Origin of the sequence: Natrinema gelatinilyticum, from assembly GCF_024266705.1 — an archaeon.
GTDB lineage: Archaea > Halobacteriota > Halobacteria > Halobacteriales > Natrialbaceae > Natrinema > Natrinema gelatinilyticum.
Genome location: NZ_CP100757.1, coordinates 691,817 through 807,159, shown reverse-complemented (window position 1 = coordinate 807,159; position 115,343 = coordinate 691,817). Strand labels below are relative to the sequence as shown.

The window sequence follows — 115,343 nt, the reverse complement described above, 5'->3', positions numbered from 1 at the left end:
CGGGACACCACAGAACGGCCCGGGACTTATCGATAGCAGCGAGTCGTTCACCTACGAGTGGCAGGCCCAGCCGGTGGGGACCCATCTCTATCATTGCCACATGCTCCCGCTGAAGGCGCACGTTCACCGCGGCATGTACGGGAGCATGATCGTCGACCCCAAGCCGGAGAACGTCAGGGAAAATCCACGGAAGTACATCGACTACCACGGCCCGATCACGGACGAGGTTCGCGAGATGGCCGCCGAACGGGCGCGAAGTCGAAACATGATCTCCCACGCAGACTACAGTCCGGAGGGCTTCGACGGCATCGACGAGATGGTCATGATCATGAACGGGTTCGATACCAACTTTGACGGCGATAACGAGGTCTACGCCGTCAATACACGGGGGTTCTGCTATGCACCGGCTCAGACCGACGCGTTCAACGGCGAATGGGAGGCCGGCGAGACGAAACACCCGATCGAGATCGACCGCAACGAACTGCAGCGAGTACACCTCCTGAACATGATCGAGTTCGACTTCGTGAACTCGTTTCACTGCCACTCGCAGTTCTTCGACTACTACGACGCCGGCACGACGCTGTTCCCGAATCGCAAAACCATCGACACGGTGTTGATGTGTCAGGCACAGCGGGGAATCCTCGAATTCGACTACAGCAACCACGAGCCAGGACTGTACATGTTCCACGCTCACCAGTCCGAGTTCGCAGAACTCGGCTGGATGAGCTTTTTCGAGGTGAACTAAATGACGACCGATCCGAAATCGGACGGCGGCGTCACACAGTCACCGAACCGGCCCTTCGGCCTCCCACGATGGGTGATCGGCGTCGTTCCGATACTCCTGTTAGGGCTCGTCGTCGGTGGGTTCGTGGCGACGACGCCACTCGCCGGAGTGGACGGTGGCGAACCGTTGCCCGACGTGTCGATAGATTACACGACCCTTCCGAACGACGATACGATTCGTCTCCACGTCACGAACAACGCCCCCGAACCCGTTACGATCTCGCAGGTCCACGTCGACGACGCGAACTGGCAATTCGAAATGACCGGGGCTGGCGGAGATCGGACGCTCGAGCCGCTGGAAAGTGCCACGATAGAAATTCCGTACTCGTGGATGGAGGAATACGACTACAGCGTGACGGTCATCGCAGATAACGGAGCGACGTTCAGTACGACCATCGTGGCCGCGAATTCCTCACCCGGGTTGACCGGGCAAGTCGTCTGGACCCTCACCGTCATCGGATTCCTCATCGGGATCGTTCCGATCGCGCTCGGCATCATGTGGTTCCCCTTCATGCAGACGATGAGCAAGAAGTGGCTCAACGCGATGCTCGCGTTCTCCGCGGGCGTCCTCGGCTATCTCATCTTCGACGGCGGGTTCGAAGCGTTCGAGACCGCACAGTCAGTTCCGTCGGGGTACTCCGGACCGCTTCTCGTGGTGCTCGGCATCTCGGGGGCGTGGTTGCTGCTTCAGGCAGTGATGGACTGGCTGACCGATGACGAAGGGGAGTCCCGACTGTCGCTCGCATATTCCGCTGCGCTCGGGATCGGCCTCCACAATCTCGCAGAGGGGCTCGCAATCGGCGCTGCGTTCGCAACCGGACGCACCTCACTCGGGATGTTTCTCATCATCGGGTTCATGATACACAACGTCACCGAAGGTCCGGTTATCATCGCCCCCCTTGCCGACGGGAACCGTCCGTCGCTCGTGCATTTCGTGGCGTTCGGCCTGCTCGCGGGCGCACCCGCCATCCTCGGCGGCTGGATCGGCGTTTCGACGCAATCGCCGCTGTTGAACACGCTGTTTCTCGCCATCGGGGTCGGGGCACTGTTGCAAGTCGTCTTCGATATCGGTGATATCGTGCGTCGGACGGGCTCGATACGATCCGCACCGAACATGATGGGATTCGCGATCGGACTGGTATTCATGTACGCGACGGGCCTGTTCACCCTCTGATAGACCATCGATGCAATTTGGTGTCGTCGACGCGCATGTGGACGGAATTCGAACCTACGTGAGATCGACCGATCGACGGACGGTACGTCGAATGACGGCGCCAGACCGAGGAGAACGCATATTTCGTCGCCGCCCGTTCCGAGGAGTATGAAATCCATCGTCCGGACGAACTTCGAGGACAGTGTCTCCGCATACGCTGCTTACGAGCGACGAACCGGCCGTTTCACCGCACTCGCGCGGCTTCTGGCCGCCGAGATGTCGGCTCGAGCGAACGGGCCGTTCGACTCCGTCCTCGATGCCGGTTCCGGGACGGGTGTGAGTACGAATATTTTCGCCGAGCGATCACGATGGACAGTCGCGCTGGACTTCAGCCGCGAGATGCTACGAGAAGTCGAGTCCGCGCCGCGGGTCGAGGCTGACTTCGATCACCTGCCGTTCGTCGATGGGTCCTTCGACGGGGTTGCGTTTACCGCGTCGCTCTTTCTCGTTCCCGATCCAGCGATCGCCACGCGAGAGGCCGCCCGAGTCGTGCGTTCGGACGGGGTCGTCGGCGCCGTCGCACCGCTCGGCTGGACCAACACTGACGGAACGGACATCTTCGATGGGCTCGCCCGAGAGTCCCGGTCACCCACAGGAGTCGAGGACGTCGAGACGGCCTTCGAAGACGAGTTTGCCGTCACCGCCGGTACCTGGCGGTTTGCGACGACGGCCGAGTCAGTCCGGCGCTTCCACGCCATTCCGGCGATGGCAGCGCGTCTCTACCCGAAGCTCCCAGTCGAGGAACGCGTTGCGAAGGCGCGTGAACTGCTCGACTCACTCGACGGGACCGTCGAACAGCGGTGGCGATGGATCGTCGGCGTCGCCGTGTGAGATTGCAGAAGAGGTGGATTGACGCCCTCCCGACGCTGAGGCGCGAGAATACCGGCCTAAGTCGGCATCATGTGAGTGATCTGACTGTCTTTAGAGCATTGATTCTGCCTGCTCCGAATTCAGGGTCACCCTGACCGGGACTTATCTCTGCATTCTGCTTGATCGTCTCTTCGACTTGGTAGGTGTTGAGGTCTGGAGCAAGATCCTTATCCTTGATAAGTCCAACGAGTCCGGTCACTTGGGGAGCAGCCATCGACGTCCCTTGGTAGTACGCATACGAGTTATTGGGGATACTCGAGAACACGAGGTTCGTTGGGAATGGCCACTCGGTTTCCGATGAGAGAGTTTTCTCCACTGTTCCGTAGCCACCGCCGGGCGCGGCCACGTCGATATCACTCGTACCGTAGTTCGAGTAGAACGACAGTTCGTCATCTGGACCGGTTGCACTCACCGAGAACGTGTTCGGCAGGCTGGTCCACATAGTCCGATAGCCGCCATGCTGAAGATCGAAGTTCGAATTGCCTGCTGACACAACGACTATCGTGCCGCGTTCCAGAGCGCTTTGGACGACGCGTTTGGCGACTACACGCCGAACGTCACGCGATATCTGATTTTCCTCAGGCGGGCGTGGACTCCAACCGAGACTGATATTTACCGCATCGGCACCAATACTGGCGGCATAATCGAGCGCGAGCAAGCAGTCACTCATCTTCTCGAGGAGCGGCCCCTCTTTCGGGAAGACGCGGAGCGGAACGAGCTCTGTGTCGGGAGCCATGCCCGTGATGCCTTGGTCGCCGGTTCCGCCAGCAATTCCTGCGACGTGCGTGCCGTGTGGATGAACTGGTCTCGTATCTGTGCCAACTTCGCCGTCGATGAACGACCGTCCCAGATCGGTATTCACATTGTCTTCGAGGTCAGGATGAACAGCATCGATTCCCGTATCCATGATAGCGATACGTGTCCCTTTCCCAGTCGAGGTTGTGTGTGCGTCAAACGCATCGGTGATCTGTTTGTCCCACTGACGATCAGTGTATTTAGCATCGGTTGTGTCGGGGGCTTCGATAGTCGAACCGCCTATTTTGTAGGCGACATCCGACACGGCATCTTGGACACCAGTGACAGCCTGAAGATCATCTGCTGTGTTCGCTGGACCCGTAACAATCTGAACGTTTGCGGCTGGGATTTCGTTCCGAATCGTGTATCCCGCTCGCTCGATTCGATGTGAAGCGTCCTCTCCGTTACTGGTAATGAGATAGGTTGTCTGTTGATCAGTACCGCTTGCAGGTGTCGTGGCTGCAATGCCGACAGTCGTCGCTGCAAATCCTTTCAGGAACTGGCGCCGTTTCGTTATCTTTTTCATGTCGTCCGAAAAGACAATCAAGACAAGATGAGGTAAAACTTGCGCCATATATATGCTACTAAGTAAGTAAGAAGAATTGTACATTCTGTATTCATGTACATACAATAAATCAAATATTTCTCCTGTACGATCCTTCTCGGCAACCCTACACCCTCTCACGCATGGAAACCGGGGGTGTAAACTGCCTCGGGGTCAAGCCCCGAGGCTTTCGCGTGGACTCCCGTTCTATGCCTGAGTCGAGGCAGGGGGCACGTACTCCCCGCTTACGTTCAGCGTCCCGCGATTCAGGCGCACGTCTACAGGTGCGCCTCCATCGCCTGCATTTTGCCTGCGACGGAGATACTGCAATCCGATATTCTTTGATGCGTTGTAGTCGGCATGGTTCTCGTACCCGCATTTCTGACACCCAAAGGTCTCTCCCGACCGATTGTCGTCGTGGGTAAACCCACACCTCGAGCAACGCTTTGACGTGTTACGCGGGTCAACCTGCACAACCTTGACACCGTGTTCCTCAGCCTTGTACTCAACGTACTCGTAGAGGCGTCGGAACGCCCAGACGTGTTGCCACGTCGCTTCAGGAATGTTCTTGCGGATGTATGTCAAGTCCTCGAATACGATGTGCGAACAATTGTTTTCGACGGCCTCCTCGATAATTTCGTTTGCTACCGTATGCAGGTGTATCTCGAAGCGACCGTACTCTTTTCGACCGACGATTTCGATGTTCTCGTGGGCGTGACGAGAGCCACACCGTTGGAGTGAGCCACGTCGGTTTTCGTACTCTCGACGCCAGTGGTTGAACTCGTCTGCCGACCAGAATTGCCCTGTTGAAGCGACTGCGAGGTTGTTGACGCCCAAATCCACACCAAGGACTGTTCTGTGCTTGGACTCGGATTCAGACGACGCCTCGTCTTCTTCGACTTTTCGCATCGAAGTGTGGAGGTACCAGTCGCCGTCACGGTACTGCAAGTGGGCCATCCGAAACTCGAAGTCCTCGTCAGAGACGTACTTGGCCGGTGGTGTCTCCGAGTCGTCGGGAAGGATGTAGTCGCACTCAACGCGCCCGTCTACGGTGGATAGGGATACGTGGTCGCGGTGGAATGTCGCGCTTCGCTTGTCGTACACCGCACTATCTGACGAGAAGTGAGGTTGTGACGTTTTCTCACTTCGTTTGAGTCGTTCGACTCCGCTTTTGACGGCTTCGACTGCTCTGCGAATGCCCTTCTGGACGAGGTTTGCGGTGAGGTCTGTCTCGTCTTTGAGTTGGTCGTAGAGAGCGCGTTCAGCTTTGGCTTTCGAGGTAACGTGGTAGCCGTCGTCGCCATGCCAGCACCATTCGCTTGCGGTGTTGGCGCAGTGTTTGAACTGCTCGACAGTCTCGTCGAGGTGCTTGTCAGCTCCTTCGGGCGTGTCGAGCTTGATGACGGCGGAACGACGGTACTCCGCTGTGTTTCACATTATCGCCTTCACTTACTTATTCATTCGGGAGTCGGTCTGTCTCTGGTGTGGACTTATTCCCAAGTGTTGGCTTCCTCCCCGACCCTTGAGGTCGGGGCATCTGCCTCGACAGCCTGTGAAGTGCCTCAGGGACAAGCCCCGTCGTACTCCACGGCACACAGCACGCGAACGGTCACCTCGAGAGACGCTACAAATGAGAGACCATGCTCGGCAGCGTGGACCGCTTTCGCACATCCATCCGTCGGTATGAAGACGTTCTCGTACATGACTCGATACTCGGTGCTCCTCTTCGACAGAGCGATCAGGAATACGTTTGATAGGCGATAAACGCAGCAATGGCGAGACATGCAATACCAAACCCACGAGCGATCCACGTCCACCGATCGGGGAGTGGTTGGTCAGTGCCGTAGTCACCGCGGCGTCGGCGGTTCGGGCCAACGAGCACGGATAACTGGAGGGCCGTTCGCGGCGCAGCGAGCAGCACAATGCCCAACAGGATGCCGAGGACGACCGCAAGGAGTTCGCGGATGCCGGGCATCTACGATCGGAGCCGCTGGATGCGCTTCTCCATCGGTGGGTGTGTGGAGACGATTTTCTGGAGGAAACCGCGGTCGGGGCTGGAAATACAGAGCGCGCTTACTTGCTGGTCAACATTCGCGTCGCGGCGTCGATCATTTCGAACTCGGCCGCGATCGTGCTGAGGAGACTGTTGGGCCTGCTGATTCCCCTGATGAATTTTTTCGAGGGCACGAGCGAGTGGTTCGCCTCCCCCGATGACCCCCTTTGCGTCGGCGTCAGCGACGTATTCGCGGTACCGGGAGATGGCGAGCACAAACAGCATCACGAGGAACTGTACGAGATTCCCGACGACAATGGCGAGGAAGAAATCCGCGAGATCATTATCGCCCGTAAATAGCACGATGTACTGGACAACGATCGCGACGATGGACGCGATGCCCTGTCCGAGCTGCATCGTGACGACGTCGCGATTGTCAATATGTGCGAGCTCGTGGGCGACGACACCCTCGAGTTCGTTGCGGTCGAGCAGCTGGATGAGTTCTCGGGAAATGACGACGGTACCGTTGCCGCGGCGGCCGACCGCGAACGCATTCGGCACGCCCATGTTAGCGATTTTCAGCGATGGCTTCTTCATATTCTTGTCGCGGCATACCTGCTCGACGAACTGGTGGATCTGTGAGTACTGGTTCTCGGGGAGGTCCTCAGCACCAACGCTTCGTAAGGCGACCCACTTCCCGATCTTGTACTGGACACCGACGAGGAGGAGACTGCCGACGATTGCGATCGGGAGGACGCCCTGGCCGAACGCCACCATCGCTGCGGCGATGGCGACGAGATAGAACGACGCAAGGATGGCACCGACGACGGCCATCCGGATCTTGAGTCCAATATGTCTCATATGGGTTAGTTACGAGGTCGGACGTATAAATCCGGCTACTACAACCCGATCCGATCGTCTACCGCTCCATCATTCAGGTCGTCGCCACAGACTACACATTCGGGTAGGTGATCAGGGGCAAGGATTCCTTCCATGTGGCTCTGGTCAAGAATCGTCTTCACAGGACGGTGATTGCACCACCAAAGAGGGAGAGCGTCACGACGAGTCGCCCCAAGCTCCCCACAAACGTGGCAATTGCAAACTTCAAATAGTCCTCTTCGAGTATGGCGAACGCATAGATCGAAATCGTATCCGGGAAAAACGGGACACACAGGGCAAGAGCCAATCCACTGTATCCATATTGTCGAGCGAGCGAAACGGTCCGTCGTTCGGACCATTCGACGACATCAAACCGAGACTGACGTAACCACCGAACGATCGGGCCAGCCTTTTTTGCCTCCTGTCCGAGATGGAAGGCCACCAGACTACCAACGGCTTTTCCCGCCGCACTGATGCTCATAATGAGTCCAAGATGTCCCCAAAGAGGAATCCCGAGATTAAGGGGAGCAGCAAGTACGACCTCACTCGGGCCAGGAAGCACGAATGCGATCAAAAACGAGTAGACAAAGATGATTCCCAGACCGGGCCAGCCAGTCGCGCTATCAACCACTGTCTGACCGTACTCGAGAATTCCGGTTGTGAAATCACTGGACAGGGACGTAAATACGGAGGAATACAGCGAATCCAGACTGGTAGTGGGAAGAAACATCTGTCCTGTCTTACTCACCAGCGGGAATTTCATTCGAGTCTGGACTCTCTGCCTCGACAGCTGACTCTGAGGGAGCCTTCGATTGGTCGGTGTGGTCGGTGCGGATTCGAACCTGTTTAATTCGGGTCTGGTCGATCGTCTCAGCCCGCAGTTGTACGTCGTCAACATCGAACGTTTCTCCCTGCTCAACAAGCCGTCCAGCCCGGTTGAACAAGAGGCCTACAATCGTCTCGAACTCCTCACCGTCCGGAAGGTTCAGACCGAGTCGCTCGTTTACAGTGGCGATATCTACGTCACCGCGAACAAGTGCTGTCGTCTTGTTAAGCTGTGTTATCGGTGCATCCTCCGTCCCTTCGAGAATTTCTCCGACAATCTCCTCGGCAAGGTCCTCTACCGTCACGAGTCCCTCTGTCGTCCCGAATTCGTCGATAACGACTGCCATCCGGGTTCGCGAAGCCTGCATCTCGCTGAGCAGTTCGTCCACACGTTTACTTTCCGGGACATGGTGAGGGGGGTTCAAGAGTTCCAGATCGCTAAGAGGCGTGTCCTCGGCACTGCCATCCCGGTAGGCTGCGATGAGCTCGTGAATATCAGCAGTTCCGACGATGTTATAGTGCTGAACAGGCGCAAAACCCACGACTTCAGTCGTGGGATACGCACCGTACACATCCTGCGGGCAACGCTTTTGAGCGTTGCCCGCGTCGCTTGTCGTGTCGGTCTGAAGGGTACGACCCCTTCGGCAACCGATGGCCCGAAACTGGCGGTTCGAGTGTCCGCCCATCCCGGAAACGGGACGTGCCCTTCGTGGGAACAAAAACCAAGCGTCGGGCTTCAATACGCGAGACAAGTAACTCCGAGTCCGCTGACGCCCCGTTTTGGTTCCGGCGGAACCAAAACGTCGGATCCGAACGGGGCGAGGATAGGAGTACCGGCGGCGTGGCACCGCCAGCGGCCCATCCCTCGCTACATGGGTCGCGGGCGGGGATTCCAACCCCGCCCGCGACGGTGGCCCGCAAACCTGCAAACACCCAATCCAGCGCGGTGCGGTACGGCGTGGGAAGCCAATGACTGCAGTCATGGGAGGATGTCACCCAAGGAACCAGCATACACCGGGAGACGTCGGTGCTCGCTTTCGAGACAGTGAGTGATTGCGTCGTTGAGCGGTGCCTCTTTGTTGATGCCGACGATGTCCAATCGCGGCGTCATCACCTCTTTGGCGATCGTGTTTCGGAATCGGAAGATGCGCTGGAACATCTCCCGTTCGTCTTCGTCGATGACGCCTTCGCGTTCACCCGTCCGGATCATCTCCTGGATTTCGTCGCGTGTCACGTACGAGTCCTCGATCGCTGTCCGTCCGCCCGTTACGCGATTGACGAGCCGTGTGAGGTAATCGAAGACGATGACCAGTGGGAACAACAGATACTCAGAGAGTTTGAGCGGCCGGGCGATCCGTAACGACCACGACTCCGTGTTCTCGACGGCGTACGATTTCGGGACGCTTTCACCGAAGAGGAGGACGATCGCCGTAATACCGAACGTCGAGATGAGCACTGCGGACCCAGGATCGAAATAGAAGCTGACGATGGCAGTCGAAATTGAGGACATCGCAATGTTGACAAGATTGTTCCCGACGAGGATCGTCACGAGCAGCCGGTGCGGGTTCGATTTGAGGTCTGCAACCGTTTCCGCACCGGGCGTTCCCTGCTCGATAAGGGCGTCGATACGATGCTTGGCGAGCGAGAACAACGCGATTTCAGAAGACGAGAAGAACGCAGAAAGACCGAGGAGCACGAGGAGAACCACAGCGCCCATACGGGTAATCGATGTTTCCGAGTAGAATCCGTCGACGCTGATTAAGAGAATGGGGCACAAAGAATTGGCCTCGAGCAGAGTGGCGGACAGGAGCATTTACTAGTATTTGTTTTTGTTTCAGAAGCTGCTATAGTCTTTTGGATGGATCACGCTGACTCCGGATGTAAGCGTCCACGTCGACGAGCGATCATTCGGTGATGGTGAACCGCCTCGGGGTCGCGCCCCGGGGCATTCCCTTAGTCCGATTGTAAGCAAGCAAGGAAGTTCGACAGTCACGAGAGGCCTCACGGAGCCGCTACTCTCCGTGTTGAACCGTGATGACGGGTACGGTCGCCAAGCGGACTGTCTTTTCGGCGATGCTCCCGAGCAAGATTCGATCAGTTCCACGTCTTCCCGTGGTGCCCATCACGACAGCATCGATATCACTCGATTCGATCGTTTCGAGTATGACTTCGATCGGTGTCCCGTGTTCGGTGTGGCGGACGATGTTCGTGACGCCGTGTGTCTCCGCCTCTGACACGAGGTCGTCAACAGCATCGGTCGCAGTCTGCTTGCGTTCTCGTCCCGAGATGTTCGAGCGGACATTCAGACCGAGCGAAGTATCGTCCACGACAGATAGTGCGTGGACGGTCGCATTGCAAGACGCTGCAAGGGAGAGACCATGCTCGGCAGCGTGGGTCGCATTGGCACTCCCGTCAGTCGGGATGAGGATGTTCTCGTAGGGGAACGCCAGTTGCTCGTCGGGTTGCATTCGTACGGTAAGGACGGGGACGGAAGCCAGACGGATGACTTTCTCGGTGACGCTTCCGACGAGGTATCGTGACACTCCCTTCCGACCGTGTGTTGGCATCACAATCAGGTCGTGATCGTATCGCTCGGCGTACTCGACGATTGTCGGTGCTGGATTCCCCTGGACGACATCGGAATCGTAGTTTCCCCCGAGTGTGCGCAATGTCTTCTCTGCCTCCTCGACGATATCCTCGCCTTCCTGGACGAGTGCGTCGACGACCTGGGTTTCGACGACAGTTACGCTATCACGTGTCGTATCCGCTACAAAGAGGACGTGTATAGTGGCATCGTCCCAGTGGGCAATCTCGGCGGCGTGATGCAGTGTTTCCGCAGCCCCATCGCTTCCATCGAACGGGAGCAGAATATCCTCGTACATCTTTATTGTGAGTGACTACGGGAGTGACCTCCTCCACGCCCTTTAGGGCGTGGCATCCCACCATGGGATATCAGCCGAGCGTGGCTTTCGAGGTTTCAACCCGCACTTCCAAGGGAACCAGCAGCATACTGGGGGAACCTCTCGGTTTACCTCCCTCGGTAGGGCTGTGGCCCGGTCACTCAGGCCCCGTCTCCGGCCGAGTCATCGGCATACGTGTGTTCTCTGGTATGACTCTCTCCACCGGAGTAGCACACTGAAACAGGACAGACAGCCGCTTAAACGTACCGGCGTAGGATATCCGGCCCGGCTATTGACGGCGGTTGTCGCCCCGGGCTTCCCACTCGACCCGCGCCTAAACAGTAGTTGCCGATTCGGACAGCAGAGCGCTCGTTGAAGTAAGATGGGGGCGCGCAAATACAGCTTGAGTCGGTTGTTCGAGCGGAAATTTGAGTAGGCAGCGGCGGACGGGAGGAGGAATTCACGCCGGTAGTGAGACTTACCAGTACGGAGGAGCGCGCTGACCCGGGCACCAGCCCGGGTCTGCCGCCCCGACGAGGATTATCCATACGTCACTGGCCCAAGGAAGAACCGAAACGTCGCCGTTGAGACTGCTGGCTGCGTTTTCGTCCACCGCTGCTCTGAAAGCAGCAGACACACCACGATCCAGAGATTGTACAGCGTCACAGCAAACAGAAAGTAGAACAACCGCACCGCAAACACCGGTGACGTGGTCCGAGGCAGAAACTCACCGATCTTCCTATATGAGGTCTCTATCCCCCAGCGACGTCGATACGCTTGCCCGAGCGGCACCGCTTCATCCACTGTCCGTGCCCGGTTCGTGATCAGACACAGCGAGTCGTCGTCCCGCGAGTGGTGCGGGACGACGACAAGCGTCACTGGAACACGCATCGTGGGTGACCGCTTTCTGACCAACTCGTAGGCGGTGACAAATCTCCTTTCATCGTGCTCGGCAAGAACGCGCTTGATCCCTGGCGTTTTGGGTGCGCGCATGACGAACTCCACACCGAGATCGACGAGCTCATCGACTAATTCAACCCGATAGAGGCCACGATCACAGTAGATGCGGGCGATCGAGACGGTACGTCGGGCCGTCTCGATCACCTCGCGGATCGCTTCGATCAGGGACGCTGTGTTGGTCCGAGGAACGTGTTCAGACGCTAGCGTGAACCGCGCTGCCGGTGACACAATGCACAGTGTCACGAAGACGTAGGCGAGATCGGTCCCTCGGTCAGGATTGATTCGTGACACCATCGGTGTCTGCTTCGAACCGTAGTAGAGCCACTCGTGGAGGTCTAATGCAACCTCTGCGGTGTTCGGAAAGCGACGAGCTTTGCGTGTCTGCGTGATGACCTGGTCGCGGACGCCATCGAACTGAGCGTCGATGGCGTCCGCGTTCATCCGACCGAGATTGTACAGGAACGATTTCGCTAACGGACTCCGGTCTTCGAGGTCGAGGTCGTCACCTCTGGCAATTTGGAGGTGTCTGGCACTGGTGTTGGTGAACTCTCGTTCGAAGGCACTCCGAGTGAGGACTCTGGCGAAGTCCTCACTCGTATAGGTGCCATTGGCCTTCACTCCGAAGTCCATGGACGGATAGAGAAGCGATCCTGCGGCACGGCAGACCTGCCGTGCCTCGGCAGTAGCGACCATACTCGTTGTATGTTGCGACCGGAGAAATCCATCTCTCAGGCACTTCGGCAACTACTGTAAAGACGCGGGCATGCGTTAGACATTCCTATCTTGTGCAAGGAGAGAATCCCGCCCTTCAGGGCGGGCGTAAATCCGACACACCCCGTCTTTATATCGGTGGGGACCGTCTCGCACACTACCCGAGGCGGCACGCCCGCTCCCATGCCGGGACAATCGGACAAATTTGGGATTCCGACCGTACCCATCGACGGTATCCCGCCGAATGGACGAGTCGGATACCGACAGAAAATAACGAGATAATCCCGAATCCCCACTGGATAGGGATAACGGGGGCGTGGTACTCCCTGCACTCGTCGGTGTGCAAACCCGAGGTTCCCACACCAGCCGCTTGCGGTGCGGCGGGAAGCCTCGCCGTAAACGGCGAGGAGGATGTCACCACGTCCAAATGGTTTGTCACCCACTGTGAAGTCGTGGGCTTTTTCCTTGATTTTCTGTAATCTTCCCTTTATGGTCTCGGCATCAATCCCGCCCGACTAACCGACTGGAACCGCACTGAGATCGCTGCTCGAGAGTGGCAACACTGTTCAGCAGTGTCAGAGTCATTTCAATTTCTCACATCCATTCGATAGATACGCCCTTGAAGGTTTGAAATCTGGTCTTGACTGACGAAATCCACTACGAATCGATGTGGGTCCAACCGAAAATTGACCAATCCTCCGAAACTGTGTGTTTGGAGGAAGCCAGCATTGATATCGTCTTATTCGGTTTATCACGGTGTTCCTACCAGTAGTTGAGACCGGCCGTCTCAATGCATATGGTATTCTGACGTAGTTCATAAATAGTATGAAGTCGCAGTCTGGAGTAGAACAATGGCACGAATCACCGGGTCGTATCCAGACGATCTCAATCTCCTCATCGAGGGTGCTGTTGAGGCTGGTGTGTTTGGTGGCAAGAGCGATGCGTTACGTGAGTTCGTGCGCGAGTATTTCGAGGACCACGAAAACGAGCGTATTGCAGCTGCAGTCGCCCTTTACGAACGCGAGCGGATCACGCTCGGCGATGCTGCACGACTCGCTGATGTCGACCGCTGGACGATGCGCGATATCCTCCGTGAGCACGACGTCGAACTCCGGCTTGGGCTCGCAGATGAGGAAGATGCCGCCTACGAGGCGGAGGCTGCAACGGAACTCGAATTCGATGATGCGTCTGCAGATGACGAGACATCGCGCTCGCAGTGACGACTGGCGATATCTCGACGAACCCAAGCGTCCTGAACCGACTGTCCTCTCGAATTTCGCTTACATCGACCAGTTGAGGGTGGTTGCAGGACTCTCTGGAATCTGCACGGTTCCAGTCGTTCACGAGGAACTCGAAAGCGGCGTTGATGACCATCCATATCTCCAGTCAGCATTCGATACACTCGACGACGAGATTCCAATCGCGACGATTTCGGCCACAGTTGCAAACAGAGAGGCAGTTGTCAGTGACCATCTCGGTCCTGGCGAAGCATAGGCGTTCGCCCTCGCCGACGCACATGACGGTCGAATGACGGTCGACTGCTGACAGACGTGGCGATTGCGCGACGTCGTTCCGACTCGAGACCGGTTGTTGCGTCACGAGACATAGACGGAATTTTATACGTTGGTCCCAAGGATCGAAGTATGTACGATCTCACGGGATTCCAGCGTGATTTGCTGTACGTGATCGCAGGACAGGATGAACCGCATGGGCTCGCGATTAAAGAAGAACTCGAGCGCTACTACGAGAAGGAAATCCACCACGGGCGGCTCTATCCGAACCTGGATACGCTCGTCGATAAGGGACTCGTAGAAAAAGGCGAAAAGGATCGCCGGACCAACGTCTATTCGGTCACTCGTCGCGGCACGCGAGAACTCGAAGCCCGGCGTGAGTGGGAGAACCAGTACGTCGATCTCGACTAGGAAGGCCGTTCCACACCCCGATGTTTCCAGCGATACCTGTCCGCCGTTAGAGCGGTCTACGAACGTAAAGCCAACTGGCAATGGGCCGACGTCGACGCTCGATTTCCGTACTACAGCCGAGGGTCAAACGTGTCAGACGTGTTTGGTCACGATCGGCGAGCGCCGACCGCGTCTGTCATTAGACCGGTCGAAAGCCGTGAGGCGGTAGGGGTCCGCGAACTGAACGCCACGTTTTTACGAGACTGAAGCCTCGAACCGATGTGGGACGCTATCAACCAGGAATTCACGATTCGTTCATCAAGTGTGATACGCCACGGTGTGGTGCGAACAATGCTCCGGAGGGTTCCGCCCAGTACGACACGGACTGCTGGCGATGTGGAGAGCCACTAGGTAGAAAACCAGAACCCGGAGACACCGTAACCGTCGATATCGTCGACGAGAAATCCGATGGCACGCTCGTCTGTAAAACCGAGAGCGGATTCGTCCTCTTTCTCGAGGCAGATACGCCGGCGATCGAAGCGACCGTTCGTGTCACGTCCGTCGATGATACGTATGGCGAGGCAGAACTGATCGAAACCGGATCGTGACTGACTGCTACGGTGGATCGTGTGTCACATGATTCTTCGACCCATAGAGAAAAACAATCAGTTGTCCGGATAGGGCGATTAGGTAGCCTAATCGAATAGCCTAACTTCCATAGCAGTTCGTCGACCGTTCTCTGCTCGTCCGTCGAATCAGGAAGCCCCGCTGATCAGGCATTCTGATTCGTCTAATCGGTTAGGCTATCCAATAGGTTATTCCAGAATCGGACGATCCACGTTCCAGAATGGACTCAGGGGCTTCTGACAAACGTCCGGTCGAACTAATTCGAATAACTAACTATACATTCTAATCAGTTATACTCATCAATTAGGCTTTAAAGAAGTGGGGTAAATGACATCGATCGAGGGCAACGACTCAACGCACGAACGATGTAAAACATATTCAGTTAATCAATTCAGTTAGACGATCCAGTTAGACAATTCAGTTAGGCTAATCGATAATGATTGTCGACTCGAAACGGAACTGGCGAGCTCCAACAGGAGGGGTGATCACGGATCGGTTGCTGCAGTCGACGCATTCGGTGAGGAAGTCTGACGGAGGTAATTCAGTTAGACGATATAATTAGGCCATTCAATTAGCCCAACCAGAAAGACTACCTGAGTAGACATTCTTTCAGGGAAGAATATCCGGATAGGCCGGATGAGCAGATTACCTGGATCGGTGCTATTACGAATAGAAGCCGTTCTAATGGGTTAGGCCTTCTCGTTAGGCCATTCGAATAGACTATTTCACAAACAATCTCAGGGAACTCAATCGGCCTTTGATGCGCTTGAACCGACCGTATAGACAAATCAAAAAGGATCGTCAGTATAGTTAATCCGATAGACTAATCGAATAGACTAATCGAATAGGCTAACAGATTGTCCTCGTTAGGAAGGATGCAGTTTGAAACGCACCAACGTGACAAAGATAGGCAGGCTAATCGAGAACAATAGCCGGAAGACTTTGTCAGAATAGATATCCGGTTAGGCTTTCTAGATAGGTTACTCGAGTAGGTCAACTTCTAACCAATATCGGGTCATGAGAACGATCTGGACGGATAATCAGTTATGCTAACCAGCTTTGCTACTCGTGTGTATTTACCGGTTAGGCCTGTCGAATAGGCCGTCGATATCGAGAAAATTGGAAATGTATTCGGACACGCCGGTCGAGAGGGTTCTGACCAGCACGCCATAGTGATCGAATCAGTGCATCGAATAGACCTATCGTATCGGGATTCAATCAACTAACGACGAGCTCGAACCACATCAGTCAGAAGGAACTTCCACGACAGCCCTAACAGGAAGCATAACCAGTTGGGACACCCATTTGGATTAACCAATTAGGATAGGTGACTAGCCTCCACGCTTAATTACAATATTCGGTACTCTCCGAGTGTTCCTTTGTGAGTGGTGCTGAGTCAAGACGATTGGAGTGAATCTCAATGTGGTAACTGATCACGGCCGAAATAGAGCCGACAGCAGAAGAGAACCGAAGCGAGAAGACGGAGCGACGGCGTTCCAGATAAATGCTATCGCTCATCAGATGCTTGGCTCAAGGCTGTGGGCTGGCTCAGCCCGCGGCCGATGCGTACGCTTCTGGCACACCGACGCCATTCATCTCGATCTCCCTAGCCCGCTCTATCGTTTCCTCCAGTACGTATCTGATCCGGTCAAAGAAGGCATTGAACGTGAATTCATCAGGGAGATCGCGCCCGCCCCGCCGTGGGCGGGCGACGACAGTCCATCGCAGCACGAACTAGAGGTTCTCCAACAAGACTCAAAGCAAGACGAACACAAAGCGGACAACTGAATCTTGTATCGTCGTCACAACCCGTGCTTGACAGAATGGTTGAGAGTATGGAGCCAGTCCACGACAGCATCATCACAGGCAGCGTTGTCGTTACACGTCTCTTATATGGAAGTCTGGTTGACTGCTGCGAGAATGACGACAGCCCAAATCTCACTGGGTTCGAGGGGCGGAGTGATTGGCGTACCCTTTGAACGACCCAGGTTTGCAAGCTATGCCCCTCATATCATCGAGCCCAGGTTCGGCGACAACGTGTTCAAACAGTGCACAGACCACTCGAGTCCTCTATCCCCGGCAAGGGAAGCTGACAGATGATGTCTTCGGCTAGCTCTTTCACGCTCGAGTCCGCAAGAACACCGTCTCGATGAGGGATACTGAACACGTTCACTCAACCGGACATCTTCTCCATCAGACCCACGCTTTAGCTCCAGTTCTCATACCGGTTGGGAAGTACCGATATTCGATGACGGCCATACAGACATGTGACAACAATATGGGGGTGAACGAACGGTTTTATTGGTTAGACTAACTCGTTAGCCTATCCGTATGGTGTGGCGAAGTATTATATTCAAGAAGACTAACCGAATAACATGCTCACGTACACGACGTACTCCGAAGCAGGTGGCGTTGGAAAAACGACCATCGGAGCAGCGTTGCTCGAGTGCCACGCCGGCCACGGATTCGACGTGCTCGCGATCGACATGGACCAGCAAAATGGATCGCTCACGTACCTGCTCGACGTCGACGCACCGCGAGACGATAGTCAGGCCGACAATATCGTCCGTCATCTGATCGATCGACCGAAAGGCCCTCTCGAAGATCTCATTCTCGAGACTGAGTACGGTTTCGACGTGTTACCGAGCCACAATATGCTCGAAAATCTCGAAGACCTCTTGAAACGGGCACGACAGATGGCGGAAGACCTCGGCGAAAGCGACGAGTTCGATCCCTACGATCGACTTCGACAGGTGCTCCTCGAGTCCGGTGTGCCGCAAAAATACGACGTGATCGTCGTGGATCCACCCGCGACCGCGGGTCCGCATCTCTACAACGCAGTTTCGGCCACTCGAAGTCTCGTCATTCCGGTCGAACCGACCGGAAAAGGAATGCAGAGCGTACTCGGACTGGAGGAACTGGTCGACGGATTAGAAGATCGGCTCGAAGCGGAAATCGGTGTTTTGTCGGCCGTCCCGAACGGAGTGGGCCGGACTGCGGACCAAGACCGCTACATGACGGAGATTCGAAATCGAGGCTATCCCGCGCCGGTCACAATCCGCAATAGATCGTCGCTTTTCGAGGGGTGCTGGGACCAACAGTGTACCCCACGCTATTATGTCGAAACCCACCGAGATCGACAGCGTGACCACGAGATGGAAACGCTCGAGAAAATCGATCAGCTGGCGACGAAAATCGAAGAGGTGGGAGGCCTATGAAGAAAGGGACCGGAAGCGATCCGTTCGCGGAGATGCAGGACGTCGATCAAGAGGAGAACCAAGAGGCCGAGGAACCAGAGGACGAAAGGGTCGGCGACGAACCCGGTTCGGAACCGGAGCAACAGACTGAAAAGGAGACACCGTCGACCGACACACCATCGATAGAAGACGATTCTAACGCCGAAAACGAACCGGCCACACGCGACTCGGTCATCGGCGAACCGCCACAAAATGGCGCAAGCGATGCGGGCGTGCCATGGGTCTACGTTCGCGACAACGTCAAGCAAGACCGAGAGATGGTGCAGTTCTACCTTCGCGATTACGTGGTCGACGCGGAGGACGAGTTCGTCGCCGCCGTAAGCGACGAACTCGGGACCGATGTCTCGAAAACCGACGTTCGTGAGGCAGCCTACGAGGCGGCGATGTACAACGTCGACGAGGTAGTCGACCGCCTTCGAAACTGGGGTTTCGAGTCGGTAGACTGATCGACTCGTCGAGCCGCTCAGTAGTCGGGACTGGCCGTCTCCATGCATACGGTCCTCGAATTGATTCGTGGCTGAGAGCAACCGACATACCTCCCTTCAACGATGTCCATTGATCGAAACACCTTCGAGAACACGAGCGAGGAAGAGCTCACTGCTCTTTCGGTCCCGGATCAGGTACTTGGGTTTCTCGCTGCTTACGACGATCGTGAGGCAAAGTCGCACGAAATCGCCTCTCAAATCAGCGTCGATGAGGGCGCGGTCGGCACCGAACTCTTGGGATTGAAGAACCGCGACCTCTCGAACATAAGGCGACTTAGTGGGCGGTGACCGACGACGAGAAGCGTCTCGAAGGGGACAGCGGGTACAAGCGAGCGACCACACTGTTCAGCGAGCAACTTTGTGCAGAGGACAAGAGGGCCGTGGCACGAGCACGCACCTGAGAGACCCCACCTGAGCATGGAGGACGAGCAGTAACAGACGAAGCGACGCCGATCTTCGAGCGTGTCGACGTCGTCTACGGTGATGATCTGTTTAAAGGGAGGGAAACCGCTCGTCCTTGGCTAATTTTCTCGAACCACGAAGGTTGTCTATTTTAGAGCGAACGGCATATCGCGCTAACGCTGACAACGAAATCCCTGACGGGCTGATTGAGATTCAAGAGGCGAGTTGGACTCGTGGTGGAACGCCAGATGAGAGTCAGATTGCTCCGTGGGCGTCCAATCAATTTCCCAGGAGAACATCGACTTCTAGAAAGGCCGTATCGAGAATACTCGGCTCTGAAGCACTCGCCATACTCATCTGGAGTTTGTCCTGAGCCGTATTCACCTGGAATAGCTGGCCCCGTCACTCGAAAGGTTCGGCTGTAGGGGACTGGTGACATCCTCCCTGCGGTAAACGACGGGATTCTTTCCTCGAAGAAAAAGTTTCATTCGAGAGTCGAATAGCGTTTTAAGGCACCGAGAATCGACATCCCGACTGAGTACGAACCATGAACGTGACAAACGCCGCCGAAAAGGACGAGTGGGACCATCCAGTCCAAGTGACGACGGCACTTCTCTCGGAGAGTGTCGAGAGCGAGTTCGACGGGAATACCGTCCGCTCGGCTGAAGTCACGTTTCGACCGGGTGAGCGAACCAAGTTCCACACCCACGCCGGCGTACAGATTCTGTATATCACCGAGGGGGAAGGCATCGTGGCGACGCGCGACGAAGAGCGTAAAGTATCGAACGGAGATCTGATAGCATTCCCTCCTGGTGAAGAACACTGGCACGGGAACAAAACGGACGCTACGTCTCCGTTCAGTCATGTTTATTTCCTCGCTGAACCGGGAGACGGCGAGTTGACGGTTCTCGAGTCCCCGTAAACCAGCGAACGAGACTCTCGACTCGAGTGGAGCGAAGGGGAATCACCAATGACCGATCCACGCGGTCTATTCACCTATGGAAATTCTGCTGGTTAAACAAACCACGTTTGCTAAGATAATTCTTCGGGCGACGAGGACTTGCTGTAATTTTCGAGCGTAGAATCGACAACCTGCGAACCGATTGCTACTGTAACAGCCACCAGGCGGGAGACTTCTTGGTAGTGAGAGCAGTCGCTAACGTTACCCACCAGCCGGCCAATGAGCGCCGCCCCGGCGGCGCTCAGGCACTCACCCCTGGTGGATCGTACACCTCCTCACGGTCCAGCATATGATACATTGAAACCAGCAGCTTCCGAGCGGTTGCTACAATCGCTGTTTTCGAGTTCTTCTTTCGGGCTAATCGGTTGTAAAACCGGCTAAGGTACTCGTATTCGCACGTATGAACCGCTGTGTACGACGCTTGAACAAGCAGCCACCGGACTCGTCCTGATCCTCGCTTCGAGATGCTTCCCTCAAACCGCGAGTCGCCAGACTCGCGGATTATCGGGTTCAACCCAACGTAACTTACGACCTCCTTGGCCCGGTCGAACCGTGCGATCTCTCCCAACTCCGCGTAAATCGTCAACGCCGTAAAGTAACTCACACCAGGAATCGTCATCAGGAGCTGGGTCTCCTTCAGAGACCCAGCCCGCACCTCGATCTCCGCTTCCAACGACTCTATCTGCTCGGTGAGCGCCTGAATGAGTTCCAATACGACTCCAACAACGTATCCCACGGCGCCGGGAGCGAGAGTTCCGCCAGGAACTCTCGTCCCTCCACACTCAGCGGTTTCACCTCCTGAGTGATCCCGTGATCACTCAACAAACCGTGGATCTTGTTCGCATACTCAGTCCGGTTCTCAACGAGCTTCTGGCGCCCGCGCACAAGTGCGCGGGCTTGCCGAACCTCATCGGTTGGGACGTAGCTTTCAGGGATTGAGCCCAACCGAACCATCCGAGCGAGTTGTTTCGCGTCGACGCGGTCAGTTTTCTTATCTGAGTCGGAGATCAGTTTTAATTCGCCGGGGTTAGCGACGGTCACATCCAGATACTCTGAAAGCGTATCGTGGATGTGGTAATAGTTGCTGGTCGCTTCAAGCGCGGCTTTTGACCCAACGTACTGCTGGGCAAAGTCGTCGAGGTTCGCGTTTTCGACGCGAACCTCTTCGACGATCTCACCGCTTTCGTCCAATACTGCGATTTGTGAGTACCGCTTGTGTACGTCGATTCCAATGAACATTGGATTCACCTCGGAACGCTGGTGCGTGAAACAGAGATTCACCTATGCGGGCTTTCCCGACTGCCGCTCCTGGCGGCAGTCGGGCTGTACTGCCCAGGACTCGGCTTCCTACGCACTCGGACCAGTCAGCAGCACGTGCTCTCGGGCACGGAATAGATCTCGGTCTCTTGCGTCCCATACTTGTTTCACGCTCTTATGGGATAGCAGAATTTCCATCGAGTCAGTAGTAGCGTAGGTTTTGATTGAATTCTGTCAAGAGAGGTGTGTTGAATACTCGGTTTGGCCAGCGGTTGATCTGTTCGTACAAGTGGAGTTAACTGGTGAGTATGAATACCCACCGCTGATTACGGCGGACAACACACGCTGTCGAAGAAGGAGATCGGAATTGAGTAAATATCCCCTCAGTCCGACCTAGCACCTCATTTCCGAGAGGCAAAATGGGAGCAATCTCGAAAAAAATGCTAACACAACAATAATGCGTGCTTGAGAGGCGATCTGAAGCAGTTTCTGTTCACTGATTCGACCGAAATTACACATCACAGCCCCGATAAACCCGTTCTAGTCTCGACTTCCAATCCGACCGATTGCTATAGCAGTATTCGGTTTATAGAGAAAGGGTGTAGTCGTCAGTTGGGGGAAAAGAGCGGAATTGCTAATCGACCGGACCAGTGGTAGAGCGTGGTCAGAAGCCGCTCACGCACAGATGAACCTCATCACGGACGACGATTTTCCAGTGGAAGGTAGAAATCCAGGACCAAACCGACTCGAGGCTGCATTCGGTGTACTCGAACCCGATCTTCCCGAAACCGAGACCGAAAACTCTGATTCGAGCCCGATGAACTGGACGGGATAACTACGCGACCGCCAATTATCGTCGTTCACGTCGCCGCAACGGCAACCCCCGATTTTCGACGTCGAAACGGCCGTACAGGACCAATCCACGAGACGGAGAGAGACGTATGAGTTGTGGGCCGATCAGGACAACCAGGGGAGTACCCAGATGCCGCGAGTGAGACGTGCACCTCGAGTCTGTCGTGAGACCGCTCTCGAGACGACTGCGAGTGGAGTTCGATCACCTCGAGGAGGTGGTGCACACGGGTCCGAATCCGTTTCGAGGGATGTATTATCAGGCAATACAGTAGATGTATAAATCAAAAATCATTTTAGTGTGTTTTGTTGTCGCCAGTGGACAACCAAATTACACCGAACGTATCGAATTGGAGTCCGAAAACACATGAACCATATTACGCTATACGAAATATTGAGCGACCTGGATCGCTGGTTCGAAGCAAAGTCGAGAGACAGAGCCGGTTTCGTCTAAAGCTAGACTCGATACAGTGGTCGACGCGGTTCATAATCCGGCGAAATTTTCGATCCACCCTACGAGACCACACCGGGAAAGGCAAACGACGTTTCGATCGAGTCTACCGCGGCTATACTCGTGCGATTGAGACCCGCTATCGAGGCGGGTCCATTTCAGAGTGGCCCCGGTTTCGCGAGATAGATAGATCCACATCGGTTGGAGCGTATCGCGTCACGATCCGCGATCACCGCGAGGTGGCGCCAGTACGTCGTACAGATCGGTTCTGGGTGTCATGCCGGAAAGCAGATTTCACAGATTCCGGTCCGCAATCTCACTCGGAATGACGTGAGAGGACCGGACGATCCGCCGAGAGCTATAACGATCGGCGGCCGGTTGCATCGGCGAGCGCCGCATAGAGCGGAAGGGTCGGAATAGCGGTCCGCGCGGGGGATTTGAAATCGTCGAAAAAGTCAATGAACCCGTCGACGGTGTCGCCGTCGATGCCCGCACGTTGGAGGTCGCCCGGTGCGAGTCGAACCCGATACGGAGTCGAGTCGACGAACGCTTCGGTCACGACCTCGCTCTCGGATCGAACGTCCGCGTAAGCATCCGTCGAGAGAAGCGGACCGATATCGTTCCACGCCCGCCGCATAAACGAGGGCCACTGTGCGATTACCCTGTGGATAGTTCCCATCCCTTGGGAGAACGGGTGCGCCTCCTTGATCGCCGAAATTACGTCCTGCAGTTCGTTCGGAACTTCATCGTGACCGATCATCGTGAGGGTCTTTCCCCGATCGCGATCGAGCCACCGGGGATGCGGCTCAGTGGCAGCGCGACGTTCATCGACCGCGTGACCGATAGGGCGTTCGGAAAGCGCCCGATCGAGAAGTTCGAACAAGACGGCGAGGCGAGGGGCGACGATGTCCTTGGTCTCGAGTTGGCCCCACAACTCTCGGAATTCGCTCGGCCGCAAGTCGATTTGCTCGATCCGATAGGCGCGGAGGTCGAACTCGTCGGTAACACCGGACAGAAGGGTATCGCGATACGACACCGTGTATTCGGCGAAGGCTCGAGTTTCGAAAACGGGTTTTACTTCCCCCCACGCGTATCGGAGCAGTTCCGGTGCGTTCGCCATGGTGACCCGGAAAATCCAGTTGACGACCGGCGCTCGAAACGTGGTCTTGATGTCGTCGTAGAGACCGGCTTGCCAACCGACGGCCTCCTGCTCGTACAGTTGTTCGCTGAGATCCATACGATCTGGTACCGTTCGACGTGCAAAGTAATATCGGGCATTTCACGAGGCCCACACTCGGGGAGGCAGCGAGCGAATAGGGCAACACCGCGCGCACCAGAGCAGAGACATCGCGATTCCACCGCCCCGAGAAGCGTTTCAGAAGTGATATCGACGCGGATTGGCGGGCCTCTCGAGAGGGGCGAATCGATCGCGATCGATTCCGACGCGAAGAGGGACGGATTCGATAGGGGGAGCCGATACCGAGACGCACGATCTGTTCCGAACGCAGACGTTGCCATCGCACGATCCTCCCGGAATCAGATGTCGATCGAGTGCGCGACCGCGGTCAATACCCGAGATCGAACGCCCAGTTGATGACCAGGGCGACGGCGATTAGCGAGAGGAGGGACATCAAAACGCCGAAGGAGACGGCCCAGCCGAACGTCTCGGCGAAGAAGCCAACCGAGGCCGATCCGAGCGATCCCGCCGCCAGGTAGGTCGTCCGAACGAGTCCGAACCCGGCACCGCGCTCCGATTCGGTCATATTGTCCATGAAGCGAGGCTCGACTGCGACCGCCCAACTCAACCCGTTGGCGATCAACACGACGCCGACGGTGACGCCGACGATTCCCGGAACGGCGACCAAGAGGGACAACCCCGCGACGCTTGTTATCATGCACCCGAAAGTCGTCACGTCCCGCCCGAAGCGATCCGACATCGCACCGATGCCGGGTTTGACGATCGACTGAATGACAAAGTACATGGAGAAGACGATACCGGCGGTGGTCGCCGACTGCCCCCGATGCTCGACGAAAAACGTCGGCAGGAAGGAGGCAGTTCCCTGCCAGGCGAACGCACCGACTGACGCGATCACGACGGTGAACGCGATTTCGGGCTTGCCGAGGATCCCCGTGAGCGCCTCGAGTTGCACTCGATCCCGAAGTGGTTGCGACGGCCGGTGGGGCGCAGTCGGACGGACTCGGAGGACGAACAGGAGGAATATCGGCGCTGCGATGGCCGCAGTCCCCGCCATAGCGGGCCGCCATCCGTACCGGACGCTGATCCACGCCGCCGCGATCGGCGCGACGAGACCGGCCGCGGACGACCCGATCGCGTGGACGCCGATCGCGAATCCGATGTTCTCGTAGACCCGGTCGAGGAGCGTCGTCGCCGCGCTGTAATGGAGTCCGGCGACGGCTCCGAGGGCGATCATCGAGAGCACGAACAGGGCGTAGAACGGGGACGCTGCGAGCAGGAGAGTCACGACGGTCGCCCCGCCGACGGAGACGAGAACGATCGACCGTTCGCCGAATCGGTCGGCGAGGACTCCGCTCGGAAACTGCATCAGTGCGTACGTCAGCCACATCCCCGTCATCGCGATTCCGATGACGGTGTTTCCGATCCCGAAATCGTCGGTGAGCGCCGGGACGAGGGGGCTGATCGCGAGGCGGGCGACCATCGTCGCGAAGAACGCGAGCGTACAGAGCGTAAGGACGGTGTGTTTGTATTGCCAGTTCATTCTGTTCCGCTCGTCACCCGAACCATCGTCTGGTCCACTCCGGTGTAGCCAACGAGTATGAATATTCCGATATCGAAGACCGGATAACCAGCCGACGGGAGGACGGTCCTCGGATCCAGCGACGGCCGGTCGAGGCAGGTTCACCGACACAGCGTCGTCTCTCGGATGGTACGTCGAGACAGTTCAGACTACCGCTCGGACCGAAAGCGTCCGTCCGTCGCCTCGGGGCTGGAATTGGAAGTAGTGCAGTGCACTCGCGGTGTCGCTGCGAGAAGCGCCCGCTATCGGCGAATGGCGCTTCGAACCGAGACTCGAGTTGGCCGAGTCGGTCGCGACTACAGGCGGTATCCGATGCGTTCCGACGCCCATTCCCGGTATCGTTTTTCCGGAACAGAATACTTATCATCGGCACCTGACAACGTTTCGTCGTGGGAGACAGCGCTTCTGGAACAGTCACCACCTTCAGGGACGGTGTGCTCGACCTCTGGAGTGACGGACGCGGGAAGGTGCTCACCGCAGTCGCCGGCGGCTGGTTTCTCTCGCTCGGCGTCCGGATGATCTATCCGGTGATGCTTCCGTATCTCCGGACCGCCTACGGGCTCGATCTGACGAGCGCCGGACTCCTGGTAACGGTGTTGTTCCTCGCCTACGCGCTGGGACAGTTTCCGGGCGGCGTTCTCGCAGATCGATTCGGCGAACGGTCCACGCTCACCGCGAGCGCGGTGATCTCTGCGGTGATGCTCGCGCTCGTCACTACCGCCGGGTCGACAGTCGTGCTCTTTGTCGCGACGGCCCTCTTCGGGTTCGGAACCGCGCTGTACGCCATCGGAAGGTATACCGTTCTTTCGCGCCTCTACACCGACCGACTCGGCGCCGCGAACGGGGTGACGGCCGCCGCACAGGACGCTGGCCAGTCGGTCCTCCCCCCGATAGCGAGCGTCCTCGCGGCGACGTTCCTCTGGACGTTCGGATTCGGGTTCGTGATCCCGCTGTTCCTGCTCTGTGCAGCCTCCCTTTGGCTCGTCATTCCGGTCCGTTCCGAGAGCACCTCGACAGACGGGTCGGGCCTCAGCAGAGACGATATCCGATCGCTCAGACCGATTCTACGTCAGCCGTCGGTCGTCTACGCTACGACGGCGTTCGTTCTCGGACTCATCGTGTGGCAGGCGTTCACGAGCTTCTTCCCGACGTACCTGATAGAGCGGAAAGAACTCTCGACCCCCGTCGCCAGTCTCCTATTCGGCGCCTTCTTCGCGCTCGGCATCGTCATCAAGCCGCTCGCCGGTGCGGCGTACGATCGGTTCGGTATCAGGCACACGCTGATCATCGTCGGAAGCTGCCCGGCCATCGCCCTCGTGGTCCTCCCGTTGGTCGATGGGTTCTGGCCTATCGCCGTGATCACGGCCCTCATGAGTATCCTCCTCGGTTTCGGGCCGGTCCTTGAGCCGTCGGTGCTCCACTCCCTGCCCGAGGAACTCCGCGGTACCGGATTCGGGATCATTCGATCGGTCGGGTTCACGATCGGTGCGACGAGCCCGTTTCTGTTCGGCGCGGCCGCCGATCGCGGGTTCTTCGACGAATCGTTCGTGGTTCTGGCCGCCTTCGCGGCGGGAATGATCGTCATCGCATTTCGAATCCCGGAGAACTGACGCGGGCCGAGTGGCGTTTACGGATCCGAGAGATCCCACCTGACGGAAAGACAGTCGACCGGAGGTGCGGGTCGATGCGACCGACCCGGGAGTCGGAAGAACGCGGCGACTGACCCGCTCGTGGGGTCACGTCGGCGTTCTCACAGGCGTCCCGGAATCGCGGGCCGACGACGGTACGTTTTTGTATACCGCATCGGTGGTACCCCACATGGACGTTCTGCACGCGGCCATCTGGGTCGACGACGTCGAGTCGCAACTGGAGTTCTATTGCGACGTGCTCGGACTCGAGCAGACGCGCGAGTTCGATTTAGACGGCGTGACGAACACGTACGTAGCGGGGGAAAGCGATGCAGAGATCCAGTTCAAATACGACGGCACGAATCGGAATCCTGAACCGGAAGGGATCGACCACCTCGCCGTGGCGGTCGACGACATCGAGGGGACCGTCGAGGAAGCCGTCGAGAACTACGGCAGCGACGTGATCGAGGAACCCCGGACCGTCGAGGAGAAGGGGATCGCGATCGCGTTCGTGACCGATCCCGAGGGATACGTCGTCGAGCTCATCGAGACCATCGAGGCGTAACCGAGAACGAGTATCATGAGCAAGGACCGAACCGGACCGGTCGGACGACTCCTCGAGGCCGAGGGGCAGTTCCACGAACTCATGCCGGGCAGGGACATCTACAGCAAACTGTTCTTTCGAACGCTCCTGTGGTTTACCCTCTTCAGTCTCGTCTACGTAGCTATCACGAGCCTCTGATCGAATAGGGCCTCACGCATCTGTAAACGGCCTCCGTAGCGGGCCGCTAATATCGACCCTTCGACGTGACCTATTTACCGGTCGCGCGCATCGCGGCAGACGTGACATCGAACGCGACGGGGCGGATGAATGCACTCCTGAAGACCCGACCTGAACCCGGGATGAGCCTCGAGACCATTCCAGTCCCGGAGCCGGAACCCGGCGAGGTTCGATTACGGGTCGAATCGGTCGGGATCGACGGTGGCGCAGAGGCGCTCATATACGACTGGCACGAGAGCAAACGACACTACGCAGACCAGTTACCGCAACTGTTCGGCCACGAGTTCGCGGGCACGGTGGAAACGATCGGCCCCGGCGTCGACGGGTTTGCGGCGGGAGAACGCGTTGCCGTGGAACCGGTCATCGGCTGTGGTCACTGTCGGTTCTGTCGATCCGGTTCGTTCTCGATCTGTCCGGATCGACGCATCCTCGGCCTCGATACGGACATCGACGGCGCCCTCGCAGAGTACGCGGTCGTCCCTCGAGAGGCGCTGTACCCGATCGGGTCGCTTTCCGCAGACGAGGGGGTATTTCTCGAGTTGCTCGGACTGGCCGTCCACGGGATCGAGCAATCAGCGTTCGAACCGGGCGACACTGTGGCGATCAGCGGTCCGGGACCGGTCGGGATCGGTGCCCTCGTCGCAGCGGTCGCCGGTGGCGCGAGTTCGATCACCGTCGTCGGGACGGAAGCCGACCGCGGCGACCGACTTCCGCTCGCGCGGGACCTCGGCGCGACGCGTGCAGTCACAGCCGAAACGGTCGCCGACGGACTCGAGGAGGAGGTCGACGTGTTCGTAGAAGCCTCGGGTCACCCCGACGCGCTCTCGCTCGCGTCGTCGGCGACCAGACGAGACGGCGAAATCGTCCAGATCGGCATCTTTCACGGCACGGAGACGGTCCCGGTCGAACTCACTCGTCTCGTTCGACGGGGCGTCTCGATCACGTCGGTGTACGGCCGGCGAGACTCGAGCTGGCGGCGAGCGATCGCGATCGCCGAGGGAACGGACCTCTCGCCCGCGCTCGGTCCCGCGTTCCCCCTCGCCGACTACGAGGACGCCTTCGACGCGACGCGAGAGCGCGAGGGGATCAAGGTCACGCTGCACCCCTGAGAAAATCAGGTCTCGTAGTGTGGATAGGTCGTGAGTAATATGTTGTTTGAAACGCGCGCGTGTCTAGCGACCGTCTTACTTGTCCTGATCGGTGTAGAGTTCGTCCGGGTCGAGATCCTCGCGGATCAGCCGTAGTTCCTCTTCGTGCGGGTCGGGAGTAGTCCCGAGATCGTCGGCGAACTCGATCTCCCACCCGGTTCGGTCGAGAACCGCTTCGCGCGTCACGTTCGGGTGCAGCGCATCGACGTACATCTCACCGTGCTCGTCGAAGCGACAGACGGCGAGATCGGTGATGACTGCTTCCGGTCCGCCCGAGAGTCCGAGTTCCTTCCGTCCTTCACGGCCGCCGACGAACCCCGGACTCGTGATGAAATCGACCTCCTCGGGGAATCGCCGCTCGGAGTGGGGCGTGATAATCAGCGTTCGGTCGACGTGACCCGCGATCTCGCACGCGCCGCCGCTTCCCGGCAGTCGAACGATCGGATCGTCGTAGTCGCCGATCACCGTCGAGTTAATGTTGCCATACTTGTCGATCTGTGCGCCACCGAGGAAGCCCACGTCGAGGCGACCGGCCTGCAACTGGTAGTTGAAATTGTTCCGCATCGGTTCGATCGAGATTGCACCGGACGCCAGCACCGGGTCGCCGATCGAAAGCGGCGGCTTCGACGGATCGGAGCCGATCGTTCCGGACTCGTAGACCATTCGCAACTCCGGCGCGTGCGTGCGCTTGGCGACGTTACACGCCAGGTTCGGCTTGCCGATCCCGACGAGTACCGAGTCGTCGTTCTCGAGTTCCCTGGCCGCCGCTACCACCATCAACTCGCTGTTCGTGTAGTTCATCGGTGTGCCTCCGTGTAGTCGATCGATCGGTCAGTCGCGTCCGTGCTTCGAGTGCTCGAGCGGGTGCCGGACACTTTCATTTGTACGCCCCCATGTTGATGGGTTCCGCGTACGCATTGTCCGGATCGAGGTCGAGCAGTCGGTCGACGCCGAGTTTCTCGACGTATTCCCGGCGGTCCTCGACGCCGTAGACCCACTCGTCGAGCCACGCTTCGACCCGGTCGACGTCGCTCGCGATGTCGGCCCACTCGATGTACGCCTCGTTGTCCCGGCCGTAGTATCCCTGGGCGTACGACGGATGGGAGCCGTAGGGATCGTGGACGACGTAGTCGACGTCGTCGCTCGTAATGAGCGTCCGGTTCGGATCGCTCCGAATGGTCTCCTCGGGGCAGAGTTCCTCGACCGTCAGAATCACCGTATCGGCGGCCAGTGCGGCGACTTTCACCTCGCCCTGGATCCCCCAGAGGTGTGCGTTGCCGTTTTCGTCGGCCCGCTGTGCGCGAACGACCGCCACGTCCGGCTCGATTGGGGCGACGGCGTATACGTAGTCGTCGTCGAACGGACTCTCGATCCGCGCGATGTTGTCGTTGTGATCGGGGAGATCAGAGCCGATGAAGCCGCGCAGCGGGGCAAACGGAAGGTTAGACGCACCAGCGTCGAGGGCGGCGACGAGCCCGAAGTGCGTATATTCCTCGAGTTCGAGTTCGGTCGGGATCCCCTCCTCGGCCGCCCGGCGGAACGCGGGCAGGCTTCCGACGCCGGGGTTGCCGGCCCACGAGAAGGTCGCCTTTCGCGCACAGCCGGCGGCGATCATCTGATCGTAGATCAGGTCCGGTGTGGCCCTGATAAGATCGAGGTCGCGTCTCTCCTGTCTGATTATCTCGTGACCCGCTGCGAACGGGATGAGGTGGGTGAAACCAGCGAGATAGACACTATCACCGTCTGAGACGCCGTCACCGATGGCGTCTTGCATGGACGTGATGGTACTCATAGCTGCTCTGAACTACGAGAAGGATGGCGGAACGGCCATATAAGAATTCCTGTTACGAGACAGGAGCGTGGCCGAAACGGGCGCGTGAGCCGTTTGGAAGGAGGGCTCGTTTACACGGCGTGGTGTGACGGACGAGAGCTGGTATCCTCCGAATCGGACGTCTGTCAACCACGGATGGCTATCCGCCGCTGAGGCGGGATCTCACGAGGTAATCGAACGAGAAGCGGGCTGACGTCGTCCGTGCCGTCCAGCCGACCTGATCTCCTCGGCGAAGGTCGTCGTCCCGGCTACGGACCCAGCGGACGCGGCGGTGGCGGAATCTATCAGTCGTAGGTTCGCCGTCCGATCTCGCGGGCTTCGATCTCGTCCCAATCGTATTCGACGCCGAGGCCAGGCCCGTCCGGTACCTGGACGTGGCCGTCCGCGTCGACGGTATCCAGCATGTCCGAGTAGTCGTCGGCGTACACCGGCGGCTGGGTGTTCGGGCAGATTGGATGGACGAGCGCCACCTCGTAGTAGTTGCTATTGCGCGTCGCCGCGAGACAGTGGCGCTGTGCCGGCCCGGGAGCGTGATACTCCACGTCGAGGCCGAACCCTTCCGCCATGTGCGCGATTTTCATCGCGCCGGTGATCCCGCCGTCGTACTCGGGATCCGCCCGAACGAAGTCGGTCGACTCCGTCGCGACGAAGTCCGTGTGGGGTTCGAGCCCGCGGACGTGTTCGGTCTGGAGAATCGGCGTTTCGAGGGACTCCCGGAGCTTTCGGTGTGCGTGCTGCGAGATGCCGCCGTCGCGGTAGGGGTCTTCGTACCAGAGGAACTCCGCCTCGTCGCACGCCTTCCCGATTTTCAGCGCGTCGGCGAACGTGACCGGATTGCAGGCTGGATCGAGCATCAGGTCCATTTCGTCGCCGACGCGTCGACCGACCTCGCGAACGGTCTCTGCCGTCTCCTCGACATCCGTCCAGTCGCCGCCCCAGTCGTGAATTTTGAAGCCCTGGTAGCCCATTTCGAGGCACTCTTCGGCGAAATCGGCGAACGCCTCAGGTGAATCCAGACCGCCGTTCCTGTCGCCCTGATACGTCGAGGCGTACGCGGGGTAAGACTCGCGATACGTACCGAGGAGTTCGTGGATCGGCGCGTCGCGGTACTTGCCGGCGAAGTCCCACAGTGCGATATCGATCGGTCCCATTCCCATCCAGTCGTACTTTCGAAGGGCCCGTTTTAAGGCGCTCCAGTGGCGCTCGCGCTCGAGCGGGTTCTTCCCAACGAGGTGATCGGCGACCATGTTGAGCTGTGCGGCCGCCGGCGAATTGCCGCCGACGTATTCGCCAGTGATGCCCTCGTCGGTGTGGACCCGCAAGGCGAAGAGTTTCCGCTCGGTCGCCGTCTCCGGTTCGTAGACGATGCTGAACCCGTTCGGTGCGTATCCGACGTCAGGAAGCTCGTAACCGAATTCGACAGACTCGATACGCGTGATCGTTGGTGCCATCGATACGGTATCATATTGCGAACGGGTTTCAAATGCGTTTGCATCGCGGGGAAACAGGTCCGTTCCGACAGGACGCCGGACTCAGGTGCCACTCGAGTCGATCACAGTCCGTTTCTCGACGACCGACTCGTCGACGACGATACCGAGCCCGGGTCGATCGTCGAGCGAGATCGTCCCGTCCTCGGGCTCCGGCGGGTCTGCGAGGAAGAACTGGAACCCTTCGTTCCACTTGACGAGGTACTCGACCATCGGAGAGACGCCGGGCGACTGGGCGGCGGAGAGGTGTACGTTCGCCGACACCGAGTGGCCGTGCGGGATCACGGGGACGTCGTACACCGACGCGAGCGCGCAGATCTTGTTCAACTCGGTGATGCCGCCGGCCCAGAAGGTGTCCGCCTGGATCACGTCGACCGCCCCACGTCGCAACAGCTCGTTGATCCCCCAGCGGGTGTACTCGTGCTCACCGCCGGCGATCGGGAACGGAGCCGTCTCGCGGATCGCCGCCAGCTGGTCGACTCGATCTGGGTGGACTGGCTCCTCGATCCAACGCGGATCATACTGCTCAAGCTTCCCCACGGCGCGCTCGGTGTACGTACGATTCCAACTCATCCAGCAGTCGAACATGAGGTCGTACCCCTCGCCGACGGACTCGCGCGCGGCCGCCGCGAGCGCGAGATTACGATCGAGCCCGTCCGTCCCCGAGCCCGGACCGTGACGGAAGAACCACTTCTGGGCGTCGTAGCCGGCCGCTTTCGTTTCCGCAGCCCGCTCGCGGACGTCGTCCGGATCGGTGGAATATCCTAACATAGAGGCGTAGGCGGGCAGGTCAGTCCGCGTCGGGCCACCGAGCAACCGGTACACCGGTTCGTCGTAGTACTTTCCGCGCAGATCCCACAGGGCGCAATCGATCGCGCTGATCGCCTTCATCGTCTTCCCCTTCCGTCCGTGTACCTCGTGGCGGTACATGAGGTCCCACAGCTTCTCTACCGCGAGCGGATCCCGTCCGCGGAGGAAGTCGACGAGAGGCGTGACGAATGTCGCCCACTCGCGATCTATCGGACCGGCGATTCCAGAGAGCCCGTCGTCAGTCCGGATCCGGAGGTAGGTCTGGGTGACTCGGATCTCCTCGTCGTCCACGTACGGCGTCATCACGTCGTCCGATCCCATCAGGTACTCGGCACCGGTCTCCCGAAACTCGTCGTAGACGTCGAGTGGGATCGCGAGTCGGTCCTCGTAGAACGCCTGCGGATCGTCGTACCCCGTCAGGGTCCCGGTCAGTTCGACGCACTCGTGACCGGTGATCTTCACGTACCCGTCCTCCCTGCCGGCCCGATCGTCCGTACCGCTCGTACCGTCGGCCGTTTCTCCCTAATCATGCCAGATGATGACATTAAGTAGTCATCTACGGCTCTGCAAATAAGAATTTCGGCGACGCATTCTGCGGATCGAATCTCCGCCGACTGGGACGATGCTCGAACGCAAAGGGTTAGGTCTTTCCGTCAAAAGATCGTGGCATGGTATCACATGGCTTTGTGCTCCCGACCCGCGGAGTCGTACTGTCAGCCGACGACTCTCTCGAGCAGGCCGCTCGCGTTCAATCCGAGGTGATCGGTCTCGCGCGGCGAGCCGAAGCGTTCGGATTCGACGGGGTCTGGGCGGGTGACAGCGTGCTTGCGAAACCGCGACTGGAACCGCTTTCGACCCTCGCCGCAGTCGCGGGCGCGACGGAGTCCGTGACCCTCGGCTCGGCAGTCTACCTGCCTCAGCTTCGGAACCCGGTCCACGTCGCCCATCAGACGGCGACGGTCGACCAGGTGAGCGGCGGCCGCCTCGCGCTCGGCGTCGGCGTGGGCGTCGGGTCGGGCGTGGCCACCGAACACGATCAGCTCGACGTCCCTTACGACCGGCGAGGCGTGGTCCTCGACGAGGGACTCGAGATCGTCGAAGGCCTCTGGGACGACGAGCCGGTCTCGGCAGACGGCGGATTCTTCGAGCTCCGGGACGCCGATATTGGGATCAGACCGTGTGGACGGTCGCCGCCGATCTACATCGCCTCTGCGACGTTCGACCCCAGAGACGGGTTTCCGCGCCAGATACGAGACCGCATGGCAGCACGGGGTGATGGCTGGCTTCCGATCGGGATGTCGACCGAGATGTACGAGGCCGGGATCGAACGGGCGCGCGAAATCGTCGACGACGCGGGCCGAGACGCCTCGAGCTTCGGCGCCGCCTACTACCAGGACGTCGTGATCGCTGAAACCGAAGCGGACGCGATCGAACAGGCCCGGACCTTCCTCGAGCGATACTACCCGTCCTGGGGGGAACTGAGCGACGACGACGTCCGAAAACGCGGTGCGTTCGGCCCGCCGTCCGTCGTCGCGGACCATCTCGAGCGCTACGCCGACGCCGGCGTGGAAAAATTCGTCACCCGATTCACGGCGGCCGATCAGCGCGAGCAGTTGCAACGGTTCGCGGACATCGTGGTCTGACGTGTGACGCGCCGGCGTGGCCGCACTCACCGGCGTCGCCGGCAAACGAGGGTCGAAACACGTCTCAGGAGAGGTCGTACACGAACGAATAACAGTACTTTTCGTACCCCATTCGGTCCGTGTAAAACCGATGGGCATCGTCGCGCCACAGACCGGACTCGAGTTCGACCGCGTCGCAGTCGTTCTCGGCGGCCCACTCGTGGACGAACTCGAGGAGGCGTTCACCATGGCCGTTCGATCGCTCCTCGGCGGTCGTCACGAGGTCGTACACGTAGGCATGCCGGCCGAGGTAAAAGTTCGTCGCAATCGTCACGCCGGCGACGGCAACCGGTTCGTCGTCGACGAAGCGTGCGAACAGTCGATACCCCTCCGCTCGCATCTCCTCGAGCAGTTCGAAATACGACTCCTCGTCGAGGTGGTCGCGAAGCTGAACGAGTATCGGGAACACGTCGCGTCGGTCGGCGTCGGAGGTCACTTCGCGAATTTCGGCGTCGGACATGGTTCCATCTCACGGGGCCGAATAGTAACGTCATCGGATGCGGCGCGACAGTCTTCTCGGCGGATCCCCGTTGCGGACGGTCCGCCGGTTCGAACCGTCCACGATCGGAATCCGACGCGGTACTCGAGTCCGGTCGGTGAAAAAATGGTACTCGAAACGTTCGATGACGGTACTCGAGGCGGGTGCTACGGAAGGCGACCGGTCAGCGCCTCGCTCGCGGGTTCGACGGAGAGGTCCGTCCCGAGTCCGGCGTCGCGCGCCTTCTCGTAGAGCATATACGCGGCCGCGACCGTCTCGATTCCGGTTCCACCACTGTCGAAGACCGTAATATCGTCGTCGCTCGTCCGGCCGGGTTCGACCCCGGCGACGACCTCACCGAGTTCGGCGTGGACGTGGTCCTCGTCGACGACGCCCGCGTCGAGCGCGGCGAGGAACGACCCCGCGTCCTGGGTCGCGCGGGCGCGAAGGTCGGGAACGTAGATCGATCGCTCGATGGTCGTCGCGTCGAGTTCGTTCCGACCGGGGGTGTACTGACCCATCGCGGTCACGTGTGCGCCGGGCGCTAAATCGTCGCCATCGAAGACCGGATCAGCCGCTTTCGTCGCGGTGACTACGACGTCCGCGCCTGAGACTGCCGCCGTACTCGAGTCGACTGCCTCGACGGTGGCGTCGAGATGCTCGTCGAACTCGGCGGCGAACGACTCCCGGTTCTCCGGGGTCGGCGAGAACACACGGACCGACTCGAAGTCCCGGACGGTCGTCGTCGTGTGGAGTTGGCCACGCGCCTGCGCGCCGCTGCCGATGACCGCGATGGTGTCCGCATCGTCTCGAGCGAGGGCGTCGACGGCAACCGCGCCAGCGGCCCCGGTCTTGAATGGGTTCATGCTGGCGCCGTCGATGATCGCGAGGGGCTCGCCGGTCTCGGCGTCGTACAGCGGGGTCAGGAACCAGGCGTTTGGTTTGCTAAACCCGGATGTGTACATGTAGCCACCCATCGCACCGGTCTCGGCAAGGATGGCGGCGTAGCTAGTGAGTTTGCCGTCGGGATTCTCCCGGCGGAACGTTTGACGGGGCAGGGCCGGGGCCCCCTCCCCGCGCTGGCGATACCCTTCGCGAACGGCATCGACGTATTCGGCCGGCGTCGCGAGGCCGTCGACTTCACTACTGGTGAGAAACAGTGTGTCTGTCATATATCGCGTAACACACGCGACGTAGAAAAAGATGCACGGTCTGGACGGGACCCGAAATCACTCACCGAATGGGTCCAATAGTCCGATTTCCGTCCGACAGATACTCGTCGGAATCGCCGTCACTCGGTCTCCAGAACTCGGTCGAGCATCTCCTCAGACATCGTGTCGATGAGCTGATTTCCGTCTTTGAGTTCGCGCATAACGAATCGCGAGGAGGTTTCGTTGACGCCATCGATTGCGACGATTTCGTCGATGAGGTCGTTCAACTGATCGTGGTTCTGTACACGCGAGATCACGACGAAGTCGACGTCGCCCATGGTGTAGTAGACTTGCTGGACACCGTCGACGTCGGTCAACTTGTCCCCAATTTCGTCCGCATAGCCGCTCTCGTGGGAGACGAAAACCTCGGTGATGATGACCATCGCCATCCCGAGCGCGCGCGGATCGATGTTCGCCGAGATGTCGGTTATGACGTCGCTCTCTTTTAGCCGATTCAGACGGTAGTGGATCGTCGATTTCGAGAGTTCGAGGTCCTCCGCGAGTTCTTCGAGATTTTTCTCGTCGTCGTGCTCGAGTTGCCTGAGGATCTCGAGATCCTTTTCGTCGAGATCGGATGTCGCGTTAGTGTGTTCCATGCAAGGAAATTCTGACTTCGTGTTAATAAACGCCCATGTTTCAGGAACCGTCTCGGTCAAAAGACGGCATCGATCGCTGCGTCGAGTGACTGGACGGCCGTGTCGATTTCATCGGTAGTCGCACAGAGTGGTGGAGAGAGTATAAGCTGCGTTGCCGGACGACCGGCCCCGACGAGAACACCGCGGTCGCTCGCCGCGTCGACCACGTCCACGACCGGATTGGGACCGTCGTCCACCCGTGGGTCGTGAAACGGCTCCCCGGTGTCCGGATCGGCGAATTCGACGGCGTGGAGGAAACCGCGTCCACGGACGTCGGCGACCACATCGTGGTCTCGCTCGAGCATCGAGAGGTGGTCGACGAACGCGTCCTCGGTGGCTCGGACGTTCTCGATCAGTCCGTCGTCGTACTCGGCGATTGCGGCGACGCCGGCCGCGCAACCGACGGGGTGACCGCCGAAGGTCTGACCGAGATCGAATCCGTCCGACCGTACGTGTGCCGCAATATCGGGTCGCATCATCACACCCGCAAGCGGCGCGTACGCGCTCGTCACACCCTTCGCGAAGGTCAGCACGTCTGGCTGGACGCCTTCCGTCTGGATACCGAACCAGTCGCCGCAGCGACCGAATCCGGTAATCACCTCGTCGGCGATCAGAAGGATGTCGTACCGGTCACAGAGTTCTCGGACGCGCTCGAAGTATCCCGGCGGCGCCGTGTAGGCGCCGCTCGAACCGGCGATCGGTTCGGTCAAGATCCCGGCGATCGTCTCCGGACCCTCGTTTCGAATGACGAACTCGAGGTGGTCGGCCGCGGCGTCGGCGAGTTCCGCGGGCGTCTCCGCGTTGAACGGCGATCCATAACTCATCGGCGGCAAGAACTTCACGGCACCCGTCGCAGACGCGTGAGACTCGAGGGAACTGCGTGTCTCCGGGTCGCCAGTTACGCTCCCCGCACCGTAGGTCGAGCCGTGGTAGGAGCGCCATCGGGAGAGGATCTTCGGCGCGTCCGCGTACTTGCGCGCGACCGTCATGGCGAGTTCGTTCGCCTCGCTCCCCGACACCGAAAACATGACATCCGACAGTGAGTTGGGGCCGACCGCCGCGAGCCTTTCGCTCAACTCCGTTCGAGCCGGCGTTTGCTTTGCCGAGGAGACGTACTGAATTCGCTCGAGTTGCTCTTTCATCGCGTCCACGATCGCCCGATTTCCGTGGCCGGCGTTGACGCAGTACAGCTGTGAGACGAAGTCGAGATACTCCTCACCCTCGTCGTCGACGACGCGCGTGCCCTGGCCGTCAGTGATCGTCAGGCCCGTCGAGGAGGGGTCGTACCAGTGTGGAATGTGTGACGCTGTCTCTGTATCGGTTTCCGTGGGATTATCTAGCATGGTTCGTATGTCGTACCGTTGGTGTAAGTAACTGCTGTTGTTCGGACGATCCAACCGGCGGCCGGACAGGTGTCGGTCGACTCATCAGCGGTTCATCGCCGCGTCGGAGACCTCGAGAGCCGTATCGAGGGCCGCGACGGCCTCGTCGACGTCGGCCTCGGTGATCGAGAGTGGCGGCGCGATGATGAGCGTGTTGATCATGTTGGCGAGGTACACGCCCTCGTCTGCGGCGGCTGTCGAGACCTCGTCGACGACCGTCGATCCCATCGATAGCTTGTCCTCACGCGTTCCGAAGGGCACGCGCTCGTCGGGGTCTGCCGTCAGTTCGACTCCTCGGAAGAGCCCGACGCCTCGTGTATCGCCGACGCTCGGATGGGCCTCGCCGAGTTCCTCGAGACGGTCGCCGAGGTAGTCACCGACCTCGCTCGCGTGCTCGATGAGATTTTCCGCTTCGTAGGTCTCGACGGCGGCGAGGCCGGCCGCACAGGCGACGGGGTGGCCAGCGTAGGTGTGCCCGTGACTGAACATCTCGTCCTCGAAGTACTCGGCGATTTCGTCGGTAACGATCGTCGCACCGAGGGGGGCGTAGGCTCCCGTGAGCCCCTTCGCCATCGTCATAATGTCGGGGGTGACGTCGAAAACGTCGCACCCGAACCACTCACCGGTGCGGCCGAAGCCAGCCATCACTTCGTCGCAGATCAGGAGTGCCCCGTGGTCGTGGGCGATTTCCTTCAGTCGTGGCAGATACTCGTCCGGCGGGACCAGGATCCCGTTCGATCCAACGATCGGTTCGACCAGAATCGCTGCCACCGTATCACCCTCGAGCATCAGCATCTCGTCGATGTACTCGAGGCTCTCCATCGGGTCGAGCGTCGATCCGTAGGCATACGGGTCCGGCGCCTTGATTGCGCCCGGAACGCCGGGTTCGGCCATCAGTCGGCGCGGATCGCCGGTGACGCTGATCGAGCCGTGGGTGGCGCCGTGGTAGGACCGGTATCGCGATATGATCTTCTGCTTGCCCGTGTACATGCGCGCGATCTTGATCGCACCCTCGACAGCCTCGGTGCCGCTGGTCGAGAAGAACGTCTTCGACAGGTTCCCGGGCGTGATCTCGGCAAGTTTCTCGCCGAGGCGCGCCCGCGCTTCCGTTGCGAAACCCGGAGCGAAGTATGCACCCTCGCGGGCTTGCTCGGCGATCGCATCCGCGACTGCGTCGGCCGAATGCCCGAGGTTCGAACACATGAGCTGACTCGAGAAGTCGATGAACTCGTTGCCCGCGCCGTCGGTGAATCGGACGCCGTCTCCGCCGACGGCTTCGGTCGGGTCGACCTCGCTCTGATACGACCACGTTCCGAAGACGTACTCGTTATCGAGGCGCTCTACCTCGGTCCGCTCGTCAGTCACTGCTGTCTCGTCTACCATCCTTTTGCGGGCGATACAGAACGCAGTCGCATTAATCTTTCTGAGGCGATATTATTTTACGTCATTTTTACTGTAATCATGATATTGATTAGGACAGAGATGGATATCTTGTGCTGGATATCGAATTATATCCATTCGCACCGAAGATTTTATCTCAGTGCTCACAAAAGCGGTTCTATGGTCGAGCTAGAGTCGATCGGTCAGAGCGGTACGACACGGAATTACGTAGACGGTGGCTGGCGCGACGCCATGGGCGACGGCGAGTTGGAAAGTGTAAATCCGGCGACCGGGGAGGAACTGGCGACGGTTCCGTTCAGTTCCGCCGAGGACATCGATGACGTGGTTCGAAGCGGAAACGAGGCGTTCGAGACGTGGTCGGAACAGCCCGTCGAAGCGAGAATACAGCCGCTGTTCCGCCTGAAGATGCTCCTCGAAGACCACCAGGAGGAACTCGCGGAACTGCTCGTTCGGGATCACGGCAAGACGATAGCCGAGGCCCGCGGCGAACTCCGTCGCGGCATCGAGAACGTGGAAGTCGCCTGTGGCATCCCGTCGATGATGCAGAGCGGCTCCCTGTTGAATGCGGCGCCCGAGATCGACGAGAGCGCAGTTCGAAAACCGCTCGGCGTCTTCGCCGCGATTACGCCGTTCAATTTCCCCGGCATGATTCCGCTGTGGTTCCTCCCGTACGCCGTCGCCACGGGTAACAGCTTCATCCTCAAACCCAGCGAACAGAACCCGCTCGTCGCACAGCGGTTGTTTGAACTCGTCGACGAAGCCGGCTTCCCCGACGGCATCATTCAGCTCGTAAACGGCGGCCCGGACACGGTCAACGCGCTGCTCGATCACGAGGGCGTCGAGGGGGCGTCTTTCGTCGGGAGCACCCCCATCGCGAAGCTCGTCTACGAACGCGCGGCGAAAAACGGCAAGCGCGTCCAGGCACAGGGGGGCGCGAAAAACCACATCATCGTGACGGAGACTGCAGACCTCGAGTTTGCGGCGGAGAAGGCCGTCTCGTCGGCCTGTGCGTGTGGCGGCGAGCGGTGTCTCGCAAACGACGTCGTCCTCGTCGAGGAATCGGTGTACGACGAGTTCGTCAATCTCGTCGTCGAGGAAGCCAATGCACAGACAGTCGGCGACGGTCTCGACGAAGCAACGGACATCGGGGCGCTCATCAGCCCCGAACACGAGCAGACGGTCCGCAACTACATCCAGACCGGAATCGAAGAAGGCGCTGAGCTCCTGCTCGACGGTCGTGACGTCACCGTCGACGGATACGAAGACGGCAACTTCCTCGCCCCGACGGTCTTCGGCGACGTCACCGAGGACATGGTCATTTCTCGGGAGGAGATTTTCGGCCCAGTAGTCGGCCTCGCGCCCGTCGACGACGTCGACGCGGCGATCGAACGGATGAACAAAAGCCAATTCGGAAACGCCGCCAGCCTCTTCACCGGCAGCGGCGCTGACGCGCGAAAGTTCCGCCACGAGGGCGATATCGGGAATCTGGGCGTCAACGTCGGTACCTCGGCCCCGATGGCGTTCTTCCACTTCGGCGGCTGGAAGGACTCGTTCTTCGGTGATCTCCACGCCCAGGGCGAGGACATGATTCACTTCTACACCGACAAGGCCGTCTACATCGAGCGCTGGCCCGACGCCTGAGCCGATTCGTCCCCCTCGACCGAATCGTTCCACGTTTTCGCGGGAGTAAATTGGCATCACACCGGTTCCGTGTCGAACTCGAGCGCGCTCGAGCGGAGAGCGATCGCTATCGATTGGCTCGAGCCGACGGAGCCAGCAGCGCGAACAACCCGAGGATATGGGGGAATTCACTGTCAGGATGATCGAACTGAGAACGAGTCCGCGGGACCGACCGTGTCGGTCGGCAGACGGGTACTGTACGGTGTGGATCGGTGGGCGCTATAGCACGGTGGTGATTCGTGCACGGCGACGAGACACTGGCCACGGCTCGGGTCGTATGCTTCCGAGCGGAGTCACTCCGTTCGGTGTTCTTCGACGACGTCCCAGTCGAGTTCGATACCCAGTCCCGGTTCGTGGGGGACCTCGATCGACCCGTCCTGGATGAGCGGGTCGTCTGACGCGACGAGGTCGTCCCACCACGGTACGTCGCGGGCGTGGAACTCGAGCGCGAGGAAGTTCGGGACGGTCGCGCCCACGTGGACGCCGGCCATCGTCGCCACCGGACTGCCGATGTTGTGCGGACACATCGTCAGGTAGTAGGTGTCAGCCAGTTCGGCGATCTTCTTGGTCTCGGCGATGCCGCCGGTCTTGGGTACGTCCGGCGCGACGAACGAGACGGCCTCCCTCTCGACCAGGTCGCGGAAGCCGTGGCGGCCGTAGCGATTCTCCCCCGTGAGCAGCGGCTGTGCGACGCTCCGGTTGAGCGTCGCCAGCGCGTCCGCGTTCTCCGGAGGGAGTGGGTCCTCGATCCACGCGAGGTCGTACGGCTCGAGTGCCGCACACAGTTTTTCCGTCGCCTCGACGCTGAAATTCCAGTGCAGGTCGACGGCGACCTCTGCCTCGTCACCGACCTCCTCGGTGACGGCCTCGACGAGCCCCCGCTTGTGTTCGATCTCCGGACCGTCGAAGTGGCGCGCGAGGGTGTCGATGTCCCGGCCCGACGGTACGTCGAGGTCGAACTTTATCATCTCGAACCCGTCGTCGACGGCCGCTCTTGCCGCACTGGCGTAGGCTTCCGCTTCGTAGGTCTCGTTCGGTTGTTCGTTGAGCGCCGCCTCGACCATCCCCTCACCGGCGTGACAGTCCGCGTACATACGAACTGCGTCGCGCATCTTGCCGCCCAGAAGCTGGTACACCGGCTGCTCGAGGATCTTCCCGGCGGCGTCCCAGAGTGCCAGTTCGATGCCGCTGATCGCGATCGTGCCGATTCCCTGTTGGGAGCCCCGACCCGAGAGGCTCTCGCGCATGAGGTGATAGAGACGCTCGACGTCGAGCGGATTTTCGCCGACCAGGACCGGTTCGAAGTAGTCGGTAATCACCTCGTGAACACCAGGGGAGGGATACGACTCGCCGATCCCCGTGACGCCGGCGTCCGTCTCGAGGCGGACGATTGTCCACGGGAAGTTACCGTCGACGACGACCGTCGACAGGCCGGTGATCTCCGGTGTCTCGGTCGAGCGAGACGGGGTTCGTCCGAAATCGGGCCAAATGCTCGAAGCTAACCGCGCCGCGAAGTCCGAATACATGCTATCGCGAACCTCTTTTTCGGGTCGTTATATGAATGTACTGGGGACGGCAGCATCTGCACGACCCGATTTCGAATGCGTCCCAACGGATCGAGACGGATTAAACCGGTCGTCCCGTGCGGACTCGTGTTACTCGTCGGGGAGAACCTTGCCGGGGTTCAGGATCCCGTTCGGATCGAACGTCTCCTTGATCGACCGCATGAGATCGAGCGCCCCGCCGTGTTCGTCGTCCATGAACTTTCGTTTCCCGAGGCCGACGCCGTGTTCGCCGGTCGCGCTGCCGCCGAGGGCGATTGCCTTTCGGACGACGCGCTCGTTCAACTCGTGGGCCCGTTCGACCATCTCCTCGTCGTCGGGGTCGACGAGCGGCGTGAAGTGGAGGTTACCGTCCCCGGCGTGGCCGACGCAGGCCGTCAGCAAGTCGAGATCCTCGCTGGCCTGTGCGACCGCCGCGACGATGTCGGGGTACTTCGAAATCGGCACGACGACGTCGCCGACCAGCGCGATGTCCCAATCGTCTCGATACGCTTTCGTCGCGTGGTATTTGTCGCGACGCGCCTGCCAGATATCGTCCAGGTTCTCCTCGGTTGCCGCCTCCCAGGAACGCATTCCGTGATCCTCACAGATCGCCTTCGCGAACGCGAGATCGTCCTCGATCCCGCTGTTGTTCGCGTGCAACTCGATGATCAGCGTCGGCCGCTCCTCGAAGGTGATGTCGTCGTGATATGCGTTCAACATTTTCATCGACGTCGTGTCGATGAACTCGATCGCGCCGGGGAGTAACGCCGAACCGATCGCGTCCGCAACGGCGCTGGACGCGTCGGTCCGTGACGGGAACGTCACCAATGCCGCCCGCCGGTGTTCGGGAATGCCGACCAATCCGAGCGTCACCTCGGTGACGACGCCGAGGGTGCCCTCCCCCCCGATGAAGAGATCTTTCAGACTGTACCCCGCCGACGTCTTGACCACGTCCCTGCCGCACTCGAGGACGCGCCCGTCGGCAGTGACCACCTCGAGACGACGGACGTGGTCGCGCGTCTCGCCGTAGCGAACCGCGTTGAACCCGCTCGCGTTCGTCGAGACCATGCCGCCGATCGTCGCAACGTCGCTGCTCGAGATTCCGGGCGCGAACCGCAATCCGTACGGCGCCAGTTGCTCGTTCAGATCGTCGTAGACGACGCCCGCACCGACCGTCACCTGAAGGTCGTCCGGCGACACGTCGACGTGTTCGATCTCGGCCGTACTGAGAACGATCCCTCCTTCGGTCGGGATGGCACTACCCTCGAGTCCGGAACCGCCCGATCGCGGCGTGACCGGGACGCCGCGTTCGTTGGCCGCCCTGAGAACGGCCGCGACTTCGTCGCTCGAGGCTGGCCAGACGACAGCATCTGGTGTTCGGCCGGTGTGTGGACTCTCGTCGGACGCGTACTGCTCACGCACGCTGGTTCCGTGAGCGACCCTTCCCTCGGTGAGCAGGTCGTCCAGAAATGCGCAGTCGACGCTCGTATCGGAACCCCGTTCCATGATATGGCATGGATCCGACCGGCATAAATTCTCTCCGATCCCCCGTCGGTCCGACCCAGCCCACCAGTAGGTATTCGTAGGCGGGCCGTCTCAGGGGTACCATGACGTGCCCGTACTTATCGTACCGACAGTCCGACGGCGACCACGCGTTCGATACCGAACGCGCCTACTGCGAGGTCGTCGACGAGTTCGTCTCGCCGATGCGAGCGGACGTCTGCAACGACCGCCACGAATTCCACCACGAGAACGACTGCGAGTTTTACGACGAGGCCGAATCCGACTGATCGGCCACGAACTCGGCCGGATAGCGATCGTCGCGGCCGCCACGTCCCGTTTTCCACCGATCGATCGTTACCGACGTGGCCGAGTCCCGTCTGAGGCCACGTCCAGACTACCACGGATCGACGAGATTGTGTCCCGTGATCACCGAGACGGAAGGCCGAGGAGGTCGCGTGCCTCGGCGGGCGTCGCGAGGTCGCGGTCGAGGTCGTCGGCGATAGAGACCGTGCGCTCGACGAGTTGCGCGTTGCTCTCGACCTGTTCGCCGCGACGGTAGTAGAGGTTGTCTTCCATGCCGACGCGGACGTGGCCGCCCATCACGATCCCCATCGTCGTCAACGGCAACTGGTGCGGACCGATCGCCAGGACGTTGAAAATCGAATTCTCCGGGAGGTTATTGACCATGTTGACCATGTTCTCCGGCGTTGGCGGCGTGAGCGTCCCCGGCCCGAAGATGAGATTGATGTAGTACGGTTCGTCGAGTAACCCCTGCTCGATGAGGCGATAGACTTCGTTCAAGTGGCCGTTGTTGAACACCTCCATCTCGGGTTTGATCCCCTTCTCCTGCATCTCCGTGGCGAGCGTGTCGATCATGTGGCGGGTGTTCTCGGAGGTAATGTGCTGGTACCGGTTCATCGGCCCCATATCGAGCGACGCCATGTCGGGCAGTGGATCGGTCCGGATTCCCGTTGCTCGCTGCTCGAGCGGGACGCCCGTCCCGCCGGTCGTGTTCTGGATGATGATGTCGTCACACCGATCCCGAACGGCGTCGTTGACCTCCTGTAACCGACCGGCGTCGCGCTCGCCGCGTTCGTCCCGCCCGTGAAGGTGAACGATGGCCGCGCCCAGTTTCTCACACTCCCGGGCCGCCTCGGCGATCTTGTCTGGTTGTTCCGGGAGGTTCGGGTTCGCTTCTTTGCCCTGTACGCCGCCCGTCGTCGGAACGGTCAGGATCAGCTTTCCGCCCTCGAGGTAATTCTGATAACTCATCTATCGAGACCCAGACGGCCCACCACGAAAGCGTTACTGGACGAGACCACGACCGTCGACCCGTGACCACCCTCCATCGAGATGCGACCGCCTCGGTCACTCCGACGAAATCGACCCGCTCCAATGCACCGGGAACACACCCGCTTCCACGCTCCCCGACGCTCGAGTCAGCCGTCGCGCCATCCGGCGCACTGCGAGTACGATTATATGGCTGGAGTCCGAAATTCTACATGAGTCCATGTATCACATCGTCGTTCCGGTAGACGAGGACGAGAGCCGAGCGGAAGCCGCGGGAGAGTTCGTTACGAGTCTCGGCGACGAATCCGGTCTCAACGCGGACCTCGACGACGTCTCAGTGACAGTCGTAAACGTGTTCAAAGAGTTCAAAGCGATCGACGATGGCGGAAACGTTCGATCCGAAGATCTCTACGACGAAGACGCGTTTCCCGACTCCGTGACGACCGTGCAGGATCAACTCGAGGAGGCCGACGTCGAGGTCGAACTCGTGCGCCGTCACGGGGACCCGGCCGAGGAAATTATCGAGTACGCCGATTCGAACGACGCGGATGCGATCGTCGTCCCCGGTCGGAAACGGTCGCGGGTCGGCAAAGCGGTGTTCGGCAGCGTCACGCAGGACGTTATTCTCAACGCCGACCGTCCGGTCACGATCGTCTAGACGAGCCGTCTCGACGGCTCGGTCACTGTTCTCGCTCGGACGGCGATCCGCTCGGTCTCGAGCGATGCACGAACAGCGGAGTATCCCGTATCCGCCCAAGTCCGCGTGGGAGCATCGGTCCCACCGGAAGAGCGCCCAGCAAAGCGCCCAATACGGTCGACGCAGCTACTGCAACCAGCGCGATCGGCACGACTGCTGCGACCAGTGCGATCAGTGCGGCGACCGTGGGTAATACAGCTACGCTAGCGTGGGTAATACAGCAAAAAACCAGATCGAGCCGGATCAGTATCCGGTCGCCGTTCCGTCCTTTCGCGGATCGGTCCCGCCAGAGAGAACGCCGTCGGCGTTGCGGGCGATCTGGCCACCGCCGAAGTGCGGCGGCGGCATGACGCGAACGTCGTGACCGCGACGGGCGAGTTTCGACAGGACTGAGCCGTCGAATCGACCCTCGACGGCTAACTGGCCGTCGACCTTGTACCGCCAGCGAGGGAAGTCGAGCGCCTCCTGAATCGACATTCCGTCGTCGATGATGTTCATCAGTACCTGAAGATGGCCCTGTGGTTGCATGAACCCGCCCATGACGCCGAAGGCGGCCCAGTCGTCCTCGCCGAGTCGTGCGATGCCGGGAATCAGCGTGTGGAACGGTCGCTTGCCCGGTTCGAAGCGATTGGGATGGTCCGGATCGAGTGAGAACGAACTGCCCCGGTTCTGAAGGGCGATTCCGGTATCGCCGGCGACGACGCCGCTGCCGAAGCCCATGAATCGGGAATTGATGTACGAGACGACGTTCCCCGCATCGTCGGCGACCGTCAACAGCACGGTGTCGGCGTTTTCCGCGTGATCGGTCGGGAATCCGACGTCGACGGACGACGTCGCGTCCGATCCGATCTCCTCGGCCCGATCCGATGCGTACGACTTCGACCCGAGCGATGGAACGTCCTCGTACTCCGGATCGGTAACGTGGTAAAGGCCGTCGATCAACGCGCGCTTGGCCGCCTCGGCGGCGAGGTGTATCCGCTCGGGCGAGTGGGCCGGATGGTCCCCCGCACCCAGTGCCTCCGCGATGTTGAGCGCCTCGAGAGCGACGAGCCCCTGATTGTTCGGCGGCAGTTCGTAGATCTCTGCCCCGCCGTAGGTCGTGCTGACGGGTTCGACGAACTCCGGCTCGAACGACGCGAGGTCCTCGTGGGAGAGGAACCCTCCCCGCGACTGGACCTCGGAAACGATCTGATCCGCGATTTCGCCCTCGTAGACGACGTCGGCGCCTTCGTCCGCGATCAGCTGCATGGACTCGCCGAGCTGCGAGAGACGGACGTGCTCGCCGACCGATGGCGCGCTTCCACCGGGGAGATACGCTTCTCGAGCGTTGTCGCCGCGAAGGTTGTCCGCCGCCTCGGCCCACTGAGAGGCAATGATTTCGGAAACGGGGAAGCCGTCTTTCGCGTACCTGATCGCCGGCTCGAGCGCGCGCTCGAGACTCAGGACCCCGAGATCGTCCACGGTTCGTTCCCACCCGCGGGCCGTTCCAGGAACGGTCACCGTGAGGGGACCGCGTTCGGGCATCTCGGCGTCTTCGGGATCGACGTCCTCCTGCTCGGCGACTCGTGCGCGAACGTCCTCAAGCGACGCCGACGAGGGCGCACCGCCGCAGCTACGGAACGCGCCGACCTCCCCGTCCGCAGTTCGATAGAGCGCGAACACGTCACCGCCGAGGCCGGTCGAGGCGGGTTCGACGACATTCAACGCGGCAGCGGTCGCCACGGCCGCATCGAACGCGTTGCCCCCGTCGCGAAGTACCTCGAGTCCGGCTTCCGACGCGAGCGGCTGGCTCGTCGCCACTACGCCGCGCGTCCCGTACACTGTCGAGCGACGTGACGTGAACTGGTCTAAATCTGGCGTTTCGTCCATGCAAGGGCATTCACGGGTTTCGACTAAAGTATTGGTATGTGCGCTCGCAGTACCGGATCCGCGGCGTATCACAGTAAATATAACCATGTGCTGTGATATCATGTATCAATAGATCTGCAACTAGACGGTGATTCGGCCCTCGTTACGGCATCGAGCAGCGGTTTGGGAAAGGTATCGGCGAAAGCCCACGCCCAGGAAGGAGCGAACGTGGTCATCAACGGCCGCGACGAGGCTCGGCTCGAAGCCGCCCGCGAGGAGCTCGCGGACGTCGGCGATGGCCGCGTCGTGGCACAGGCGGGTGACCTGACCGATCCGAACGATATCTCCGAACTCATCTCCGTGACGGTCGACGAATTCGGTGGGCTAGACCACTTCGTGACCTCGGCGGGCGGGCCGCCGAGTGGCCCCTTCCTCGAGACGACCGAGGAGGACTGGTACGAGGCCTACGACCTGCTCGTGATGAGCGTGGTCCGATTAGTCCAGGAGGGGGCCGACGAACTGCGCGCCGGCGACGGTGGGAACGTCGTCCACATCACGTCCCGAAGCGTAAAGGAAGCGAGCGACTCGCTCGTCCTCTCGAACGCGGTCCGAATGGGCGTCATCGGCCTCGAGAAAACGCTCTCGCGTGAGCTCGCACCGGACGTGCGCTTCAACAGCGTCCTCCCCGGCCCGATCGAAACCGATCGAATCAGCTCACTGATAGAACAGTCCGTCGAGCGAGGAGAGTTCGACTCGTACGAAGAGGGGCTCGCTGCGAAGGGGAGTTCGAATCCGATGGGACGGATCGGCCGGCCGATGGAACTTGGCATCACGGTTGCGTTCCTCTGCTCGCCGGAGTCGGCGTACATCAACGGTATCACCGTTCCCATCGACGGCGGCCTCGGCCGGTCGAACATCTAGCGGCTCGATCGGAGACGTCACTCGAGGTCCGCTTTCGAGAGTTCCTCGAGCATCGACACGGTAGTTCGCGCGCCCGCGCGGAAACACGACAGTTCGATGTTCTCGTCGGGCGCGTGGTTGTTTTCGTCCGCGTTCGCGTACGGGACGACCAGACACGGAATCTCGAGATTGTCTGCGAAGACGTACGTCGGCACGGACCCACCGAGTGAGGGCTTGAGGATTGGGTCCTCGCCCCAGCCTTCCTGGACGGCCTGCATTACTGGCTCGACGACCGGGCTCTCCACCGCCGTCCGCTGAGGGGCCATCGCCGCGACGCGCTCTACTGTCACGTCGATACCGGCGGGCGCTCTCGCTTCGACGTGACGCGAGAGCAACTCGAAGACGTCGTCCGGGTCCTGATCGGCCACGAGACGGAAGTCGATCTTCGCTCGCGCATGCGACGGTAACACGGTCTTCATGCCGTCACCGTCGTAGCCGGCATCGAGCCCGGCGACGTTCAGGTTCGGACGGGTAAGAAGTCGCTCGAGGTACTCTTCACCCGGGTCCGTAGCGAGCGTAGAGAGTCCCAGATCGGCTTTCACCCCGTCCTCGTCGAGCGGGATGGACTCGAGGACGTCGCGATCACGATCCGTCAACGGACGGACGTCGTCGTAAAAGCTCTCGAGTGCGATCTGGCCGTCTTCGTCCCGAAGCGACGCGATCAGTTCGACGATCGCGGTCGCCGGATTGGGAACTGGACCGCCGAAGTTCCCCGAGTGGAGGTCGCGGTTCGCGCCCGTGGCTTCGATGTCGACGTAGAGCAACCCGCGCGACCCCAGCAACACGTGCGGGCGGCCCGAGGCGTCGATCGGACCGTCCGCCACGAACGCGACGTCCGCGTCCAGTTCGTCGCGGCGTTCTCGGACGAGCCACTCGAGGTGTTTGCTCCCGCTTTCCTCTTCGCCTTCGATGATCAGCGTTACGTCGATCGGTACTCCGGTCGTCTCCCGCAACGCCCGAATCGCACAGAGGTGCGCGAACCACTGCCCCTTGTTGTCACCCGCGCCGCGCGCGTACAGGCGCGTTCGCCCGTCTGGCCCGTCACGTACGGTCGGTTCGAACGGTGGCGAGGCCCACTCCGATGCCGTCGCCGGTTGGACGTCGTAGTGTCCGTATAGCAGCACTGACAGTCCGTCGGCGTGCGGTTCATCGTCCGGGGACGCGTGGGCAACGACGGCCGGCTGACCGGGCGTCTCGACGATATCTACCACGTCGAACCCGTACTCGAGACACGACTCACGAACCAGCGTTACGCAATCGTCGATTCCGTCGCCAGTCGCGCTGATCGACGGTTGCGCGAGTAGTGACCGAAGGTCGTCCAGGAACGTATCGTCGCGACGCTCGAGGTACGTAAACGGTTCTGTCGTGGTCATTAGGCGGTCACGCTTCGAACGAGCGGGGATTCCACATTGGTATTCGGAGAACAGTGCATAGTCATGAGGACGTAGCGCTGTAATGCACAAAGTATTACTGTTTCTTCTCGCATTCTTTGCCCCGATACATCGCTAGCACTGACGCGACGGTCAGCGGGTTCCGACACGATGTTCGTCACCGGGGAATAAACTTTCAATTACGTTCAAAATGCCGCACCAACGATAGTCATTTATCTAAGATTCATATAAAGGGTGCCGAATGCTCTCGGGACGGCGCAGTAAGATTTAAATAATATAAGCTACATCATGCATAACGATGTTTGATAGTGAGAGACAGAGGCGCAGGGATGTGCTACGGGGAACGGCTGGAATTGGGGCACTTTCGCTAGCAGGGTGTCTTGGTGGAGGAAACGGCAGCGGGGAAGACCCCGTTCAACTGACGGTGGGATCGTCGTCGTCCGGTTCGTCGACATACGGCAACTCGCAGGCGATTCAGCGGGTCGTGAGCCAACAATCGGATTACCTGAGCTTCATCACCCAGGACGCGGGCGGTGACCCGCAGTCGATCCGACTATACGCGGATGGGGAGATCAATTCCTACTCCGCGGGTAACTACATTATGAACCAGGCGCTCTCCGGCACTGGTCCGTTCTCGGACGATTCGGTCTCGACCTTCCCGCAACTCGGATTCGGGCACCTTTCGCTGAACTTGTACTGGATGGCACTGGAGGACAGCGATATTCAGACCACTGACGACCTCGCCGGACGTGACGTGTACTGTCTCCCGGCATCGTGGGGGCTTCGCGCGATGACCGAGGAGATGTACGGTAATGCGGGTCTCTGGGAAGGGCTCGCCGAGAACGTCGTCAACGTCGAGACGAGCCAGGCGGCGAGTGCACTCGCCGAGGGTCGAGCCGAGGCGTTCATCGTCTACACTTCGAACTTTACCCAGCTCCCATCGTGGGCCCAGGAAATCGATTCGCGCGTCTCGGTCCGAGCGATCGAGATGACCGACGACTACGTTCAGGCGGCGAAGGACTTCGCCGGCGCTGGCTACCAGGAACTCGACGAGATCGGCGGCTGGGAGCAGGACATGCAGGGCGGCGACTTCCCGAAGCACACGTGGACGGAAACGTACCCGTACTACTTCAGCCCGGACGTCGACGCGCAGGCCATCTACGACCTGATGGAGATTTGTCACAACAACTACGAGTCGATGCAGGAGGCGAACCCGACGATCCTCGACTGGTCCAAACCGGAGAACTTCACGTTCGCGCTGACACACACGGACGAGATTCCGGTTCACCCCGGGGCGGCAGATTGGTACGAAGAGAACGACGCCTGGGACGACAGCTGGACTCGCGGCGACGAATAGTAGACCTCGGTCTGCGTTTACAGAATTATGGTTTATTCCACATCCGGCAAAAGCCGATTAGAGCTCGCCAACGACGTAGTAACGGGACTAGCGATCCTGACGTGGTCGTTTATCCTGTACTTCGCGTTCACACAAGGAATTCAGCGAATTCTATTCACGGTCATTTTTCTCGGGTCGGTCACCCTCGTCTATCTTGGAAACGAACTCATCGAAGCGTACGAAGATGGGGATAAACTGGGATTACTCGGTCTGACGCTCTCCGCGATCATCACCGCCGTAACGACGGTGTACTTGATCATGAACTACAGAGAGTTGTTGCGGGTTCGCGTTGGTACGGCGTACGGTTACGAGTACGCGATTGCTATTGCGTTCTTCCTCGTGATCCTGTACCTCTCGTACCGAGCCTACGGAATCACGTTCCTGGCCGTGATCGTCGGCGTAATACTCTACGGGCTCTATGGCAACTTCGCGCCGGGCATCCTGCGCCACGCCGGGTTCAGCGTCGAGCGGATGATGAGCATCATGGTGCTCGACTTCCAGGGAGTATACGGATCTATCTCGAGGATTATCGCGACCTGGGTCGCCCTGTTCCTACTGTACGCGGGGCTGATGCGCGGCTTCGGGGCGTTCGATCTCATCATGCGAATCGGCCTGCGATCGGCCAACTACGTCCGCTCCGGCGTTGCCCTTTCCGCGGTGACCTCGAGCATCATCATCGGCTCGATTACCGGTAGTCAGGCTGCGAACACGGCGATCACCGGTTCGTTCACGATTCCGTTAATGAAGGAAACGGGAATGAAAGGCGAGACGGCCGGGGGGATCGAATCCGTCGCCTCGACAGGCGGTCAGATCATGCCGCCGATCATGGGCGCAGCGGCGTTCGTGATGGCCTCACTGCTCGGTATCACGTATCTGGACGTCATTCTCGCGGGTCTCATCCCCGCCATGGTCTTCTACGGCTCCGTCACCATCGCCGTCCACTACAAGGGTATCGGACAGCTACAGGGGAAGAAGAAGAAAATCGACGTCGAAAGCCAGTTCGACGAACAGATGTCCCAGCGGGATTTCATCATCCAGTGTTTCCGCTTCGGTATCCCCTTCGTTATCCTAATCTACATTCTCGGATATCTCCAGTACACGGTGCTGACTGCAGCGTTGTACACCATCATCACGATGATGCTTACCGGCTTCGGGTTCCCACTGGTCCAGACAGCCTTCGAAGGTGGGAGCCTGGGGTCCGAATTCGTTAGCCTCCTCGGCGACGCGGCGAACGGCTTCCGAGAGGGGGCGATGATCCTCGCACCGATCGCGATCATCATCGCCGCGATCAACGGAGTCGTCGACGTCTTCACCGCGTCGGGCATCCCAGGAATCCTCTCGCTGGCCCTGCTCGACCTCTCCGGCGGCGTGATGCTCAACGCAGTCCTTCTCGCGATGGCCATCTCGATCATCCTGGGAATGGGCATGCCGACAGTCGCCGCGTACGTCATCGTGGCGGCGCTAATTGCGCCCGCGTTAATCCAGCAGTTCTTCGTGCCCGATCTCGCGGCGCATTTCTTCGTCCTGTACGCAGCAATTCTGTCCGGTCTGACGCCGCCAATCGCGATTGCGGTGGTCGTCGCGACGGGAATCGCCGATAGCAACTTCTGGCGAACGGCCCACGAAGCCCTGAAAATCTCCGCGCCGATCTACATCCTACCGTTCGCGTTCATCTACAACCCCGAACTCGTCGTTGGCGGATTCGGAACCGAGACGTTCTTCTCTGGCCTCATCGCACTGCTCGGCGCACTGGGCATCTCTCACGGGCTCAACTACTACGGAAAGTTCTTCCACGAGAGCCCCTTCGTCAAGTGGCCCACCAAGACCGTCTTCTTCGTTCTCGGTGTTCTCGCGATGGTCTATCCGGACACGACGATCCGTCTCGGCTGCGTTGCAGTCATCCTGGGACTGATGGCGATTCAGCTCCAGAAGCCGATTCGACAGCGACTGACCCAACGGGCCGCGACGGACTCCGTCCGAACCACCGAGGACTAGCGCCGGGTCTCGTTTCGGTTTCATTCTTCTTCGATCGCCGATCGAACGAACAGTCTTGAATCCGGATTCGACGTCGGACTCGAGACATCGTTTGACCCATTGGACGGTCTCTCGGGCAACGTCGCGCCCAGTTCGGCGATCGGACCGACGAGTACAGCGTCGAACGTCGGTGGTCGATCGAATCAGATATCGGTCGAACCAGACCGACTAGCACGGAGAGAAGCATCCACCGGACGGGACAATTGTCGAAAATTTTTCTACTGGATTCTTCGGTAGCCGGATATCATACTAGTTCAGATCCAATTGGCTGTCGGCAGTTTCACAACCAATAAGTGACCCCGGGTACTCCGGATGCACAAGAACGGAACGTAACTGTCATGGGACTTAACAAAAACGATCGGGCAATCGCTGGCTTCACGATGGCCGGACACTCGCTCGTCCACTGGTTCGAGACGTCGATCCCGATATTCCTCGTGGTCTGGCTCGCGGAATTCGACGTCTCAGTCGCACTGGCCGGCGTCATCGTCGCCCTGGGATACGCCCCGTTCGGGTTAGGATCGCTCCCAGGGGGTGTCCTCGTCGACCGGTTCGGCCCGAAGCGACTCATCGTGCTCTGTCTCGTCGGAATGAGCGCCTCGTTTCTCGTCCTCGCGCTCTCGACGTCGATTCACCTCGTGGCGGTCGGTCTCATCTGCTGGGGAGTCGCCGCGAGCGTCTACCATCCCGCTGGACTCGCCTTGATCAGCACCGGTGTCGACGAACGGGGAACCGTCCTGGGCTGGCACGGCATCGCCGGCAACGCCGGTATCGCCCTCGGGCCGTTCGCCGCGGCCACGCTGTTGTTTCTCACCGACCAGTGGCACCTCGTCGCCGGACTCCTCGCGATCCCGGGGTTCGTCGCGGCTGCGTACGGACTTCGAGTCGACTTCGACGCGTCCACCGCCGACGGCGACGCCGACGCGGACGAGAACGATCCCATGTCGCTCGCCGAATTCCTGTCGACGTCGCGGGTGTTGTTCACGAGCGCGTTCGCGGTCGTCTTCGCCATTATCGCCTTCGAGGGACTCTTCTACCGAGGGATTCTTACCTACCTCCCCGAGATCCTCCACGGTCTTCCCGCGATGGAAGACGTCACGCTCTCGGCGGGCCTCGAGGGAATCTCGCCCGGCGATTACATCTACGTCGGCCTGCTCGTCGTCGGAATGGCCGGCCAGTACGCGGGCGGAAAACTCACGGATCGCATTCAGTCGGAGCGAGGGTTGATCGCCATCTTCGCCATCCTCTGCGTCCTCGCGGTCGCGTTCGTGCCGGTCCTGTCGATGGGGCTCGTTCCCATCATCCTCCTCTGTATCGTGCTCGGGTTCTTCCTCTTTGCCACCCAGCCGCTCTACCAGGACGCGGTGGCAGTCCACACGCCCTCGAGCGCGCGGGGGCTGTCCTACGGATATACCTACGTCGGGAAGTTCGGTATCGGCCCGGTGAGCATTGCGATCGGCGGCTTCGTCCTCGGCGGGTATTCGACGGCGGCGTTCTTCGGCGTCCTCGCCGCGTTCGCGTTCGTCGGGATGGCGCTGACGGCGGGCCTGCTGGTCGCGCTCAACCGTGCCGGCTGGTGGCAAACGACCCCAGCGGCGACGAACTCCGGCGATTGACCGCCTCAGACTCCTCCGGTCGGGCCCGACCGACAGTCGATGGCTCGAGTGCCGTCGGCGTCTGCAGCGGTGGGGCGGAAAGTCGGTTCCATCGCCGACGCGAGGAACGACCGGTATCGGCAGTACAGACCTGTCTGCCGATCACGGACAATGTTTATGTGACGGAATGATAATCGATGACTATGCCCACAGAACTGTCCCTGTCGGGAAAGACGATGTTGATAACCGGTGCGAGCGCCGGGATCGGAGAAGCAACGGCAGAAACCCTCGCAGCGAAGGGAGCGAACGTCGCAATCGTCGCCCGCCGAGAATCGAAGTTACGGACCATCGCGGACCGAATCGAATCGGAGACGGATGAGACCGTCCTCGTTCTCCCCGCAGACGTCAGCGACGAAGAAGCTGTCGACGCTGCCGTCGAGCAGACCGTTGATGAGTTCGGCCGACTAGACGTGCTGGTGAACAACGCCGGGATGGCGACCGGAAGCGACGTCACCGTCGAAACGATGCCGACCGAGCAGTATCGCGCCGTCATGGGAGTGAACGTCGACGGAATGTTCTTCGTCACACGAGCGGCACTCCCTCACCTCCGTGAAACGTCCGGTATCGCCATTTTCGTCGGTAGCCTCGCCGGACAGTACCCGCGCCCGGGTGCACCGATGTACGCGGCGACGAAATGGTGGACACGAGGCTTCGCACACAGCCTGGCGGGAGCAGTCGGTCCGGACGAGGTCGGTGTCACAGTAATAAACCCAGCCGAAGTTAGAACGGAATTCGGGAAGGAATATCGCGATACCATGTCACAGGACCGTTACGACCCGGACGAAGTGTCGGAACCCGAAGCAATCGCGGACGCGATCGCGTTCGCGGCCCAGCAGGAACCACCGAACGTCGTTTCCGAACTGGATCTCTACCGTCGAGACAAGCTTTCGAACTTCTAAGCTGTTTGTTCGGGGCAGATTTATTCTATCATCCAGTCCGGTCACGGGGCTGAGGACCGAGACCCAGTTCAGGTACCCGACACACAGTCGAGACTCGGTTCGAGGTACCGACCGACGGCCGATGCGCGACTCGGATCGGCGGATCAGCACCCCTCTCGAGCCGTCGGTACTTCGCTCCGTCTCGAGACAATTCGCGACTCCCCATGCGGGATCACCGCCAGGGTTCGTGGCGTTGCTGTGGTTCGGTCCCTATTCAGCGGGGTGACGTCGGGATACCGAGTTCCGAGGCCACCAGTTCCTCGCTCCGGTCGACGTCCCACTCGTGAAAGAGGGTAGTCAACAACGCTTCCGGCGAGCCACCACCGTGTAGTGACGAGAGTTCCTGCCAACCGGCGAAGCCACTCGTCGTCAAATCCCGGATGTAGTTGACGAATCTGAGGCGATCGTCCCTGGTGCCCGCGGCCCGACAGAATGTATGGACGTCGTCACCCGTGATCGGATTCTCGAGATCGGCGACCGGCGGGGCGGTCGCGACGATACCACCGGCGATGTCCTGGACGTGACCTTCCATTCGGTGATAGCCCGTCACAAAGTCGTACGTTCCAAAATCACAGAACGCCGGTTGCGGGACGGCGACGTCGTTCGACCGACGAACGAGGGGGACATGTCTCACTCGAGATAGCTGCGCTCGAGACCGCGGACGAGATCCGTAACAAGGGCGTTGGCGGGGACGTCGACGTTCTCCGCGCGTGTAATGGCGACGAACGCACCGTTTATCCCGTCGATTTATGTTTTGTGCTCGTCTCAGAGTTGTAAATACGTTGGGCAACGCGAGCGCGTACGAAAAGCAGGTACGTCACTGCCCATCTCCGGTTCAACGGTACTGCGAGATGGTCGAACAGACCCGAAGATCAGGGAAATATCATTCTGTTAGCATGAAAACTCATCGACAACTGTTTCCCATCGCGGAACGGCACCGAACCGCGTTTTTTCAGTAATCTCTGCACGATACGAGTCTATGAGCCGTGATAGTACGAACCAGATTGACATCGTGGCACGGAGTCGAAACACGCCCTCTTCGTGTTTACCAACCGTGTGATTGGTAAATTGGAGATGCAGAACGGCTGGTGGTTTGGTAGATCAACGCACACATATTCCGTATCGAGGAACACACGACAGCGCAGTGCTTCGACGATAAACGAGGTCTAGCGCTGTCTAGAAAAGAAAGTAGGGGAAGCAAGCAGAAGAAAGGTGTTCTGTTATGCGGAACCCGAGTTCGGGAGTGAAATCACGCATCCGTCGGTCGACACCGTTCGAGACGGCCTAACGGGCATGTCTTCGAGTCACCGCGTGAAGCGTAACCGATTGCCCGGACGAGACCGCGTGGAATGGTCGTACACCAATACTGGATGATTATCCCTTCCCAGAAGTCAGGGTTGCTCGAGACGACTTCTATGTCGCAAGCGGTCTCGCCGTCGAAAGAGATATGGAAGCAAAGGTTTACGATAGCCGAAGCACTCTGAGCGCGTAATGGCAGGACGCGAACCAGCGTACATAGCTGGGGCCTTCGAACATCCGACGCGTGAAGCACCGAATAAATCAACGATGCAGTTACATGCGGAAGTCGCCAAAGGCGGACTCGCCGACGCGGGCCTGACGAAAGAGGACGTCAATGGCCTCTTTACGGCTGGCATCCCCGAGTACCGATCCGGTCTGTCTCCGCTCGTTATCGCCGACTATCTCGGGATGGAGCCTTCGTACGTCGATACGACTGACTACGGCGGATCGTCCTACGTCGCCCACGTCGGCCACGCTGTCAGCGCAATCCGGGACGGAAAGTGCGACGTGGCACTCGTCACGCTCGCCGGCCGACCACGCTCTCGCGGCCAGGCGACGGGGTCTGGGGCGCGAGACGTGCAAACCGTCCAGGACAGCTTCGAACGCATTTACGGTGCGACAAATATCACGATGTACGGCATGGCCGCACGGCGGCACATGCACGAGTACGGCACGACGAGCGAACAGCTCGCGGAGATCCGCGTCGCCGCCTCCCAACACGCGCAATACAACGAACACGCGATGTTCCGTGAGCCGGTCACCGTCGAGGACGTCGTCGAGTCGCGAATCGTGGCGGACCCACTCCACCTGCTCGATTGCTGTGTGATCTCGGACGGTGGTGGTGCACTGGTACTCATCTCCGAGGACGTTCACGAGGACCTCGACCGAGAAGCCGTCGAAGTACTCGGTCACGGGGAAGCACCCTCACACCACGACGCAGGACGGATCGACATCACGCGCACCGGTGCCGAGTCGTCCGGTGAACGCGCCTTCGCGGAAGCCGGACTCGGTCCCGACGACGTCGACTATGCGTCGATCTACGACTCCTTTACCATCACCGTCCTCGAGACCATAGAGGATCTCGGGTTCTGCGAGAAGGGCGAGGGCGGCGAGTTCGTCGAGGGTGGGACGCTGCAGGCACCCGACGGGGACCTTCCGTTCAACACCGACGGCGGCGGCCTCTGCTCGAATCATCCTGCAAACCGGGGCGGGATGACCAAGGTGATCGAGGCCGTCCGACAGCTCCGTGGCGAGGCGAATCCAGAAGTGCAAGTCGACGCAGACGTCGCACTCGCTCACGGAACCGGCGGAAGTATCGCGACCCGTCACGGTGCTGCGACCGTCGTCCTCGGGAGGGAAGACCGATGAGCTGGGAACCGCGTCCCGTTCCCGAAGTCAACCCGGAAACCGAGCGCTACTGGCAGGCCGCCGCGAGTGGCGAGCTTCTCGTACGGGAGTGTCCCGATTGCGGACTGGTGTACCACTACCCGCGATCGCTCTGTCCCGACTGCTTCAGCGAGAACGTCGAGTGGCGCGAGACGTCGGGCCGCGGCGAGGTTTACTCGTACTCGACCGCGCGAACGATGAGCGGCTGGCCGGAAGAGGACCTTCCGCTCGTCGTCGCCTACGTGGAACTCGACGAGGGGCCGCGCCTCATGACAAATATCGATGCCGATCCCGAGAACGTCAGCGTCGGAACGCACGTCGAAGTCCAGTTCGTGGACACGGAAGACGAGGACGTCTCGATACCCGTCTTCGTCCCGGTGGAAGAATAGACCGCACACGGCTCGACGCGGTTCTCGAGCGGACCGCGTCGATCAGGCACAGCACCGCAGGATACGGACGAGATACGGCTGACGATCGCGTAACCGTCCGGCCGATCGCCGGAACGTTTAATCGGCCTGATGGAGAGCGATAGACGAGGGACGAAAGATGCGAGACGTCGCTCCCCCGGTGCTGCGAGAGTTCGAAACGTGGTTGAGTCTGTTTACCGACGGTGAATTCCCGGACCGCCACAGATGGAAAGCGTGGTTCTGCATCGCGGAGTACGAACTCGGAGACTTCGAGCGCGTCTCGGCGTTGCTCCAGGAGAACGATGCAACTGGAAGCTTCGCGTTTCTCGGCCGCGACGCCGAGGAGCAGGCCGATATCATCGAGACGCTCGACGCCGACGGCCACGAGATTACGTTCCACTCGCACCGTCACCACGCGTACGCAGACCTGTCGTACGAGTCGGCACACGATGCGATTACCACCGGATTGGCGGCCATCGAGGACGCGACGGGCATCACACCGAACGGCTTTTTCGTGCCGTTTCGCCGACTCAGCAACGGTGCAGTGCAGGCCGTCGAGGACGCAGGATTCGACTGGGTACTCGGACGGACGGATCACAACATGGAAACCGTCGAACTCGTGGAACCAGTCGAACCGTTCGACACGAGGCTCCTCGAAAACCGCTCACCCGCGGAGGCGATGAACCGATTGCAGGAAAAAGCCGACGCAGGCGAGGCCCCGTTTCTTTTTCATCCACCGGTCCTCGAGTATCACGACGGGTGGTCGGCGTTCGAGGAGTGGATAGCCGCAATCGAACCGGTCTCCGTCGGCGAGCAACTCGACCGAGGCGGCACAGGGATCGTTCTCGACTGCGTCCGACCCGTGCGCGTCGAGTAACCGCCGTCGACCACTGATCATATATCTCATATATATGCGAAGATGATATTCTGTCTCGTCTGTCAGTATCGGCTGGTGACTCGCGACCCGCGACTGAACCTCGAGTACGAGTGCGTCTGCGGTCAGCCGGGTACACCCGGTTTCGGGCGGTGGATTAACTCGATCCCTAACGTTTTTTTACGTAGAAGCAGTTCTCTCCGTGAGATGCCGACACAGACACGCGGGAAGACCGAACCGGAGGACGAGTAACGATGCGTCCGATCCGTTCGATCCTTTACATTCCGGCGAACAACGAAGACTGGGTACACGAAGCGCCGGAGAAGTACGACGCGGACGCGTTCATCTTCGATCTCGAGGATTCCGTTCCGCCAAGCGAAAAAGATGAGGCACGCGAAATCGTCGCCAACGCATACGATCGGTGGGATACGGACAAGGCGATCACCGTTCGTATCAACGCCCCGGAAACGGGGCTGTTCGAAGCGGACCTCGATGCAGTCGTTCACGACCGGCTGGACGGCGTCGTCGTTCCGAAACTCCCGCGGACGGAGGACGTGACGCGCACGGATCACGTCCTCTCGTATCTCGAGTCGAGGCGCGGAATCGAGAGCCGGACCGAAATAATCGCGCTCCCCGAAACGCCCCGAGGATTCTACAACGCCCACGAACTGTGTCAGGCGAGCGATCGCGTCGCTGCGATCGTGGGCGGGACCAGCCGCGGTGCCGACGTCGAACGGGCGCTTGGCTGGGAGTGGACCCGAGAAGGGACCGAGAAGCTACACATGCTGTCGAAGGTCCTTCTCGACGGCAAGGCGGCGGGGATCGAGCAATTTTTCGGCGGCGCGTGGACGAACGTCGAAGACATCGACGGGTTACGAGAAGAAGCGACGTGGCTCCGATCGCTCGGATACACCGGCTACCAGGTAATCCACCCGAGCCACGTCGAACCTATCAATGATATTTTCACGCCCGACGAGGACGACGTGGAATTCTGGCAGCGGGTAATGGAAGAGATGGAAACGGCGGAAGTCGAGGAGTCCCGCGGTGCAGTCCGGTTCGAGGGGGAAATGATCGATATCGCCCATATAAAACGCGGTGAGGATATCCTGGAACGGGCTCGAGCGTTCGACATGGTGGACTGACGCTGCGTCACAGACGGGAACCAGCCGGTTTGAGAGCTTGAAGCCGATGTGGCATCGCGAATTGGGGAACCGTTGCGTGTCCCTCCTGACGGAACCGGAAACGTGCCGGTACACATATATTATGTGATACCGTGTGTCACGGCATCTATGCACCCCCCCGAAAACGTGCCCGAGTTCCTGTGCGAGGAAATTGAAGAACTGGACGACGAGAGACGAATGGCCGTGGCCGCGTTTGCGGAACGCGGCGGTGTGGCCCCGGAGCAGGTCCCCGATACGATCAAATGGGCGTTCGCCATTCAGGACGACGACGTCATCGAACGAACGGGCGAGTATGCGCAGCGACTCGCCGAAATGGACGAATCCGAAGAGACCGAGACGATCGAAGCCGACGAAGTGGCCGACGAGACGGATTCACCGTCCGGCGAGGACGAGAACAAATCGGACGAGGCCGGGTTCGGGCTCTTCAGTGGAGGGTTCTGATGGACACGTAGATCCGCAAAACGGGCCTACAAATTCCAGCTGCGAACCGATCACGGGAACCGACGGACGGCATCAGGCTGTCGCCTGAGTCGACTCGGCCAGGCGACCCCGGGGGATGGTCGCCGGTTCGGTACGCTACTGTCGTCGAATTTCGAGCCCCGGTTCGAAGACCGTGCCAACTGTCTGATCATTTCATTTATACCATGATTTTCACACGGTCACTGGCCATACATATCAACAGATTGAAGGAATGGAACTCGCGATGCTCGGCGCTGAATCGCTCGAGTTCACAAACCCGGTTTCGGTCGGCGACGAAATTCGAACGCACGTCGAGGTCATGGAGACCTCCCCCATGAGTAGTGACCGCGGCGGCGTCGTTCTCGACTGGATCGTTCTCACGCACAATGACGACGTCGTCATCGAGATGACCTCGTCACCTTTTGTCAAGAAACGCGGGTGACCCGTCGAGATGAGCGGATACCTCTAGCTCGGTCTGAGGACCGTTCGAGTATCCGAAATCGGCGAGGGCTCGAGTCCGCTAGCATAGCGAGGGTGCCGTGGTCGAAACTCGGTTTCGCCGACCTGCGAAAGCGGCCTCGAGCGAGGAGTGACCGAACGCATCAGGCACGAATTTTGGACGCTGCAACCGACCGCCGCGCGTTCGTTTCGTCACTCGGGCACATCTCTCGGAAGGTTTATTCCTATCTTCGATAATCGTATTGACGTGAAATTTGACGCAAATTTTGCCTCTCCATCCGTCACGGAGACAGACGAACTCGCGACAGCGGCAGAGGAAGTCGGATTCGACGGTGCGTGGGTCACCGAGACGACGCACTCGCCGTTTACGTTGACGACGCAACTAGCGAACGGAAGCGATCGAATGGATCTCGGAACGGCCATCACAGTCGCGTTCCCCCGCAGTCCGATGGTGACCGCCTACACGGCGTGGGACCTCCAATCGCTGTCAGACGGCCGATTCCTGCTGGGGCTCGGAACGCAGGTCAAGGGCCACATCGAACGTCGGTTCAGCGTCGAATGGGATTCGCCGGGTCCGCGACTCCGGGAGTACGTCGAGGTACTTCGCGAGATCTGGGCATCGTGGGAAGCGGACCGCCACCCACAGTACGACGGCGATTTCTACTCGATCTCGCTCTGCCCGGCGGACTGGCGCCCAGAGCCGATCCAGCAGCCGCGCGTCCCGGTCTACATCGCCGGCGTCAATTCGTACAACGTCAGGCTCGCCGGGGAACTCTGCGACGGATTACACGTCCATCCGCTCAATTCACCGGCGTACATCGAACAGGAGGTCGTCCCCGATATCGAAGCCGGCGCGGCGCGGGGTGATCGCGATCCGGACGATGTGACGCTCGTGACGAACGTGTTCGCGATCACCGGCGAGACCGACGCGGAACGCGAAGAGGCGCGCGAGGAGATCCGGCGGCAGATCGCGTTCTACGGGTCGACGCGAACGTACAAACGAATCTTCGCAGTCCACGGCTGGGGGGACGTCTGCGACGACCTCCACGAACTGTCGGTCGAGGACCGCTGGAACGAGATGCCGGATCTCGTCACCGACGAAATGGTCGCGGCGTTCTCCGTCGAGGGGGCGTACGACGAACTTCGGGGCAAGATCGAAGAGCGGTACACGCACATCGATCGGATCTCGCTGTACGCACCCTACCGCGGCGAGGACCACTGGCACCGCATCCTGTCGCAATAGCGCCAGGCGCGTGGTGCCGAGGACCGCGTATACGAGATCTCGGATGCGGGTGTACGGAATACCACATCCGGGATCCCGAAAGAAAAGCTACGAACACGCGAGAAAGAGGAACAACCGGATCACTGGGCCCGAAACACAGACGAGGACTGATCCATGAGGTGAAGTTCGACGGGAACGCCTTCGGATCGGACGGAAACCGAGTTCGCTCCCACCGAGTCAGTCTCGACAGAACGTCCAGCAACTCACCGGACGTCATCGTACACACGGCCATCCGTCCGCCAGGCCGTCACCGATGCTGACGGTCTCAACAGAGAACTTTTGTTCGATGCTACGGATAGACACGCTATGCTCGAGTGGGACGATGCCACTGTCTACCAGGGAATCGCGGCGGTCGCAGACCGGCGGCCGGACCGAACGGCGCTCGTCTTCGACGGCGATCGGACGAGCTATGCGGAGCTGATCGCAGAGAGCCAAGCGCTCGCACACGCGCTGGCTGACGTCGGTGTGAGCGCCGGCGATCGGATCGCGGTCTGGTTGAGCAACCGCCCGGAGTGGATAACGACGCAACTTGCCGCGTCGTATCTCGGGGCGGCGGTCGTCGCGGTCAACACGCGCTACCGCACGCACGAACTGGCGTACATGGTGGACGACTCCGATTGCAAACTGTTGCTCACCGAGGAGACGTTTCTCGGAAACGATCATTTGAACATGCTCTCGGAGGTCGTTCCCGAAATTCGCGAGAACGATCCGGTGTCGTTCTCGAGCGAGCACGACGGGGCGCTGAACCACGTCGTCGCCCTCGAGTCCCACCCGAACTATCCGGCAGTCCGGCGCTACGAGGAGTTCGTGGACGGCGGTCGAAACGACGACGAGAGACCGCCGGCCGATGACCCGACTGTGCCCGCCGCGGTGTTCTACACCAGCGGGACGACGAGCGATCCGAAGGGGTGTCTCCAGTCCAACCGTTCGCTCCTGAATCACTCGTACAACGTGGGAACGTTCTTCGACATCTCAGCGGACGACGTCGCGCTCGGCGTTCTCCCGTTCTGTGGCATCTGGGGGTACAATATGTTTCTGAGCGCGCTGGCTCACGGCATCCCGCTGGTCGTCCAGACACATTTCGACGCCGAACGAACGATCGAACTCGTCGAGTCCCACGAGGTGACGTACATGTCTGCGCTGGCCACGATGCTGTTGCGAATGGTGCGTCACGATAGCTTCGATCCAGAACGGGTCGGTTCGATGGAGCGCGGTGCAACCGGGTTCATAACAATGGGCTACGACGAAGCCGTCTTCGAGGATCTGGAGGAGGCATTCGGTTTCCCGCTGGTCCAACCATATGGTCTCTCGGAAGGGAATAGTCAGATCTTCATCGGCGATCCAACTGATTCGATCACGCAGCGAAAAAAGGTCGGCGGGCCGCCGATCCATTCCGACCTCGAGCTTCGAATCGTCAACCCGAAAACCGGCGAGACGCTGCCGCCGGGTACGGAGGGAGAGATCTGTCTCCGCGGGTACAACGTGATGAACGAGTACCACGAAAAGCCCGAAAAAACAGCCGAGAACGTCGACGATGACGGCTGGTTCCACACCGGCGACCTCGGGGTTCGCGACGAACAGGGGTACTTCTACTACAAGTCACGACTCGATGACGCACTCCGCGTTCGGGGATTTCTCGTCACGCCGCATGATATCGAGACAGTCATCGACGAGCACCCCGGTGTCGAACGCTCCCAGGTCGTCGGCGCACCTCACCCCAGACACGGACAGGTGCCAGTCGCGTTCGTCAAGCGCAGCGAGACCGATCTCGAGGTCGGCGATCTCCGGACGTTTCTCGAAGATCGGGTCGCAGACTACAAAGTGCCGGAAGACGTCGAGTTCGTCGACGAATTCCCTCGATCGGAGGGGCCACACGGGGAGAAGATTCAAAAGATCGAACTCCGCGACCGCGTCGCGGCTCGATACAAAACTGACTAGCGACGAGCGTCGGGCCCGGAGACGCAGGCTCGCGGGTCGTCGTTCGCATCCACATCGTCGACGTGTTCAAGGAGCGCGATTGGGGGTTCTCGATCCACGCGGTTCGTTTTCCGGATCGTTGAGTTCGTAGAGCCATTCATGTCCGTTCATCAGCGTGGCTATCCCATCCGAGACGTCGAACAAGCCCGCCACGGACATGAATGGCTCGACGAACGGTCGATAGGTAGTCGGTAGCATCGCCCCTGGTAGTGGTTTCAGTCCCGATTACGAGTGGATGCGGGATCGACTCGAGTTCATGAGTTGGACCACCGATGTCTATAAGTCGCCTTCCCGAAAGGCACACAGTATGGATTTCGAGCTCAGCGACGAGCAGAAACTAATCAGAAGCGAGATTCAAGATCTCTGTGAGCAGTTCGGCGACGAGTACTGGCGCGAAAAGGACATGCAACACGAGTTTGGGTGGGAGTTCTACGAGGAGTTCGCCGACGGTGGCTGGTGTGGCGTCACGATTCCGGAAGCGTACGGTGGACAGGGATACGGCGTGCAGGAAGCGAGCATCATCCAGCAGGAAATCGCCCGCTCTGGCGCTGCGATGGCGGGCACGTCGATCACGTCACACCACGTGTTCAGCACCGCGCCGCTGGTCGAATACGGCTCCGACGACCACAAAGAACGGTACCTTCCGAGTATCGCAGATGGTGACGTCATGGTCTGTACCGGTGTCACGGAGCCGAACGCGGGGACGGACACGTCACAGATCGAGACGTTCGCCGAGCGCGACGGTGACGAGTACATCGTCAACGGCCAGAAGATCTGGACCTCGAAGGCACAGGAGGCGGACGTCATCATGCTGCTCACGCGGACGCAGCCGAGAGAGGAGAGCGACCGATTCGGCGGCCTCACGCTGTTTTTCACCGAGTTCAACGAGGACATGGGCAGCGTCGACGTGAGCGAAATTCCGAAGGCCGGTCGGGGTGCCGCGGATTCGAACGAGGTCTGGTTCGAAGACTTCCGAGTACCCGCTGAGGATCGGATCGGCGAGGAGGGAGAGGGATTCAAATACCTCCTCGCGTTTACGAACTCCGAACGGATCAGTATCGCCGCGAACGCGGTCGGCATTGGCCAGGCCGCACTCGAGAAGGCCGCCGGCTACGCTCGCGAGCGCGAAGTCTTCGATAGCACGATCGGTTCCTATCAGGCGATCCAGCATCCGCTCGCGGACTCGTGGAGTAAACTGGCCCAGAACGAACTGATGATCCGGAAAGCGGCGTGGCTGTACGACGACGGACAGAATTCTGGCCCCGAGGCGAACGCCGTCAAGCTCCGGGCGAGCGAGGACGCGATCGAGGCCTGCGAGCGCGCCGTTCGCGTCCACGGCGGGATGGGATACGCAAAGGAGTACGACGTCGAGCGCTACTGGCGCGAGGTCATGATCAACGTGATCGCACCGATCTCGAACGAGATGGTCAAAAATTACATCTCACAGCACGTCCTCGATCTCCCCCGCTCGTACTAAATCGATCTCGGACGCCGTTCTCTCGGTGCGGGACGTGGCGCCAGCCTCGCGTAACTACGAGCGTCCTCGTGGGGCAGCAGGTCTCGAGTGCCGAACGATTCGAAACTGGGGCCGGTCGGGCTTCGTCGTTCGATTCCCGCCGCCGAACGATATTGTAAGAGATAGCTGACATCACTTCCTCGCCGTCGTCGTTGTACATCCGTCGCTTCAGGTCGACGTAGCTGCGGTTGGAGCGGCTTTCGCTCGGCGTTTTCTCGAGGACCTCCAGGCGGACGGAGCGTCATGCGCGCAACCCGCAGGGCGTCGCGGTCGAACGGATTGCCGTCAGGTATTTGCCCTGAAGCCAGACGGTTCGGAATCTCGAGGAAGTGACCGAATATCTCTCACTCTCTCGAGAGACGGAAGCATCGATCGATCGACCGCTCCCGTCACTTTTCGATCGAACAGGTCAAAGCAATTATGGCCCGGGGAAGTGTGATCAGCACTGGATGTCTTCCTTTGACAGGATCTCGGTCACGACGGACGAATCGAACGAGCGGATCGCCCACGTTCTGCTCGACAACGAAGCCCAGCACAACACCCTCGATCTGCGAACGATCCAGGAGCTAGATGACGCCTTCACGGCGGCAGACCGCGACACGGACATCGACGCGATCGTCCTCGGGACGACTGCGGACGTTTTCTGCTCGGGGGCCGACCTTGGCGATCTGACCGAGATGGTGTTCGAGGAGGGAACGCGCTGGATGAGCCAGTACTTCGAAACGATCGACGTGCTCAGGGACACGGGAAAACCAACGATCGCCGCGATCGAAGGGGTCTGTGCCGCGGGCGGAAACGAACTGGCGATGGGGTGTGATCTCATCGTCGCCGGCGAGTCGGCCAGGTTCGGCCAACCCGAGGTCGGCGTCGGCTCGACCGCCGCCGGCGGTGGCGTCCAGTTGCTCCCGCTGCTCGTCGGGGAGAAACGGGCGCGGGAAATGCTGCTGCTCGGAGAAATGTATCCCGCCACCCAGATGCAGGAGTGGGGGCTCGTCAATCGAATCGTCGACGACGGCTCTGCTCGAGACGCAGCGGTCTCGCTCGCTGACGACGTCGTATCGAACAAGAGTCCGCAGGCCTACCGCGCCATCAAGACAATCATGAAGACGTGGACGAACATCGGCATGGTCAACCAAGAGATGGCTCGAGATATGACGGCCGCTGTCTGGGATTCCGACGAGTTCCGCGACCGAGCCGAAGCGTTCGTCAACAGAGAAGACCAGACCCCGCGGTCGTTCACCGGGTCACAGCCGGTTGACCACGAGTAACGGAACGGCGTAGCGGTTTGACGGGTGTAATCGGCGGATTTTCGGGGATCATCTCCCGTTCGATCGCAATCGTTATGCGACGTGTTATCATCAGGCTAGACTATGCGTGGACTTAGTGACAAGCGGGTCATCGTAACCGGCAGCGGCCGCGGTATCGGTCGCGGTATCGCACGCCGTCTCGCGGAGGAAGGAGCGGTCGTCGTCGTAAACGACGTCGTCGAAGAGAACGCCGAAGAGACGGTCTCGCTGATCGAATCGGATGGCAGCGAGGCCATCACCGGTATCGCCGACGTGGCGGACTTCGACGCGGTCGAGACGATGGTTTCGGAAACGGTCGACGAACTCGGCGGCGTCGACGTGCTCGTCAACAACGCCGGCTGGGATCGCATCGAGTGGTTCACGGAACAAGATTCGTCGGTCTGGGACCGCCTGATCGATGTCAATCTCAGGGGGCAGATCAACTGTTCGCGAGCTGTCGCCGATTATTTCGTCGACTCGGGGACTGAGGGTTCCATCGTGAACATCTCGTCGGACGCGGGACGCGTGGGGAGTTCTGGTGAAGCGGTGTACGCCGGGTGCAAAGGTGGCGTTATCGCATTTACGAAGACCCTCGCACGAGAGCTGGCACGGAACAACGTAAACTGCAACGTCATCGCGCCTGGGCCGGCTGACACGCCGCTCGTGGCGGAGATGCGAGAGGACTCGGAGCTCGGGGACAAAATTCTCGGCAGCATGGAGAACCAGGTTCCGCTCGGCCGGATGGCCGAACCGGAGGACATCGCGGGTGCCGTCGCGTTTATGGCATCGGAGGATGCGGCGTTCGTCACGGGACAGGTGCTGAGCGTCTCCGGCGGGCTAACGATGGTCGGCTAGGGACGAGTCGTTCGCCGATCCCCCTCGAGGTGGGCGTGCTACCTTGAGGGTTGCCGGTCGCCGTTTCTCCCCTCGAATCGACCCTACTCGCCCGTGAATTCTGGATCGCGCTTCTCCTCGAACGCGGCGACGGCTTCGGCGTGGTCGTCCGTCTCGCGACACTCGCCGAGCGCTTCGATCGCGTGTTCGAGTCCGGTCTCCAGGTTGACGTCGTGAGCCTCGTTGACGAGTTGCTTCGCGTTTCCGAGCGCGACGGAGGGCCCGTTGGCCAGTTCGTGGGCGCACTCGTGGGCAACTTCTCGAGTGCGGTCTGCGTCGCCGTCGACGACCGTCGAGGCGATGCCAAGTTCGCCGGCCTCCGTGCCGGAGATTTGGCGGCCGGAGAAGATGAGATCCTTTGCGATTTCTTCGCCGACGAGTCGGGGTAGCATGTATGCACCGCCGTCGCCCGGCGAAAGGCCCACGTTCACGTACGACTGGCTCAACACGGCATCGGCCTTGACGACTTTAATGTCGGTACCCAGCGCGAGATCCATCCCGGCACCCATCGCGTATCCGTTTATCGCACCGACGACCGGAAGCGGCGTCCGTCGGAGCGCCTTGAGAACCCGCTGCGCCCTGTGGACTGTATCCAACGCATCCGGCGTCGATTGATTGAGTCCACCCTCGTCGCCGAGGTCGACACCCGCACAGAACGCGCGGTCGCCGGCACCAGTAAACACAATCGCGCGAACGTCGTCGTTCTCCTCGAACGATCGAATCGCATCGTGTAACTCCTCTAAGACGCGAGGAGTGAACGCGTTCATGCTCTCGGGTCGTTCGATCGTCATTCGGCCGACTCCTTCCGTGACCGTGGCGGTTACTACGTCATCGGACATGAGAAGGTGCACGAAATGGTGGGGAATAACGTTTTCCCTCGAGGCCGACGGCGCGTTCGACGACGACGCATCGAACGGCGACACGTAGACGAGAAGGGGGAATGCAGTGATCGAAGAGGCCGCACGTGCCGTTGCCTGCTCTCGATCGGGGTAGACGGTCGCCGACGAGAATCGTCCCCGTTACCGTGCGGTAGCCGGTGCCGTCCGGGCCGCGCCGGATACACAGCCCGCTCCGAGTATCGCACCGACCTCGGCGACGACGAGGGCGGGGGTGTAACCGCTGATCGAATCGAACGTCAGTCCGGCCAGGAGCGGGGCCAGCAGACCCGCAAACGCGAAGGAGACGGCCATCGATCGGCTCTCATGACCTGGTCATGATCGCGTCTTTCGAGACCGCTGCGTCGGTGCTTCGCTGAGCTACTCCTGATCGTACGTCTCGATCCGCTCATCGTCCGGGTCCCAGCCGACGAACGCGGTCTCGGGCCGAAGCTCAAGGGCGTCGATGACGACAGCAGTACCGAGGTAGTGGCCAACCAGGGACACGATACCCGCGACCGTCTCCTCGTCGAACTGGTCCTCGATCAGATCGTGTGCGTCGTCGTCGACCGCTCGGCGAGCAGTCCGTTGTGCGTACTCGAGCAACGCGGTGTCGGCGGGATCGAACTCGTCGAAGTGGCCGGCGCTGATCGCTCTGATTTCCGCGTGTTCGACGCCGACGTCACGAGCGAGTCCGACGTGCTGGTGCCACTCGTACTCGTTGTCTAGTTCTCGAGCGACCGCCAGGATCACTACCTCTACCTCCCGCGATGAGAGGCCGGCGTGGTTCCACAGTGCGGTCCCGTGGCGCATGTACGTCTGGAGGATCGGCGGGTTCGCTCCGATGGCCTGTAGCAGTTCGCGTTCGCCGAGTGCGTCTTCGCCGAGGAGATACTGGTACTCATCCGGAAGGTCCGACTGTCGCGGCAGCGGGATGCGGGCCATAGGTGACAGGGCTCGCAAATCGACTTAGTTCTTCGGTATAACTCGGCTCTATTGAATCCGCAGAGGGCGACGGGATTCATTGTTTGACGGCTTGTTCGACGTTATAGACTGCGGCTGCGAGAGCGATTTCACGGAACTGGCGATACCATGCACGCGCTCGGACGGCGGAGCCGTACGAGCGCTTGATCACCGAGTTCACGGTTTCACAGATTGAGCGCTGGTTGTAGAGTTCATCCTCTATCCGCGCATTGTGCGCGTGATCGTAGGGTGCGAAGACGCGATGTTTGATCAGTGGTCTTACTTCTTCAGCACGAAGCTCTTCGCGGAAGCTCATATCGTCGTAGCCTTTGTCAGCGGCGAGGCTGAGCAGGTCGCCGGCGTTGCGCCGGGCGACCTGCGGCCCGATGTTGGTTCCGTTAGGCCACTTCGTGCTGCAGTGAACGTCGATAACCGCGCCCTGCGCGGTATCGACGAGAAACGTCGCTTGTATCGTCCGTACGTCTCGGTCACAGCGGTTGAGATAGTGGGTTGATGCCTGTCGACGGTCGAAGTACGTGGCGTCAATGGCGGCGTGACCAGACTGCTCGAGCAGCTCCGACGAAAGTCGGAGCAGCTCTCGCCAGATCCGCATCGGCGCTCGGTCAAACGACTTGCAGAGCGCGGATGGGCCGGGGAGCTCGCCGCGCTTGAGATTGAGCGCGGCTCGTACCCGCTCCATCTCTTCGGCCCAATCGAGGACTTCTTCGAGCGTTGCTTCCATGTGAAGCCGGAGAAAATGCAGGACAGCGTGCTTCCAGCCGGCAACTCCGTTGCCGGCAGGATGGCTGATCTGCATCAGCGCTGCATCAGTAAGTTTTCGTGCGATCGACACAGCCTGTTTAACGAAGCGGAAGAGAGTCTTTTGCACAAAGCTTCCTCTGCCGCTTCAATTCAATCATTCTGACGACTTACCCCGACGCCGTCAGTGGATTCAATAGAACCGTATAACTCGATTCGGGGACCGGGTTGAAAACGGTCGAACGACACGAAATGAAGATGGGAGAGGCCGTGGAAATGATAACCGGGACTGGAGGCGGTGAAGACCATAGAAACGGAAGCATGGACCAGGAGCGATAATTCCTCACGTCGACGCTCGAGTCGCAATCCCCGTGTGCTACCCGATGACACCTTCCTCGCGGAGTCGCTCGAGATCGTCGGCCGAATAGCCGTGGCGCTCGAGGATCGAATCGGTGCTCTCACCGAGTTCTTGAGGCGGGACCTCGAGTTGGGTGCCGAGGTGGGCGAAGTGGACGGGTTGGTCGATCACGTCCGCGTTCTCCCGGCCGTCGCGTTCCATGATTTGGTGGAGTCCGCGCTGTTTGACGTGTTCGTCCTCCCAGACCGTCTTCGTGTCGTAGATCGGACCAGCGGGAACGCCCTCGCCGTGGAACCGATCGATCCAGTAGTCGCTCGATTCCGATTCCAGGATCGGTTCGATGATGTCGTCCAGTTCCGCTCGGTTGTCGACCCGGTCGTCCATCGTGGCAAACTGCTCGTCCTCGAGGAGATTCGGGCGATCGATCGCGCGACAGAAACCGCGCCAGAACGACGGCGTCCCCGCAGCGACGATGATCGGCATATCGGCACAGTCGTACTTCCCGAAGGGGAAGATCGACGGATGGTGTGTCCCGAGGCGGGGAAACGGCTCGTCGTAGCCGAACGTGTAGCCCGCGCGGGCGGTGAGCCACGTTATCGCTGCGTCCAACATGGGTACCTCGATCCACTCGCCGTCGATCCGTCCCCGCTCTCGAGCGTACAGCGCGGCGAGCACGCTCTGGCTAGCGTAGGAACCGGCGATGAGATCCCCGCTCGGGAGGCCCGACCACAGCGGTTGCCCACCTTCTTCGCCTGTAATACTCATGATCCCGCTCATACCCTGAATCAGCATATCCCACGCGGGAAGTTCCTCGTACGGGCTGTCGCGGCCGAATCCGGAGATCGAACAGTAGATGAGGTCGGGATTCAGTTCGGACACAGTCTCGTACCCGAGTCCGAACGACTCGGCACGGCCGGGTTTCGTACTCTCGATGAACACGTCGGCGTCGGCGACGAGACGCTGGGCGGCCTCCTGTCCCGCGTCACTTTTGAGGTCGATAGCGACGCTGTACTTGTTCCGGTTCAGCGTATCGAAGTAGGCGGGCCGTGGCTGAATGGACCGACTCCGATCGCCTCGGCCGACGGCTTCGATCTTGATCACTTCCGCTCCGAGGTCGCCGAGTGCCATCGTTGCGAACGGGCCGGCGGCGACCTGGGTCAGATCAACGACAGTGATCCCGTCGAGGGGTAAGACGTCAGTTTTCGGGGTATTCGCTGGTTCCATACCTGTCCCTATTCTCGAATTCGGGTAAGTGTTTGGAAAGTACCCACACCGGCTCCTCGTCGGACCGGCCGTCCATCGTCGCTCGCGAGTGAAAACCGACGTTGGGAAGAAGGGCTACTCCGCGAGTTCGAACTGATAGAGCTGCTGGCCGTTGCGTTCCTCCCAGGTCATCGTGACCGAGTCACCGACCGAGACGTCGCCCGGATTCGCGAGGACGTTCGCCATCACCGTCACGTCGTTTTCGGTCCCCATCGTAACGAGCGCGACGACGTACGGCGTTTCTCCTTCGAACGCGTCGGTCGGCGCACGGTGGACGACGGTGAACGATTCGACAGTTCCGTTCCCGTTTAGCTCAACATCGTCGAAGTCCGTGTTCCAGCAGTTGGGGCAGGCCGCCGCCGGATAGAACAGCTCCGTTCCGCAGTCGGTGCATCGCTGGACGACGAACCGGCCGTCGTTACAGGCGTCCCAGAACCGGCCGGTGTCTTCGGACGGCGTCGGAACGGGTTTGTCGCTCATGTTACCACGCCTCCATGAGCAGCGTCGCGTTCGTAGACAGGACACCGCCGACACCGTGGGCGAGCGCTACGTCCGTCTCGACCTGCGTCTCTGCGGCCTCCCCTCGAATCTGTCTCGCGGCTTCGAGAATGTGGAAGACGCCGGCACCTGCGTAGGAGAGTTCCCCGCCGTGCGTGTTCACCGGCAGGTCACCATCGACCGTGATTCCCCGCTTGCGGACGAACTCGCCGCCCTCGCCCTTCTCGCAGAATCCGAGATCCTCGAGCAGCATGAGCGGCGTGATCGAGAAGCAGTCGTACAATTGCGCGACGTCGACCTCGTCGGGCGTTCGGTCGGCCATTTCGAACGCCGTGGAACCGCTTTCGACCGCGGGGCTGTACAGCAGATCGTTTCGCCGGTGGATGTACTCGGACCCGTGTCCCTCCCCGTAGCCGGTGAGTTCGACGGGGGCGCGGGTATCCGCCGCCGCATCAGCCGAGGAAACGACGACGGCGCCGGCACAGTCGCTGATCAACGCACACTCCAGTTTGTGAAGCGGCGACGAGATCATGCCCGAGGAGAGCACGTCCTCGACCGCGATCGGATCGGTCTGCTGTCCCTTCCCTCGCATCGACGCGTGTTCGCGACAGGCGACCGAGACAGTCGCGAGTTCCGCCGCGGTGGTCCCGTACTTCGCCATGTGCTTCTGTGCGATGAGCGCGTACAACGACGGCACCATCGGACCGAACGGATTTTCGAACTCGGGGTGGCCGACCTCCGTCGCGAGGTTGCTCACCCCATCTCCTTTCGAGAACCCGGTGCGCCGGTTGTCACCGAACGCGATCACGACGTTTTCACATTGCCCCTGCCGGATCGCGTTCGCAGCGTGGCACACGCCGACGAACGGCGTCGCACCGCCGAGCCGCAGGCTCTCGTTGTACGAGAGATTCAAGCCGAGATAGTCCGCGACGACCGTGCTGTGCATCAATTTCGGGTCGACGAGCGAGTATCCCGTTACGAGCCCGTCGATATCGTCTTTCTCGAGTCCGGCGTCGTCGACCGCCTCGTGACAGGCGGTCGCGTAGAGATTGATCGAATCCATATCCGGGGTACTTCCGATAGGAGATTCGCCGATACCTGTCACTGCGACCCGTTGTGACGATCCCATAGACGCTATTCCAGCAGATGCATACATAATTCTTGTTGAAGATCGAGGTCTCGATGTCGGTCAGACGGTGCATATTACTCAGTGCGTTCCGTACCGTGAGTTATCCGCTATGCAACCACTAAGAGGAATTGACGTACTCGACTTCACACAGTCCATCGCCGGTCCGATCTGTACCCAGTCGTTGGCAGTCCTCGGAGCGAACGTCGTGAAAGTAGAGCCGCCCGAAGGGGACGCGTTCAGACCCCTGATCGATGGATCGATGTTCGCATCGTGTAACCGCGGCAAGCGGAGCATCAGCCTCGACCTGAAGAGCGACTCGGGACGAGCGGTCGCTCGCGACCTGGCCGCCGCCGCCGATGTCATCGTCGAAAGTTTCCGACCGGGTGTGATGGAACGGTTCGGTCTCGGCTACGAAGATCTCGTCGAAGAAAACGAAGACCTCGTCTACTGTTCCATTACTGGATTCGGTCAGGACGGGCCATACGAGCAGTATCCCGCCTACGACCCGGTCGCGCAGGCGATGTCCGGCCTCATGAGCGTCACCGGTGACACCGACGGCGATCCAGTTCGTCTCGGAACCAGCGCGATCGATTACACGACCGGACTGACGGGTGCGATGCTCGTCATGGGCGGACTGATCCGTCCCGGATCGGAGAGCGGGACGCACATCGACCTGTCGTTGTTCGACGTCGCCACGACGTGGATGGGCTACTGGGTTGCCCACTACACCTCCACGGACGATCTTCCCAAGCGATCGGGCGCAGGTCTTTACGGAATGTCTCCCTACGGTATTTTCGAAGCCGGCGACGGGCAGCCGTTCTACCTCGCAACGGCATCTGAGAAACTGTACCAGCGGCTCTGTCGGGTCACAGAGCGTGAGGACTTGCTCGAGGACGAGCGCTTCGAGACCGCCGCCGATCGGTGGGAGAACCGAGAATCACTCAACGCGGAACTCGAATCATCGTTCGAGCGACACGACCGCCGGGAACTGGTCGAACTCTTGGCCGAGGCCGGCGTCCCCGCTGGACCGCTTCAGTCGATCGACGAACTGGTCGAGGACGATCCGCACGCCGACCATCGGGATCTGTTCGTCGACACGTACAATCAGTGGCTCGAGACCGAGTGTCGAACGACGCGAATGCCATTCCGGTTTGCTGACAGTTCGGTCGAGACTGCGTCTCCGCCGCCGCGAAAAGGCGAACACACGCGGGCCGTGCTCGATGAGTATGGCTACGACGAAGAGACAATTTCCGACCTGTTAGACGCGGACATCCTGCGAGAGTCGTCGTGAGCCCGCGGTTCCGGAGTGCGTTTCGAGGAATGTCATACTGACTCAGCCCGGTCGAACGGCGTCTCTCCGGAATGATCGCGGGAATTCGATGAGGGGGTATCGCACACGCGGAAGAGACAGGTTATATGTTCCCCAACGTGAACCGAGACCGTCGATCGTGAGCCCAGCAAATTTGATACAGGCGCATTTGCTCTTGGACCATGACGATCTCGGACCCACCGGATTCTCGCCATTCCGTCCCGTCTACAACTCGGTTCGATGTCGAGTGCTTGCAGCCGACCACAGTCGGAACGTAACCCTATCTGACCCGATGAGCCGTCCATTCTTGCGGAACGGGAAATCCCGTCGAACGATGTTATGACGCTATTTTATCCAGTTGCAACAGTTGGCTTGTTGTAATATTTATGGTCACGGGTCGTATCAGCTGAACTATTCCCTATGATCGGTGAAGACACGTTTCTGACAAACGCGGAAGAACAGTATCTGGCCGACGCGATAACCACACTCGAGACCGAGGTGTTCGTCGACGGGCTCGGCTACGACCACTTCCGGGCCTTAGACGAGAACGAGGTGTCCCGCGAGGTCTGGCAGGAGTACGTCAGTCGGATGGGGGAGGCGGGCTTCAACTGCATCTCGGTTCCCGAAGAGTACGGCGGTCCGGGCGGCACCATACTCCAGACGGTGTTGGCCGAGCAGGCTATCGGATACTGCGGCAACATCGTTCACGCCTGCCAGACATCACTGACGCAGCACGTCGGGCGCACGATGTACGAACACGGGAATCGGCACATCAAAGAGACCTATCTCGAGCCGATGGCCTCGGGCGACCTCGTCGTTTCGCAGGCCTACACGGAACCGCGAAGCGGAACAGACATCGCCCATCTCGAGACGAGCGCCGAGAGAGACGGCGACGAGTGGGTCGTCAACGGTGAAAAACGATTCATCGACTTCGCGCCGTACGCCGACTTCTATTTCACGCCCGTGCGCACGGGCGGGGAAGACGGCGACCGCGACGGCGTCTCGATCATCGTAATCGATCGCGAAACCGGCGGGATCGAACTCGTCGAGGATCAGTCCGACTGGCACGGCTTTCGCGGAACTGGGGCATCGTGGATGCAGTTCGACGACGTCCGCGTGCCCGAAGAGAACCTCGTCGGAGCCGAAGGCGAGGCGTGGGCGTACATTACCGACGAACTCAACCTCGAACACCTGACCGTCGCCCGCTACTGTCTCGGCGCGAGCCAGCAGGCGCTCGAAATCGCCGCCAACTACACGGCGAACCGCGAGGTCAACGAACGGCCGGTCTCGCGATATCAGGCCGTCAATCACAAGATCGCCGAAATGACGACGCGGCTCGACGGCGCGTACCTGCTCAACACCCGAGCGGCGCGAATCATGGACGACCGCGGCGTCTCCGCGGGCCGAATGGAGAGCGCGATGGCGAAGTGGCTCGGAAACGACCTGGCCCACGACATCGCCGACACCTGCATTCAGATCATGGGTGGCATCGGAACGACGACGTCGTACCCGATCGAACAGATACAGCGCGACGTCCGTGCGGGAAGGTTCATGGGCGGCGCGACTGAGGTGATGAAGAGCGTCGTCCAGTCGGACGCCTACAAAGAGCTCCTCGATGAGGAGTTCGACGGAGACCTCGTCGGGAACGAACGCGAGGGACTCCCCTGGTTGAACGTGGACCAACAGCCAGCGCGGACCAGAGACGAGTAAGGACAACCGTCTACGTCTCGCGCCGGCACCTCACTCGACGAGCTTGTCCAACAGACCGCCGGGTTCTGTTTTCGATCGCGGCTCTCCCTCGAGCAGGTCGTCGAACTGTGTTGCGAGGTCGCGTTCTAGCCGCCTTCGGCCGTCAGATGGACACAAAAGAATTCACCGAAATCGAGGGGTCCTATGAGACTGTCCGTGTGATCCGCCCCTCTGACGGTAATGCGCTGCTCGTCCGATGTCGGTATCGATGTGCATAAGGGTCTCTCACCCATGGAGGCGTATTTTCCGCATTGATTCTTGGACTTACTCCCCTTCGAACTCTGGATCGCGGTCCTCGAAAAACGCGTCGACGCCCTCTCGGTGATCGTGTGTCGCCCGGAGGAGCCCCTGCGCCGTCGATTCGTTCCGAAGCGCCGTCGAGAAGTCGACGACGGCTCCGTCGTTCAAATTCTGCTTCGCCAGTACGAGGGCATCGGTCGGCGCCGTCGAGAGGTCCGCAACCCACTCGTCGACCAGCGCGTCGAGCTCCGCCGCCGGAACAGCATCGTTAACGAGCCCCATTTCCGCGGCCTCGGCGCCGGAAATGGGCTCGGCCGAGAACACCAATTCCTTGGCCTTGTGGAGGCCGACGAGTTGTGGAAGCAAGAACGAGCCCCCGAAGTCGACCGACATCCCGACGTTCGAAAACGACTGGCCGAACGTCGCGTCAGTGGCGGCGAACACAAGGTCGCCCGCGAGCGCGAGGTTCGCGCCGGCGCCCATCGCGAAGCCGTCCACTTTGACGATCACCGGTTTTTCGAGGGAGAATAGGCGTTCGACCGTGCTCCTCACCTGGAAGATAACTTCACGACGCATTTGAGGCGGCGTGACCTCTCGTTCGCGCCGACGCCGCATCCGATCGATATCGCCGCCCGCGCAGAACGCATCGCCAGCGCCCGATAACACGACGCACCGGATGTCGGGATCTCGCTCGACCGTCTCGAGAGACTCTGAGAGGCGAGCGACCAGCGCGTCGTTCAACGCGTTGTACTTGTCCGGTCGGTTCAATTCGATGCGTGCGGCACCGTCGGATACGTCCAGTCGAACAGGGTCGTCAGTCATTGTGTCTCACCCTCGTTTCGGGGCTGATTCCGTTTTATCTTACCGGTTATCGTCTTCGGGAGGTTGTCGACGAACTCGATTTCGTGGCGACACTGAAACGTGGCCAGGTTCGGTTTGACGTGTTCCTGCAGTTCCTCAACCAGGTCGTCGGACGGCTCGACGCCCATCGCCGGCTTGGGGACGGGCCTGACGAGGTTCGTACGCTCGAGGTCGGAAAGGCCGACGACTGCCGCTTTCCTTACGGCGGAATAGGTGTTCAGGCTGGACTCGATTTCCGGCGGATGATCCGATAGCTGGACCCGATTATTACGTCGTCCCCGCGACCAAGGTAACAACTGTAGCCGACCTCGTCGCCGAATCGTCGATTCGGTACCAGCGTCTCTCTCTCGTTGGCGCCGTTGCCTCATGCCTGTCGACGTGCTCGAGATACGTGCTAGAATTGTCGTGCATCGCGACGGCTACCTACCGAACCATCTGTAGTGGGGTGGTCTCGATACTGCAAGCGAAACGCAGAGGTGCATCGCCTCGTCCCCCACATTCTGGACGCACACGTCTGACCAGTTATCTCCCACATCCCACGCCCCTAGAGTCTTCTCGGCGGGTGGACGGCGAGGAGACCAGACTCGACTCCGTCTCGAGCTACGGTTCTTCGAACTCCGGCTCTCGATCTTCGAGAAACGCCGCCATCGCTTCTCGCTGGTCGTAGCTTCCGAACGCCCGGCCGATGTCACCGATGCTACCGGCCATTCCCGACTCGAGGCCGTTCGATCGAAATCGGTTCATGACGCGCTTTTGAAGCGTCAGTACGTGTGGACTCTTCACTGCGAGGTCAGAGACGAGGTCGTCCATCGTGTCAGTGTACTCGTCGACCGCAACCGAATCGGTCACGATTCCCAGTTCCGACGCACGAGCGCCGTCGATCGGATCGCCCCTGTAGATCAGTTCGTTCGCGATTCCCTCCCCGACGAGTCGAAGCAGCAAGCCGCCGTGGATCACCGTCGGAAGACCGACGTTGACTTCGGGGAGGCCGAGCGTTGCATCGTCAGTCGTGACGCGGAATTCACACGCCATCGCCAGTTCGAACCCCACACCGAGCGTGTACGTCCCGCACCCACAGACCGTGACCGCTTCGAGGTCTCTGATCGCCTGAATCATGTCGTAAAACGCGACCAACAGATCCTGGCCCTCGTGTGGGGTGAGATCTCGGGCCCACTCGAGGTCCAGCCCGGCAGTCAGGCCGCGAACGCCGTTGTCAGGCTGTGAGGCTGCGATAGTGAGGACGGAAACCGCAGCAGGTGTCGATTCGATCGCGTCCCGAACGTCGTGGGCGAGTTCCAGCGAGAGGAGGTTCAGTTCGTTTGCATCGAGACGAAGGTGTGCGACGTGGGGTCGATCGGGTTCCTGTGTGAGAGTCACACTCATCGATACGCGATTCATGGGGTGACTTCTTGAATCGTGTGATGTCTCTCCGAAGGAGAGATGTGGAATCGGCGTTCGACGGAGACGGAGGGGAGTCAAAAGGGGTAGTCGTCTCGAGCGGCGGCTTTCGTCTCCGCCAAACGGCCACCTCCGTCACCGGCGTCGCCAAAACGGCTGCATCTGCGGATTTTCGTCTCGTCTCGCTTACTCGATAGCGCCGTTGCTTCGGAGGGTTTCGATCTGATTGCCGGAGTACTCGAACTGCTCGAGGACTTCAGCAGTGTGCTCGCCTTTCTCCGGCGGCGGGGTGCTGTACCCGGGTCGGTCGCCGTCGGACCCGAACGTAAACGGGAGGGACGCGACATCGACCGGCTCGTCCGCTTCCGGGTTGTACGATTCGGTGAGCATGGATCGTGCCTTGAGGTGTGGGAGTTCGACGACCTCGTCGATCGTTCGCACCGCGGCCGCGGGGACGCGCGATTCAAGCAGGAGGGTTTCCAGTTCTTGAGCCGTAAAGGAGGCGAAGGCTTCCTGAAGCTCCTTGCGCAGCTCCGAACGATTTTCGATCCGATCATCCATCGTGAGGTACTTTTCGTCGTCGATCAGGTCAGGACGGTCCACGGCCTCGCACACTCGTTCGAACATGGCCTGTGTCATCGTGATCATGTACACGTAGCCGTCGGACGCCTCGAAGAGACCGTTCGGAGCGCTGCCGATGCCTTTCTGTCCGTTTCGTTCCGGAATCTTCCCCGTCGTGTTGTAGTTGGCGATCCAATACGACATCCACGAGATCCCGACGTCAAAGAGCGAAACGTCGATGTAATCGCCTTCACCCGTCTTGTCCCGCTCGCGGATCGCAGCCATGACCGCGAAGGCCGCGTTGGTGCCGGTGCCGCAATCGATCAGGCTCGAGCGGATACGAACCGGCGGCTGATCCGGATAGCCCGTCGTCGCCATCAGTCCCGAGATCGCCTGTATAACCGGGTCGTAGCCGGGATAGTCGTGATAGGGTCCCGTTTGGCCGAATCCAGACAGCGAGCAGTAGACGATGCCCTCGTTCTCTTTCGAGACGGTTTCGTAATCGAGACCGTACTCCGCCAGGACACCCGGGCGGAAACTCTCGACCAACACGTCCGCTTTGGCGGCGAGGTCTGTGAGAAGCTCACGTCCCTCGTCCGTCTTCAGATCGACGCAGATGCTCTTTTTCCCATTATTGTACGCGGTGAAAAAATTCCCGTTCATCAGGGATCGAAAGGCGTCTCCGCCCGGAGGCTCCACCTTGATTACCTCCGCGCCCATCTCGCCCAACATCTGGGTACAAAGTGGCCCTGCTATCGACTGGGTGAGGTCTAGAACGTCAATATCCTGTAACGGCTGCATGCGATGTAGTCGCAGAGACGGGTATATAAATATTCGGACGTCGGACCGTCAGGCGATTGTGAGTGCAAAAAGGGGATACTCTCGAGTGACCGATCCGAGGAAACGGCCGCTCTCGCCCGACTTCACCGGTACTACCATTATGTATGCGAATCATTAGCGAGACGAGGGAATATGAAAGCGCACGAGGCAGTCATACGACTGTTCGATGCAGAGGGGATCGAGACGATATTCGCGCTGATGAGCGAAGATACGATGCGTACGCTCTCGACAGTACAAGAACACTGGAGCGGAGAGATACGCGTCGTCCACTCACGCCACGAGCAGGGGGCCGTCGCGATGGCCGACGGGTACTCGCGTGCAGGTGACGACATTGGCGTCTGTATCGTCGGCCGGGGCCCCGCAATCGCGCAGACCGGGACCTCGCTCGTCACCGCTCGAAAGAAAGGATCGAAGCTTCTCGTTATAGTCCCGGAACCGCAACTCTCCGATACATACGATATCAAAGCGTTCGAACAGGAATCCTACCTCGAGTCGACGGTGGGAACCGTCCGAGCCGCTCGTAGCGCCGATACGCTACTTCAAACCGTAGCGGAGGCCTTCCGAAGTATTCGAACCGGAGAGGGGCCGATCGCGGTACAGGTTCCGTGGGATATACTGGACGGAGAGATACCCGATTCCGACGTCGACGTCAAACGAGATCGGGCGGCCGTGCCGACGAACACTGTCGGCTCGGACGCGGGAGTCCACCCTGACGAGGATACGATCGACGCAGCCCTCGATCTGTATCTCGATTCGGACGCGACCAAAATCCCTATCGCCATCGCCGGTCGTGGCGCGATCGAGGCGGGCGCGAAAGAGGCGATCGAGTCGTTCGCCGAGCGGACGAACAGCGTCCTGGCCACCACCCTGCAGGCTCGAGGGTACTTCGACGATCATCCGTTCTCGGTCGGGTTCACCGGCGACTTCGGAAGCAACATCGCAAACAAACACTTCCACGAGAGCGACTTCGTCCTGGCGGTCGGGTGTAGCTTGACCCCGTACACGACGGATTCCGGCCATCTCATCGACGACGAGACGAAAGTCGTCCACATCGATACGGATGTCTCCTCGTTCGGCCGGTTCGAATCGGTCGACCTCGGCGTTCGAGGCGACGCCCGGCTGACGGTCGAGGCGTTGACCGAAAAACTCGAGGAGCACGGAATCGACCGAGACGGAGAGTTCTGGACGGATCGGCTCGAAACTCGGATCGCGGAAACGCCGACGCTCGACGAGGGGAATTTCCCGGAACAGGAGGGACGAATCGACCCTCGCGAACTCGTGAGAGGGCTCGATCGGTTCCTGCCCGAAAACCGGCTAGTCATCAGCGACGGCGGCCACTTCTCGCGATGGGTTCTCGACGGAATCTCGACGCCCGAACCGGGCGATCTGCTCTGGACGCTCGATTTCGCCGCGATCGGGCAGGGGCTTCCCCACGGAATCGGCGCCGCATTGAATTCGGGGGAGCGGGCACCCGTCGCAGTCTGTGGTGACGCGGGCTTCATGATGGCGCTTCAGGAGATCGACACGGCCGTTCGCCACGAGGTCCCGATGACCATCGTCGTCATGAACGACAGCGCCCTCGGAACGGAATACCACAGTCTGCTAACCAGCGAGTACGATGCGGACGTCGCCCTCGTGGAGTCGCCCGACGTGGCCGACGTCGCACAGTCGCTCGGCGCTGACGGGTACACCGTCCGCTCGTCCGACGACCTCGAAGAGATCAGTGCCGTTCTCAGCCGCCACCCAGACGGACCGGTCGTCGTCGACTGCAAGACGAACAGTGCCGTTCGCCACCGCAGTAAGATATAAATTGGCTGACAGTTTCACCGCACTCAAACGAACCGAACGCGAAGCGATTCGCCGACCGCTTACGCCCACGGCAGCGACGCGACCGTCTCCCCGCTCAAAACGACGGTCCCGTCGTCGGTCGTGGCCTCGAGATCGGTAGTGACCACCGCGGCGGCATCGCCGTCTTCCACGTCGGTGATTTCGCCCGTCACCGTGATCGTATCGCCCGGAAACACCGGGCTCTGAAATCGGATCGTAAACCGCTCGACCCGGTCCAGACCGAACCAGTCGGAGACCAAGTGCGAAGCGAACCCCGCGGTGAGCATTCCCTGTCCGAAGACGCTCTCGTTGCCGGCGTCCTGCGCGTACGGTTCGTCGTAGTGGATTGGATTGAAGTCGCCACTCGCGCCAGCGTACCGGACGAAATCTTCCCGCTCCAGCTCTTCGACGACGACTTCCGGACCCGTCTCGCCGACCGCGACGTCGTCGGCGGTGAGCCGTCGCTCGTAGCGATCAGTCACCGTCATCACCCTGGGCCGCGAGTTCGATTCGCGTGAGCCGTTCCGTGAGAACGTGCTCACCATCGGCGTTCCGATACGCGGTCTCGAGCACTGCGAAGGTCATCGTCCCACCACGAGACCCGTCTCGTTCGTAGACGTCGACGAGCGTCGTTTTTCCTGACAGCACGTCGCCGGCGAGTATCTGCTGTTCGTAGATGTACTCTTGCTCGCCGTGGACGACGCGAGACTGATCGAACCCGAGGTCGAACCCGTGATCGAGGCCGATTCCGTCAGGTCGATAGCGAGGGAAGTAGGCCGTCCGTGTGAACGTAAGCGGTGCAGGAATCGACTCGTACCCCTGCTCGCGCGCGACGTCTTCGTCTCGGAACGCTGGGTTATCGTCTTTGATTGCCCGTGCGAACTCCTCGACTTTCCCGGGCTCGACGACGAGGTTCTCCACCGTGGTCACCGTGCGACCGACTTGCGCTTCCAGTTCATCGAGCGATTTCGAGGGCATCGCTCAGAACGCGTCCCCCGACTTGTCGAGCGGGAGCCCCTGGCCAATCTCGTCGGTAAACCGCTCGGCGATGTCTTCGGGTGTCCACCCGCCGTTCTGATAGCCGAGTCTGAAAATTTCCGGATCCGAAACGAAGCCGACCGCGTCCCCGGCGGACCGGACGGACCAGCCGTTGATCTCCGACGCCTCGTCGCTGAGCATGTACGCGACGAGCGGGGCGACTTTTCCCGGTGGGAGTTCCTCCTCGGTAAACAGCTGCTTGTCGTCCGGAATATCCTCGATCATTCGCGTGTAGGCAGTCGGGACGAGGGCGTTTACCCGAACGTTGTACCTGCCGAGTTCTTTCGCAGCGGCCCTCGTGAGGCCGAGTACCCCTGCCTTCGCAGCCGAGTAATTCGACTGACCGACGTTTCCGCAGCCGAGTAATTCGACTGACCGACGTTTCCGAGCGCCGAGCGACTCGAGACAGAGAGGAACGACCGGCCGTCCTCGAGATAGTCGTCGGTGTCCCGCGCGACCTCACGCCAGTGCGCCGCAAGGTTTCGAAGTAGTGCGAAGTGACCGCGAAGATGGACGTTGATCACGCTGTCCCACTCCTCGTCGGTCATCCGGTAGAGTATCGAGTCGTTCAGGATCCCAGCAAAGTTGACGGCGCCGTCGACCCGACCGTATTCGTCGACGGTGTCGGCGACCAGTTCGTCGGTGTAGTCCGTCGAACTGATATCGCCGAAGTGAGCCATCCCGTCACCGCCGGCCTCTTCGACGGCTTCGACGGTTTCTACTGCCGGCTCCGTGCTTTCGCCGTCACCGTGAACGTCGGATCCGAGATCGTTGACGACGACCGTCGCACCGGCTTCACCGAGTTCGACTGCAGCACACTCTCCGAGACCGTGACCGCCACCGGCCACGATAATCACCTTGTCAGACAACATCAGTATCACAATGCTGGCAGCACCCAATAAACCCCCTAGATTCGCGCTCAGACCCGACCGTTCCGTCATTCGGTACCTGTCGGATCGTGGAGAATCCGGGCCAGCAGCGCCGGTATATATCCACTTTCGCTTACGATTCGCCATCCACACCAGATGGGCAAGCCATCGAGGTGAGACGCTTACTTTCCGAAAATTGGCCGACAGAATGGACTTCTCGCGAGGAAACTGAGCGGCGAGCGAACCGACTCGCCGTTCGAGGATACGGAATCTTTATCGGGACCGATGGGAGAGTGACTCCCATGGCAGCATACACCGACCCCGGGACGGTGAAGGCATCGCGGACGGCGTTCGAGATTATCGAAACGATCGCTCGAGAGGACGGCGGTCGAGTCACCGAGGTCGCCGACGAACTTGGGCTCGCAAAGAGCACCGTTCACCGACACTTGGCCACGCTCGAGGACCTCGAATACGTCGTCAAAGACGGGAACGAGTATCGAATTGGCTTCCGGTTTCTGAAACTGGGCGAACAAACGAGAAAACGCAGCGATGCGTACCAGATGGCGAGAAATAAAGTCCAAAAGGTCGCCGAGCAAACCGCAGAACGAGCGCAGTTCGTCGTCGAGGAACACGGAAAGGCCGTCTACGTGTTCGGAGCGACCGGTGAACACGCCGTCAAAACGAACTCGGAAATCGGCAAATATCGACCGCTCCAATCGATGGCCGCCGGGAAAGCGATTCTCGCAGCGCTCCCCGACGAGCGCGTCGAGGAGATTATTCGTCAGCATGGACTGCCATCGATGACCGAGAACACGATCACGGACAGGGACGAACTCTACGCGGAACTCGGTGTGATCCGAGAGCGAGGATACAGCATCAGCGATCAGGAGACGCTACTCGGTCTTCGAGCGATCGGCGTGCCGATCGAACGCCCGGACGGTGACGTCTTCGGCGCGTTCAGCGTGTCCGGCCCCACACATCGGGTGCAAGGCAACCGCCTCGAGGAATCGATCCCGAACATCCTCCTCGGAACAGCGAACGAACTCGAACTGGACATGAAATACTCTTGAATCACCGCCACCGTCTTACTCCTGAGTCATCGTCACCGTCTCGAGAGTGTTCCGCGTACTCGACGGACAGGCCCGTCCCACACCCGCTCTACTCCCGTTCCCGAACTAATTCTGCCATCGATTCCCAGCTGTTCTCTCCTCGACTCGGCGTCTCTTGGCGTGCGGCGAAGTCGATGGCCTCGGCGATGGCTCGAGGTCCGGTGACTTCACCCGGTTCCAAGCGTTTCTCCGACGTTTTCTCGCGGTACTTCTGGCCGAACTCCGGTCTGACTTCCGATGGATCCACGACACTGACGGCGATATCGTCGGTGCCGGCCTGTCCCGCGAGGCTCTTCGCAAATCCGCCGGTCCATCACTCCGTCGCGGCGTACATTGGCGATTTCGAGCAGGGGTTCTTGCCCGCCGCACGCGCGACGAAAAGGAGCGTTCCGTTTATTTCGCGCAGGTGCGGTATCGCCGTACGCGCGGCGTAGAACATGCCGTCGACGTTCACTCCCATGACGGTTCGATACCACTCGATCGGACACTCTTCGACGGTCGTCTCGGAGGTGGTCGCGATTCCCACGTTGTTCACCAGGCCGTCCAGCTTTCCGAAGGTCGAGACCGTTTTCTCGACGCGCAGCCTCCACGTCTCCTCGTCGCTCACGTCAGCCGGACAGACGAGTGCCGTCGCATCCGTCTCGGACTCGATTTCGTCCGCCAGTTCCCGCAAGCACTCTCCCCGATGGGCGACCAGCGTACCATTCGCACCGTCGGCGGTGAGAACGCGCGCCGTTTCTCTTCCGATTCCCGCGCTCGCTCCCGTGACGATCACTGCGGTACCGGCCAGTGCTTCGGCACCCATCGTCAGAAGGGTATTACGGTGAATCGAAACAAAGCGTATTACCGCAGCACACGCAGTGAGGTACCGACTCGAATCGACCGGTCCGCCGACCCACGGCAGTCACCAGGGACACCCCGCTATCGATCTGTTCCGAGAGCGGTCAAAATCCGAGGCGGAAGAAACGATTCACCGCGAGCGCGGCGAGTGCAGCCGTCATGATACCAACGAGTAGCGTAAACGAGGCTTCCCAGCCGTACAAGTCGGCGAGCGCACCGATCACGACGCTTCCCGACGCGCCGGTCGTCATGTACATCGTTCTGACGAGGCCGAATCCGGTACCTCGTTCGGTCGGCGAAAGGAGATCCATGAATCGCGACTGGATTGGCGCCCCCCAGCTCATCGCGAGACCGACGAATACCACACCAACGCCGAACTCGAGGAGACTCCCGCCAGCGACGAGCAACCCGTATCCGACGATGCCGGCACACATGGTCACGATGGCAGCCCTGTCGCGCCCGATCCGATCGGAAAGGCCGCCCATCAGCGGTTGCGTGAGGCCGTGGATTACGAAGTAGGCTGAAAAGAGCCCGCTAGCTATCGCCGGCGAAAGCGCCTTCCCTTCGGCGAGAAAGGCCGGCAAGAACGACGCAGTCGCTTGCCAGGTGAACGCACAGAGAAATGAAAGTAGCATCGTGTACGTGATCGCCGGCCGCGAGAGCAGTTCGAACATCGCACCGAGTTCGACGCGCTCGCGCATCGGCTGCTCGGGTCGGTCCGGCTTCGTCGGACGAATTCGCCACGCGAACAGGGCGAAAAGCGGCGCCGCGGTGAAGAACCCGAGAAGCATGGCCACACGCCAATCGTACCGAACGGCGACCATCGTCGCGGCGACGGGCGCGAAAAGTCCCGCGATCGGACCGCCTGCGATATGCACGCCGATCGCACGTCCAGTGTCAGCAAATTGCTTCGTGAGGTACGTCGTGGCGACCGTATAATGGAGGCCCGCGCCGAGGCCGAGGACGACAGTCGAGAGGACGAAGAACTCGTAGGAGGGAGAGACGGCGAGCAGCACACTCGAAACCGCGGTCAACCCGAGCGAGACGAGAACGACTCGCCGTTCTCCGAATCGGTCGCCCAGAATACCGCTCGGGAACTGCGTCAGTGCGTAGGTTCCCCACATCAACGAGAGCGCAGTCCCGAGGGCCGCGTTGGAAACCACAAAATCGTCGGTAATAGCGGGCACGAGCGGGCTGATAACGAGCCGCGCGACCATCGTCGCCATGAACGCAAACGTACAGAGAAGCAATGCCGTATGTCGATATCGCCAGTTCACAGCCACTATATAGAGACCCCTGAAAAACAGTTTGTGGTTTCGGACTGTCCGGCCGAACCGGGACGTACCGTCCTGATGGGACGAGATTATCGGGATACGATGGCGGCTGTCACGACGAAAGCAGGGAATCGGCGATGATTCGCTTCTGGATTTCGTTGGTCCCCTCGAAGATACGGGTCAGTCGAGCGTCCCGCCAGTATCGCTCGACGTCGAATTCAGTGGTGTAGCCGTATCCGCCGTGAATCTGAATTCCCTCGCTGGTGACTTCCTCGGCGATATCGCTCGCGAAGAGTTTCGCCATGGCGGCTTCGGCGTCGGCCCGCTCACCGGAGTCGACTGTATCGGCGACGAGCAACATCAACGCTCGCGCAGCCTCGACCTGCGTCGCCATCTCCGCCAGCTTGAATCGGATCGCCTGGAACTCGGAGATCGGTTCGTCGAACTGCACGCGCTCTTTCGCGTACTGGATCGAGTCCTCGATTGCGCCTCGCGCCAGTCCCACTGACCGAGAAGCCGTGTGGACGCGGCCTTCCTCGAAGAAATCCATGATCTGATAGAACCCGTTCCCCTCCTCGCCGCCAACGAGTTTGTCGGCGCTGACGCGCACGTCGTCGAAGTTCACTTCCCAGGTCTTCCAGCCGTGGTAGCCGATTTTGTCGATCGATTGGCCGCTGAGCCCTTCACGGTCGAACGTCCCGGCGGGCTTCTCGACGATAAATCCCGAGATACCGCGGTGAGCCGGTTCCGCGTCCGGATCGGTCACCGCATACGTGAGGATGAAATCGGATCCCTTCGCGAACGTACACCACATTTTCTGGCCGTTGAGTACGTACTCGTCGCCGTCTCGCTCGGCCCGCAGGCGCATGTTCGAGACGTCGCTCCCGGCGTCGGGTTCACTGATCGCGATGCTCTTGAGCATTTCACCACGCGCCATCTTCGGCAAGTATTCCTGCTGTTGCTCCTCCGTCGCGCCGGCGAGACTTTGCCCGCGCGCGATAATACTGCCAACGCTGAGCCACCCGCGAGAGAGTTCTTCGGCGATCACGGCATACGATTTCAGATCCATCCCAAGGCCGCCGTACTCCTCGTCGATGAGAACCCCGAAAAAGCCCATCTCTGCGAGCTGGTCGACGAGTTCGTCCGACATCTCCTCTTTGTTCGGGTCGCGTTCGCTCGCCTCGGGGAGAACCTCGTTCTCGACGAAGCGCTTCGTTTCGTCGCGCAGCATCCGATGTTCATCCGACAGGATAGTGTCCGAAATGTTGTTCATACAGGTTCCACGTCTCGCATCGTTTATTAAATCTTCCACTATCTTCCTGGACGGACTGAAACTCGGAGAGTTCGACCGGCGACGTCCCGATCGGTCATCCTCGGCGGTCAAGACCGTATCCGTTCGAGAACATACGACGGTCAACCATCGATTCGGTGTCAGTTACGGGTAGATACATATATGTGTGGTTCGCATCGACACGCTGTGATGGAAGAAATCGACCACGTCGCTCACGCGGTGTGGGACGTCTCAGACGCGTTGGACAAAATAGACGCTGCAGACGGGTTCGAGAACGTCTGGACGCTCGAAAGCGACAAGTGGCAGTACGAAACGGCGTACAACCTGATGGGCAGCACCATGTTCACCCTGATCGCGCCGACGAGCGACGAGAGCTTCATCGCCGACTACCTCGAGCAGAACGGCGAGGGACTGCACCACATCGGCGTCAACGTGTCCGACCTCGACGCAGCCGTCGAACAGTTGACCGGGGCCGGCGGCGAGGTAATCATGGAAGATACTGTCCCCGGCGTCCGAACCGAGGCGACACTTCACCCGAAAACGCTGTTCGGCCTCCAGCTACAGCTCATCGAATGGCATGACGACGTGGGTCCGACAGCACTCGATCACATCGAGGCGATGCGCGATGCTGCGACGGATAATCGTGTCTGAGTCTGATCTCACGCCCACAGGCCGACTGACAGAAGTGATACGACCGCGAAGGGACCTCGATCGTAATGGTGAACGTCGAGACAATCTCGTTAGAGGGTGGGCACGTTCGGCTAGAGCCGTTATCTATCGCTGCCAACCTCGACGGCCTCCAGGCAGCCGGAGATTTTTCGGTGGTTTCCCACGGATCGACCGACCCCGGAAGCGATGCGCAAATTCGTCGACGAAGCGCTCGCTGCACAGCGAGTGGGGACCGCGCTTCTGTTCGCGATTATCCTGGTGGAGACGGGGGCAGTGATCGGATCAACGCGATTCGAGAATATCGTCCCCGAACACCGACGTGTCGAAATTAGGTGGACGTGGACCACACCAAGTCATCAGCGGATGCCGGCAAATACCGAAGCGAAGTATCTCATGCTCATCCACGCTTTCGAGGAGTGGGACTGCGTCCGCGTCGAGTTGAAAACGGACTCGCGCAACCGGTGCTCGAGAGAGGCCATTCGACGGACGACAGGAAGAGGGAACACTCCGGAAGCGCTTACAGACGAATCAGGGACCGCGTGATACGGTCTGTTTCAGCATTACTAACGACGAATGGTCGTCGATCAAACGGGATCTCGAACGGAAACTCACCGGGTCCGGTTCGGATCGGTAGCATCCTCGGAGGGCGACGCCGGGCCGATACGAGGTGTCGGATTGGATAAGGGGACCGTGGGACGATTCCTGTCCCGAGCCGTATCGTGTCCGTCCGAGCGGCGAGATACCCGAGGCGCATAAAGGCTTCTCAACCCCACGTTTCAGGGACCAACACGAGATCGTACCCGGCAGTCTCCGCTGCGATTGCGAGATCGGTCTGTTCCGTCGCGGTGACGTGGCCGGTGGCGGACAACGGCAGTGTCAGATCGTACGAGACCATGCTGGGACAGACGAAAAGATTGCCAAATAGCTGTTGCCCGAGCGACGAGAGCGCCGGACCATTGATATGGCCTCCCCTCGCTTTACCGGGTAGCATGACGACCGACGGAACGTCCAGGATGCCGTACATCACGTCGAAAGGGCAGCTTTCGGACAAGTGGCACGACCACTACGACCGGATCGCAGACAGTCGAGGCCACGTCAGCGGTCCCTTCGGCGTCCTCATGAATAGCCCCGAAGTCGCGACCAGAATTGCAGACGTCGGAACGTACGTTCGCTTCGAGGGGACGCTTCCGGGGCCGATACGAGAGCTCGCGATCATCACGACGGCGCGGGAACTCGAGTGCGCCTACGAGTGGGCGATACACGAACCGCTAGCCAGAGACGGGGGTGTCAGCGAGGAGACGATCGATATTGTCGCCGATCGTGCGCCGACCGATCCCCTCCCGGGCGCCGAAGCGCTCGTCGTCCGCTATGGGCGTGCGTTGTTCCGCAAAAACGAGGTTCCGGAGTCACTCTTCCGTTCGACGAAAGCCCGGTTCGGCGTCGAGGGGATCACTGAACTGACGGCCACGTTCGGCTACTACAACATGCTTGCCTGCGTCTTGAACGCGTTCGAGGTCGTCCCAGGTGAGGACCTCGGGGGATGGTGAACCCGATTCGGGCGGCTGGGGGTACCGTCGATGCGTCGGGACGGTGGACGGTCAGCGACGAACCCGCCTGACCCCCGACGGGGCAATCCACGACGTTAGAACGTCGACCGCAAAACTAGCACCCCGGCGAGTGCAGCACAGAGTGCCATCACGGCAGTGAGGACTCCGAACAATGCCGTGACGCCGCCGTACTCAAGCGTCGCCCCGGCGAGAGCTGCACCGGCTGCGCCGACGCCGAACATCCCCAGGTAAATGTACCCGAACGAAAGGCCGTGGCTCTCCGCGGCGACGTATTCCGCAACCAGGCTTTGTGCAATCGGTGCGAACGAGTAGATGAAGAACCCGAGCGCAACGCAGACGAGCACCAATGGACCGACGCCCATGGTGGAGGCGGGAACGAACAGCGCGGATGCGATGATCAGTGCGATAAACGTTCCGAGAAGGGCTCGTTCGGAACTCCCCCTGTCGCTAACCTTTCCACCAGTGTACTGTCCGAAAATGCCGACCAGCAGAAGTCCCGAGTACGCGAACTGACCGGCTTCTATCGTTCGATCCCCGATGGCGACGGTCTCGAAGATCGGTAAGTTAGTGAGGACGTCGGGTAGGAACGTGAAGATGCCTCGGTAGTAGACGCCATAGAGGATCTGTATCGCGAACAAGAGAACGAATCCGCCGATCAGAAGCGTGCGCGTGTTCCCCACGACATCTCGGAGGGAGTCCGAAATCGACCGAGATGTGCTCTGATCGGAGTCGTCTCGCCGTGAAGCCGACTCGAAGACGGTTTCCTCGAACGACACGCTGAGTCCGACGAGAACGCAGATCGCTGCCGGAACAGTGAGAAGCAACGTCACCGTCCGCCACCCATAAAACGCGAGCAGTACGATTGCGGCGAGCGGAACGACGACCATGCCGACGTTCCCGCCAGCACCGTGATACGCGAGTACGGTTCCTCGTTTCTCCGCGCCACGACTGATGAGCGACAGTCCTGACGGATGATAGAGACTCGCCATCGCACCCCAGATCATCAACGTCACGGTGAGGGTCACGACGGACTGGAGTACACTCAGCGTGGCGAACGCGAGGCCCATCCCGCCGGTCGAGAGTAACACGAGCCGTTTCGAACCGTATACGTCCGCTAACACGCCCGCGATGGGTGCAAAGAGGCCGATGAGAGCGTATCCTGCACCCACGACGATTCCCAGCGTCGTCGGCGACACGTCGAACGTCGAGAGCCAGATCGGCACGAACAGCGGAATCGACAGCTCGAACCCGTGAAAGACACCGTGACCGAGTCCGGTAAAAACCGCGATCGACGAATCGTTTTTCTCCATCGTGAGAGTCTCACGAGCACGACACTAAATACTCCGTTGATCACGGTCCGCGATAGCGACGTCGTAACCATGCGTCCCGTTCCTGTGTCCAGCTTCATCGAGGGCCAGCGAACGACGATCACCGAACTATCAGACCCATCGCGGTGACCGTGGAGATGGCGGATTCTCAGTCGCCCATGACGACGGTCACGGGGCGATCGGCCGAGAGGAGCAACGACTGCGTGACGCTTCCGAAGATTGCCTTTCCGGTGGGAGTTCGCTTGCGCCCGCTGACAGCGATCGTATCCGCGTCGATTTCCGCTGCAACCTCGAGGATCGTTTCGGTGGGTTCGCCGTGTTCGTGGCGTATCTCCGGTTCGATGCCAGCCGACTCGAGGATCTGGGCCGCCGTCGTCACGCTGTCTGGGTAGGCATCTTCGTCGTATAGTTCGGACGAATCGATCCGGGCCTCACCATCGCTCACGGTGAACTTCTCGAACACGTTCAGAATGACGACGTCGACGTTGCCCGGAAGAGCCGCGACGGCTTCGGCCGCCAGTATTGCACGGTCTTCGTCCGCATCGATCGACAGTAGGACCTTGTACATACGTGCCGTAGCACGTCACTCCTTTTATCGTTCGTGGCAGTTCCCAGCTCCGATTGTTGTTTCACGTCTTCTGACACGTCCAACGAATGCTCGTCAAGGAGCGATCGAATGCCGGACGCGAGCGGATCTCAGCGCCTATTCGCTATCGTTTCGCGGATCACCCTGCGCTGGGCACGGACATCCTGGATCCGTTCGGTCACCGTCGCCAGGACCGGGTACGTAACGTCGAGAGCGTCGTACAGGTACTGTTGAAGTGCCGGTTTCGACGAGCGAGAGTAGGATCTATTCTCACGGTGTATCTCGTGCTGTCGATCGGCGAGTAACTGTTCGCAGCGGTCCTCCTCCTCGCGGAGCATCGCGTCGTATTCCCGCAGCGTCGGCACCGACCGAGTCCGGAGTTGCCGTCTCGGTTTCATCGCCCGCTCGACTGCGTGTTCGTGTTCGCGGAGTCGCGTCTGCGCGTTCTGGAGCGACGTCAATTCGTCGTCGATTCCATCGAGGAGTTGTTCCCGCGTCTCTTTCGCCGCAGTCGTCTGAAGAATCACCGTGTTTTTGAGGAGCGGGGAAAATTGCTGGCCATCGAGGAGCACCGTTGCGAGATGGTCGTCGAACTCGAGGGTAAGGCTCTCGCGAATATTTTCGTCGTACTCGTCCTCGAAATGCGAGACGTTCATCACGGTCTCTCGATACGCGTTTCGAACGCTGCACAGGCGTTCCGTACTCGAGTCCGCTCCCCCGGCAAACACCAGTGGCCCGGTTTGCCTGTCCTCCGAAACGGAGATCGATTCGACCAGACGAACGAATCGATGAAACGCGTCACGTTCGATCACGACCTGTTTTCGCTCGGTTTCGGTGGCCGACTTCGCATCGGCGAGATAGCCACTGGCGGTGAACGTCGCCGTAGCAAGTTCCGGCAACCCCTGCGTCACCGGAAACGGGTCCCAGACCGACGTGTCACCGATTCCGACGACGAACACGAGCAGCGAAAGTCCAAGGAGACGGTTCGCGCTGTCCTGGATCGGTACGTGCGCCCCTAGTATCCTTCCTGTAAACCTGTTGGGTGATCCTGTATAACTCATTCACAGCCAGTTATTGGCAGTCATTATCTATCATACTTTCTAATAAACGTTCTATCACAATCACACATGATACAAACGCCCAACAACCGTGGTCCACGTCGACGGATCCGGCGGTGGGAGAGGCGACCGACGAGGCGCAATCTCGAATCCGTCTAAGCAGAAGACTTTACTGGGAAAGCTGTGATATTCGGGGTAATGCTATCGCTATCAGCGGAACAGGAGATGGTCGTCTCGTCGCTGGAGGAACTCGCCCAGAAGGAATTTTCGGACGCTGCGTTCTCGTGGGAGGGAAAGCTTCCGATGGAGAACATCGAATTGCTCGCTGATCGGGGATATCTAGGGTTGAACATCGCCGAAGAGTACGGCGGCGGCGGCATGGGCGAATTCGAAGCCATGCTCAGCATCGAAGCTGTCGGCCAGGTCTGCCCCGACACGGCAGAATACCTCTACAACCAGCAGATGGTCGCAGCCCGCGCTATCGAGATGTTCGGTAGTGACGAGGCCAAAGAGCGATACCTCCCAGGGGCCACCGCTGGCGAAGAAGTCATCGCGATCGCTATTTCCGAACCCGAGGCGGGGTCGGACGTCGGTGCGATGAACACGACCGTCGAAGAGCAGGACGGCGAACTGATCCTGAACGGTGAAAAAATCTGGGTGAGCAACATCCCCCACGCGACGGCCGTCGTCGTGTGGGTGAAATTCGCAGACGGTCTCGGCTCCGTCGTGATCGACCTCGAGGACAACGACGATAGCATCGAGATCGAGCAACACTACACGAACATGGCGGACCACACCCAGACGCAGTTCCGCATGCACGACGTCGTCGTCCCCGAAACGAACGTCCTGACACGCGGGAAAAACGGCTTCAAACAGCAGCTACAGGCGTTGAACTGGGAACGCCTCGGCAGCGCGACGCTCTCGAACGCCATCGCCCGCTGTGCCCTCGAGAAGGCCCTCGAGTACGGCCAACAGCGCGAGCAGTTCGACCAGCCGATCGCGGATTTCCAGGGCATCGAGTGGAAACTCGCCGATATGGCGAAGGAACTCGAGGCGTCGCGCTCGCTGACGTACCGCGCGGCACTCAACGCGGAAGAGCAGGGTCGGATTCCGGATCGCATGGACGCCTCGCTTGCGAAGCTGTACTCCGGTGAAATGGTCGAGAACGTGGTCAGCGAATCGCTGCAAATCCACGGTGCGAACGGTTACCAGCAGGGCCACGCGCTGGAGTACCTCTACAGGCTGGCGCGGGGCCGCCGTCTCGCGGCGGGGACCGACGAAATCCAGAAGAACCAGATCGCGGCGGCACTCAAGCGCAACGGCCTTCCCTCGCTCTCGTAACTCGGACCGGTCGACGATCGAGAGACGAACTACCCTGGCCGAGGGCAGCAGCGCGGTCGTCGCTGATCGTCGAGAGGGGGTCGACTCGTTTCGCATTCGACGAATTTTGACCGTCGTTTTCGACCGGTCGCCCTGAACACGTGTAATTACGGAAGCAGTCTCGAGTGGTTCGATTGAAGTCGCGGGAGGATTCAACAGAGGTTTGGATTGTCTCGACGACGCGGAGTGGGCCCTATTCGGAGCGCACTCGAGCCGCGGCGAGCCCAGCGGGCGAGACGGCAGTCGTAAAGAAGGGACCACGTGATCTATACGACGATATCGGAGGGAACGTTTCTCTGCATCCCGTCGATCGCCGCGTGCGGCGTTCCAGTGGATAAACCGAGACGGGGCGCTCGAGAAGAGGATGATTGGGTTTGGAGCGGACGACCGTCTCGAGGTTCAATCGGAGCCCGTGGCCTCGAATTGGGGGAGGGCCGATGCGGTTCGGGCGATGAGGAGAGAGCTGACGCCGACGACACCGCCGAAGATTCCCATGCCGCCGACCATCAACTGCAGCGATTCAGTCTGAGTAACGGCGCCGTCGAGGAGTTCGATGCCGACTCCGACCGCGATCGGTGCGACGGTAGCTGAGAGCCGCCCCGACGACTCGAAAATACTCACGAGCCCGCCTCTGAGTTGCGTTGGTGCAAAACCAGTGACGACGCTCCGTAAGAGCGAGAGCGAGAGCCCGAATCCGATCCCGAGGGCCACGGCACCGGGCGCTGCCAGGGTGACCGTCGGAACGAACGCGACGACCACGAGGCCGATAGCCATGAGCAACTGTGAGGCCGCGAGGGGGGCGATCCGTCCGGCGAACGACGAACCGAAGCGGCCGGCTTGTGTCGCCGAAATCGCGTACGTCAGACTGGTCAAGGCCACCAGCATACCAGCCTGGCCCGGCGTGCCACCCATCGATCGTACGACCAGTAGCGAAACGTACGTCATGAACGTGATGTACAGGAGGATCGGTGTCATTCGAAACACGAGGACCGAAGCGACGCGCGGCCGACGCAGAAGTGCCAGCAGCTCTCGAACGTACGTCCCACGATCGGTGGAGGTCGGGTTGGTGGAACGCTCACGTGAGACGTCTGTCGGCTCGGAAAACGCGAGCGCGAGGACGATCGAGATCGGAATGCCGATTGCGTACAGCAACAGCGGATACTGCCACGCAGTGGCGACCAGGACGCCGCCGACGAGGGGGAAAACCCCCTGGGTTAGGCCAGAGACCGAAAACCGAAATCCCTGCCCCATCGCTTCGGCCTGGCCGGTATAGAGGTCGCCGATGCTCGTGATAATAACGGGCGTCACCGCGGCGAAACTGACACCCTGACAAAATCGGAGGAACAGCACGAGTCGAAAGTCCGTCGTCGCCGCCAGCGCAGTTCCGGCAACCGAAAAGACGAACAATCCGCCGACGAGAAATGGCTTCCGCCCGTAGCGGTCGGCCAGAACGCCGACCGCCGGAATCATCAGAATACCCGGCGCAGTGAACACAGTCATGATCAGCCCGATAGTCGCGTCAGACGCGCCATAGGGTTGCTGCAGGGAGTCCAGGAGCGGTGAGATGAGCGCCGCTCCGAGCGGCGCGACGAGATTCGCCAGTAACAGCAACTGGAAATTCGTATCGCGCAAGACCAGCGCCTTCTCACCGAAGAGCGACTGTATCATCGATTCGTCGTCGGATTTCGCGGCGACGTTCAAAAAGGTATCCTCCCGACCGGCTGTTCTCCAGGTCGCCGACAGTTGTTCACTTCGATAGCGGTGTCTGTCAGCCGCTTCGATCGGAGATATCTTCGTTAGACTGGCGTTGCAATCGAAACGTGTCGGCTCGAGGCCGATCCGACGCTGGAGTGCAGACCTCTCGACCGACACATCATTCGGTCGTCGATTCGTTCGACCGAGGTCTGATTCTAACCCAGCGAGCATATCGGTGTACTCCTCGACATTGAAGGGCAAGTTAGTAGCTTCCTTGTGGCCCGCGAGGGTGTGTTCGTCATCTGTGTGTTCGGCCATCAATGGGTGGCGGTCATCGGTGTGTTGAGGCGCGTTTCGAGCGGTGGCCAGCACCCGCAGTTCGTTCGGACAACGGGCCGCGTTCGACGCCATGTCGACGAGTCACTGTATCGCATCGTTCGAGTGCGGTCAGGAGTCCATTTGCTCGCATCGAAAAGACGTTCCGTGCTTGATCAGACGACCGGTTGCATCGAGGATGGCGGTCCGTTCGCCATCCAGGAACCGATGAGTCGCAGTTGTGGCTGCCGAGAGATGGCAAGTCAGCCTTTCCGGAAACAGGAACACGCGCTTCTGATGGCCTGAATTGAGCCGCTTTCGAATTTCATCCCGGAAATCAATTCGAATACGACAAAATGAATCGAAAGGAACGATCAGGTTGCGACTCCCGGGGAACACATTCCCACTGACAAACAGTTGCATGTTCGATGTTATCGAACACAGCGATCGGAGTAGTCCCGAATACTACTTCGGGAGGAACCTAGACCAGTCACGCGTTCGGGGCCGCCAGCAACGGACCCACTCTCCCCAACCGGGGTTTCGCAACCATCACCGAACGCTGCGTCGGGGGGTCGGCACACCCGTCGGGGTCACTGATTTCGCACGAACGGATCGGACTCGATGCGAACGGCCGCCCACCAATCGAGCCAGAGCAGAGACGAATCTCCTTTGTTTCGAATCGCGGAACGACCTTTCGTGGCAATGAGGAGGGTGCAGATGTATTTTCCAACAGGCTGGTTGGAAAGCAGACGAGGGGGATCTGGAGTGAGTCGTCGGAAGGGACACTGTTTTATCCGTGACACACCTCGGGGAAGGTGAACATGTCGACTCGGAGATGGTGCGGTCACGGACAGATCGTCTGGAGGGAGTGCCCAGATGAGTGAGCCGATGGAGAGCGAGACGCATTGCTCGTGCAAAATCGGCCGCAATATCGATCGGTACGATCTCGCCGGACTGAACGAGGAGCTTCGACATCGCCGTGACGCAAAGAACGAGAGCCTTCGAGCCCTTGCCGATTATATCAACACGCGAGTCCTCGAAGCGGCGCTCGCCGACGCCGAGACCGACCTCACGAATGTCGCGTACGGAGCAGTGAGCACCGACGATGCACTATCGGCAGTGTACGAAACCCTTACGAGCGACGAAACGCCGCCCGACCGGGAAGCGCGCGTCCGTAAACGCTTTGAGCAACACGGCATCGATCTCGAACGCATCGAGTCGGACTGGGTTACACACCCGACCGTTCGGTCCCATCTCAACGACTGCTTACACATCGATACGACCCGTCAGACCCGAATTACGGGCGAAACAGCCCGAAATACGATCGAGTGGGCCCGAACCCGGTGTGGGCGGGTCGTCGAGCAGACGATATCTCGACTCGTAAGCGCAGAAATCGTGGCAATTCGCGACGTCGAGGTGTCCGTCCTGATTCAGATTACGTGTTCCGAGTGTGGCACTACGTACCGATTTGGGGAGTTACTCGAGGACGGTTCCTGCAAGTGTTACGCTGACGAGTCGACCGAATCGACTACCCACTGACGAGCCAACCGAATCGACCCCGCTGTCTCACGTGTCGCACGTCTCGGTTCCCCGCTCTCGTTTACGACCACGTTCTCACAATCCTCATTCGGCCGATACATGTGAACGATGACACCGAACGTATTCGCCGAATTCGGACACCGTTCTGAAACGAGAGGCCATATTCCATCTCGTACCAGAACTCTCTCTCGAAAGGAATTAGTTCTATTCTCACTTATGCTTTTGTAAACAAAGCTCGGTCGGAGAATATAAATGGAAGGGGGACGATGATAGAAATAATGTCACATTCCGATGGGAGCCTTCAGAAACCGACCGTCGAGGAGAGGGTCGAATTAGACGTTGAAAACATAGGCGGTATCGACGCATGTTCCGTCGAATTCCAGAGAGGGGTCAATTTGCTCACCGGGAGAAACGCGACCAACAGAACGAGCCTTCTCCGAGCGGTCAGCGGCATTCTCGGAGGGACGGATGCGACGCTCAAAAGCGACGCTGACGAAGGTCACGTCACGCTCACCGTCGGCGACAGAGAGTACTCGCGCCAGTACAAACGGACACCGACCGGCGTCCAGGTGACGGGGGAGCCGTACGAGGAGAACAGCGAACTTATCGATCTCTTTATCTCACTTCTCGAGAACAACCCGGCCCGACTGGCAGTTGAGCGCGGAGACGAACTCCGGGAACTCATCATGCGGCCGGTGGACACGACCGAAATCGAACGACGTATCAACCGGTTGCAAGACGAACGCGACGAGATCAGCGCGGAGTTAGATCGCATCGAACGGCAGTCGAAACGACTCCCGAAACTCGAGGAACAGCGACAGACGCTTTCAGCGGAACTCGAATCGCTCGAATCGGAGATCGAAACGCTCCATGCGGAAGTCACGAAATACGAGGCCGACGCCGAAATGGCCGAAGAGGCCGAAGAACTCGTCGATACGCTCGACGAGCGGCGAAAGGAGCGAAGCGAGATCGAAGATCAGATCGATCTGGTCTCGGCTGAAATAGACGCACTCGAAGAACAGCCGGCGGAACTACGCGCCGAGCGCGACACCCTGTCGGAGTATACGGAGGCGGATCTGGAATCTGTCCAGGAGAAACTCCGATCCGTCCGGAACCGGAAGCGGGAACTCGAGAATACGGCATCTGACCTCTCTGCGATCGTCGAGTTCAACGAGGACATCCTCTCGGACAGTATTTCGAATTTACCCGAAGAAACCACCAGCAACGATCCGGTGACGGAACTCGCCCCCGAATCGGATCAGGAGGTCACCTGCTGGACCTGTGGCAATCGAGCTGAACGTGGAGCGATAGCCGATCGACTGGAGAAACTGCGGTCGGTCGTGACAGAAAAGAGAAACGAATCGTCCGATCTCGAGTCACGGATCACCGAACTGGAGGACGAACAAGACGAGATTCGAGAGGCGATCGACGAGCGGGAACGGCTCGAAGCCGAGATCAACGACGTCGAACGTAAACTCGAATCGAAGAAGGAACGCAAGGCGTCCCTCGAAGCGAAAGCGTCCGACGTGCGAGAAGCCATCAGCGAACTCGAAACGGATGTCGCAGAAACCGAGGAGCTGCGCGACAGCGACCTGATGGAGACCTACGAGCGAATCAGCGAATTACAGTACGAGCAAGGCCAGAAGCAACAGGAGTTAGCGTCCATCGAAGACGAAATCGAGGAGATCGAGTTACTACCGGACAAGTCGGACCTGCAGAACCAACTCGACGAAGTTCGCCGGGAGCTCAATCGCGAGCGCGGGCGAGTGGCAGAACTCGAATCGGAATCCGTCTCGAAATTCAACGAGCATATGGACGAAGTGCTCGACATACTCAGTTACCGGAACATATCACGCATCTGGATAGAGAGAAAAGGGGCCGAGACGAGCGGGCACGAGAACACGACGTTCGACCTTCACCTCGTCCGAGAATCCGGAACGGGATCGGTATACGAAGATACGGTGGAGAATCTCAGCGAAAGCGAGCGCGAAGTGATCGGCCTGATAGTCGCGCTGGCCGGCTTTCTCGTTCACGAGGTATATCGGGAAGTACCGTTCATGCTACTCGATTCGTTGGAAGCGATCGACTCCGAGCGCATCGCGGATCTCGTCGATTACTTTTCCGAGTACTCGCCATACCTCATCGTCGCGCTGCTCCCTGAAGACGCCTCCGGCATTACAGAGCGCTATACGAGGATAACAGCTGACGAACTGAATTGACGAAGTCGCTATCGATGGTAAACTCGGGGGAGTAAAATAGAGGAACGGTTCTCAACCGACGAAAGTACAGGATAGAAGGTCTGCGCGGATAGAATAGACGATAATATGGCGATCAAACAACGTTTCGTCTGGATACCGCACCGCTACGATTTGACTGCTCTCAACAACAACGTGCCAGAGGATTTCAGCGCCCGGTATCGATACACTGCCGATGGACTTCTTTCAAACGCTGACGACGGTCCAGGGTGTAGCGAAATGTTCTTATCCGAGATTTGGAAAGGGGATACCATGGGACTCGACGCATTCTCTCTGAAAGGCCGTGTCGCAGTAGTGACGGGCGGAAGTCGTGGTATCGGCGAAGAAATCGCGGTGGCGATGGCCGAGGCCGGTGCGGACGTCGCACCAGTCGCACGGTCGGAAGACGCTCTCGAGGAGACGGGGGACCGTATCGAGGAGGCGGGCGGGACCGCCCACCCGCGCCCGCTTGACGTGACCGACGTGGCAGCCGTCGAGGCGATGTTCGACGACGTCGAGGCGACGCTCGGAGACGTCGACGTGCTCGTTAATAACGCTGGGGTCAATCCGTTCTTCGGAAACGCGCGAAATCTAGACCTCGAGACGTGGAAGAAGATTATGGACGTGAACGTCACCGGAGCGTTCCACTGTGCGCGTGAGTTCGGCCGACGGGTCGACGAACGCGATGGGACCGGGTCCATCGTAAACGTAGCCAGTGTCGGCGGCGTCGTGGCACTCCCCTATCAGACGCCGTATACCGCATCGAAACACGCGATGGTCGGGATGACGAAATCTCTCGCGGTCGAGTGGACGCCACAGATCCGCGTGAACGCCCTGGCGCCTGGCTACGTGAAAACGGAGTTTACCAAGGGCGTTCGCGAAAACGAGGATATCCGCGACGACATCCTCGAGACGATCCCGCAGAACCGGTTCGCCGATCCGGACGAGATCGCTGCGAGTGCGGTCTACCTCGCGAGCGATGCGGCCGGGTACGTTACGGGAGAGGTCCACGTCGCTGACGGGGGGATCGCCGCCCAGTAGCGTCACGCCGCATCGCTAACGTCGGACCCAGGGACTGAACAATCCGAGGATCACAAACAGGTGTGAAGAAGGATCGTCGAGGTTGGATTTTCTCTCCTTTCATCAGAGGTCGAGGCGGATACCCCGAGGCTTGACCTCGGGGAGGAAGGCGACACTTGGGAAACAAACCACGCCTTACAGCACGGCCAACTCCTCCACGCTACCAAACATCAACCACTAAATAATATCACACCATCTAATGAAGTATGGCAGAGGTGGTCAGGAACATCCAAGTCAAACTCAACGTCCCCGAGTCACGACACTCGGATGTTGACCAAACATTCGAGGAGTTCCGCCAAGCCGCCCAACACGTCGCAGACTACGGCTGGAGCGACGACCCAGACCACCTCATCAAAGCCAAAAACAAACTTCACAAAGCCACGTACACCGAAGTCCGCGAGAAAACCAATCTCCAAGCCAGCCTCGTTCAATCCGCGAGAAACCTCGCCGCCGACGCCTTGTCGAACTGCAAGGACTTGCTCGAAGACGACAAGAACACAAGCAAACCAGAGTTCCGAGGCACCGTCATCGTGTACAACGGACGTACCATCACGTACAACGACGACCACGTAACACTCGCCACCACTGGCGACCGCGTGACAGCCGAGTACGTCCTGCCACACGACGACGAGGATACACCGTTTGAGGAGTACTGGAACGAGGATGACTGGGAGAAGAAAGAGGCTACGCTCCACAAGCGTGATGGTGAATACTACCTCCACGTTGCCATTGAGAAAGAAGTTGAGCCTGTTACTGATGAGCAGACCGAGAACGGAGTGGTTCTCGGCGTTGACCTCAACGTGGATGGATACGTTGCCGTCACCAGCACTGGAGTGTACCTTGGAAACGCGGACGAATTGAACCACAAGCGCGACGAGTACGAACGTCGCCGTGGAAACCTGGAACAGACGGGCACTCGCTCGGCTCACCTCACCATCCAGTCAATCGGTGACAAGCTCGCCGAGTGGAGTCGCCACCGCCTACACGACGTGTCTAACGGTATCGTTCGAGAGGCCGTTGAGAACGACTGTACGCACATCGCGTTCGAGCGGTTGACGTGGATTTGGACGCGCATCTCGAACGCCTCGAAATTCCAGCAGTGGGCATTCCGTGAGGTTCAGCGCCAAGTCGAGTACAAGGCCGAAGAACACGGTATCGAAGTCGAAACCGTCGCTCCCCAGTACACGTCCCAGCGGTGCAGTCACGGCGAGTGTGGGTTCACTCACGAGGACAACCGTGATAGTGACGAGTTCGAGTGTTTGAAGTGCGGGAAGGAGTTGCACGCGGATTACAACGCTGCGCGGAATGTGGCGTGGCGTCTTGTCCAGAACTGGCTCAAGTCTGGTTCTGGACGGGCCACCAGTCAACTGGCCCTGAAGTCAGGAACGGTGAACGCGAACGGCGATTTCAACGCCTCCGCCTAAGTGCGGCAGAGCGGGAGTTCACTGACAAGCCTCGGGGCTTGACCCCGAGGCAGTTGACACTGGAGGCAACGCCAAGAGTCGAGATTGAGAAGTAGATACACTTCGATAGAGGGGTGTCATTGTTCTCAATATTTGAAAAAACACATCGATAGAGGAGGGTATTCGAATTGACTTGTGCTCGAGATAACGGAGAGAAAGCCCATACGGCGGTCAGTAGCAAAGTCAAATTACCGTCGGCTATCCGCACTAAATACACATCGATAGAGGTGTGTGATACGGGGTTCGATGGAGATATGTGATGGTGATTCGATGTCTGAGAAAAGACGAAATAATTGATTAACCACACGGATGGGGCCATCGAATCGGCGGTCGGGAAGCTGATCGAACTGTTTCAGTCGGGCCGTCGCTCGTCTCGAGCTGGGCGGAAATAGAAGATGTCGAGGTGACGTTCACTTCGATAGCAGTGTGTCGTTGACGCATGATGCGGAGGATTGACTGTCGAAGCGTATGTCACGTCGCATGATTCCACGCGGGTTACGTTTCGTCCCGAATCTGTGCCTTTACCACACTCGAGACCTCGCCCGGGGAGACGACGTTGATCCGCGAATCCTCGCGCAGCGTCTCGAGGATCGTCTCAGGTCGTTCGCCGAACTGAAACTCGAGGAACATCCCGGAACTCGGCCCGTGGCTCCGCCGCTCGAAATCAACCAGCGAGTACGTCGTCATTTCCTTCATCTTGTTCACGTACGTCTCCTGGTGATACTGCTCGGCGTCGATCGCGTCCGTGAGGAACTGGTAGACACGGTACCCGGTCGTACTGCGAGCAGCTTCGTTGGCCGTCTCGGCGGCGACAGCCGCAGTCGCGTAGAGACACAGTTTCTTCTGTGTGCTGATACCACGAACGACCTCGAGGACACGGTTCTTTTCGACTTTGTCCTGGGCCTGACGGACGTGGACTTCGCGTACGTTGTCGTCTCCTTCCCGTTCTGCGAGTTCACCTGCAACGCGCATGAGATCGATCGCTTTCCGCGCATCACCGTGTGTCTGGGCCGCGAATGCTGCTGCCAACGGAATCACGTCTTCATCGAGAACGTTTTCGAAGAACGCGTCTTGGCGCCGTCTGAGAATCGACTGTAGCTGATTAGCGTCGTAATCGTCGAAGTGAACGTCTTCAGGCGTGAACGAACTCAGGGCACGGCTGCCCACGGATTCCATCATTTTCGTATCGTTGGAGATTGCAACGACGGATATGTGTGCAGTGAGTTCGTTGTTGGCACCCGCTCGCGACAGTTGATAGAGAAGCCGTGAGAACGCCGGCTCTTGCTTGTCTCGGCGACCAACGAGCATATCGAGTTCGTCGAGGACGAAGACCGCGGAATCGAAATTTTCGTTGACGATACGATAGAGTTCGTCCCATTTTTCCTTGGTTGCGACGCCGTGTTTCGGAACCTCGACTTCGACTTGCGCCTCGTCAGCAGCACAATTTGCCAGTTCGTAAATAGCGACACCAAGTGTATCAAGATCCTGGCAATTCACTTCGATTGTCCCAAATCGGATATCTCGTGTTTCGCAGATTTCACTGATATTCTTACAGACAGCTTTCGTGATGAGCGACTTTCCGGTTCCCGACGGACCGTAGAGAAAGAGATTCGGCGGTCGATTGTCGCCGAGTGCAACTCGAAGCATTTTGGTCACTTCCTGGAGTTGACTGTCCCGACCGACGATTCTATCTTCTTCAACGATATGATTCGGATCGAGCAGTGACCGGTCGCGAATGAGTCCTTCTTGCTGATCGAACTCCAGTAACATATCCTCGATCGATTGCGAATCATCCTCGATCGATTGCGAATCATCGGCCGCTTCCGATTCGCTCGAAGAGAGAGATTCCGGTCGCTCAGAAGAGTCCGATGAGGGAGTACCATCTTCGGTTGGCCCATCCTTCGATTTCCCCGTGTTCTCTCGAGGATTTTCGAAGTCGTCTGTACCCATACAGTGGTGCATACAGGGCGGAACCAAAAGTGTTCCCACCTCTATCGATGTGTGTTTCACCGAGTGAGACTGCCAATAGTCGATATTCGAACGATCAGAGCGATAGATCACAGAAACTACTAGCTGATGAGACGTCTGCAGAAATACTGGCTACTCAAGGGACATGCAGCCTACGCAAGGGAACGTAACAGCCCGTTCGATGGGCGATAATATGGAAGGACAGACACCCCTCTATCGATGTGTTTCGGTCCTCATCGAAGTGTTCGCTCTGGTGTGTGAGAGTGCCAGTTGAACAGAGACAAAGAAGAGTTACTATATTTTGGGACGCGAATGGACGATTGATTGATTGTACGCCTTGATCGTGTGAATAATACACTTCGACTGGGTGAACGATATAAAGATGAAATTGTAGTGAGAAAAGGGGAATATGACACCTCCAAGACGACAAATATGGACGGAGAGGAACACATCGAACACTTCGATAGAGGGGTGTGGGTGTTCTATCTAGTCTAGCTAGATGAAAAGAAAAAGAAAGAAAGGCAATCGATCTCTTTTCGGCGATTCCTTCACTCGCTAACCTCTATGTTTGGATTATATTTGCTGTATTATATCCGAATGTCTGATTACCGATTTCAGTATAGTATTACCTACAATCTCGTTCTGCTCATCACCCCCTCATCGTCTTCCGGAAAACACATCGATAGAGGGGTGTGGGTGTCCTCGAGAAATACGTCCTCTTTCACTGCACGGTCGATACGTTAGAACGCTCTCAGCGCCTTGTTTCGACTGGGAGGTCAGGTCCACCGCATCTCGATCGGTCTTTCACGTCGATACGACAAACACTTCGATAGAGGGGTGTCTTCGTCCAGTTCACGTCATGTTTTTCTCCGGGTTTCACCATGTTTTTCTCTAGGTTTCATGGTATCTGTTTCTTCCAACGACGGGTCGTCTCTGGCAGTTTCCTTCCGTTGCTTTTCCGGCTATTATGGCTTCCAGATTTTTCATTCCGTTTTCTTTTTTCTTGCTACTCACTTGCTAGCTATTTCTCCTCCAACTATGACAACAGATAGATATTTGAAAGCGAATGCCAGCGGTTTAACCAACACTTCTCGTCTCACGGAAGTTGTTGGTTAAACTCGTCCGCTCTTATGTAGAGCTGGGGAATGCCCCCATAGCAAGGCAGTCGATGACGCTTACGAGGGATGCGCCAGCGAGATTCAATGAACGGATGATTCCAAATGTGTGAGCGGCCTGCTCCAAGCCGTGCTTGGACAGGCCGCGGAACTTCCGTAGCCACGGTTTGATGAGTGAAAAGAGGCACTCAACCTGGTTAATATGGACACCGTCAGGCGAGACGTACGTCTCGTCGTGCACAACGATCTGGTGAGTGTACTCCATCTGCCGATACGCTTGGAGACCATCAGTCCAGACCTCTCCCAGCGGCTGGGAGAGGTCTTCAGCCTCCTGTATTACTGGATCAAGGTCTGTTTCGTAACTGATGCCAAGCTGGCCGTGAACAACCCGTAGCACGTCGCGGCACGCCGCGACGAGCGTTATCTGGTCGCCGTGTCGTCCACGCCAGCGCGAGCGTCCTGATCGAGACGACCCGCCGCGGTGACGGCTGTTCCGCGGCGGGTCTTGGCCTTTGTATCCTGAACAGACGCTGCTGGATTCATCGATTTGTACCGGTCCGTCGATTTCCTGCTGGAACTGGTTCCAGTCGACCGGGAAGCCTCGCTGAACCGCGGCTTCGACCTCTCGAATGGCGTAGTAGACGGTCTTGTACGCTCGATCGAGCAGTGTCGCAATTTTCGAGATACTCAACAGCGTGTCGGCATAGAGGATGAATGCGAGAAGCACCTCTCCAGTGGTGAGGTGCTTCTCGTGAAACGGTGTTCCGTAGGTGCAAACCGGCTTGAACCCACAGCTTCGGCAGATAACACGATTCGATGACGGCCACGTTTGGATGCTTGGATCACCGCATTCTGGACACGGAGCCTGCTCCCAGAATTTCTTGAGTCGCCGCTCGATTTGATCATCGAGCGGCTTCGTCTGCAGTTCAACCACTCCAAGATCAACGAGCTGTTGCAGCATCTTCCCGAATGCTGGCTGAGACATATTCTCTTGAGATCAGCCATCACAGTGTAACCGTGGGGCATTCCCCAGCTCTACATAAGAGCGAACTCGTCTCCGTTGTACCGCCTGTCACAATTCCCTCTCGAAATACTGTGAGTCAGCGATGCTCCGTCGTGAAGGAACGGTAGGATTTCTCGACGTATCATTGCTCTCAGAGCACTGTTGTGTTGTCGGGCTGGATACGGTTTCGTAGACTGAGAGGAAGTGACGTTCCCGGAGCCTTCTCCACACCCCTATCGATGTGCTCATTCTGTATATGTGGGATTCACGCAGTAAAACACTTCGATAGAGGGGTGTCCAACAGGTCGAGGGACAGATCCACGGGCAAATCTGGGGATATCGATCGTTCTTCCTCTTTCGTGTCGCCTGTCGTACCACGCACCGTGGAATTACGAGGTAAACAATCGGATACCAGTATTTGGTTGCGCTCGAATGCCATACCGACTGTAGTGACAGCTCTCGATCTCGTTCTTTGAATTCCACCTTCTTTCCACTCGTCATGTTCACAATTCGTTCAGTAGTGTCTCCGATTACATTTCAGTTCGTTACATTCGGTATCGGACGAATGATGAACACATTGATCGTTGTAACACTTCGATAGAGGGGTGTCCATCGAAGCACCATCCTCGAGGTGATACACGACATAACAGTGTTAAAAGCCTGTTACTTGTAGTAGCGTTCGAGGCGCGTCGGCCGGTAAACCAGTCTCGTCGTCTCGCCTGATGTAGTGAAACGTCTACTTCGATGCTCTCGTCCGAGATGCCGATTATAGACCAGCTCCTGACTCATTCAGTTAGCCTAACTAATAAGTCTAACCAATAACTTTCTTTTGTAGAACCGGACGAAACGACTCGTGTCGGATAGACTGACTAGGTATCAGTGGTTTGGGTCGGGTAGCCCTCTACGGAGGGACCGCACACCGTTCGACTGAGGGATCGTATTTTGTGGATGCGAGTGGAATGACAACTGGTGCTTCCATGAGGACCAACGATAGCGATTCGTGCCGGCGCTCGGGGTCGAACCGATCCCTCTCTGCTGGAGAGTACTACACTCGAGAAAATGCGCCTGAATCCTCTCGGGGCGCACGACCGGGGAGATGACTATGTTCGACGACAGAACCGACGCAGGAGAACAACTCGCGGCGGCTGTCTCCAGTCGAGACATCGAAGCCGACGTCGTCCTTGCGATTCCCAGAGGCGGTCTCCCCCTCGGCAGAATCGTCGCGGACGAAGTTGGCGCTCCACTGGACGTCGTGGTAGCGAAGAAAATCGGCGCGCCGGGAAATCCCGAATTGGCGATCGGTTCGGTCGCGAGCGACGGCTCCATCTGGCTCAACGAAGAGATCATCGATCAACTTGCCGTCGACGATAAGTACGTGGAAACGCAGCAAGAGGAAGTTGCGAGGGCTGCGAGGGAGAAAGCAGATCAGTATCGGGCGGGTCGGGATCCGATCGATCTCGAGGGAAAACGAGTACTCGTTGTCGACGACGGAGTGGCGACTGGGGCCACGACTCGAGGCTGTCTTCGACGCGTACACAACGCCGGTGCGTCACACGTCACGCTCGCGGTTCCCGTCGGGCCACCGGAAGCGATCGAACGGCTTCGGGACGAAACCGATGCCGTCGTCTGCGTCGAGACGCCGGCCTGGTTCAGTGCTGTTGGTCAGTTCTACCGGTCGTTCGGACAGGTATCGGACGCGGAAGCGATGCAGTATCTGAACAGCGACGAATTTGAGCCAGCGTAACGAATCGTGGTGGTGAACTGACGACAAGCACGCTCCAGTCCGGCACGAACCGTCGACTCGAGTTGGAAGGGGACCCGAACAAGTATCCGGGAGGGCTTGGCTCAGTAGTGACCGTACGAGAACGACTGTTGGGAAAATCGAGACTGAGACCGTGGAGACGTGATCCATGACCGGAACTCCAGACGCGACCGACACGGTCGCAGCGCAAGCGACACGGAGTACGATTCACGAAAACTGGCGAGCACTTCTGCGTACCGGGCTCGTGCTATCTTGCCTGGGATTGCTCGGGATGGTTCTTCCATTGATTACCGATATTCCCTTATCGCTCATCCTGGGTACGTTATTGATCGTCGGCGGACTCGCCCACGCCAGCCACGTCCGTACAGAAACGCGGTGGACCGGACTTCTGTGGCACGTGGTGCTTTCGGCGGTCTACGTGCTCGGTGGCGTCGCGATCGTGTTGGATCCGCTAGTTGCGGTACTCGCGCTAACGGTGGTCCTCCTCTCGTACTTTCTGACCGCGGGTATCGTAGAAATCGCGCTTGGATTTCGGATCCGTGGCGAGAAACATTGGATCTGGCCGGTCGTGAGCGGCGGTTTTTCGCTGGTACTGGCGGTATTCATCTGGGTCAGTTGGCCTGATGATTCTCCGAGGCTACTCTCTACACTCTTCGGAATCGGGCTAATCACTACTGGGGGTGCGTTGATACTAGTCGCTATCGGCGGTCGGTCGGTCGCGCGGACACCGTTGCGTGAAGATGGCGTCTCGTAACGGCCTCACACCTCTAATCCAAGCGATAGTCCTATCAGGCCGATACCGAACGCGTAGATCGGGATGACGTACCGCCAGATCGCGTTCGGGACGACCCGAACCGCGTAAGGGGCGACAATCGCCGCGAGAAACCCGCCGGCGAAGATCGACGGAAGAAGTCGGAAATCGACGGGGACTCCATAGTGGAACAGAAGGAGGAACGTGACTACGCCGGTAATCGAAACGATACCCTCGGCGAGTGTCGTGATCGCAACGGCGCTCTTTTCGTAGACACCGGAGAGGATCTGCCCCAACGTGATGACGGGACCGTACCCACCGCCACCGATTCCCTTGTTCACGCCAGCCAGCAGTGCAAAGGCAACGAGTCGCCGAGGTTTATACTCGATCCGCGTCCGCAATTTTGCACGCGAGACTCCGACGACTCCCATTACCAGAACGAGGACCGAAACGTACGTCTCGATCGCAGCTTCGGAAAGCTCGAGAGCGACGTATGTGAGTACGACTGATCCGAGCGTGGCGACCGAACCGACACCGACGAGCAAGAGGAGGAGTTTCGACTCCTCGTTTAACGGTCTAACGGAGAACGCGACGTTTTCGACGTTCTGATGAACCGCACCGGCGATCAACCCCGTCAGCATCTCGGAGACGAGCAGCACGGGGACGATCTGAAGCGGTTCGTATCCAAGGACGAACAGGAGCGGCGCAAGTCCCGTACCGAAACCCATCCCCGCCGCGGAGTCGGTCGTCTCGAGGACGAACGCGATGAGGACGACGAGTGGAACGAACGGGTTCTGTCTCGTTCCACCGTCGAAAACGATCAGCAAGGAGGCGATCACAGTGACGTAGACGACGCCGAGTAACACGAGCCGTCGCCATGCCTGCCTCGGGAGCCGCATCCGCTCGGCAGCGGTTTGTTTCCGGTCCAGTGCTTCCGCTTCGACACCGATTTGCCGAGGTGGTGCCTCTGGGGGGATCTGCTCGGCCTGTGGTCCCGTATCCGCGTCTTCGATCTGATAGTCCACGTTTCTCGTCGAAAGGGGCTGGTATTTCCGTGTCAGATTCTGAATATCTGGGCCCGAAGACAGCGATTCCAGCTATCTGGAACTCATTCCACCGGTTCAGGAACCATGAATCGGCGGTCAGACGTAATCCTGTTCTGAGGAACGTCTTTCGAACGGGCAAGAGTCCCGGGACGTGCTGTTATCACCCGGTTCTTCGGGGCTCGTTGAAATAAATACTTGACGTTGAAGTGAAGAAAATACGTTTGTGTGATACGGGCACAGCGGTCATCAGAGATTCCATCTCAGATGGCTGTCGATCCGAGAACGACACTCGATGATTCAGGGCTCTACAATCGAGATGGGGACGGAACACGAGGTCGCGCCGGTCGTTCAGCGCAGCTCCTCGGCGAACCACTCGCCTGCGTGATCTGCAACGGACTCCAGCGCGCCTGGTTCTTCGAAGAGGTGCGTTGCGCCTTCGATGACCTTGAGGGACTTTTCCCCCGCCAGCATGTCGTACGCTTCCTCGTTCCACTCGAGGACCGGATGGTCGTTTCCGCCGACGATAAACAGCGTCGGCGCCGTCACCTGCCCGAGGACGTCTTCGGCCATGTCGACGCGCCCTCCTCGCGAGACGACGGCCGCGATATCCGTTTCAGGCCGTGCCGCGCCGCGGAGCGCGGCCGCCGAGCCAGTACTCGAGCCGAAGTAGCCGATATTCAGATCGGCGGTATCGTCGCGTTGGCGGACCCATTTCGTCGCGCCGACGAGCCGATCGGTCAGCAGGGAGATGTCGAACCGCGTTTCGTACGTCTCGTCCTCGGCTTCGGTGAGCAGGTCGAACAGCAGCGTCCCGACGCCGCGCGCTCGAACCCGTTCGGCGACGAAGTTGTTTCGCGGGCTGTGCCTGCTGCTGCCGCTCCCGTGGGCGAACAGGACGAGTCCGGTTGCACCTTCCGGGACGAGCAACTCTCCCTCGAGATCGACATCGCCGACGGTGACCGTGACGATCGAATTATCGTTTGCTCCCATCACTGTTCGTTCACCGGCTACGCTATTGAAACTGGAGGGGGCAGAGTGGACCGGACGAGAAGAGGGGAGAAGGGCGAAACGCGTATCCAGGACGATGGAGACACACCATTCGGGTGGACGCGATACGGCTCGCGTGATCACGAAAAGGAACTTGCAACTCGGCACCGAACGGGCATCCACAGTTAACTCGCATGGACATCATCGTCACACCTCCCGCGGAACATCTCGAGTTCGATGCTGTACAACTCGATTCCCATCCACAGAACGAGTCTCGACTGTTCCCCGACGGCGAAGTGTACGTGCAAGTCGAGTCCGTCGATGACATCGACTCCGCGCTCGTCGTTCACTCGGGACAACCGCATCCGAACCGGGGACTGGCGTACCTGTCCGGATTGCTCGAACTCCTCACGGAACACGACGTCCTTCTCACGCTCTGTTTCACCTACGTTCCCTACGGTATGCAAGACGAGTCGTTCTATCCCGGGACGCTCAACTACGCCCGAACTCTCTTGAAGCAGGTTACTCAGTATCCCGTTCGACAGGTGTACGCGGTCGATCCCCACTTCAGTCATCGGGATTGGGTCGCGTCGTTTCCGGTAACCCACTTGCACGCGTTCCCACTCGTTCAGGAGCGGGTCAACGAGGACCTCGACGACTTCGTTGTCGTTGGGCCGGATCTCGGTGCGGTCGACCGATTCGGTATTCCTGGCTTCGAGAAGACGCGAAGTGGCGCCTACGAGGTCGAACTCGAGGGCGAACTCGACGTTGAGGGCCGGAACGTGCTGGTGTTCGACGACCTCATCGAGACCGGTGGGACGATGGTCGCGGCCTACGATCGGCTCACCCGCCAGGGAGCAGACACGGTCGTCGCCGCG

The 115,343-nt window shown here is 59.6% G+C and carries 100 protein-coding genes and 7 pseudogenes (2 of these 107 running past the window's edge); 51 read left to right on the top strand and 56 right to left on the bottom strand.

What is annotated here, in order from left to right:
• From NJU76_RS21840 to NJU76_RS21830, 3 genes are all read left to right on the top strand, one after another.
• Window positions 1-745 carry the 3' portion of a multicopper oxidase domain-containing protein gene (locus NJU76_RS21840; RefSeq protein ID WP_254533896.1) on the top strand. The gene continues 593 nt to the left of window position 1, outside the view, so the window shows 745 of its 1,338 coding nt (coding positions 594-1,338); its start codon lies off the left edge, out of view; the stop codon is at window positions 743-745.
• A complete protein-coding gene (locus NJU76_RS21835; RefSeq protein WP_254533895.1) occupies window positions 746-1,957 on the top strand; it encodes a ZIP family metal transporter in 1,212 nt (403 codons plus the stop codon).
• 147 nt (window positions 1,958-2,104) lie between these two features.
• Window positions 2,105-2,827 carry a class I SAM-dependent methyltransferase gene (locus NJU76_RS21830; protein WP_254533894.1) on the top strand — a complete coding sequence of 241 codons (723 nt, stop codon included), beginning with the start codon at window positions 2,105-2,107 and terminating at the stop codon, window positions 2,825-2,827.
• A gap of 67 nt (window positions 2,828-2,894) precedes the next feature.
• On the opposite strand, the gene NJU76_RS21825 is transcribed toward NJU76_RS21830, so the two are convergent.
• From NJU76_RS21825 to NJU76_RS21785, 9 genes and pseudogenes are all read right to left on the bottom strand, one after another.
• A complete protein-coding gene (locus tag NJU76_RS21825; protein WP_254533893.1) occupies window positions 2,895-4,271 on the bottom strand; it encodes a S8 family peptidase in 1,377 nt (458 codons plus the stop codon).
• A 141-nt stretch (window positions 4,272-4,412) separates the two neighbouring features.
• Window positions 4,413-5,606, bottom strand: a complete 1,194-nt coding sequence (locus NJU76_RS21820; RefSeq protein WP_254533926.1) for an RNA-guided endonuclease InsQ/TnpB family protein — start codon at window positions 5,604-5,606, stop codon at window positions 4,413-4,415.
• 337 nt (window positions 5,607-5,943) lie between these two features.
• Window positions 5,944-6,180 (bottom strand): DUF6199 family natural product biosynthesis protein, encoded by a 237-nt coding sequence (locus tag NJU76_RS21815; protein WP_254533892.1) that lies wholly within the window; start codon window positions 6,178-6,180, stop codon window positions 5,944-5,946.
• Window positions 6,181-7,032, bottom strand: coding sequence for a M48 family metallopeptidase (locus tag NJU76_RS21810; protein ID WP_254533925.1), 852 nt, complete (start codon window positions 7,030-7,032; stop codon window positions 6,181-6,183).
• A 184-nt stretch (window positions 7,033-7,216) separates the two neighbouring features.
• A complete protein-coding gene (locus NJU76_RS21805; RefSeq protein WP_254533891.1) occupies window positions 7,217-7,840 on the bottom strand; it encodes a YqaA family protein in 624 nt (207 codons plus the stop codon).
• A complete protein-coding gene (locus NJU76_RS21800; protein ID WP_425604334.1) occupies window positions 7,818-8,588 on the bottom strand; it encodes a transporter associated domain-containing protein in 771 nt (256 codons plus the stop codon). The genes NJU76_RS21805 and NJU76_RS21800 overlap by 23 nt, the downstream gene beginning before the upstream one ends.
• A gap of 299 nt (window positions 8,589-8,887) precedes the next feature.
• Window positions 8,888-9,715, bottom strand: a pseudogene (locus tag NJU76_RS21795) (hemolysin family protein); the annotation flags it as partial.
• 199 nt (window positions 9,716-9,914) lie between these two features.
• The gene (locus tag NJU76_RS21790; RefSeq protein ID WP_254533890.1) at window positions 9,915-10,784 is read right to left on the bottom strand and encodes a universal stress protein; all 870 of its coding nucleotides are present in this window, start codon (window positions 10,782-10,784) and stop codon (window positions 9,915-9,917) included.
• Between the two features lie 558 nt (window positions 10,785-11,342).
• The gene (locus NJU76_RS21785; RefSeq protein ID WP_254533889.1) at window positions 11,343-12,455 is read right to left on the bottom strand and encodes a transposase; all 1,113 of its coding nucleotides are present in this window, start codon (window positions 12,453-12,455) and stop codon (window positions 11,343-11,345) included.
• An 869-nt stretch (window positions 12,456-13,324) separates the two neighbouring features.
• Here NJU76_RS21785 and NJU76_RS21780 point away from each other — a divergent pair.
• The 4 genes and pseudogenes from NJU76_RS21780 (at window position 13,325) to NJU76_RS21765 (ending at window position 14,982) form a co-directional block, all read left to right on the top strand.
• On the top strand, window positions 13,325-13,693 hold the full coding sequence (locus NJU76_RS21780; RefSeq protein WP_254533888.1) for a UPF0175 family protein: 369 nt from the start codon (window positions 13,325-13,327) through the stop codon (window positions 13,691-13,693).
• Window positions 13,690-13,964, top strand: a pseudogene (locus NJU76_RS21775) (twitching motility protein PilT); the annotation flags it as partial. The gene NJU76_RS21780 and the pseudogene NJU76_RS21775, both read left to right, overlap by 4 nt.
• Before the next feature lie 152 nt (window positions 13,965-14,116).
• Window positions 14,117-14,395: a PadR family transcriptional regulator gene (locus NJU76_RS21770; protein ID WP_254533887.1), complete on the top strand. Its 279-nt coding sequence runs from the start codon at window positions 14,117-14,119 to the stop codon at window positions 14,393-14,395.
• A gap of 260 nt (window positions 14,396-14,655) precedes the next feature.
• Window positions 14,656-14,982, top strand: coding sequence for a TRAM domain-containing protein (locus tag NJU76_RS21765; RefSeq protein ID WP_254533886.1), 327 nt, complete (start codon window positions 14,656-14,658; stop codon window positions 14,980-14,982).
• 1,567 nt (window positions 14,983-16,549) lie between these two features.
• Here the strand turns inward: NJU76_RS21765 and NJU76_RS21760 are convergent.
• A pseudogene (locus NJU76_RS21760) lies at window positions 16,550-16,825 on the bottom strand (ISH3 family transposase); the annotation flags it as partial.
• A gap of 551 nt (window positions 16,826-17,376) precedes the next feature.
• Between NJU76_RS21760 and NJU76_RS21755 the strand changes: the two are divergent.
• From NJU76_RS21755 to NJU76_RS21735, 5 genes and pseudogenes are all read left to right on the top strand, one after another.
• The gene (locus NJU76_RS21755; protein WP_254533885.1) at window positions 17,377-18,219 is read left to right on the top strand and encodes a ParA family protein; all 843 of its coding nucleotides are present in this window, start codon (window positions 17,377-17,379) and stop codon (window positions 18,217-18,219) included.
• Window positions 18,216-18,704: a DUF7970 domain-containing protein gene (locus tag NJU76_RS21750; RefSeq protein ID WP_254533884.1), complete on the top strand. Its 489-nt coding sequence runs from the start codon at window positions 18,216-18,218 to the stop codon at window positions 18,702-18,704. Before NJU76_RS21755 ends, NJU76_RS21750 begins: the two co-directional genes overlap by 4 nt.
• 102 nt (window positions 18,705-18,806) lie before the next feature.
• Window positions 18,807-19,178: pseudogene (locus NJU76_RS21745) on the top strand (MarR family transcriptional regulator).
• 17 nt (window positions 19,179-19,195) lie between these two features.
• Window positions 19,196-19,451, top strand: a pseudogene (locus tag NJU76_RS21740) (type II toxin-antitoxin system PemK/MazF family toxin); the annotation flags it as partial.
• 241 nt (window positions 19,452-19,692) lie between these two features.
• Window positions 19,693-20,067, top strand: coding sequence for a cupin domain-containing protein (locus NJU76_RS21735; RefSeq protein ID WP_254533883.1), 375 nt, complete (start codon window positions 19,693-19,695; stop codon window positions 20,065-20,067).
• A gap of 280 nt (window positions 20,068-20,347) precedes the next feature.
• Here the strand turns inward: NJU76_RS21735 and NJU76_RS21730 are convergent.
• The 3 genes and pseudogenes from NJU76_RS21730 to NJU76_RS21715 all read right to left on the bottom strand — a co-directional run bounded on the left by NJU76_RS21730 (window position 20,348) and on the right by NJU76_RS21715 (window position 25,401).
• A pseudogene (locus tag NJU76_RS21730) lies at window positions 20,348-21,345 on the bottom strand (IS110 family RNA-guided transposase).
• 1,676 nt (window positions 21,346-23,021) lie between these two features.
• The gene (locus NJU76_RS21720; protein ID WP_254533882.1) at window positions 23,022-23,900 is read right to left on the bottom strand and encodes a halocarboxylic acid dehydrogenase DehI family protein; all 879 of its coding nucleotides are present in this window, start codon (window positions 23,898-23,900) and stop codon (window positions 23,022-23,024) included.
• 328 nt (window positions 23,901-24,228) lie between these two features.
• Complete coding sequence (locus tag NJU76_RS21715; protein WP_254533881.1) at window positions 24,229-25,401, bottom strand: MFS transporter; 1,173 nt, start codon at window positions 25,399-25,401, stop codon at window positions 24,229-24,231.
• Window positions 25,402-25,874: 473 nt separating this feature from the next.
• On the opposite strand from NJU76_RS21715, the gene NJU76_RS21710 reads away from it, so the two are divergent.
• From NJU76_RS21710 to NJU76_RS21695, 4 genes are all read left to right on the top strand, one after another.
• Entirely contained in the window at window positions 25,875-27,050 is a 1,176-nt protein-coding gene (locus NJU76_RS21710; protein WP_254533924.1) for an MFS transporter, read from the top strand.
• 208 nt (window positions 27,051-27,258) lie between these two features.
• On the top strand, window positions 27,259-27,633 hold the full coding sequence (locus NJU76_RS21705; protein ID WP_254533880.1) for a VOC family protein: 375 nt from the start codon (window positions 27,259-27,261) through the stop codon (window positions 27,631-27,633).
• Window positions 27,634-27,648: 15 nt separating this feature from the next.
• Window positions 27,649-27,810, top strand: coding sequence for a hypothetical protein (locus tag NJU76_RS21700; RefSeq protein WP_254533879.1), 162 nt, complete (start codon window positions 27,649-27,651; stop codon window positions 27,808-27,810).
• A gap of 101 nt (window positions 27,811-27,911) precedes the next feature.
• Window positions 27,912-28,958, top strand: a complete 1,047-nt coding sequence (locus NJU76_RS21695) for a zinc-dependent alcohol dehydrogenase (protein ID WP_254533878.1) — start codon at window positions 27,912-27,914, stop codon at window positions 28,956-28,958.
• A 75-nt stretch (window positions 28,959-29,033) separates the two neighbouring features.
• Here the strand turns inward: NJU76_RS21695 and NJU76_RS21690 are convergent, their stop codons facing one another.
• The 4 genes from NJU76_RS21690 to NJU76_RS21675 form a co-directional block, all read right to left on the bottom strand.
• Window positions 29,034-29,798 (bottom strand): CoA-transferase subunit beta, encoded by a 765-nt coding sequence (locus tag NJU76_RS21690; protein WP_254533877.1) that lies wholly within the window; start codon window positions 29,796-29,798, stop codon window positions 29,034-29,036.
• A gap of 76 nt (window positions 29,799-29,874) precedes the next feature.
• Window positions 29,875-30,789: a CoA transferase subunit A gene (locus NJU76_RS21685; protein ID WP_254533876.1), complete on the bottom strand. Its 915-nt coding sequence runs from the start codon at window positions 30,787-30,789 to the stop codon at window positions 29,875-29,877.
• A gap of 323 nt (window positions 30,790-31,112) precedes the next feature.
• The gene (locus NJU76_RS21680; protein WP_254533875.1) at window positions 31,113-32,279 is read right to left on the bottom strand and encodes an enolase C-terminal domain-like protein; all 1,167 of its coding nucleotides are present in this window, start codon (window positions 32,277-32,279) and stop codon (window positions 31,113-31,115) included.
• A gap of 81 nt (window positions 32,280-32,360) precedes the next feature.
• Window positions 32,361-33,587, bottom strand: a complete 1,227-nt coding sequence (locus tag NJU76_RS21675; RefSeq protein WP_254533874.1) for an enolase C-terminal domain-like protein — start codon at window positions 33,585-33,587, stop codon at window positions 32,361-32,363.
• A gap of 206 nt (window positions 33,588-33,793) precedes the next feature.
• On the opposite strand from NJU76_RS21675, the gene NJU76_RS21670 reads away from it, so the two are divergent.
• A complete protein-coding gene (locus tag NJU76_RS21670) occupies window positions 33,794-34,768 on the top strand; it encodes an LLM class flavin-dependent oxidoreductase (protein WP_254533873.1) in 975 nt (324 codons plus the stop codon).
• Between the two features lie 64 nt (window positions 34,769-34,832).
• Here NJU76_RS21670 and NJU76_RS21665 read toward each other — a convergent pair whose 3' ends face one another.
• The 5 genes from NJU76_RS21665 to NJU76_RS21645 all read right to left on the bottom strand — a co-directional run bounded on the left by NJU76_RS21665 (window position 34,833) and on the right by NJU76_RS21645 (window position 39,896).
• Window positions 34,833-35,267 carry a GNAT family N-acetyltransferase gene (locus NJU76_RS21665; protein WP_254533872.1) on the bottom strand — a complete coding sequence of 145 codons (435 nt, stop codon included), beginning with the start codon at window positions 35,265-35,267 and terminating at the stop codon, window positions 34,833-34,835.
• Window positions 35,268-35,452: 185 nt separating this feature from the next.
• The gene (locus NJU76_RS21660) at window positions 35,453-36,457 is read right to left on the bottom strand and encodes an ornithine cyclodeaminase family protein (protein WP_254533871.1); all 1,005 of its coding nucleotides are present in this window, start codon (window positions 36,455-36,457) and stop codon (window positions 35,453-35,455) included.
• A gap of 119 nt (window positions 36,458-36,576) precedes the next feature.
• Window positions 36,577-37,092: an Lrp/AsnC family transcriptional regulator gene (locus tag NJU76_RS21655; protein ID WP_254533870.1), complete on the bottom strand. Its 516-nt coding sequence runs from the start codon at window positions 37,090-37,092 to the stop codon at window positions 36,577-36,579.
• Between the two features lie 56 nt (window positions 37,093-37,148).
• Window positions 37,149-38,474, bottom strand: a complete 1,326-nt coding sequence (locus NJU76_RS21650; protein WP_254533869.1) for an aminotransferase family protein — start codon at window positions 38,472-38,474, stop codon at window positions 37,149-37,151.
• An 84-nt stretch (window positions 38,475-38,558) separates the two neighbouring features.
• The gene (locus tag NJU76_RS21645; RefSeq protein ID WP_254533868.1) at window positions 38,559-39,896 is read right to left on the bottom strand and encodes an aminotransferase family protein; all 1,338 of its coding nucleotides are present in this window, start codon (window positions 39,894-39,896) and stop codon (window positions 38,559-38,561) included.
• A 177-nt stretch (window positions 39,897-40,073) separates the two neighbouring features.
• Here NJU76_RS21645 and NJU76_RS21640 point away from each other — a divergent pair, with 177 nt between their 5' ends.
• Window positions 40,074-41,555: a CoA-acylating methylmalonate-semialdehyde dehydrogenase gene (locus NJU76_RS21640; RefSeq protein WP_254533867.1), complete on the top strand. Its 1,482-nt coding sequence runs from the start codon at window positions 40,074-40,076 to the stop codon at window positions 41,553-41,555.
• A 332-nt stretch (window positions 41,556-41,887) separates the two neighbouring features.
• Here the strand turns inward: NJU76_RS21640 and NJU76_RS21635 are convergent, their stop codons facing one another.
• Window positions 41,888-43,120 carry a mandelate racemase/muconate lactonizing enzyme family protein gene (locus NJU76_RS21635; protein ID WP_254533866.1) on the bottom strand — a complete coding sequence of 411 codons (1,233 nt, stop codon included), beginning with the start codon at window positions 43,118-43,120 and terminating at the stop codon, window positions 41,888-41,890.
• A gap of 129 nt (window positions 43,121-43,249) precedes the next feature.
• Window positions 43,250-44,644, bottom strand: a complete 1,395-nt coding sequence (locus NJU76_RS21630) for an FAD-binding oxidoreductase (protein WP_254533865.1) — start codon at window positions 44,642-44,644, stop codon at window positions 43,250-43,252.
• A 101-nt stretch (window positions 44,645-44,745) separates the two neighbouring features.
• Between NJU76_RS21630 and NJU76_RS21625 the strand changes: the two genes are divergently transcribed.
• Window positions 44,746-44,928, top strand: a complete 183-nt coding sequence (locus NJU76_RS21625) for a hypothetical protein (RefSeq protein WP_254533864.1) — start codon at window positions 44,746-44,748, stop codon at window positions 44,926-44,928.
• Between the two features lie 139 nt (window positions 44,929-45,067).
• Here NJU76_RS21625 and NJU76_RS21620 read toward each other — a convergent pair whose 3' ends face one another.
• Window positions 45,068-45,913, bottom strand: coding sequence for a beta-keto acid cleavage family enzyme (locus NJU76_RS21620; RefSeq protein WP_254533863.1), 846 nt, complete (start codon window positions 45,911-45,913; stop codon window positions 45,068-45,070).
• A 238-nt stretch (window positions 45,914-46,151) separates the two neighbouring features.
• Between NJU76_RS21620 and NJU76_RS21615 the strand changes: the two genes are divergently transcribed.
• Window positions 46,152-46,589, top strand: coding sequence for a universal stress protein (locus NJU76_RS21615; RefSeq protein ID WP_254533862.1), 438 nt, complete (start codon window positions 46,152-46,154; stop codon window positions 46,587-46,589).
• 282 nt (window positions 46,590-46,871) lie between these two features.
• Here the strand turns inward: NJU76_RS21615 and NJU76_RS21610 are convergent, their stop codons facing one another.
• Entirely contained in the window at window positions 46,872-48,497 is a 1,626-nt protein-coding gene (locus NJU76_RS21610) for a gamma-glutamyltransferase family protein (protein WP_254533861.1), read from the bottom strand.
• A gap of 108 nt (window positions 48,498-48,605) precedes the next feature.
• Between NJU76_RS21610 and NJU76_RS21605 the strand changes: the two genes are divergently transcribed.
• Entirely contained in the window at window positions 48,606-49,397 is a 792-nt protein-coding gene (locus tag NJU76_RS21605) for an SDR family oxidoreductase (protein ID WP_254533923.1), read from the top strand.
• A gap of 17 nt (window positions 49,398-49,414) precedes the next feature.
• Here the strand turns inward: NJU76_RS21605 and NJU76_RS21600 are convergent, their stop codons facing one another.
• Window positions 49,415-50,809, bottom strand: coding sequence for a M20/M25/M40 family metallo-hydrolase (locus tag NJU76_RS21600; RefSeq protein WP_254533860.1), 1,395 nt, complete (start codon window positions 50,807-50,809; stop codon window positions 49,415-49,417).
• A 316-nt stretch (window positions 50,810-51,125) separates the two neighbouring features.
• Between NJU76_RS21600 and NJU76_RS21595 the strand changes: the two genes are divergently transcribed.
• The 4 genes from NJU76_RS21595 (at window position 51,126) to NJU76_RS21580 (ending at window position 56,808) form a co-directional block, all read left to right on the top strand.
• A complete protein-coding gene (locus tag NJU76_RS21595) occupies window positions 51,126-52,184 on the top strand; it encodes a TAXI family TRAP transporter solute-binding subunit (protein ID WP_256567079.1) in 1,059 nt (352 codons plus the stop codon).
• A gap of 27 nt (window positions 52,185-52,211) precedes the next feature.
• Complete coding sequence (locus NJU76_RS21590) at window positions 52,212-54,218, top strand: TRAP transporter permease (RefSeq protein ID WP_254533858.1); 2,007 nt, start codon at window positions 52,212-52,214, stop codon at window positions 54,216-54,218.
• Window positions 54,219-54,595: 377 nt separating this feature from the next.
• On the top strand, window positions 54,596-55,870 hold the full coding sequence (locus NJU76_RS21585) for an MFS transporter (protein WP_254533857.1): 1,275 nt from the start codon (window positions 54,596-54,598) through the stop codon (window positions 55,868-55,870).
• Between the two features lie 182 nt (window positions 55,871-56,052).
• Window positions 56,053-56,808 carry an SDR family oxidoreductase gene (locus NJU76_RS21580; protein ID WP_254533856.1) on the top strand — a complete coding sequence of 252 codons (756 nt, stop codon included), beginning with the start codon at window positions 56,053-56,055 and terminating at the stop codon, window positions 56,806-56,808.
• A 253-nt stretch (window positions 56,809-57,061) separates the two neighbouring features.
• On the opposite strand, the gene NJU76_RS21575 is transcribed toward NJU76_RS21580, so the two are convergent.
• Window positions 57,062-57,481: a 4-hydroxyphenylacetate 3-hydroxylase C-terminal domain-containing protein gene (locus tag NJU76_RS21575; RefSeq protein WP_254533855.1), complete on the bottom strand. Its 420-nt coding sequence runs from the start codon at window positions 57,479-57,481 to the stop codon at window positions 57,062-57,064.
• Window positions 57,482-58,338: 857 nt separating this feature from the next.
• Here NJU76_RS21575 and NJU76_RS21570 point away from each other — a divergent pair.
• The 11 genes from NJU76_RS21570 (at window position 58,339) to NJU76_RS21520 (ending at window position 69,828) form a co-directional block, all read left to right on the top strand.
• Window positions 58,339-59,514, top strand: a complete 1,176-nt coding sequence (locus tag NJU76_RS21570) for a thiolase domain-containing protein (protein WP_254533854.1) — start codon at window positions 58,339-58,341, stop codon at window positions 59,512-59,514.
• Window positions 59,511-59,921 (top strand): Zn-ribbon domain-containing OB-fold protein, encoded by a 411-nt coding sequence (locus NJU76_RS21565; RefSeq protein ID WP_254533853.1) that lies wholly within the window; start codon window positions 59,511-59,513, stop codon window positions 59,919-59,921. The genes NJU76_RS21570 and NJU76_RS21565 overlap by 4 nt, the downstream gene beginning before the upstream one ends.
• A gap of 157 nt (window positions 59,922-60,078) precedes the next feature.
• Window positions 60,079-60,816, top strand: coding sequence for a polysaccharide deacetylase family protein (locus NJU76_RS21560; RefSeq protein ID WP_254533852.1), 738 nt, complete (start codon window positions 60,079-60,081; stop codon window positions 60,814-60,816).
• Window positions 60,817-61,067: 251 nt separating this feature from the next.
• Window positions 61,068-61,955 (top strand): HpcH/HpaI aldolase/citrate lyase family protein, encoded by an 888-nt coding sequence (locus NJU76_RS21555; protein ID WP_254533851.1) that lies wholly within the window; start codon window positions 61,068-61,070, stop codon window positions 61,953-61,955.
• A gap of 147 nt (window positions 61,956-62,102) precedes the next feature.
• Window positions 62,103-62,435 (top strand): hypothetical protein, encoded by a 333-nt coding sequence (locus NJU76_RS21550; RefSeq protein WP_254533850.1) that lies wholly within the window; start codon window positions 62,103-62,105, stop codon window positions 62,433-62,435.
• Window positions 62,436-62,697: 262 nt separating this feature from the next.
• On the top strand, window positions 62,698-62,895 hold the full coding sequence (locus tag NJU76_RS21545) for a hypothetical protein (protein ID WP_254533849.1): 198 nt from the start codon (window positions 62,698-62,700) through the stop codon (window positions 62,893-62,895).
• Window positions 62,896-63,159: 264 nt separating this feature from the next.
• The gene (locus tag NJU76_RS21540) at window positions 63,160-64,155 is read left to right on the top strand and encodes a TIGR03617 family F420-dependent LLM class oxidoreductase (protein ID WP_254533848.1); all 996 of its coding nucleotides are present in this window, start codon (window positions 63,160-63,162) and stop codon (window positions 64,153-64,155) included.
• Window positions 64,156-64,500: 345 nt separating this feature from the next.
• Window positions 64,501-66,132 carry a class I adenylate-forming enzyme family protein gene (locus NJU76_RS21535; RefSeq protein ID WP_254533847.1) on the top strand — a complete coding sequence of 544 codons (1,632 nt, stop codon included), beginning with the start codon at window positions 64,501-64,503 and terminating at the stop codon, window positions 66,130-66,132.
• 346 nt (window positions 66,133-66,478) lie between these two features.
• Window positions 66,479-67,648 (top strand): acyl-CoA dehydrogenase family protein, encoded by a 1,170-nt coding sequence (locus tag NJU76_RS21530; protein ID WP_254533846.1) that lies wholly within the window; start codon window positions 66,479-66,481, stop codon window positions 67,646-67,648.
• Window positions 67,649-68,136: 488 nt separating this feature from the next.
• Entirely contained in the window at window positions 68,137-68,955 is an 819-nt protein-coding gene (locus tag NJU76_RS21525; protein WP_254533845.1) for an enoyl-CoA hydratase/isomerase family protein, read from the top strand.
• A gap of 102 nt (window positions 68,956-69,057) precedes the next feature.
• Window positions 69,058-69,828, top strand: a complete 771-nt coding sequence (locus tag NJU76_RS21520) for an SDR family NAD(P)-dependent oxidoreductase (protein WP_254533844.1) — start codon at window positions 69,058-69,060, stop codon at window positions 69,826-69,828.
• An 83-nt stretch (window positions 69,829-69,911) separates the two neighbouring features.
• On the opposite strand, the gene NJU76_RS21515 is transcribed toward NJU76_RS21520, so the two are convergent.
• From NJU76_RS21515 to NJU76_RS21485, 7 genes are all read right to left on the bottom strand, one after another.
• Window positions 69,912-70,706, bottom strand: coding sequence for an enoyl-CoA hydratase/isomerase family protein (locus NJU76_RS21515; RefSeq protein WP_254533843.1), 795 nt, complete (start codon window positions 70,704-70,706; stop codon window positions 69,912-69,914).
• Between the two features lie 180 nt (window positions 70,707-70,886).
• Window positions 70,887-71,057, bottom strand: coding sequence for a hypothetical protein (locus NJU76_RS21510; protein WP_254533842.1), 171 nt, complete (start codon window positions 71,055-71,057; stop codon window positions 70,887-70,889).
• A gap of 66 nt (window positions 71,058-71,123) precedes the next feature.
• Complete coding sequence (locus tag NJU76_RS21505) at window positions 71,124-71,687, bottom strand: carboxymuconolactone decarboxylase family protein (protein WP_254533841.1); 564 nt, start codon at window positions 71,685-71,687, stop codon at window positions 71,124-71,126.
• 76 nt (window positions 71,688-71,763) lie between these two features.
• Window positions 71,764-72,594 (bottom strand): IS5 family transposase, encoded by an 831-nt coding sequence (locus NJU76_RS21500; protein ID WP_254531048.1) that lies wholly within the window; start codon window positions 72,592-72,594, stop codon window positions 71,764-71,766.
• A 246-nt stretch (window positions 72,595-72,840) separates the two neighbouring features.
• Window positions 72,841-74,046 carry a CaiB/BaiF CoA transferase family protein gene (locus tag NJU76_RS21495; protein WP_254533840.1) on the bottom strand — a complete coding sequence of 402 codons (1,206 nt, stop codon included), beginning with the start codon at window positions 74,044-74,046 and terminating at the stop codon, window positions 72,841-72,843.
• 114 nt (window positions 74,047-74,160) lie between these two features.
• Window positions 74,161-74,565, bottom strand: coding sequence for a Zn-ribbon domain-containing OB-fold protein (locus NJU76_RS21490; protein ID WP_254533839.1), 405 nt, complete (start codon window positions 74,563-74,565; stop codon window positions 74,161-74,163).
• A 1-nt stretch (window position 74,566) separates the two neighbouring features.
• The gene (locus tag NJU76_RS21485; protein ID WP_254533838.1) at window positions 74,567-75,712 is read right to left on the bottom strand and encodes a thiolase C-terminal domain-containing protein; all 1,146 of its coding nucleotides are present in this window, start codon (window positions 75,710-75,712) and stop codon (window positions 74,567-74,569) included.
• A 109-nt stretch (window positions 75,713-75,821) separates the two neighbouring features.
• Here NJU76_RS21485 and NJU76_RS21480 point away from each other — a divergent pair, with 109 nt between their 5' ends.
• Together NJU76_RS21480 and NJU76_RS21475 are read left to right on the top strand one after the other, a co-directional pair.
• Window positions 75,822-77,003 (top strand): CaiB/BaiF CoA transferase family protein, encoded by a 1,182-nt coding sequence (locus NJU76_RS21480; RefSeq protein ID WP_254533837.1) that lies wholly within the window; start codon window positions 75,822-75,824, stop codon window positions 77,001-77,003.
• Window positions 77,004-77,441: 438 nt separating this feature from the next.
• Window positions 77,442-78,731: an acyl-CoA dehydrogenase family protein gene (locus NJU76_RS21475; RefSeq protein WP_254533836.1), complete on the top strand. Its 1,290-nt coding sequence runs from the start codon at window positions 77,442-77,444 to the stop codon at window positions 78,729-78,731.
• 303 nt (window positions 78,732-79,034) lie between these two features.
• Here the strand turns inward: NJU76_RS21475 and NJU76_RS21470 are convergent, their stop codons facing one another.
• The 4 genes from NJU76_RS21470 to NJU76_RS21455 all read right to left on the bottom strand — a co-directional run bounded on the left by NJU76_RS21470 (window position 79,035) and on the right by NJU76_RS21455 (window position 82,631).
• Entirely contained in the window at window positions 79,035-79,832 is a 798-nt protein-coding gene (locus NJU76_RS21470) for an enoyl-CoA hydratase/isomerase family protein (protein WP_254533835.1), read from the bottom strand.
• A complete protein-coding gene (locus NJU76_RS21465; RefSeq protein WP_254533834.1) occupies window positions 79,829-80,167 on the bottom strand; it encodes an AMP-binding enzyme in 339 nt (112 codons plus the stop codon). The genes NJU76_RS21470 and NJU76_RS21465 overlap by 4 nt, the downstream gene beginning before the upstream one ends.
• 304 nt (window positions 80,168-80,471) lie before the next feature.
• Window positions 80,472-81,254, bottom strand: a complete 783-nt coding sequence (locus tag NJU76_RS21460) for an enoyl-CoA hydratase/isomerase family protein (RefSeq protein WP_254533833.1) — start codon at window positions 81,252-81,254, stop codon at window positions 80,472-80,474.
• Between the two features lie 201 nt (window positions 81,255-81,455).
• Window positions 81,456-82,631, bottom strand: a complete 1,176-nt coding sequence (locus NJU76_RS21455; RefSeq protein ID WP_254533832.1) for a CaiB/BaiF CoA transferase family protein — start codon at window positions 82,629-82,631, stop codon at window positions 81,456-81,458.
• 171 nt (window positions 82,632-82,802) lie between these two features.
• On the opposite strand from NJU76_RS21455, the gene NJU76_RS21450 reads away from it, so the two are divergent.
• Window positions 82,803-84,479, top strand: a complete 1,677-nt coding sequence (locus tag NJU76_RS21450; protein ID WP_254533831.1) for a thiamine pyrophosphate-binding protein — start codon at window positions 82,803-82,805, stop codon at window positions 84,477-84,479.
• A gap of 59 nt (window positions 84,480-84,538) precedes the next feature.
• Here the strand turns inward: NJU76_RS21450 and NJU76_RS26780 are convergent, their stop codons facing one another.
• The 4 genes and pseudogenes from NJU76_RS26780 to NJU76_RS21435 all read right to left on the bottom strand — a co-directional run bounded on the left by NJU76_RS26780 (window position 84,539) and on the right by NJU76_RS21435 (window position 86,407).
• On the bottom strand, window positions 84,539-84,979 hold the full coding sequence (locus tag NJU76_RS26780) for a MaoC family dehydratase (protein ID WP_340681267.1): 441 nt from the start codon (window positions 84,977-84,979) through the stop codon (window positions 84,539-84,541).
• Window positions 84,972-85,475, bottom strand: coding sequence for an FAS1-like dehydratase domain-containing protein (locus NJU76_RS26775; RefSeq protein WP_340681266.1), 504 nt, complete (start codon window positions 85,473-85,475; stop codon window positions 84,972-84,974). Before NJU76_RS26775 ends, NJU76_RS26780 begins: the two co-directional genes overlap by 8 nt.
• A 3-nt stretch (window positions 85,476-85,478) precedes the next feature.
• Window positions 85,479-85,829: pseudogene (locus tag NJU76_RS21440) on the bottom strand (dehydrogenase); the annotation flags it as partial.
• Window positions 85,790-86,407: an SDR family NAD(P)-dependent oxidoreductase gene (locus tag NJU76_RS21435; RefSeq protein WP_254533830.1), complete on the bottom strand. Its 618-nt coding sequence runs from the start codon at window positions 86,405-86,407 to the stop codon at window positions 85,790-85,792. The gene NJU76_RS21435 and the pseudogene NJU76_RS21440, both read right to left, overlap by 40 nt.
• A 299-nt stretch (window positions 86,408-86,706) precedes the next feature.
• Between NJU76_RS21435 and NJU76_RS21430 the strand changes: the two genes are divergently transcribed.
• On the top strand, window positions 86,707-87,474 hold the full coding sequence (locus NJU76_RS21430) for an IclR family transcriptional regulator (protein WP_254533829.1): 768 nt from the start codon (window positions 86,707-86,709) through the stop codon (window positions 87,472-87,474).
• A gap of 88 nt (window positions 87,475-87,562) precedes the next feature.
• Here NJU76_RS21430 and NJU76_RS26770 read toward each other — a convergent pair whose 3' ends face one another.
• The 4 genes from NJU76_RS26770 to NJU76_RS21415 form a co-directional block, all read right to left on the bottom strand.
• Window positions 87,563-87,760, bottom strand: a complete 198-nt coding sequence (locus tag NJU76_RS26770) for a hypothetical protein (RefSeq protein ID WP_340681265.1) — start codon at window positions 87,758-87,760, stop codon at window positions 87,563-87,565.
• Between the two features lie 66 nt (window positions 87,761-87,826).
• Window positions 87,827-88,318, bottom strand: a complete 492-nt coding sequence (locus tag NJU76_RS21425; RefSeq protein WP_340681264.1) for an SDR family oxidoreductase — start codon at window positions 88,316-88,318, stop codon at window positions 87,827-87,829.
• A 139-nt stretch (window positions 88,319-88,457) separates the two neighbouring features.
• A complete protein-coding gene (locus NJU76_RS21420) occupies window positions 88,458-89,630 on the bottom strand; it encodes an MFS transporter (protein WP_254533828.1) in 1,173 nt (390 codons plus the stop codon).
• A gap of 109 nt (window positions 89,631-89,739) precedes the next feature.
• Window positions 89,740-90,900 carry an acyl-CoA dehydrogenase family protein gene (locus tag NJU76_RS21415; RefSeq protein WP_254533827.1) on the bottom strand — a complete coding sequence of 387 codons (1,161 nt, stop codon included), beginning with the start codon at window positions 90,898-90,900 and terminating at the stop codon, window positions 89,740-89,742.
• Window positions 90,901-91,107: 207 nt separating this feature from the next.
• Here NJU76_RS21415 and NJU76_RS21410 point away from each other — a divergent pair, with 207 nt between their 5' ends.
• Window positions 91,108-91,569, top strand: coding sequence for a VOC family protein (locus tag NJU76_RS21410; protein WP_254533826.1), 462 nt, complete (start codon window positions 91,108-91,110; stop codon window positions 91,567-91,569).
• 204 nt (window positions 91,570-91,773) lie between these two features.
• Window positions 91,774-92,130 carry a GNAT family N-acetyltransferase gene (locus tag NJU76_RS21405; RefSeq protein ID WP_254533825.1) on the top strand — a complete coding sequence of 119 codons (357 nt, stop codon included), beginning with the start codon at window positions 91,774-91,776 and terminating at the stop codon, window positions 92,128-92,130.
• 220 nt (window positions 92,131-92,350) lie between these two features.
• Here the strand turns inward: NJU76_RS21405 and NJU76_RS26635 are convergent, their stop codons facing one another.
• Entirely contained in the window at window positions 92,351-92,482 is a 132-nt protein-coding gene (locus NJU76_RS26635; RefSeq protein ID WP_256567060.1) for a hypothetical protein, read from the bottom strand.
• 94 nt (window positions 92,483-92,576) lie between these two features.
• On the opposite strand from NJU76_RS26635, the gene NJU76_RS21400 reads away from it, so the two are divergent.
• A complete protein-coding gene (locus tag NJU76_RS21400; protein WP_254533824.1) occupies window positions 92,577-93,134 on the top strand; it encodes a carboxymuconolactone decarboxylase family protein in 558 nt (185 codons plus the stop codon).
• Window positions 93,135-93,229: 95 nt separating this feature from the next.
• On the opposite strand, the gene NJU76_RS21395 is transcribed toward NJU76_RS21400, so the two are convergent.
• From NJU76_RS21395 to NJU76_RS21385, 3 genes are all read right to left on the bottom strand, one after another.
• Complete coding sequence (locus NJU76_RS21395; RefSeq protein ID WP_254533823.1) at window positions 93,230-94,465, bottom strand: MFS transporter; 1,236 nt, start codon at window positions 94,463-94,465, stop codon at window positions 93,230-93,232.
• Between the two features lie 166 nt (window positions 94,466-94,631).
• A complete protein-coding gene (locus NJU76_RS21390) occupies window positions 94,632-95,051 on the bottom strand; it encodes a universal stress protein (protein WP_254533822.1) in 420 nt (139 codons plus the stop codon).
• 128 nt (window positions 95,052-95,179) lie between these two features.
• Window positions 95,180-96,028: a DUF7260 family protein gene (locus NJU76_RS21385; protein WP_254533821.1), complete on the bottom strand. Its 849-nt coding sequence runs from the start codon at window positions 96,026-96,028 to the stop codon at window positions 95,180-95,182.
• A gap of 297 nt (window positions 96,029-96,325) precedes the next feature.
• Between NJU76_RS21385 and NJU76_RS21380 the strand changes: the two genes are divergently transcribed.
• Window positions 96,326-97,468, top strand: coding sequence for an acyl-CoA dehydrogenase family protein (locus tag NJU76_RS21380; RefSeq protein ID WP_254533820.1), 1,143 nt, complete (start codon window positions 96,326-96,328; stop codon window positions 97,466-97,468).
• 438 nt (window positions 97,469-97,906) lie between these two features.
• On the opposite strand, the gene NJU76_RS21375 is transcribed toward NJU76_RS21380, so the two are convergent.
• A complete protein-coding gene (locus NJU76_RS21375; RefSeq protein WP_254533819.1) occupies window positions 97,907-99,520 on the bottom strand; it encodes an MFS transporter in 1,614 nt (537 codons plus the stop codon).
• A gap of 873 nt (window positions 99,521-100,393) precedes the next feature.
• Here NJU76_RS21375 and rdfA point away from each other — a divergent pair.
• The 4 genes from rdfA to NJU76_RS21355 all read left to right on the top strand — a co-directional run bounded on the left by rdfA (window position 100,394) and on the right by NJU76_RS21355 (window position 105,794).
• Entirely contained in the window at window positions 100,394-101,056 is a 663-nt protein-coding gene (gene rdfA, locus NJU76_RS21370; protein ID WP_254533818.1) for a rod-determining factor RdfA, read from the top strand.
• A 278-nt stretch (window positions 101,057-101,334) separates the two neighbouring features.
• Window positions 101,335-103,275, top strand: a complete 1,941-nt coding sequence (locus NJU76_RS21365; RefSeq protein WP_254533817.1) for an archaea-specific SMC-related protein — start codon at window positions 101,335-101,337, stop codon at window positions 103,273-103,275.
• A gap of 288 nt (window positions 103,276-103,563) precedes the next feature.
• Entirely contained in the window at window positions 103,564-104,331 is a 768-nt protein-coding gene (locus NJU76_RS21360) for an SDR family NAD(P)-dependent oxidoreductase (RefSeq protein WP_254533816.1), read from the top strand.
• A 245-nt stretch (window positions 104,332-104,576) separates the two neighbouring features.
• A complete protein-coding gene (locus NJU76_RS21355; protein WP_254533815.1) occupies window positions 104,577-105,794 on the top strand; it encodes an RNA-guided endonuclease InsQ/TnpB family protein in 1,218 nt (405 codons plus the stop codon).
• A 534-nt stretch (window positions 105,795-106,328) separates the two neighbouring features.
• Here NJU76_RS21355 and NJU76_RS21350 read toward each other — a convergent pair.
• Together NJU76_RS21350 and NJU76_RS21345 are read right to left on the bottom strand one after the other, a co-directional pair.
• Window positions 106,329-107,783: an orc1/cdc6 family replication initiation protein gene (locus tag NJU76_RS21350; protein WP_254533814.1), complete on the bottom strand. Its 1,455-nt coding sequence runs from the start codon at window positions 107,781-107,783 to the stop codon at window positions 106,329-106,331.
• Window positions 107,784-108,929: 1,146 nt separating this feature from the next.
• Entirely contained in the window at window positions 108,930-109,901 is a 972-nt protein-coding gene (locus NJU76_RS21345; RefSeq protein ID WP_254533813.1) for an IS1595 family transposase, read from the bottom strand.
• A 1,120-nt stretch (window positions 109,902-111,021) separates the two neighbouring features.
• Here NJU76_RS21345 and NJU76_RS21340 point away from each other — a divergent pair.
• Both NJU76_RS21340 and NJU76_RS21335 read left to right on the top strand, forming a co-directional pair.
• Entirely contained in the window at window positions 111,022-111,663 is a 642-nt protein-coding gene (locus NJU76_RS21340) for a phosphoribosyltransferase (RefSeq protein ID WP_254533812.1), read from the top strand.
• A gap of 166 nt (window positions 111,664-111,829) precedes the next feature.
• A complete protein-coding gene (locus NJU76_RS21335; RefSeq protein ID WP_254533811.1) occupies window positions 111,830-112,435 on the top strand; it encodes an HdeD family acid-resistance protein in 606 nt (201 codons plus the stop codon).
• A 5-nt stretch (window positions 112,436-112,440) separates the two neighbouring features.
• On the opposite strand, the gene NJU76_RS21330 is transcribed toward NJU76_RS21335, so the two are convergent.
• On the bottom strand, window positions 112,441-113,457 hold the full coding sequence (locus tag NJU76_RS21330) for a TSUP family transporter (protein WP_254533810.1): 1,017 nt from the start codon (window positions 113,455-113,457) through the stop codon (window positions 112,441-112,443).
• A 369-nt stretch (window positions 113,458-113,826) separates the two neighbouring features.
• Window positions 113,827-114,468 carry a dienelactone hydrolase family protein gene (locus NJU76_RS21325; protein ID WP_254533809.1) on the bottom strand — a complete coding sequence of 214 codons (642 nt, stop codon included), beginning with the start codon at window positions 114,466-114,468 and terminating at the stop codon, window positions 113,827-113,829.
• 191 nt (window positions 114,469-114,659) lie between these two features.
• On the opposite strand from NJU76_RS21325, the gene prs reads away from it, so the two are divergent.
• Window positions 114,660-115,343, top strand: the 5' portion of a protein-coding gene (gene prs / locus NJU76_RS21320) for a ribose-phosphate diphosphokinase (RefSeq protein ID WP_254533808.1). Its footprint extends 135 nt past the window's final position; the window shows 684 of its 819 coding nt (coding positions 1-684); it begins with the start codon at window positions 114,660-114,662; the stop codon falls past the right edge of the window.

What these genes read in the sequence shown, in the direction of transcription:
- NJU76_RS21810 (WP_254533925.1), bottom strand. Translation starts at nt 7,032, where the DNA reads ATGGCCGTCGTCGGTGCCATCCTTGCGTCGTTCTATCTCGTCGCCATC.
- NJU76_RS21830 (WP_254533894.1), top strand. Translation starts at nt 2,105, where the DNA reads ATGAAATCCATCGTCCGGACGAACTTCGAGGACAGTGTCTCCGCATAC.
- NJU76_RS21590 (WP_254533858.1), top strand. Translation starts at nt 52,212, where the DNA reads ATGGTTTATTCCACATCCGGCAAAAGCCGATTAGAGCTCGCCAACGAC.
- NJU76_RS21580 (WP_254533856.1), top strand. Translation starts at nt 56,053, where the DNA reads ATGCCCACAGAACTGTCCCTGTCGGGAAAGACGATGTTGATAACCGGT.
- NJU76_RS21805 (WP_254533891.1), bottom strand. Translation starts at nt 7,840, where the DNA reads ATGAAATTCCCGCTGGTGAGTAAGACAGGACAGATGTTTCTTCCCACT.
- NJU76_RS21545 (WP_254533849.1), top strand. Translation starts at nt 62,698, where the DNA reads ATGCTCGGCGCTGAATCGCTCGAGTTCACAAACCCGGTTTCGGTCGGC.
- NJU76_RS21785 (WP_254533889.1), bottom strand. Translation starts at nt 12,455, where the DNA reads ATGGTCGCTACTGCCGAGGCACGGCAGGTCTGCCGTGCCGCAGGATCG.
- NJU76_RS21485 (WP_254533838.1), bottom strand. Translation starts at nt 75,712, where the DNA reads ATGGGATCGTCACAACGGGTCGCAGTGACAGGTATCGGCGAATCTCCT.
- NJU76_RS21560 (WP_254533852.1), top strand. Translation starts at nt 60,079, where the DNA reads ATGCGAGACGTCGCTCCCCCGGTGCTGCGAGAGTTCGAAACGTGGTTG.
- NJU76_RS26635 (WP_256567060.1), bottom strand. Translation starts at nt 92,482, where the DNA reads ATGGTCTCGTACGATCTGACACTGCCGTTGTCCGCCACCGGCCACGTC.
- NJU76_RS21530 (WP_254533846.1), top strand. Translation starts at nt 66,479, where the DNA reads ATGGATTTCGAGCTCAGCGACGAGCAGAAACTAATCAGAAGCGAGATT.
- NJU76_RS21410 (WP_254533826.1), top strand. Translation starts at nt 91,108, where the DNA reads ATGGAAGAAATCGACCACGTCGCTCACGCGGTGTGGGACGTCTCAGAC.
- NJU76_RS21635 (WP_254533866.1), bottom strand. Translation starts at nt 43,120, where the DNA reads ATGTATTCGGACTTCGCGGCGCGGTTAGCTTCGAGCATTTGGCCCGAT.
- NJU76_RS26775 (WP_340681266.1), bottom strand. Translation starts at nt 85,475, where the DNA reads ATGCCCTCGAAATCGCTCGATGAACTGGAAGCGCAAGTCGGTCGCACG.
- NJU76_RS21510 (WP_254533842.1), bottom strand. Translation starts at nt 71,057, where the DNA reads ATGGCCGTCTCCTTCGCGTTTGCGGGTCTGCTGGCCCCGCTCCTGGCC.
- NJU76_RS21610 (WP_254533861.1), bottom strand. Translation starts at nt 48,497, where the DNA reads ATGGACGAAACGCCAGATTTAGACCAGTTCACGTCACGTCGCTCGACA.
- NJU76_RS21355 (WP_254533815.1), top strand. Translation starts at nt 104,577, where the DNA reads ATGGCAGAGGTGGTCAGGAACATCCAAGTCAAACTCAACGTCCCCGAG.
- NJU76_RS21425 (WP_340681264.1), bottom strand. Translation starts at nt 88,318, where the DNA reads ATGGGTGCCGAAGCACTGGCCGGTACCGCAGTGATCGTCACGGGAGCG.
- NJU76_RS21660 (WP_254533871.1), bottom strand. Translation starts at nt 36,457, where the DNA reads ATGACAGACACACTGTTTCTCACCAGTAGTGAAGTCGACGGCCTCGCG.
- NJU76_RS21720 (WP_254533882.1), bottom strand. Translation starts at nt 23,900, where the DNA reads ATGGATCTCAGCGAACAACTGTACGAGCAGGAGGCCGTCGGTTGGCAA.
- NJU76_RS21365 (WP_254533817.1), top strand. Translation starts at nt 101,335, where the DNA reads ATGTCACATTCCGATGGGAGCCTTCAGAAACCGACCGTCGAGGAGAGG.
- NJU76_RS21600 (WP_254533860.1), bottom strand. Translation starts at nt 50,809, where the DNA reads ATGACCACGACAGAACCGTTTACGTACCTCGAGCGTCGCGACGATACG.
- NJU76_RS21460 (WP_254533833.1), bottom strand. Translation starts at nt 81,254, where the DNA reads ATGAGTGTGACTCTCACACAGGAACCCGATCGACCCCACGTCGCACAC.
- NJU76_RS21680 (WP_254533875.1), bottom strand. Translation starts at nt 32,279, where the DNA reads ATGGCACCAACGATCACGCGTATCGAGTCTGTCGAATTCGGTTACGAG.
- NJU76_RS21450 (WP_254533831.1), top strand. Translation starts at nt 82,803, where the DNA reads ATGAAAGCGCACGAGGCAGTCATACGACTGTTCGATGCAGAGGGGATC.
- NJU76_RS21625 (WP_254533864.1), top strand. Translation starts at nt 44,746, where the DNA reads ATGACGTGCCCGTACTTATCGTACCGACAGTCCGACGGCGACCACGCG.
- NJU76_RS21655 (WP_254533870.1), bottom strand. Translation starts at nt 37,092, where the DNA reads ATGGAACACACTAACGCGACATCCGATCTCGACGAAAAGGATCTCGAG.
- NJU76_RS21395 (WP_254533823.1), bottom strand. Translation starts at nt 94,465, where the DNA reads ATGGAGAAAAACGATTCGTCGATCGCGGTTTTTACCGGACTCGGTCAC.
- NJU76_RS21340 (WP_254533812.1), top strand. Translation starts at nt 111,022, where the DNA reads ATGTTCGACGACAGAACCGACGCAGGAGAACAACTCGCGGCGGCTGTC.
- NJU76_RS21585 (WP_254533857.1), top strand. Translation starts at nt 54,596, where the DNA reads ATGGGACTTAACAAAAACGATCGGGCAATCGCTGGCTTCACGATGGCC.
- NJU76_RS21690 (WP_254533877.1), bottom strand. Translation starts at nt 29,798, where the DNA reads ATGAACTACACGAACAGCGAGTTGATGGTGGTAGCGGCGGCCAGGGAA.
- rdfA (WP_254533818.1), top strand. Translation starts at nt 100,394, where the DNA reads ATGAGTGAGCCGATGGAGAGCGAGACGCATTGCTCGTGCAAAATCGGC.
- NJU76_RS21755 (WP_254533885.1), top strand. Translation starts at nt 17,377, where the DNA reads ATGCTCACGTACACGACGTACTCCGAAGCAGGTGGCGTTGGAAAAACG.
- NJU76_RS21790 (WP_254533890.1), bottom strand. Translation starts at nt 10,784, where the DNA reads ATGTACGAGGATATTCTGCTCCCGTTCGATGGAAGCGATGGGGCTGCG.
- NJU76_RS21435 (WP_254533830.1), bottom strand. Translation starts at nt 86,407, where the DNA reads ATGTTGTCTGACAAGGTGATTATCGTGGCCGGTGGCGGTCACGGTCTC.
- NJU76_RS21480 (WP_254533837.1), top strand. Translation starts at nt 75,822, where the DNA reads ATGCAACCACTAAGAGGAATTGACGTACTCGACTTCACACAGTCCATC.
- NJU76_RS21780 (WP_254533888.1), top strand. Translation starts at nt 13,325, where the DNA reads ATGGCACGAATCACCGGGTCGTATCCAGACGATCTCAATCTCCTCATC.
- NJU76_RS21525 (WP_254533845.1), top strand. Translation starts at nt 68,137, where the DNA reads ATGTCTTCCTTTGACAGGATCTCGGTCACGACGGACGAATCGAACGAG.
- NJU76_RS21430 (WP_254533829.1), top strand. Translation starts at nt 86,707, where the DNA reads ATGGCAGCATACACCGACCCCGGGACGGTGAAGGCATCGCGGACGGCG.
- NJU76_RS21520 (WP_254533844.1), top strand. Translation starts at nt 69,058, where the DNA reads ATGCGTGGACTTAGTGACAAGCGGGTCATCGTAACCGGCAGCGGCCGC.
- NJU76_RS21495 (WP_254533840.1), bottom strand. Translation starts at nt 74,046, where the DNA reads ATGGAACCAGCGAATACCCCGAAAACTGACGTCTTACCCCTCGACGGG.
- NJU76_RS21405 (WP_254533825.1), top strand. Translation starts at nt 91,774, where the DNA reads ATGCGCAAATTCGTCGACGAAGCGCTCGCTGCACAGCGAGTGGGGACC.
- NJU76_RS21535 (WP_254533847.1), top strand. Translation starts at nt 64,501, where the DNA reads ATGCTCGAGTGGGACGATGCCACTGTCTACCAGGGAATCGCGGCGGTC.
- NJU76_RS21800 (WP_425604334.1), bottom strand. Translation starts at nt 8,588, where the DNA reads ATGGGCGGACACTCGAACCGCCAGTTTCGGGCCATCGGTTGCCGAAGG.
- NJU76_RS21390 (WP_254533822.1), bottom strand. Translation starts at nt 95,051, where the DNA reads ATGTACAAGGTCCTACTGTCGATCGATGCGGACGAAGACCGTGCAATA.
- NJU76_RS21735 (WP_254533883.1), top strand. Translation starts at nt 19,693, where the DNA reads ATGAACGTGACAAACGCCGCCGAAAAGGACGAGTGGGACCATCCAGTC.
- NJU76_RS21345 (WP_254533813.1), bottom strand. Translation starts at nt 109,901, where the DNA reads ATGTCTCAGCCAGCATTCGGGAAGATGCTGCAACAGCTCGTTGATCTT.
- NJU76_RS21490 (WP_254533839.1), bottom strand. Translation starts at nt 74,565, where the DNA reads ATGAGCGACAAACCCGTTCCGACGCCGTCCGAAGACACCGGCCGGTTC.
- NJU76_RS21400 (WP_254533824.1), top strand. Translation starts at nt 92,577, where the DNA reads ATGACGACCGACGGAACGTCCAGGATGCCGTACATCACGTCGAAAGGG.
- NJU76_RS21825 (WP_254533893.1), bottom strand. Translation starts at nt 4,271, where the DNA reads ATGTACAATTCTTCTTACTTACTTAGTAGCATATATATGGCGCAAGTT.
- NJU76_RS21325 (WP_254533809.1), bottom strand. Translation starts at nt 114,468, where the DNA reads ATGGGAGCAAACGATAATTCGATCGTCACGGTCACCGTCGGCGATGTC.
- NJU76_RS21715 (WP_254533881.1), bottom strand. Translation starts at nt 25,401, where the DNA reads ATGAACTGGCAATACAAACACACCGTCCTTACGCTCTGTACGCTCGCG.
- NJU76_RS21375 (WP_254533819.1), bottom strand. Translation starts at nt 99,520, where the DNA reads ATGGCCGAACACACAGATGACGAACACACCCTCGCGGGCCACAAGGAA.
- NJU76_RS21455 (WP_254533832.1), bottom strand. Translation starts at nt 82,631, where the DNA reads ATGCAGCCGTTACAGGATATTGACGTTCTAGACCTCACCCAGTCGATA.
- NJU76_RS21770 (WP_254533887.1), top strand. Translation starts at nt 14,117, where the DNA reads ATGTACGATCTCACGGGATTCCAGCGTGATTTGCTGTACGTGATCGCA.
- NJU76_RS21360 (WP_254533816.1), top strand. Translation starts at nt 103,564, where the DNA reads ATGGGACTCGACGCATTCTCTCTGAAAGGCCGTGTCGCAGTAGTGACG.
- NJU76_RS21615 (WP_254533862.1), top strand. Translation starts at nt 46,152, where the DNA reads ATGTATCACATCGTCGTTCCGGTAGACGAGGACGAGAGCCGAGCGGAA.
- NJU76_RS21565 (WP_254533853.1), top strand. Translation starts at nt 59,511, where the DNA reads ATGAGCTGGGAACCGCGTCCCGTTCCCGAAGTCAACCCGGAAACCGAG.
- NJU76_RS21670 (WP_254533873.1), top strand. Translation starts at nt 33,794, where the DNA reads ATGGTATCACATGGCTTTGTGCTCCCGACCCGCGGAGTCGTACTGTCA.
- NJU76_RS21630 (WP_254533865.1), bottom strand. Translation starts at nt 44,644, where the DNA reads ATGGAACGGGGTTCCGATACGAGCGTCGACTGCGCATTTCTGGACGAC.
- NJU76_RS21505 (WP_254533841.1), bottom strand. Translation starts at nt 71,687, where the DNA reads ATGGCCCGCATCCCGCTGCCGCGACAGTCGGACCTTCCGGATGAGTAC.
- NJU76_RS21570 (WP_254533854.1), top strand. Translation starts at nt 58,339, where the DNA reads ATGGCAGGACGCGAACCAGCGTACATAGCTGGGGCCTTCGAACATCCG.
- NJU76_RS21470 (WP_254533835.1), bottom strand. Translation starts at nt 79,832, where the DNA reads ATGACTGACGACCCTGTTCGACTGGACGTATCCGACGGTGCCGCACGC.
- NJU76_RS21515 (WP_254533843.1), bottom strand. Translation starts at nt 70,706, where the DNA reads ATGTCCGATGACGTAGTAACCGCCACGGTCACGGAAGGAGTCGGCCGA.
- NJU76_RS21380 (WP_254533820.1), top strand. Translation starts at nt 96,326, where the DNA reads ATGCTATCGCTATCAGCGGAACAGGAGATGGTCGTCTCGTCGCTGGAG.
- NJU76_RS21685 (WP_254533876.1), bottom strand. Translation starts at nt 30,789, where the DNA reads ATGAGTACCATCACGTCCATGCAAGACGCCATCGGTGACGGCGTCTCA.
- NJU76_RS21335 (WP_254533811.1), top strand. Translation starts at nt 111,830, where the DNA reads ATGACCGGAACTCCAGACGCGACCGACACGGTCGCAGCGCAAGCGACA.
- NJU76_RS21475 (WP_254533836.1), top strand. Translation starts at nt 77,442, where the DNA reads ATGATCGGTGAAGACACGTTTCTGACAAACGCGGAAGAACAGTATCTG.
- NJU76_RS21665 (WP_254533872.1), bottom strand. Translation starts at nt 35,267, where the DNA reads ATGTCCGACGCCGAAATTCGCGAAGTGACCTCCGACGCCGACCGACGC.
- NJU76_RS21640 (WP_254533867.1), top strand. Translation starts at nt 40,074, where the DNA reads ATGGTCGAGCTAGAGTCGATCGGTCAGAGCGGTACGACACGGAATTAC.
- NJU76_RS21645 (WP_254533868.1), bottom strand. Translation starts at nt 39,896, where the DNA reads ATGGTAGACGAGACAGCAGTGACTGACGAGCGGACCGAGGTAGAGCGC.
- NJU76_RS21815 (WP_254533892.1), bottom strand. Translation starts at nt 6,180, where the DNA reads ATGCCCGGCATCCGCGAACTCCTTGCGGTCGTCCTCGGCATCCTGTTG.
- NJU76_RS21550 (WP_254533850.1), top strand. Translation starts at nt 62,103, where the DNA reads ATGCACCCCCCCGAAAACGTGCCCGAGTTCCTGTGCGAGGAAATTGAA.
- NJU76_RS21415 (WP_254533827.1), bottom strand. Translation starts at nt 90,900, where the DNA reads ATGAACAACATTTCGGACACTATCCTGTCGGATGAACATCGGATGCTG.
- NJU76_RS21835 (WP_254533895.1), top strand. Translation starts at nt 746, where the DNA reads ATGACGACCGATCCGAAATCGGACGGCGGCGTCACACAGTCACCGAAC.
- NJU76_RS21595 (WP_256567079.1), top strand. Translation starts at nt 51,126, where the DNA reads ATGTTTGATAGTGAGAGACAGAGGCGCAGGGATGTGCTACGGGGAACG.
- NJU76_RS21705 (WP_254533880.1), top strand. Translation starts at nt 27,259, where the DNA reads ATGGACGTTCTGCACGCGGCCATCTGGGTCGACGACGTCGAGTCGCAA.
- NJU76_RS21350 (WP_254533814.1), bottom strand. Translation starts at nt 107,783, where the DNA reads ATGGGTACAGACGACTTCGAAAATCCTCGAGAGAACACGGGGAAATCG.
- NJU76_RS21555 (WP_254533851.1), top strand. Translation starts at nt 61,068, where the DNA reads ATGCGTCCGATCCGTTCGATCCTTTACATTCCGGCGAACAACGAAGAC.
- NJU76_RS21700 (WP_254533879.1), top strand. Translation starts at nt 27,649, where the DNA reads ATGAGCAAGGACCGAACCGGACCGGTCGGACGACTCCTCGAGGCCGAG.
- NJU76_RS21620 (WP_254533863.1), bottom strand. Translation starts at nt 45,913, where the DNA reads ATGAGTTATCAGAATTACCTCGAGGGCGGAAAGCTGATCCTGACCGTT.
- NJU76_RS21650 (WP_254533869.1), bottom strand. Translation starts at nt 38,474, where the DNA reads ATGCTAGATAATCCCACGGAAACCGATACAGAGACAGCGTCACACATT.
- NJU76_RS21750 (WP_254533884.1), top strand. Translation starts at nt 18,216, where the DNA reads ATGAAGAAAGGGACCGGAAGCGATCCGTTCGCGGAGATGCAGGACGTC.